The sequence below is a fragment of the Methylobacterium komagatae genome (assembly GCF_042661665.1).
GTDB classification, from domain to species: Bacteria; Pseudomonadota; Alphaproteobacteria; order Rhizobiales; family Beijerinckiaceae; genus Methylobacterium; species Methylobacterium komagatae.
This window is the reverse complement of sequence record NZ_JBHSWN010000001.1, coordinates 5131280-5245788: the sequence shown is the minus strand read 5'-3', so window position 1 is coordinate 5245788 and position 114509 is coordinate 5131280. Positions and strand designations below refer to the sequence as shown.

The 114509-nt window shown below is 66.9% G+C and carries 91 protein-coding genes and 16 pseudogenes (1 of these 107 cut by a window edge); 42 read left to right on the top strand and 65 right to left on the bottom strand.

What is annotated here, in order from left to right; all coding sequences use genetic code 11:
- Positions 1-198, bottom strand: the beginning of a protein-coding gene (locus tag ACFQE0_RS25780) for an FCD domain-containing protein (protein WP_378974777.1). 588 nt of this gene lie to the left of the window's left edge; the window shows 198 of its 786 coding nt (coding positions 1-198); its start codon is at positions 196-198; the stop codon falls past the left edge of the window.
- A gap of 225 nt (positions 199-423) precedes the next feature.
- On the opposite strand from ACFQE0_RS25780, the gene ACFQE0_RS25775 reads away from it, so the two are divergent.
- Together ACFQE0_RS25775 and ACFQE0_RS25770 are read left to right on the top strand one after the other, a co-directional pair.
- On the top strand, positions 424-2112 hold the full coding sequence (locus tag ACFQE0_RS25775) for an L-lactate permease (RefSeq protein WP_378974775.1): 1689 nt from the start codon (positions 424-426) through the stop codon (positions 2110-2112).
- Positions 2113-2187: 75 nt separating this feature from the next.
- Entirely contained in the window at positions 2188-3333 is a 1146-nt protein-coding gene (locus tag ACFQE0_RS25770; RefSeq protein WP_378974773.1) for an alpha-hydroxy acid oxidase, read from the top strand.
- Here ACFQE0_RS25770 and ACFQE0_RS25765 read toward each other — a convergent pair.
- The 5 genes from ACFQE0_RS25765 to murI all read right to left on the bottom strand — a co-directional run bounded on the left by ACFQE0_RS25765 (position 3305) and on the right by murI (position 8886).
- Positions 3305-3766: a GNAT family N-acetyltransferase gene (locus ACFQE0_RS25765; RefSeq protein WP_378974770.1), complete on the bottom strand. Its 462-nt coding sequence runs from the start codon at positions 3764-3766 to the stop codon at positions 3305-3307. The two genes, ACFQE0_RS25770 and ACFQE0_RS25765, sit on opposite strands and share 29 nt — an antisense overlap.
- On the bottom strand, positions 3763-4509 hold the full coding sequence (locus ACFQE0_RS25760; protein ID WP_378974767.1) for a WbqC family protein: 747 nt from the start codon (positions 4507-4509) through the stop codon (positions 3763-3765). The genes ACFQE0_RS25765 and ACFQE0_RS25760 overlap by 4 nt, the downstream gene beginning before the upstream one ends.
- 7 nt (positions 4510-4516) lie before the next feature.
- Positions 4517-5806 (bottom strand): DegT/DnrJ/EryC1/StrS family aminotransferase, encoded by a 1290-nt coding sequence (locus ACFQE0_RS25755; protein WP_378974765.1) that lies wholly within the window; start codon positions 5804-5806, stop codon positions 4517-4519.
- Positions 5791-7941, bottom strand: a complete 2151-nt coding sequence (locus ACFQE0_RS25750) for a tetratricopeptide repeat protein (RefSeq protein ID WP_378974763.1) — start codon at positions 7939-7941, stop codon at positions 5791-5793. Before ACFQE0_RS25750 ends, ACFQE0_RS25755 begins: the two co-directional genes overlap by 16 nt.
- A 75-nt stretch (positions 7942-8016) precedes the next feature.
- Positions 8017-8886, bottom strand: a complete 870-nt coding sequence (gene murI, locus ACFQE0_RS25745; RefSeq protein WP_378975707.1) for a glutamate racemase — start codon at positions 8884-8886, stop codon at positions 8017-8019.
- Between the two features lie 250 nt (positions 8887-9136).
- On the opposite strand from murI, the gene egtB reads away from it, so the two are divergent.
- Together egtB and egtD are read left to right on the top strand one after the other, a co-directional pair.
- Positions 9137-10408: an ergothioneine biosynthesis protein EgtB gene (gene egtB / locus ACFQE0_RS25740; RefSeq protein ID WP_378974761.1), complete on the top strand. Its 1272-nt coding sequence runs from the start codon at positions 9137-9139 to the stop codon at positions 10406-10408.
- A 59-nt stretch (positions 10409-10467) separates the two neighbouring features.
- Positions 10468-11427, top strand: coding sequence for an L-histidine N(alpha)-methyltransferase (gene egtD, locus ACFQE0_RS25735; protein ID WP_378974758.1), 960 nt, complete (start codon positions 10468-10470; stop codon positions 11425-11427).
- Positions 11428-11429: 2 nt separating this feature from the next.
- On the opposite strand, the gene ACFQE0_RS25730 is transcribed toward egtD, so the two are convergent.
- The 4 genes and pseudogenes from ACFQE0_RS25730 to clpS all read right to left on the bottom strand — a co-directional run bounded on the left by ACFQE0_RS25730 (position 11430) and on the right by clpS (position 16032).
- Positions 11430-12725 (bottom strand): flavin monoamine oxidase family protein, encoded by a 1296-nt coding sequence (locus tag ACFQE0_RS25730; protein ID WP_378974755.1) that lies wholly within the window; start codon positions 12723-12725, stop codon positions 11430-11432.
- A gap of 42 nt (positions 12726-12767) precedes the next feature.
- Positions 12768-13037, bottom strand: a complete 270-nt coding sequence (locus ACFQE0_RS25725; RefSeq protein ID WP_378974753.1) for a hypothetical protein — start codon at positions 13035-13037, stop codon at positions 12768-12770.
- Positions 13038-13128: 91 nt separating this feature from the next.
- Positions 13129-15607: pseudogene (gene clpA, locus ACFQE0_RS25720) on the bottom strand (ATP-dependent Clp protease ATP-binding subunit ClpA).
- A gap of 38 nt (positions 15608-15645) precedes the next feature.
- Positions 15646-16032, bottom strand: a complete 387-nt coding sequence (gene clpS / locus ACFQE0_RS25715; RefSeq protein WP_378974750.1) for an ATP-dependent Clp protease adapter ClpS — start codon at positions 16030-16032, stop codon at positions 15646-15648.
- Between the two features lie 535 nt (positions 16033-16567).
- Between clpS and ACFQE0_RS25710 the strand changes: the two genes are divergently transcribed.
- Positions 16568-18046 (top strand): D-alanyl-D-alanine carboxypeptidase, encoded by a 1479-nt coding sequence (locus ACFQE0_RS25710; protein ID WP_378974747.1) that lies wholly within the window; start codon positions 16568-16570, stop codon positions 18044-18046.
- 21 nt (positions 18047-18067) lie between these two features.
- On the opposite strand, the gene ACFQE0_RS25705 is transcribed toward ACFQE0_RS25710, so the two are convergent.
- Genes ACFQE0_RS25705 through ACFQE0_RS25695 form a run of 3 tightly spaced genes read right to left on the bottom strand, consistent with a single transcriptional unit; the run spans position 18068 to position 20279 of the window.
- Positions 18068-18898 (bottom strand): J domain-containing protein, encoded by an 831-nt coding sequence (locus ACFQE0_RS25705; protein ID WP_378974745.1) that lies wholly within the window; start codon positions 18896-18898, stop codon positions 18068-18070.
- Positions 18898-19143: a hypothetical protein gene (locus ACFQE0_RS25700; RefSeq protein ID WP_378974742.1), complete on the bottom strand. Its 246-nt coding sequence runs from the start codon at positions 19141-19143 to the stop codon at positions 18898-18900. Before ACFQE0_RS25700 ends, ACFQE0_RS25705 begins: the two co-directional genes overlap by 1 nt.
- The gene (locus tag ACFQE0_RS25695; RefSeq protein ID WP_378974740.1) at positions 19140-20279 is read right to left on the bottom strand and encodes a S1C family serine protease; all 1140 of its coding nucleotides are present in this window, start codon (positions 20277-20279) and stop codon (positions 19140-19142) included. Before ACFQE0_RS25695 ends, ACFQE0_RS25700 begins: the two co-directional genes overlap by 4 nt.
- A gap of 399 nt (positions 20280-20678) precedes the next feature.
- Between ACFQE0_RS25695 and ACFQE0_RS25690 the strand changes: the two genes are divergently transcribed.
- On the top strand, positions 20679-20894 hold the full coding sequence (locus ACFQE0_RS25690; protein WP_378974737.1) for a hypothetical protein: 216 nt from the start codon (positions 20679-20681) through the stop codon (positions 20892-20894).
- Between the two features lie 50 nt (positions 20895-20944).
- On the opposite strand, the gene ACFQE0_RS25685 is transcribed toward ACFQE0_RS25690, so the two are convergent.
- The 4 genes from ACFQE0_RS25685 to ACFQE0_RS25670 all read right to left on the bottom strand — a co-directional run bounded on the left by ACFQE0_RS25685 (position 20945) and on the right by ACFQE0_RS25670 (position 27000).
- On the bottom strand, positions 20945-24382 hold the full coding sequence (locus ACFQE0_RS25685) for an SbcC/MukB-like Walker B domain-containing protein (protein WP_378974735.1): 3438 nt from the start codon (positions 24380-24382) through the stop codon (positions 20945-20947).
- Positions 24383-24531: 149 nt separating this feature from the next.
- A complete protein-coding gene (locus tag ACFQE0_RS25680) occupies positions 24532-25155 on the bottom strand; it encodes a DUF4194 domain-containing protein (RefSeq protein WP_378974733.1) in 624 nt (207 codons plus the stop codon).
- Positions 25148-26530: a Wadjet anti-phage system protein JetA family protein gene (locus ACFQE0_RS25675; RefSeq protein ID WP_378974731.1), complete on the bottom strand. Its 1383-nt coding sequence runs from the start codon at positions 26528-26530 to the stop codon at positions 25148-25150. The genes ACFQE0_RS25680 and ACFQE0_RS25675 overlap by 8 nt, the downstream gene beginning before the upstream one ends.
- Before the next feature lie 50 nt (positions 26531-26580).
- Positions 26581-27000 carry an FKBP-type peptidyl-prolyl cis-trans isomerase gene (locus tag ACFQE0_RS25670; RefSeq protein WP_378974729.1) on the bottom strand — a complete coding sequence of 140 codons (420 nt, stop codon included), beginning with the start codon at positions 26998-27000 and terminating at the stop codon, positions 26581-26583.
- 223 nt (positions 27001-27223) lie between these two features.
- Here ACFQE0_RS25670 and ACFQE0_RS25665 point away from each other — a divergent pair, with 223 nt between their 5' ends.
- On the top strand, positions 27224-27448 hold the full coding sequence (locus ACFQE0_RS25665) for a hypothetical protein (protein ID WP_378974726.1): 225 nt from the start codon (positions 27224-27226) through the stop codon (positions 27446-27448).
- A gap of 80 nt (positions 27449-27528) precedes the next feature.
- On the opposite strand, the gene coaBC is transcribed toward ACFQE0_RS25665, so the two are convergent.
- From coaBC to ACFQE0_RS25645, 4 genes are all read right to left on the bottom strand, one after another.
- The gene (gene coaBC / locus ACFQE0_RS25660; RefSeq protein WP_378974723.1) at positions 27529-28800 is read right to left on the bottom strand and encodes a bifunctional phosphopantothenoylcysteine decarboxylase/phosphopantothenate--cysteine ligase CoaBC; all 1272 of its coding nucleotides are present in this window, start codon (positions 28798-28800) and stop codon (positions 27529-27531) included.
- Positions 28801-28846: 46 nt separating this feature from the next.
- Complete coding sequence (locus ACFQE0_RS25655) at positions 28847-29569, bottom strand: di-trans,poly-cis-decaprenylcistransferase (RefSeq protein ID WP_378974721.1); 723 nt, start codon at positions 29567-29569, stop codon at positions 28847-28849.
- A gap of 77 nt (positions 29570-29646) precedes the next feature.
- A complete protein-coding gene (locus ACFQE0_RS25650) occupies positions 29647-30039 on the bottom strand; it encodes a transcriptional regulator (RefSeq protein ID WP_378974719.1) in 393 nt (130 codons plus the stop codon).
- Positions 30026-30643: a hypothetical protein gene (locus ACFQE0_RS25645; protein ID WP_378974716.1), complete on the bottom strand. Its 618-nt coding sequence runs from the start codon at positions 30641-30643 to the stop codon at positions 30026-30028. Before ACFQE0_RS25645 ends, ACFQE0_RS25650 begins: the two co-directional genes overlap by 14 nt.
- A gap of 174 nt (positions 30644-30817) precedes the next feature.
- On the opposite strand from ACFQE0_RS25645, the gene uvrB reads away from it, so the two are divergent.
- From uvrB to ACFQE0_RS25625, 4 genes are all read left to right on the top strand, one after another.
- On the top strand, positions 30818-33493 hold the full coding sequence (gene uvrB, locus ACFQE0_RS25640; RefSeq protein ID WP_378974713.1) for an excinuclease ABC subunit UvrB: 2676 nt from the start codon (positions 30818-30820) through the stop codon (positions 33491-33493).
- Between the two features lie 67 nt (positions 33494-33560).
- The gene (locus ACFQE0_RS25635; protein WP_378974710.1) at positions 33561-34085 is read left to right on the top strand and encodes an ankyrin repeat domain-containing protein; all 525 of its coding nucleotides are present in this window, start codon (positions 33561-33563) and stop codon (positions 34083-34085) included.
- 50 nt (positions 34086-34135) lie between these two features.
- Positions 34136-35869: a pyrroloquinoline quinone-dependent dehydrogenase gene (locus tag ACFQE0_RS25630; RefSeq protein WP_378975705.1), complete on the top strand. Its 1734-nt coding sequence runs from the start codon at positions 34136-34138 to the stop codon at positions 35867-35869.
- Between the two features lie 53 nt (positions 35870-35922).
- A complete protein-coding gene (locus ACFQE0_RS25625) occupies positions 35923-36336 on the top strand; it encodes an acyl-CoA thioesterase (protein ID WP_378974707.1) in 414 nt (137 codons plus the stop codon).
- A 5-nt stretch (positions 36337-36341) separates the two neighbouring features.
- Here ACFQE0_RS25625 and ACFQE0_RS25620 read toward each other — a convergent pair whose 3' ends face one another.
- From ACFQE0_RS25620 to ACFQE0_RS25605, 4 genes are all read right to left on the bottom strand, one after another.
- Positions 36342-37523: an acyltransferase family protein gene (locus ACFQE0_RS25620; RefSeq protein ID WP_378974705.1), complete on the bottom strand. Its 1182-nt coding sequence runs from the start codon at positions 37521-37523 to the stop codon at positions 36342-36344.
- Positions 37524-37681: 158 nt separating this feature from the next.
- Entirely contained in the window at positions 37682-38998 is a 1317-nt protein-coding gene (locus tag ACFQE0_RS25615) for an O-antigen ligase family protein (protein ID WP_378974703.1), read from the bottom strand.
- A 122-nt stretch (positions 38999-39120) separates the two neighbouring features.
- Positions 39121-40050 carry an alpha/beta hydrolase gene (locus ACFQE0_RS25610; protein ID WP_378974700.1) on the bottom strand — a complete coding sequence of 310 codons (930 nt, stop codon included), beginning with the start codon at positions 40048-40050 and terminating at the stop codon, positions 39121-39123.
- Positions 40051-40135: 85 nt separating this feature from the next.
- A complete protein-coding gene (locus ACFQE0_RS25605) occupies positions 40136-41026 on the bottom strand; it encodes a lytic transglycosylase domain-containing protein (RefSeq protein ID WP_378974698.1) in 891 nt (296 codons plus the stop codon).
- 149 nt (positions 41027-41175) lie between these two features.
- Between ACFQE0_RS25605 and ACFQE0_RS25600 the strand changes: the two genes are divergently transcribed.
- The 5 genes and pseudogenes from ACFQE0_RS25600 to ACFQE0_RS25580 all read left to right on the top strand — a co-directional run bounded on the left by ACFQE0_RS25600 (position 41176) and on the right by ACFQE0_RS25580 (position 46405).
- On the top strand, positions 41176-42810 hold the full coding sequence (locus ACFQE0_RS25600; protein ID WP_378974695.1) for an ABC transporter ATP-binding protein: 1635 nt from the start codon (positions 41176-41178) through the stop codon (positions 42808-42810).
- 3 nt (positions 42811-42813) lie between these two features.
- Complete coding sequence (locus ACFQE0_RS25595) at positions 42814-44034, top strand: phosphopentomutase (RefSeq protein ID WP_378974692.1); 1221 nt, start codon at positions 42814-42816, stop codon at positions 44032-44034.
- A 10-nt stretch (positions 44035-44044) separates the two neighbouring features.
- On the top strand, positions 44045-44233 hold the full coding sequence (locus tag ACFQE0_RS25590) for a DUF1192 domain-containing protein (protein ID WP_378974690.1): 189 nt from the start codon (positions 44045-44047) through the stop codon (positions 44231-44233).
- 1 nt (position 44234) lies between these two features.
- Positions 44235-45508 (top strand): annotated as a pseudogene (locus ACFQE0_RS25585) (leucine-rich repeat-containing protein kinase family protein).
- Positions 45509-45637: 129 nt separating this feature from the next.
- On the top strand, positions 45638-46405 hold the full coding sequence (locus ACFQE0_RS25580) for an AAA family ATPase (RefSeq protein WP_378974687.1): 768 nt from the start codon (positions 45638-45640) through the stop codon (positions 46403-46405).
- Positions 46406-46411: 6 nt separating this feature from the next.
- Here ACFQE0_RS25580 and ACFQE0_RS25575 read toward each other — a convergent pair.
- The 4 genes and pseudogenes from ACFQE0_RS25575 to fliL form a co-directional block, all read right to left on the bottom strand.
- A pseudogene (locus ACFQE0_RS25575) lies at positions 46412-47088 on the bottom strand (MotE family protein).
- A 221-nt stretch (positions 47089-47309) separates the two neighbouring features.
- A complete protein-coding gene (locus tag ACFQE0_RS25570) occupies positions 47310-47816 on the bottom strand; it encodes a DUF6468 domain-containing protein (RefSeq protein WP_378974684.1) in 507 nt (168 codons plus the stop codon).
- A gap of 6 nt (positions 47817-47822) precedes the next feature.
- The gene (gene fliM / locus ACFQE0_RS25565) at positions 47823-49037 is read right to left on the bottom strand and encodes a flagellar motor switch protein FliM (protein ID WP_378974682.1); all 1215 of its coding nucleotides are present in this window, start codon (positions 49035-49037) and stop codon (positions 47823-47825) included.
- Positions 49038-49044: 7 nt separating this feature from the next.
- Positions 49045-49602: a flagellar basal body-associated protein FliL gene (gene fliL, locus ACFQE0_RS25560; protein ID WP_378974679.1), complete on the bottom strand. Its 558-nt coding sequence runs from the start codon at positions 49600-49602 to the stop codon at positions 49045-49047.
- Between the two features lie 250 nt (positions 49603-49852).
- Here fliL and flgF point away from each other — a divergent pair, with 250 nt between their 5' ends.
- The 4 genes from flgF to flgH are packed head-to-tail and all read left to right on the top strand — an operon-like array spanning position 49853 to position 53300.
- Positions 49853-50599 (top strand): flagellar basal-body rod protein FlgF, encoded by a 747-nt coding sequence (gene flgF / locus ACFQE0_RS25555; protein ID WP_378974677.1) that lies wholly within the window; start codon positions 49853-49855, stop codon positions 50597-50599.
- A gap of 11 nt (positions 50600-50610) precedes the next feature.
- Complete coding sequence (gene flgG / locus ACFQE0_RS25550; RefSeq protein ID WP_378974675.1) at positions 50611-51402, top strand: flagellar basal-body rod protein FlgG; 792 nt, start codon at positions 50611-50613, stop codon at positions 51400-51402.
- A gap of 23 nt (positions 51403-51425) precedes the next feature.
- Positions 51426-52529, top strand: a complete 1104-nt coding sequence (flgA, locus tag ACFQE0_RS25545; RefSeq protein WP_378974673.1) for a flagellar basal body P-ring formation chaperone FlgA — start codon at positions 51426-51428, stop codon at positions 52527-52529.
- A gap of 30 nt (positions 52530-52559) precedes the next feature.
- Complete coding sequence (flgH, locus tag ACFQE0_RS25540) at positions 52560-53300, top strand: flagellar basal body L-ring protein FlgH (protein ID WP_378974671.1); 741 nt, start codon at positions 52560-52562, stop codon at positions 53298-53300.
- Positions 53301-53309: 9 nt separating this feature from the next.
- Here the strand turns inward: flgH and ACFQE0_RS25535 are convergent, their stop codons facing one another.
- The 5 genes and pseudogenes from ACFQE0_RS25535 to ACFQE0_RS25515 all read right to left on the bottom strand — a co-directional run bounded on the left by ACFQE0_RS25535 (position 53310) and on the right by ACFQE0_RS25515 (position 56927).
- The gene (locus ACFQE0_RS25535) at positions 53310-53753 is read right to left on the bottom strand and encodes a DMT family transporter (RefSeq protein WP_378974669.1); all 444 of its coding nucleotides are present in this window, start codon (positions 53751-53753) and stop codon (positions 53310-53312) included.
- Positions 53754-53834: 81 nt separating this feature from the next.
- Positions 53835-55138 (bottom strand): annotated as a pseudogene (locus ACFQE0_RS25530) (Gfo/Idh/MocA family protein).
- Positions 55139-55213: 75 nt separating this feature from the next.
- On the bottom strand, positions 55214-55552 hold the full coding sequence (locus tag ACFQE0_RS25525) for a PilZ domain-containing protein (RefSeq protein ID WP_378974667.1): 339 nt from the start codon (positions 55550-55552) through the stop codon (positions 55214-55216).
- Positions 55553-55636: 84 nt separating this feature from the next.
- The gene (locus ACFQE0_RS25520; RefSeq protein WP_378974665.1) at positions 55637-56404 is read right to left on the bottom strand and encodes a phosphatase PAP2 family protein; all 768 of its coding nucleotides are present in this window, start codon (positions 56402-56404) and stop codon (positions 55637-55639) included.
- 22 nt (positions 56405-56426) lie between these two features.
- Positions 56427-56927: a 2'-5' RNA ligase family protein gene (locus ACFQE0_RS25515; RefSeq protein WP_378975703.1), complete on the bottom strand. Its 501-nt coding sequence runs from the start codon at positions 56925-56927 to the stop codon at positions 56427-56429.
- 91 nt (positions 56928-57018) lie between these two features.
- Between ACFQE0_RS25515 and ACFQE0_RS25510 the strand changes: the two are divergent.
- Positions 57019-57934 (top strand): annotated as a pseudogene (locus tag ACFQE0_RS25510) (alginate O-acetyltransferase AlgX-related protein).
- On the opposite strand, the gene ACFQE0_RS25505 reads toward ACFQE0_RS25510, so the two are convergent.
- Positions 57928-58146 carry a hypothetical protein gene (locus ACFQE0_RS25505; protein ID WP_378974663.1) on the bottom strand — a complete coding sequence of 73 codons (219 nt, stop codon included), beginning with the start codon at positions 58144-58146 and terminating at the stop codon, positions 57928-57930. The pseudogene ACFQE0_RS25510 and the gene ACFQE0_RS25505 overlap by 7 nt on opposite strands.
- 213 nt (positions 58147-58359) lie before the next feature.
- Here ACFQE0_RS25505 and ACFQE0_RS25500 point away from each other — a divergent pair, with 213 nt between their 5' ends.
- The 5 genes and pseudogenes from ACFQE0_RS25500 to ACFQE0_RS25480 all read left to right on the top strand — a co-directional run bounded on the left by ACFQE0_RS25500 (position 58360) and on the right by ACFQE0_RS25480 (position 61382).
- A complete protein-coding gene (locus tag ACFQE0_RS25500; protein ID WP_378974661.1) occupies positions 58360-58833 on the top strand; it encodes a hypothetical protein in 474 nt (157 codons plus the stop codon).
- Positions 58834-58947: 114 nt separating this feature from the next.
- Positions 58948-59850: a thioredoxin gene (gene trxA, locus ACFQE0_RS25495; RefSeq protein ID WP_378974658.1), complete on the top strand. Its 903-nt coding sequence runs from the start codon at positions 58948-58950 to the stop codon at positions 59848-59850.
- Positions 59851-59923: 73 nt separating this feature from the next.
- Positions 59924-60589: an LON peptidase substrate-binding domain-containing protein gene (locus ACFQE0_RS25490; protein WP_378974656.1), complete on the top strand. Its 666-nt coding sequence runs from the start codon at positions 59924-59926 to the stop codon at positions 60587-60589.
- A 13-nt stretch (positions 60590-60602) separates the two neighbouring features.
- Positions 60603-60809 carry a Trm112 family protein gene (locus tag ACFQE0_RS25485; protein WP_243953994.1) on the top strand — a complete coding sequence of 69 codons (207 nt, stop codon included), beginning with the start codon at positions 60603-60605 and terminating at the stop codon, positions 60807-60809.
- 187 nt (positions 60810-60996) lie between these two features.
- Positions 60997-61382, top strand: a pseudogene (locus tag ACFQE0_RS25480) (hypothetical protein).
- Between the two features lie 6 nt (positions 61383-61388).
- Here the strand turns inward: ACFQE0_RS25480 and ACFQE0_RS25475 are convergent.
- The 5 genes from ACFQE0_RS25475 to ACFQE0_RS25455 form a co-directional block, all read right to left on the bottom strand.
- On the bottom strand, positions 61389-61751 hold the full coding sequence (locus ACFQE0_RS25475; RefSeq protein WP_378974652.1) for a SpoIIAA family protein: 363 nt from the start codon (positions 61749-61751) through the stop codon (positions 61389-61391).
- Positions 61745-63973 (bottom strand): primosomal protein N', encoded by a 2229-nt coding sequence (locus ACFQE0_RS25470; protein WP_378974649.1) that lies wholly within the window; start codon positions 63971-63973, stop codon positions 61745-61747. Before ACFQE0_RS25470 ends, ACFQE0_RS25475 begins: the two co-directional genes overlap by 7 nt.
- A 64-nt stretch (positions 63974-64037) precedes the next feature.
- A complete protein-coding gene (locus ACFQE0_RS25465) occupies positions 64038-64295 on the bottom strand; it encodes a hypothetical protein (protein ID WP_378974646.1) in 258 nt (85 codons plus the stop codon).
- 176 nt (positions 64296-64471) lie between these two features.
- Positions 64472-65734: an App1 family protein gene (locus ACFQE0_RS25460; protein WP_378974644.1), complete on the bottom strand. Its 1263-nt coding sequence runs from the start codon at positions 65732-65734 to the stop codon at positions 64472-64474.
- A gap of 13 nt (positions 65735-65747) precedes the next feature.
- Complete coding sequence (locus ACFQE0_RS25455) at positions 65748-66146, bottom strand: DUF3775 domain-containing protein (RefSeq protein ID WP_378974642.1); 399 nt, start codon at positions 66144-66146, stop codon at positions 65748-65750.
- A 248-nt stretch (positions 66147-66394) separates the two neighbouring features.
- On the opposite strand from ACFQE0_RS25455, the gene ACFQE0_RS25450 reads away from it, so the two are divergent.
- Positions 66395-67873: a hypothetical protein gene (locus ACFQE0_RS25450; RefSeq protein WP_378974639.1), complete on the top strand. Its 1479-nt coding sequence runs from the start codon at positions 66395-66397 to the stop codon at positions 67871-67873.
- 105 nt (positions 67874-67978) lie between these two features.
- Positions 67979-69298 (top strand): HlyC/CorC family transporter, encoded by a 1320-nt coding sequence (locus ACFQE0_RS25445; protein WP_378974637.1) that lies wholly within the window; start codon positions 67979-67981, stop codon positions 69296-69298.
- A gap of 39 nt (positions 69299-69337) precedes the next feature.
- On the opposite strand, the gene ACFQE0_RS25440 is transcribed toward ACFQE0_RS25445, so the two are convergent.
- The 3 genes from ACFQE0_RS25440 to groES all read right to left on the bottom strand — a co-directional run bounded on the left by ACFQE0_RS25440 (position 69338) and on the right by groES (position 71773).
- Positions 69338-69574: a hypothetical protein gene (locus ACFQE0_RS25440; protein ID WP_378974634.1), complete on the bottom strand. Its 237-nt coding sequence runs from the start codon at positions 69572-69574 to the stop codon at positions 69338-69340.
- 179 nt (positions 69575-69753) lie between these two features.
- On the bottom strand, positions 69754-71394 hold the full coding sequence (gene groL, locus ACFQE0_RS25435; protein ID WP_378974632.1) for a chaperonin GroEL: 1641 nt from the start codon (positions 71392-71394) through the stop codon (positions 69754-69756).
- Positions 71395-71482: 88 nt separating this feature from the next.
- Positions 71483-71773, bottom strand: coding sequence for a co-chaperone GroES (groES, locus tag ACFQE0_RS25430; protein ID WP_378974629.1), 291 nt, complete (start codon positions 71771-71773; stop codon positions 71483-71485).
- A gap of 205 nt (positions 71774-71978) precedes the next feature.
- Here groES and ACFQE0_RS25425 point away from each other — a divergent pair.
- Positions 71979-72918, top strand: a pseudogene (locus ACFQE0_RS25425) (magnesium transporter CorA family protein).
- On the opposite strand, the pseudogene ACFQE0_RS25420 reads toward ACFQE0_RS25425, so the two are convergent.
- The 5 genes and pseudogenes from ACFQE0_RS25420 to ACFQE0_RS25400 form a co-directional block, all read right to left on the bottom strand.
- Positions 72902-73584 (bottom strand): annotated as a pseudogene (locus ACFQE0_RS25420) (EAL domain-containing protein). The pseudogenes ACFQE0_RS25425 and ACFQE0_RS25420 sit on opposite strands and share 17 nt — an antisense overlap.
- A 113-nt stretch (positions 73585-73697) precedes the next feature.
- Positions 73698-74123 carry a hypothetical protein gene (locus ACFQE0_RS25415; protein ID WP_378974627.1) on the bottom strand — a complete coding sequence of 142 codons (426 nt, stop codon included), beginning with the start codon at positions 74121-74123 and terminating at the stop codon, positions 73698-73700.
- Between the two features lie 236 nt (positions 74124-74359).
- The gene (gene pdeM / locus ACFQE0_RS25410) at positions 74360-75073 is read right to left on the bottom strand and encodes a ligase-associated DNA damage response endonuclease PdeM (protein WP_378974624.1); all 714 of its coding nucleotides are present in this window, start codon (positions 75071-75073) and stop codon (positions 74360-74362) included.
- A 53-nt stretch (positions 75074-75126) separates the two neighbouring features.
- A pseudogene (locus tag ACFQE0_RS25405) lies at positions 75127-77629 on the bottom strand (ligase-associated DNA damage response DEXH box helicase).
- Entirely contained in the window at positions 77626-78582 is a 957-nt protein-coding gene (locus tag ACFQE0_RS25400) for an alpha/beta hydrolase (protein WP_378974621.1), read from the bottom strand. The pseudogene ACFQE0_RS25405 and the gene ACFQE0_RS25400 overlap by 4 nt, the downstream one beginning before the upstream one ends.
- A 198-nt stretch (positions 78583-78780) precedes the next feature.
- Here ACFQE0_RS25400 and ACFQE0_RS25395 point away from each other — a divergent pair, with 198 nt between their 5' ends.
- Together ACFQE0_RS25395 and ACFQE0_RS25390 are read left to right on the top strand one after the other, a co-directional pair.
- A complete protein-coding gene (locus tag ACFQE0_RS25395) occupies positions 78781-79125 on the top strand; it encodes a DUF6460 domain-containing protein (protein ID WP_378974619.1) in 345 nt (114 codons plus the stop codon).
- A 148-nt stretch (positions 79126-79273) separates the two neighbouring features.
- Positions 79274-80545 (top strand): MATE family efflux transporter, encoded by a 1272-nt coding sequence (locus ACFQE0_RS25390; protein ID WP_378975701.1) that lies wholly within the window; start codon positions 79274-79276, stop codon positions 80543-80545.
- 7 nt (positions 80546-80552) lie between these two features.
- On the opposite strand, the gene ACFQE0_RS25385 is transcribed toward ACFQE0_RS25390, so the two are convergent.
- A complete protein-coding gene (locus tag ACFQE0_RS25385; RefSeq protein ID WP_378974616.1) occupies positions 80553-80876 on the bottom strand; it encodes a hypothetical protein in 324 nt (107 codons plus the stop codon).
- A gap of 258 nt (positions 80877-81134) precedes the next feature.
- Here ACFQE0_RS25385 and ACFQE0_RS25380 point away from each other — a divergent pair.
- Positions 81135-82027, top strand: a pseudogene (locus tag ACFQE0_RS25380) (HpcH/HpaI aldolase/citrate lyase family protein).
- On the opposite strand, the gene ACFQE0_RS25375 reads toward ACFQE0_RS25380, so the two are convergent.
- Positions 82024-83097, bottom strand: coding sequence for a quinone-dependent dihydroorotate dehydrogenase (locus tag ACFQE0_RS25375; protein ID WP_378974614.1), 1074 nt, complete (start codon positions 83095-83097; stop codon positions 82024-82026). The pseudogene ACFQE0_RS25380 and the gene ACFQE0_RS25375 overlap by 4 nt on opposite strands.
- On the bottom strand, positions 83094-83444 hold the full coding sequence (locus tag ACFQE0_RS25370) for a DUF952 domain-containing protein (protein WP_378974611.1): 351 nt from the start codon (positions 83442-83444) through the stop codon (positions 83094-83096). The genes ACFQE0_RS25375 and ACFQE0_RS25370 overlap by 4 nt, the downstream gene beginning before the upstream one ends.
- A 238-nt stretch (positions 83445-83682) precedes the next feature.
- Between ACFQE0_RS25370 and ACFQE0_RS25365 the strand changes: the two genes are divergently transcribed.
- The 3 genes from ACFQE0_RS25365 (at position 83683) to ACFQE0_RS25355 (ending at position 86559) form a co-directional block, all read left to right on the top strand.
- Positions 83683-84315, top strand: a complete 633-nt coding sequence (locus tag ACFQE0_RS25365; protein WP_378974609.1) for a S24 family peptidase — start codon at positions 83683-83685, stop codon at positions 84313-84315.
- 76 nt (positions 84316-84391) lie between these two features.
- On the top strand, positions 84392-85465 hold the full coding sequence (locus tag ACFQE0_RS25360) for a two-component system sensor histidine kinase NtrB (RefSeq protein ID WP_378974607.1): 1074 nt from the start codon (positions 84392-84394) through the stop codon (positions 85463-85465).
- A gap of 107 nt (positions 85466-85572) precedes the next feature.
- The gene (locus tag ACFQE0_RS25355) at positions 85573-86559 is read left to right on the top strand and encodes a TIM44-like domain-containing protein (RefSeq protein ID WP_378974605.1); all 987 of its coding nucleotides are present in this window, start codon (positions 85573-85575) and stop codon (positions 86557-86559) included.
- A 21-nt stretch (positions 86560-86580) separates the two neighbouring features.
- On the opposite strand, the gene rsmA is transcribed toward ACFQE0_RS25355, so the two are convergent.
- The 5 genes and pseudogenes from rsmA to lptF form a co-directional block, all read right to left on the bottom strand.
- Positions 86581-87444 (bottom strand): 16S rRNA (adenine(1518)-N(6)/adenine(1519)-N(6))-dimethyltransferase RsmA, encoded by an 864-nt coding sequence (gene rsmA, locus ACFQE0_RS25350; RefSeq protein ID WP_378974602.1) that lies wholly within the window; start codon positions 87442-87444, stop codon positions 86581-86583.
- Positions 87441-88540 (bottom strand): annotated as a pseudogene (pdxA, locus tag ACFQE0_RS25345) (4-hydroxythreonine-4-phosphate dehydrogenase PdxA). Before pdxA ends, rsmA begins: the two are co-directional and overlap by 4 nt.
- A gap of 35 nt (positions 88541-88575) precedes the next feature.
- Positions 88576-91159, bottom strand: a pseudogene (locus ACFQE0_RS25340) (LPS-assembly protein LptD).
- Between the two features lie 75 nt (positions 91160-91234).
- Complete coding sequence (lptG, locus tag ACFQE0_RS25335; RefSeq protein ID WP_378974600.1) at positions 91235-92323, bottom strand: LPS export ABC transporter permease LptG; 1089 nt, start codon at positions 92321-92323, stop codon at positions 91235-91237.
- Between the two features lie 10 nt (positions 92324-92333).
- Positions 92334-93493: pseudogene (gene lptF / locus ACFQE0_RS25330) on the bottom strand (LPS export ABC transporter permease LptF).
- Between the two features lie 174 nt (positions 93494-93667).
- Between lptF and ACFQE0_RS25325 the strand changes: the two are divergent.
- The 4 genes from ACFQE0_RS25325 (at position 93668) to msrP (ending at position 98813) form a co-directional block, all read left to right on the top strand.
- Positions 93668-95164, top strand: a complete 1497-nt coding sequence (locus ACFQE0_RS25325) for a leucyl aminopeptidase (protein ID WP_378974598.1) — start codon at positions 93668-93670, stop codon at positions 95162-95164.
- A gap of 19 nt (positions 95165-95183) precedes the next feature.
- Positions 95184-95942, top strand: coding sequence for a hypothetical protein (locus tag ACFQE0_RS25320; protein WP_378974596.1), 759 nt, complete (start codon positions 95184-95186; stop codon positions 95940-95942).
- A gap of 94 nt (positions 95943-96036) precedes the next feature.
- Positions 96037-97758, top strand: coding sequence for an AMP-binding protein (locus ACFQE0_RS25315; RefSeq protein WP_378974593.1), 1722 nt, complete (start codon positions 96037-96039; stop codon positions 97756-97758).
- Positions 97759-97865: 107 nt separating this feature from the next.
- Positions 97866-98813: a protein-methionine-sulfoxide reductase catalytic subunit MsrP gene (gene msrP, locus ACFQE0_RS25310; RefSeq protein ID WP_378974591.1), complete on the top strand. Its 948-nt coding sequence runs from the start codon at positions 97866-97868 to the stop codon at positions 98811-98813.
- 17 nt (positions 98814-98830) lie between these two features.
- Here the strand turns inward: msrP and ACFQE0_RS25305 are convergent, their stop codons facing one another.
- From ACFQE0_RS25305 to carA, 9 genes and pseudogenes are all read right to left on the bottom strand, one after another.
- The gene (locus tag ACFQE0_RS25305; RefSeq protein WP_378975699.1) at positions 98831-99841 is read right to left on the bottom strand and encodes a zinc-dependent alcohol dehydrogenase family protein; all 1011 of its coding nucleotides are present in this window, start codon (positions 99839-99841) and stop codon (positions 98831-98833) included.
- A 169-nt stretch (positions 99842-100010) separates the two neighbouring features.
- A complete protein-coding gene (locus tag ACFQE0_RS25300; RefSeq protein WP_378974589.1) occupies positions 100011-100901 on the bottom strand; it encodes a LysR family transcriptional regulator in 891 nt (296 codons plus the stop codon).
- Positions 100902-101129: 228 nt separating this feature from the next.
- Positions 101130-102106 (bottom strand): annotated as a pseudogene (gene trxB, locus ACFQE0_RS25295) (thioredoxin-disulfide reductase).
- 46 nt (positions 102107-102152) lie between these two features.
- On the bottom strand, positions 102153-103124 hold the full coding sequence (locus ACFQE0_RS25290; RefSeq protein ID WP_378974587.1) for a mitochondrial fission ELM1 family protein: 972 nt from the start codon (positions 103122-103124) through the stop codon (positions 102153-102155).
- 6 nt (positions 103125-103130) lie between these two features.
- Positions 103131-103631 carry a hypothetical protein gene (locus ACFQE0_RS25285; protein ID WP_378974585.1) on the bottom strand — a complete coding sequence of 167 codons (501 nt, stop codon included), beginning with the start codon at positions 103629-103631 and terminating at the stop codon, positions 103131-103133.
- A 4-nt stretch (positions 103632-103635) separates the two neighbouring features.
- A complete protein-coding gene (gene greA / locus ACFQE0_RS25280) occupies positions 103636-104112 on the bottom strand; it encodes a transcription elongation factor GreA (protein ID WP_243954114.1) in 477 nt (158 codons plus the stop codon).
- An 88-nt stretch (positions 104113-104200) separates the two neighbouring features.
- Positions 104201-107671 (bottom strand): annotated as a pseudogene (gene carB, locus ACFQE0_RS25275) (carbamoyl-phosphate synthase large subunit).
- 160 nt (positions 107672-107831) lie between these two features.
- Positions 107832-108209, bottom strand: a complete 378-nt coding sequence (locus ACFQE0_RS25270; RefSeq protein WP_378974583.1) for a hypothetical protein — start codon at positions 108207-108209, stop codon at positions 107832-107834.
- Positions 108210-108380: 171 nt separating this feature from the next.
- A complete protein-coding gene (carA, locus tag ACFQE0_RS25265) occupies positions 108381-109610 on the bottom strand; it encodes a glutamine-hydrolyzing carbamoyl-phosphate synthase small subunit (protein WP_378974581.1) in 1230 nt (409 codons plus the stop codon).
- Positions 109611-109790: 180 nt separating this feature from the next.
- On the opposite strand from carA, the gene ACFQE0_RS25260 reads away from it, so the two are divergent.
- The 3 genes and pseudogenes from ACFQE0_RS25260 (at position 109791) to rpoD (ending at position 114486) form a co-directional block, all read left to right on the top strand.
- Positions 109791-110255, top strand: a complete 465-nt coding sequence (locus tag ACFQE0_RS25260) for a GatB/YqeY domain-containing protein (RefSeq protein WP_378974579.1) — start codon at positions 109791-109793, stop codon at positions 110253-110255.
- 156 nt (positions 110256-110411) lie between these two features.
- A complete protein-coding gene (dnaG, locus tag ACFQE0_RS25255) occupies positions 110412-112283 on the top strand; it encodes a DNA primase (RefSeq protein ID WP_378974576.1) in 1872 nt (623 codons plus the stop codon).
- A 232-nt stretch (positions 112284-112515) separates the two neighbouring features.
- Positions 112516-114486: pseudogene (rpoD, locus tag ACFQE0_RS25250) on the top strand (RNA polymerase sigma factor RpoD).
- Positions 114487-114509: the final 23 nt, after the last annotated feature.

The window sequence follows — 114509 nt, the reverse complement described above, 5'->3', positions numbered from 1 at the left end:
GACGATGAGCCCGTCATCCTCGAGGATCTTGATTCCCTGCCGCAGGGTCGGCCGGGACACGTTCAACTGCTGGGCGAGGTCGCGCTCCGGCGCCAGCAGGTCGCCGGGGCTCAAGGTCCCTTCCGCAATCAGATCCTTGAGATGACGCGCCGTGCTTTCGGCGACGCTCGCACCCTTGATCGGGTCCTGCTCCATCATCCGCCCCCGCCCCCGAACGCTGCCCGGGGATGTCCCTACGCATACAACGGACAATTGATATTTCCAATTGACGAGTTTGGTCAAACTATTTTACCAGACGGGCGGCGCCGGTCCAAATCGGCGACCATTCTCAAAATCCCGACAGGGGAAGCGGTCTCGGCACCCGCGCGAACGCTGGAATACGGCGTGGAGGGTCGAGGACGTGGCATAGGGAGAGCCGCCGCCGTGACGTGGAACCAAGTATACGATCCGCTATCGAACGCCTTCGGGTCGACAGCACTCGCGGCCTTGCCGATCGTGGTGCTGCTCGGCGGCATCGGCCTGCTGCACATGAAGGCGCACACGGCGGCGCTGCTCGGCCTCGTCACGGCGCTGCTGGTGGCGGTGATCGGCTTCGGCATGCCCGCACAGATGGCGGGCGCTACGGCCGCCTACGGCGCAGCCTTTGGCCTGCTGCCGATTGGCTGGATCATCCTGAACGTCATCTTCCTCTATCGGCTGACCGAGCAGACGGGGCAATTCGACGTCCTGCGGGACTCGATCGCGGGCATCACCCCGGACCGGCGCCTGCAGCTCCTGTTCATCGCCTTCTCCTTCGGCGCCTTCTTCGAAGGTGCGGCGGGCTTCGGAACGCCGGTCGCGGTCACTGCTGCGATGCTGATGGGCCTCGGCTTCACGCCGCTCGCCGCCGCCGGCCTTTCGCTCATCGCCAATACCGCACCCGTGGCGTATGGCGCCCTTGGTGCCCCGGTCATCGCACTCTCGGCCGTCACCGGCCTCGACCTCATCGAGCTCTCCGGCATGATCGGCCGTCAGTTGCCGTTCTTCTCCGTGATCGTGCCGTTCTGGCTCATCTGGGCCTTTGCCGGGCGCAAGGGCATGTGGGAAGTGTGGCCCGCCCTGCTCGTGGCGGGCGTATCCTTCGCGATTCCGCAGTATCTCGTGTCGAACTTCCACGGCCCGTGGCTCGTGGACGTCATCGCCGCCATCTGCTCCATGGCAGCGCTGGCCGGCTTCCTCCGCTTCTGGAAGCCCGCCCGGATCTGGACCTCCACCGATACCGACGCCCCCGCCGCCGGGCCCACGCCCGTCGTCGCGCCCATCGTTGCGGGCCGCACCCACAGCGCCGGAGCGGTGTTCCGTGCTTGGCTTCCGTGGCTGATCCTGTCGGTCTTCGTCTTCGCCTGGGGTACGCCGCAGTTCCGCGCGTGGCTCGACTCGCTCTACATTTACAACCTGAACGTCCCGTACCTGCATAACCTCGTCTTCAAGGTGCCGCCGGTCGTCGCGAAGGCCCATGCCGAGGCGGCGGTCTACAAGTTCAACATCCTTTCGGCCACGGGTTCGGGTATCCTGCTGTCGGCCATCGTCGGCGGCCTGATCCTCGGCTTCAATCCGCTGAAGCTGATTAAGGAATATTTCCGGACGGCCTATATCGTCCGGTATTCGCTGATCACCATCTCGGCGATGTTGGCGCTCGGCTACGTCACCCGCTACTCCGGCACCGACGCGACCCTCGGCCTCGCCTTCGCTCAGACCGGTTGGATCTACCCGTTCTTCGGCGCGATGCTCGGCTGGCTCGGCGTGGCGCTGACCGGATCGGATACGGCGTCGAACGTGCTGTTCGGCGGCCTTCAGAAGATCACGGCGGAGCAGCTCGGCCTGTCGCCCGTCCTCATGGCGGCCTCGAACTCATCGGGCGGCGTGATGGGCAAGATGATCGACGCCCAGTCCATCGTCGTCGCATCCACCGCGACTCAGTGGTACGGCGGCGAGTCGAAGATCCTGCGCTACGTGTTCTTCCACTCGATCGCGCTGGCCTGCCTCGTCGGCCTGCTGGTGATGCTCCAGGCCTACGTGCCGCCCTTCACCTCCCTGGTGCCGCCGACGGTCGTCCCGGCCGTGGTGCACTGAGCCAAACCCGAGGGGGCGCCTCAAGCGCCCCCTTTCCCGTCCCGAGGGATCGCCAGCGCCGGCGGAGTTGATGTGATGCGCCTTTCGCAATGCCATTCGTTTCACGATTTCCGCCGCATGGCGAAGAGCCGCCTTCCGGGGCCGATCTTCGATTACATCGACGGCGCCGCCGACGATGAGGTCACCTATCGGCGCAACACCTCGTCGTTCGATTCGTGCAGCCTCATCCCCAACGTCCTGCGCGGCGTCGGCGATGTGGACATGTCGGTGACGGTGATGGGCCAGAAGCTGGCCATGCCGGTCTATTGCTCGCCGACAGCCCTGCAGCGCCTGTTCCACCACCAGGGCGAGCGCGCCGTGGCAGCCGCGGCGGGCAAGTTCGGCACGATGTTCGGCGTGTCGTCACTGGGGACGGTGAGCCTGGAAGAGGCGCGGCGTATCAGCGGCGGCCCGCAGGTCTACCAATTCTATTTCCATAAGGATCGCGGCCTCAACCGCGAGATGATGGCCCGCGCCAAGCAGGCGGGCATTCAGGTGATGATGCTGACCGTCGACAGCATCACGGGCGGCAACCGCGAGCGCGACAAGCGCACCGGCTTCTCGATTCCCTTCCGGCTGACGCTGGGCGGCATGGTCCAATTCGCGATCAAGCCAGCTTGGGCGCTCAACTATCTGACGCATGAGAGCTTCAAGCTGCCCCAGCTCGATAATCACGTCGACATGGGGGGCGGATCGCTGTCGATCAGCCGCTACTTCACCGAGATGTTGGACCCCGCCCTGTCCTGGGACGATGTCGGCGCCATGGTGCAGGAATGGGGCGGCCAGTTCTGCCTCAAGGGCGTGATGTCGGTGGAGGATGCCAAGCACGCCGCCGATATCGGCTGCACCGGCATCGTGCTGTCGAACCATGGCGGGCGCCAGCTCGACGGCTCCACCACCGGCTTCGATATGTTGGCGGATATCGTCGATGCCGTAGGCGACCGGATCGACGTCATCATGGATGGCGGCGTCCAGCGCGGCACCCATGTGCTCAAGGCCCTGTCCCTCGGGGCGAAGGCGGTCGGCCTAGGCCGCTACTACCTGTTCCCCCTCGCGGCGGCCGGACAGCCGGGCGTCGAGCGCGCCCTCGAACTAATGCGCAACGAGATCGAGCGGGACATGAAGCTCATGGGCTGCCACTCGATCAAGGATCTCAGCCGCAGCAACCTGCGTCTTGTCTAAGGTCCAGCCGAAGGGTGAGGGTGTCGCCATCCTGACCCTCCGGCGCGAATCCGACGCTGCGATAGAGTGCCAGCGCGGGCGCTCGGCGATCGACCTGTAGTGTCATCGCCTCGGCGCACCGCCGCGAATGGGCAATGGCGTCCGTGACCAGCCGGCGGCCGATGCCCTGTCGGACGGCGTCGGGAACGACGCTGACATTGCTCACGAAGGCATCGTTCTCGCCCGAGCAATAGATCGCGACCAGCCCCACCAGCCGGTCTTCTTCCCACGCCTCGAATCGTTCGGCGCGTTGCGCGAGCTTGTCGGCGTAGGCGGGGATCGCGACGCGCCCGTGAAGGGGCGGCACGAAGCTGTCCGAACAGGCTTCGAGATGGCGGACGATCGCATCCGCATCCGACTGGTTGCGGCGGAACTGCGGACGCTCCACGCTCATGCGGCTTCCGGCAGCGAGGGCTGGCCAGCGGGTGCCGCCTCGTCGGCTGTGAGGAGGTCGCAGTCGGGAAGACGAACGCGGGTGCCGTCGCGACCGTTGAACATCAGCACGTCGATGATCGACAGCCAGGGCACGAACGGCCTGTCGAATTGCGGGTATTCCTGCGGCCGGGCCTTGAGGAAGCGAAGCGCGATCCCGCGCTCGGCAAAAGCCTCCGGATCATAGAGCGCGGTGCCGCCGATCGGGTTCACGTAGGTCGTGGCCGACAGCCTTGTGCAGAGGTCGATGACGCGCACCTGTCGGCGCAGTTCGGTCCGGCCTTCCAGGGCTGAGGCGGCGAGGATCGGCGTCTCGATGCCGAGATGCGCACAGGTCCGCGTGAGGCCCTCGCGAAGGTGTAGGAACAGCGTATCGGCGCGGTGGTGCAGAACCGCTTCGATCAGCGGCATGGTCTCGGCAAGGAACGGTGCCCGGCGATAGGCCTGGGCGATCTGCGCGCAGAGCTTGGTTGGTGCGAACTCGGCCGCGACATGCCGCTCGCCGATGTCGAGTTCATCCGCCCCGCGAGCGATCGGCAGGGTGAAGGTGACTGGTTCTCCGTCCCGCAGGAAGCGGTTGCGATTGATCCAGCCTTTTTTCGTGTACTTCACCGTGTCGTAGATCACGAAGCGATCGACCGCCGCGATCAGCTGGAAATAGCCGATATACGGAAACAGATACGGCTGCATGATCCCGACACGCATGGCGATATCAGGCGCTCGAGGGGTCGGCGATGCGGGCGAGGATCCGCGCGACCACCTCGGGTTCGAGATCGGGGTAGATCGGCAGGCAGAGAATCTGGTCAGCGGCACGGGCGGCCACCGGCAGTCCGGCGCGGTCCGCGCTCGGCAGGCCCGAATACATCGAATGGTCCGAGATCAGCGGATGGAAGTAGCGGCGGGTATGCACGCCTTCCCGTTTCAGGATTTCCCACAGCGCGTCACGGGCGACCGGGTAATCGGGTCCGACGAGGATCGGAAAATACGAATAGTTCGCCCGCACCTCACCCGCGGGATCGAGGCAGGCAATGCCGGGAATGTCCGCGAGCCCCGCGCGGTAGGTCGCATCGATCGCGCCCCGCCGATCGATGCAGCCGTCGATGTAGCGCAGTTGAAGCAGCCCAAGGGCGGCGTTGAACTCGCTCATCTTGCCGTTCAGGCCGACTTCGATGACCGTTGTCTCGCCGTCGTGGCCAAAGTTCTTAAGCTTGTCGATTTGCTCCTTGCGCGCCGCATCGGGGCAGATGATCGCGCCACCCTCGAAGGTGTTGAACACCTTCGTCGCGTGAAAGCTCAACACCGAGAGATCGCCGTGGCGCAGGATCGAGCCGCCCGCATCTCGCACACCGAAGGCATGCGCCGCGTCGTACACGACCACCAGCCCATGCCGCTCCGCGACCTCGGCAATGCCCGCGACATCGCACGGATGGCCGTAGCAATGAACAGGAAGGATCGCACGCGTGCGGGGCGTCACGGCCCGCTCGACCGCCGCCGGATCGAGATTGAGATGAACCGGATCGATATCGGCGAAGACCGGCGTAAGCCCACTCCACATCAGCGCGTGCGAGGTGGCGACGAAGGAGTAGGGGGTGGTGATGACTTCGCCCGAGGATAGGCCCATGGCCCGCAGCGCCATGATGAGGGCGGTGGTGGCGTTGTTGAACACGGCCACGTGCGGCACGCCCAGATACTCTGCGAGACGCTGTTCGAACTCGTGATGGCAGGGGCCGCAATTGGTCAGAACCTTACGGTCCCAGATCTCCCGCAGCATCGGCTCGAATTCGGAATAGGGCGGGAGGAACGGCTTGGTGACGTAGACTGGGCCGGTCACGGGCGCCGAAAAGGGCTCGCGCAGCACGGCCGGATCGCGGGCAGCAGCGGCAAGCCGTTGGGCCAGGGCATCATCGAGGAGCGGGGAGGGCGCGGCCATCCCCTCGCGCTGATCCTTCCGGCGCGGAGCCTTGGCTGACGGCTCCTTCGGCTGCCTCACCTTTGCGCGCATGGTTCACCTGCTGCCCAGCGGGTCCACATGGCCCTGAACGCCTTCCCGACCTCGTTCGCGAGGCGGGCATGATCGGTGAGGGGGCTGGCGAGCATCCGCTCGCGCAGCCCATGGCGCAGCCCGAGGAGACGCGCACGGTCCGTGGCGAGCGCCACAGCGGTCTCGACGTAGGCGTCCTGTGAGGTCGCGATCGGCTCATCGAGCCCCACCGCGGAGAGGATGACCGCGCCGGACCTCTCGGGCGCTGTGAGGCCGCGCAGGGTCACGAGTGGCACGCCCATGCTGATCGTGTCGCAACTCGTGGTGCCACCGTTATAGGGGAACGGATCGAGGGCGATATCGACCTTGTAGTAGAGTTCGAAATAGCCACTCGTCACGCGCGGCTGAAGGATCAGCCGGTCGAGGGCGATACCCGCGCGGCTCAGGCGCTCATCGATCTGCTGCCGGACCTCGGGCGTGTCGGCATCACCCACCACCATGAACAGCCGGGAATCCGGCACGGCGGCCAGGATGCGGCTCCAGACACCGAGCGCAATGTCGCTCACCTTCTCGAAGCGGTTCAGCACGCCGAAGGTGATATAGCCGTTATCTTCGCAAGGTGGGCGCTCGCGCGCAGGCGGTTGATCGTCGGCGAGCCGGTACGTCGCCGAGACGCGCGGCAAGCGCCACAACGTCTCGGTGTGAAGGGCGTCGCCTTCCTCGCCGTCCTGAACCGTGTCGGTCAGGCGATAATCAATCGCGGTCAGCCCCGTCGTGGCTGGATGCCCGATCCAGGTCACCTGGATCGGCGCGGGCTTGCGGGCGAAGACGAGGAGCCGGTGCAGCGCGCTATGGCCGGACAGGTCCACGAGGATATCGATCGTGTCGGCCTCGATCCTGTCCGCCGCCGCGTCGTCCGAGAGGCCGGAGATGTTCAGCCACTGGTCGAAATGCGTCTGAAGTCGCTGCGACAGGCCATCTTCCGTCGCCCGTGTCATGTAGGCGAACGTCTCGAACTGGGTCCGGTCGAACTCTTCCAGGAACGGTTCGAGGAAGCGGGCTACCGCGTGGGCGCAGAGATCGCCGGAGACGAACCCGATCTTGAGCTTGCGGTTGGGGTCGCGGTCACTGGTGAAGGGGCGCTTGCGCAGCAGCGGTTCCGCGAAGCGAAGACCGAAGGCCTTCGCGTCGGCAAAGTAGTCCTCGGCCGGGATGTCACCCGCATAGAGCTTGGAGAAGAGGCGGTTCGAATGGGCGTCGATATCGCGCGGGGTGATGGCGATGGCACGGTCCATCGCCGCGATGGCTTCGTGCAGCCGTCCGAGGCTCTTCAGGATCTGTCCGCGATTGACGTGGGCGCCTCCGCAATTCGGATCCAATTCCACGGCCTTGTCGGCGTGGCGCATCGCATCCGCATAACGGGACTGGCGGTGAAGATAGCCCGCCATGTTCGAATGGCCGACGGCATTGTCGGGGTCGAGTTCGAGAGATTTCTCGAGCGCCGAACGGGCGCCGTCCTCATTGTTCATCAAGGTGAGCAGGGCGCCGAGCCCCGCGAAATACAGCGCGCGATCGGGCGTGCGGTAGATCGCGATACTAATCAGATCGAAGGCCAGTTGCAGCCGGTTCGTCCGGGCCGCGACAGCGCCTGCGAGAAATGTAGCATCGGGATGGGTGTCATCGAGGGCGATGGCGAGGTCGAGGTAAGTCTCGGCCGTCGCAAAATCCTGAACGTCGTAACAGGCCCGGCCATAGGCGACGGCCCGGTCCACCAGCACGGCGACGGCCTTCGCCGCGGTAGTGGCGAGGCAAGCGGCACGAAACCGCTCGGCAATTGCTCTGGCTTCGGCGATCCGATGGGTTTCGAGGAGGGCACCGATCAGCGCGAGCCAATGCGCGGGGTTCGATTGCGAACTTTTGAGCGCGGCGGCGAAATGGGGGATCGCTGCCGTGGGACCCTCGGCGCGACTGACGAGCATTCCGAGTTCGTAGCGCGCACCAGCATTGTCGGGGGCGATATCGAGGACACGGCCGATGTTCCGGCGCGCCTTGTCCAGACGCCCGGCCTCGCGATGCGCCACAGCTTTGGAAAGAAAACGCTCGGCGGCTCCCGGTGCCCGGTCCCGCCCGGCCAGTCCGCCGCCATGTTCGAGCATGTGTCGCCCCTCCCACTGTCCAGAGGGTGCGGGCGCCTTCCTAAAACACCGTTAAGATTTCTGACGCGCTTACCTCTACTGCATAGGCAGCGGCATCGCCTCCACCGCAACTTCATTCACGCCGCGCTGGGCGAGGCTGTCGCGGAGCGGGCCCGTCAGGCAGGTTCCGGCGGTGAAGGCGGCGAGGACGCCGTGCGGCTCCGTCCGTGCCCCCGGGCCGAGCAACTGCACCACCCGCCGGGCAATGGCGGGGGCCGGGTCGATCCAGCTCACAGGCCAGGGGGCGAGGGCCCGCAGGCGTGGAAGCAGAAGGGGATAATGCGTGCAGGACAAGCACACGACATCCGTCCGCCGCCCATCCTCGGCCGTGACGAAGCAGGCCGCGACTTCAGCGGCCAGAGTCGCGTCATCGACCGGGCTGCCCGCCATCTCGGCCTCCGCGAAGGTCGCGAGGTTGCGCGATCCGACGAGGGTCACGGAACATGACGAGGCGTAGGTGGCTATCAGGTCACGTGTGTAGGAGCGGGCCACCGTGCCAGGGGTCGCCAGCAAGGTGATGAGGCCTGATCGCGTGGTGGCGGCGGCAGGCTTGATCGGCGGCACGACACCGACGAAGGGCGTCGAGAAGCGCTGGCGCAGGGCGGGCAGCACGAGGGTCGATGCCGTGTTGCAGGCGATGACCACGAGGTCGGGCCGATGCGCCGCGATAAGCTGGCTTATCACGTCGAGGACGCGCGCTACGAGGGCAGCTTCCGACAGGCGGCCATAGGGGAAGGCGGCATCGTCTGCGGCGTAGACATACCGGGCATCGGGACGGGCCCGGCGCACCGCTTCGAGCACGGTGAGACCACCGAGCCCGGAATCGAACACCAGGATCGTCGGCTCCGGTGCCGCTACGACCGGGGCGAAGGACAGACCGGCGCCAGCCATCAGGTCGATCCGCATCGCAACGCTCACCTCTCCCCTCTGAACGGATAACGAGCTTCCCCGGGGGTTGGTTAAGGCCGCCTCAAAGCGGCGAGAGAAAGGCCCGCTATCCCATCAATCCACCGGACACCGGATCAACTCGTGCGAGCGTGGCTGTACACAATCGCCGCGTCACGGTTGCTGCGCCTGCGCCGGGGACTATCTGCCCCGCAACGCCTCCGGGCGAGAAAACTCTCCTTCGGGTTCCGGCCGAGAGGGAAGGATCTGCATGGCTGCCACCGCCGCACTCTCCACGGACGACAGGCAGGACGCACCGCGCCCGGCCTTTCCGCCCCCGCCCGTCACGGCGAGGCCGATCGATCGGCAAGCATGGATCGACGCTTACCGCGTCGTGCGCGCCGAAACGGAGCGGCGCGCCGCACCGCTCTCCCCCGAGGATCAGCAGATCCAGTCCATGGAAGATGCAAGCCCGACCAAGTGGCACCGGGCGCATGTGACGTGGTTCTTCGAACAGTTCCTGCTCGCCGAGCATCTGCCGGGCTACGCGATCCACGATCCGCGCCTGCACTACCTGTTCAATTCGTATTACGTCGCCGCTGGGCCGCGCCAGCCGCGCACACAGCGTGGGCTCATCACCCGCCCGACCTGCGCCGAGGTGGCGACCTATCGCGCCCATGTCGACCGGGCCGTCGAGGCTCTGCTCGGGCAGGCGTCCGAGAAGGCGCTTGCGGACATCCTCCCGATTCTCGAGATTGGCCTATTCCACGAGCAGCAGCACCAAGAGCTGCTCTGGACCGATATCCTCCACGCCTTCGCGCAGAACCCGCTCGATCCCATCTATGACGAGGGTTGGCGCTTCCCGACCGCCTCGCCGGAGGCTGGGAGCGTGACCCTCGACAAGGGGATCACCGCCATCGGCCATGAGGGCGACGGCTTCTCCTACGACAACGAATCACCGCGCCACGACAGCCTGATCCTGCCGGTGCGGATCGACCGGGCTTTGGTGCGCAACCGCGACTGGCTCGCCTTCATGGAAGACGGCGGCTATGGGCGGCAGGACCTCTGGCTCAACGACGGGTGGTACGCCGCTCAGGGACAGGGATGGGAGGCTCCCGGCTACTGGCGCCGACACGACGGGCAATGGCTTCAGGCAAGTCTCGCCGGGCCAAAGCCGGTCGATCCCGACGCTCCCGTCACCCATGTGAGCTACTACGAGGCCGACGCCTATGCCCGCTGGGCGGGCCGCGTCCTGCCGACGGAGTTCGAGTGGGAGGTGGCCGCCCGCAACGGCGACCTGCCCGACGCCTACGGCCTCGTCTGGCAATGGACCCGCAGCGCGTATCTCGCCTATCCCGGCTACCGGCCTCTGCCGGGCGCTCTGGGCGAGTACAACGGCAAGTTCATGTCGAACCAGTTCGTGTTGCGCGGCTCGTCGGTGGCAACGCCGGAGGGTCACGCGCGCGCAACCTATCGCAACTTCTTCTACCCCCATCAGCGTTGGCAATTCACCGGGCTGCGTCTGGCCGAGCCGCTGTCCTGAAGACTGCGCCGCCCCTCGTGGCGGCGCATCGTTGTCCCGTTCGAAGCCCGGAGTCTGCCGTGACCGTCAATCCGACCTTCCCCGAGGCCATCGTCGCCGATCCGGTCTTCCTCGCGGATGTCCGTGCGGGCCTATCGAAGCCCAACAAGACGCTATCGCCGAAGTACTTCTACGACGCGGCGGGCTCGGAACTTTTCGAGCAGATCACGGCCCTCCCGGAATATTACCCAACGCGGACCGAGATCGGCATCCTCGATGAGCGCGGGCCGGAGATTGCGAACGTCCTGCCGAAGCAGGCCGCCTTGGTGGAGTTCGGCAGCGGCTCGACCGCCAAGCTCCGGCGGCTGCTGCGCCATCTACCCGACCTCGCCGCCTACGTGCCCGTGGACGTTTCCGGCGAGTTCCTGGCCGACCAAGCCAAGACCCTTCGACAGGATTTTCCCGATCTCGCGGTCGAAGCTGTGATCGCGGATTTCACGAAGCCTTTCTCCCTGCCCGAGACGACCGGCATGGCGCCCCGCGCCGGGTTCTTCCCCGGCTCGACCGTCGGCAACTTCGAACCGGCCGAAGCGGAAGCCCTCCTCGACAGCTTCGGCGAAATCCTCGGTCCTGATGCGCTGCTGATCCTCGGTGTCGACCTCGTGAAGGACAAGGATCGCCTGGAAGCGGCCTATGACGACGCCGCCGGGGTCACGGCGGCGTTCAACATGAACCTGTTGAAGCGGATCAATCACGAACTCGGCGGAGATTTCGATCTCGACGCCTTCGAGCATCGCGCTGTGTTCAACACACAGGCCTCTCGAATCGAGATGCATTTGGTTTCCCGCAAGGATCAAACGGTGCGCATCGGCGGCGACAGCTTTGCGTTTCGCCAGGGCGAAACGATCCATACCGAGAACAGCTACAAGTACACGCTCGAGACCTTTTGCGCCCTGGCCGCCCGCGCGGGTTGGCAGACGGTGACCGTTTGGACTGACGCGGACGCCCTCTTCAGCGTCCACGTCCTGCGCCGGGACTGAATTCAGGCCGGAAGCCGCTTCAGCAACTCCTTGGCGGCGCGTTCTCCATCCAGGGTCGCGCCGCCCACGGTCATCGCCCTCGGCCCGGCGAGGGCCTCGCCTGCCAGGAAGATCCGTTCGCCGATCGGTGCGTGGAGGGTTTCGCGTGCGTCCCCATGGCCGGGTAGAGCGATAGAGTAGGAGCCGCGGGCGAACGGATCCGTCCACCACCCCGCGAGCCGACCGCCCGTCACCGCGCCGGTCGTCTGCGTTCCGAGCAAGACAGCAAGTCGCTCGGTTGCGAGTGAAACCGCTGCGGCCTCGCCCGCGCGACACAGATCGCGGGCCATGTCGCCGCCGAGATTAGCGATCGCGACGGGATGTCCGAAGGGACCCATCTCCAGGTAGATCGTCGGTCCGTCTCGCATCACGGAGACGGCGTCTCCGATGGCCCTGGGATCGACCTTGGCTCGGTCGAGCCGCAGGGCGACCTTGGTGTAGGCCCCCATCGTCAAGCCATTGAGCGCCGCCTGCGTGGGAGAGGGTAGGGCGGGCGTGAAGGCGAGGCTTTCGCTCTTCAAGACGCCGACCGGCACGGTGACGATTGCCGCCGCCGCGTCGAGGGTGCCGTCTTGAAGGTTCAGGCGCACGCCCGGCCCCGACCAATCGATGCGCTGAACCGGGCAATTCAGCCGCACCGGAAGATGGGCGTAATGCCGGGCCACGAGGTCGCCATAGCCGTCGACCCAGAGGTCGCTCCCCGACCAAAGCCGGTCGTAATCCACAGCGGAGACCCGGGCAGGATCCTCTCCCAGGGATAATCGGCTGAGGCCCGACACGGCGGCCTGAACCTCTGGGGCCGCGAGGCGAACCTCATCGGCCAGGGACGCATCCTCCCCCTTCGGCGCGATCATCGAATCGAGCCCGGCAAAACCCGCCCGTCGCTGGGTGCGTTCAGCTTCCGTCGCAGGCCGACCGTCGATGAAGAGATTGCGCGCCCAGCCATCTTGATCGCTGAGCTTCACGCCCCTCTTGCGCGCGATCGCGGACCAGGGGTTCCGTTCGGCCCAATGGATGTACTGCGCCCCGGCATCGAACGACGACTCCGGGCCGAGGAAGCGATCGGTATGGGCACGGCCGCCGATGCGGTCCCGAGCCTCCACGAGAACGAACGGATGACCCGCCCGCCGAAACATTTCAGCCGCTGCAAGCCCTGCCGCCCCTGCGCCGACAATGGCGACCGGGCCGGATGCGGCCCGAGCGGGGAGCGGCAAGGTCGTGAAAAGACCAGCGGCGAGGGCCGCGCGACGCGTCAACATGGTCCCGGCTCCCGCCTCAGCGGCAGCGCCGGGCCCAGCGCGTCAGTGCCGCTTCTCCATCATCGCCTTGACCTGCATGAGCTGGTCCCAGACCTGACCCGGCGACGTCCCCATGAATTCGAAACCGGCGGTGATGCACCAATAGATGCCGACGCAGATCAGCGGCACGAGCACCCACGCGAGCATTTCTTCGCCACGACGGCGGCGGCGGCGCCGGATGCGACGCATCTCACGGCCTGACGGCTTCTGCTTCGGAGCAGGGGCCGTCTGCGTCAACGAGGTAAGGGGGCCTTCCCGCAAGTCTTCAGTCATCGGGCGCCTCCTCCCCGCGGCGCGATTGCGTCGCGGGGGTCATAGACTGGCTCATCGCCGACCGGAAGCCCAAGCCCCGGTCGGCAATTCATCAGGCCCGGACCAGAGGCACTTTGGGCACGGTCTTCACACCGCCGCCGGAGCCACCACCGCCCTTGTCGTTCTTGGGCGTCTTCTTCCGCGTCACCGAACGGGGCTTCGCGCGCTTGCGCTTTGTCGCGTTGGCCACATCCGCTTCGGGCTTCGGCATGGCCGGCCCTGCCGGGAACTCGAAGGCCAGCGAGTCCTTCGCACCGGCCTTGGCCTCGGCATCCTCAGGCTTGCGCACCACGACGCGCACTGCGCCGCCATCCTTCAGTTTCCCGAACAGCACCTCGTCTGCGAGCGGCGTCTTTATCGTGGACTGGATCAGCCGAGCCATGGGCCGTGCGCCCATCGCATCGTCGTAGCCGTGCTCCACGAGCCAATCGCGCGCTTCGTCCGAGAGCCAATGGTAACGTTGCGGTCGGCAAGCTGCGCTTCGAGCTGGAGCACGAACTTGTCCACCACCTTGGCCACGACCTCCTTCGGCAGGTGGCCGAACGAGATGATCGCATCGAGACGGTTGCGGAATTCCGGCGCGAAGAGACGGTTGATCGCCTCCACGTCGTCACCCGAGCGCTTGTTCTGAGTGAAGCCATAGGCCGACTTCGCGAGATCGGACGCGCCTGCGTTCGACGTCATGATGATGATGACGTTGCGGAAATCGACCTGCTTGCCGTTGTGGTCGGTCAGCTTCCCGTGGTCCATCACCTGCAGCAGGATGTTGAACAGGTCGGGGTGCGCCTTCTCGATCTCATCGAGCAGCAGCACGCAATGCGGATGCTGGTCGATACCGTCGGTCAGCAGCCCGCCTTGGTCGAAGCCGACATAGCCGGGGGCGCACCGATCAGGCGCGAAACGGTGTGCCGCTCCATGTATTCCGACATGTCGAAGCGCAGCATCTCGACGCCGAGCGACGCCGCGAGTTGCTTGGCCGCCTCGGTCTTGCCGACGCCGGTCGGGCCCGCGAACAGGTACGAACCGATCGGCTTGTCCGGATCGCGCAGGCCCGCGCGGGCAAGCTTGATCGCCGAGGTGAGGGCTTCGATCGCGCCAGTCTGACCGTAGACCACCCGCTTCAGGCTCTCCGTCAGGTTCTGGAGAACCACCGCGTCGTCCTTCGAGACGGTCTTCGGCGGGATGCGGGCCATCGTGGCGATAGTCGCCTCGATCTCCTTCACGCCGATGGTCCGCTTGCGGCGAGCCTCCGGCACGAGCATCTGCGAGGCGCCGGTCTCGTCGATCACATCGATCGCCTTGTCAGGCAGCTTGCGGTCGTTGATGTAGCGCGCCGACAGCTCCACGGCCGCCTTCACGGCGTCGGTCGTGTACTTGAGCTTGTGGAACTCCTCGAAATACGGGCGCAGACCCTTCACGATCTCGATCGCGTCCGGGATCGACGGCTCGTTGACGTCGATCTTCTGGAAGCGACGCACCAGGGCGCGGTCCTTCTCGAAGTACTGGCGGTACTCCTTGTAGGTAGTCGAGCCGATGCAACGCAGCGTCCCCGATGCGAGGGCGGGCTTCAGCAGATTCGACGCATCCATCGCGCCACCGGAGGTCGCACCGGCGCCGATCACCGTGTGGATCTCGTCGATGAACATGATGGCGTTCGGGTGCGCCTCGATCTCCTTCATCACCTGCTTGAGGCGCTCCTCGAAGTCACCGCGATAGCGGGTGCCAGCGAGCAGCGTTCCCATGTCGAGGGAGAACACGGTCGCCTCGGCAAGAACCTCCGGCACCTCGTGCTGGATGATCTTGCGGGCGAGGCCCTCCGCGATGGCGGTCTTGCCGACGCCAGGGTCGCCCACCAGCAGCGGGTTGTTCTTCTGGCGGCGGCAGAGCACCTGGATCGTCCGCTCCACCTCAGCGTGGCGGCCGATCAGCGGGTCGATCTTGCCCTCGCGGGCCTTCTTGTTGAGGTTGACGCAGTAGGCGTCGAGTGCGTCGCCCTTCTTCTTCGTGCCGCGCGCCTCTCCGTCGTCGCTCGGACGCTCGGCCGGGCCCTCTTCCTCGGCACCACGCACCGGCTTGGCGTCGCTGGCGCCGGGGCGCTTGGCGATGCCGTGGCTGATGTAATTGACCGCGTCGTAGCGGGTCATGTCCTGCTCCTGCAGGAAGTAGGCGGCGTGGCTCTCGCGCTCGGCGAAGATCGCCACGAGCACGTTCGCGCCGGTCACTTCCTCGCGTCCGGAGGATTGGACGTGGATCACCGCTCGCTGGATCACCCGCTGGAAGCCCGCCGTGGGCTTCGCATCCTGGCGTCCGTCGCCGGTCAGGTTGGAGAGTTCGGTGTCGACATATTCGACGAGGCTGCGGCGCAGCGTGTCGATCTCGACATTGCAGGCTCGCATGACGGCGGCCGCGTCCTGATCATCGACCAGGGCTAACAGGAGATGTTCGAGCGTCGCGTATTCGTGGCGGCGCTCTCCTGCCAGGGCGAGCGCCCGGTGGAGGGCTTGTTCTAGGCTGCGTGAGAAGCTTGGCAAAGCGGGCCTCTGTCCTTCGTGCCTACCGCGAGCGGCGCCTATTTCTTTTCCATAACGCACTGGAGAGGATGTTGGTGCTTGCGGGCAAAGTCCATGACCTGCGTCACCTTGGTCTCCGCGACCTCGTAGGTGAACACCCCGCACTCACCGACGCCGTTCTGATGAACGTGCATCATGATCCGGTACGCGTCCTCGTGGCTCTTGTTGAAGAACCGCTCGACCACCAGCACCACGAACTCCATCGGGGTGTAGTCGTCATTGAGCAGCAGAACACGGTAGAGGCTGGGCCGCTTCGTGCGCGGCTTGGTGCGGGTGATGATGGCGGTGTTCGAGCGGTCATCGCCCCCCGGCTCCCTTGAACCCGTGGCAGTGATCGCGAACGCCGTCCGCACTGGCTCCGTTCCCATATTTGGGACGCGTATCATATCCGTCGAACCGATCCCTTGAGGCTGGGCAGACCGTCCCCCGAAGCTGTCATGCGATCGGTGGAATCGGCGCTGTCCGACCGAACCTTCGTCGCTCCCAGCGCAATCTACAGACGGTGAGCCGACTTCGCCAGACGCCTGCGCGCTCGTGTCCGAACTTAGAACCGCGCGAGGCTTTGCGCAGCCCGGATCGGTGCGGAGAAACACGAACGCTGGCGCGGGAAACCTCACGGCTCGCGCCGTCGCCCGGCGGTGTGGAGGGCGAGGGATAGCGGCATCGGGCAGCCTCATTCGTCGGGCCGCCCCACGAGTGCAGGGGCATGCGCGGCTCGAACGGCGAAGGAGTGTGTGCGCCGCCCCAGCGAGCGTCAAGCGTCGATCAGGTTTGGAAGAAAAGCGTTCAACGTCAATCCGGTTAACCCGCCCGTAACCGCTCAACTTCATGTTTCACCGATGTGGACGCACCGCGACGCCGGGCGTCCTTGCGAGGGGCGGAGGCCGGTGCGGAGCCGGCACGGTGAGGGCGTTCAGGCGCATGCGTATCGTTGGAGTTCCCCGCCTTACGGCGCGTGCAGTGCCTGCTGCACTGGCGGCCGTAGCGGTCATGAGCGCGTTCGTAACCCCCGCCGACGCGCGGCGAGGACGCCACGGCAAGCACGCCGCCCATCACAGACATGTGTCCGGTGGCGGCTACAACCCGCCCTACGCGGCGATGGTCGTTGATGCCAAGACCGGCAAGACGCTCCACGCGGTGAACGAGGATGCGCTGCGCCATCCGGCCTCGATCACCAAGGTCATGACGCTCTACATGCTGTTCGAGCAGATGGAGCGCGGCAAGTTTGCCCTCGATTCTGAACTGACGATCTCGGCCCACGCCGCTGCCCAGGCGCCCTCGAAGCTCGGCATCCGCCCCGGCCAGACGATCACCGTCGAAGACGCCATCAAATCGATCGTCACGAAGTCCGCCAACGACGTCGCCTGCGCCATCGGTGAGAACATCGCCGGGTCCGAGGAGCGTTTCGCGGAGATGATGACGGCCAAGGCCCGTTCGCTCGGTATGAGCCGCACGCACTACGCCAACGCATCCGGCCTGCCGGACCCCGAGCAGCTCACCACCGCCCGCGACCTGACGATCCTCGCCCGCGCGATCCAGGACCGCTTCCCGCGCTACTACCGCTATTTCCAGACTCGCTCCTTCGCCTTCCGAGGCCGGGTGATCGGCAACCACAACCGCCTGCTCGGCAATGTCGAGGGCGTGGACGGCATCAAGACCGGCTACACCCGCGATTCGGGCTTCAACCTGATGACCGCAGCGAAGTCCGATGGGCACCAGATCGTCGCCATCGTCCTCGGCGGCCGGTCCGGTGCCAGCCGTGACCAGATCATGGCCAACCTCGTGCGCAGCAACCTGCCGCGGGCCTATGCCGGCGCTCGAACCGCCGCGCCTGTGACCGAGGTGGCGAGCGCCCGCCCGGCGGTCGTGGCCGATGCGGTGTCGCGGACCCGCACCCAGGTCGCCTCGGCGGAAGAGGACGATGTGGAGACGACGAACTCCACCGGTGAGCCCCTGGATATCTCCCCCGCCCGCACGACGACGCCGGGCAGCAGCAGCCGCTCCGGCCTCCAGGCCCTGCCGAAGGCGGCTCAGGCCTATGCCGAGCAGGCCGTGCAGCCCTCCTTCCCCGGCAACGGCAAGATCTCGGCTCGCGTCGGCTCGAACGAGCGCGACGAGCCGCCGAAGCCCCTGTCCGGCCCGAAGATGACGCCGACCGCCTGGGTGATTCAGCTCGGCGCGATGGACGACGAAGAGAAGGCACGTTCGATGCTGTCGCAGGCCCGCGCGAAGGTCGGCGGCAGCCTGTCCAAGGCCGCCCCGTACACCGTGAAGGTCGAGCATGGCGGCGCCACGCTCTACCGCGCCCGCTTCTCCGGCTTCTCCGAGCAGGAAACCGCGCAGGACGCCTGCCTCGCCCTGAAGCGCAGCGGCTTCAGCTGCTTCGCGACTCGCAGCTAGTTTCGGCGCGGAAACGCCCTTTCAAGACATTTCGCTTACCATCCTGAAATCGCACCCGGCCCATGACGCCGGGTGCCTCACACTCGGCGGCGCCCCGTACGGAGCCGCCGATAATCGACGCAACCTGGCAACGCGCGTGGAGTTCAGCGATGTCGGTTCAGCAAACGATCCCGGGCCGCGTTGAGCCGCGCCGCCCCTCGGCACTTCCCCCTGGTCGGGGTGGGCGCGCTTCATCAGCGTCCGGTGGGCCGTCCGGATCTGCTCAGTGGTCGCCCCGCTCTCAAGCCCCAGGATCTGGTACGCCTCCTCCTGCGCCATCGTCCCTGGCTTCGCCGCACCGCGCGCCCACGCGTCTCGATTGCGCTCAGCGTCTACACGCCATCCGGGCGCCCGGCGGTCGAGATAAGCCTCTAGGACGACTGCGCCCTCCGGGTCCTCCAACCTGCAGAGGGCGTGTAATTCCGTGAGCGCGGGCAGGCTGAGGCCGTCGAGCGGAGCCCCGCTGAGTGGGCCCGCGCGAACCCTGCCCGCCGCAAAGCTGCCATCGGGCAAAATCGCCACGGCGATGAGGCGCGTGCGCACGCGTCGCCCTGCGCCGATCCCGCCCGGCATCAGGCTGCGCAGGCGTCGGCCCATGCCCTGCGGCCCCTCCAAGCTCCACAACCCGCCGATCCCGAGCAGCGCGGCCAGCGGCAGGTTGCCGTGCAGAAGCAGGAACCCGGCCGCAGCCAATGCGGCCCATCCGGCGAGGCGGTGACGGGGGAAGGCGGCGAAGACGGCGCCCAGACCGCCCGGTTTCTTCGAGAGCCACCACAGACCGAAACAGGCGAGCAAGCCGAGAAGCAGCAGCATCAGCGGTTCACGCCGTATTCGGCGCTGACCCGGCCGCCGATCCGTACGGACAGGCCATTGCCGAGATCACGGAAGCCGTCGGCCTTCGGCTTCCGATTGGGCGCGGCAGGGCAGGGCGGTGTGCCCGGCAGGCGAACGCCCTCCGGCAAATCCTCCGCGCAGAAGCGCGGGCGTGCCTCGGGTTCGGCCGCGAGAGCGGAAATTGGGACCAGCAACACGAGCACGAGAAGGGGAAGCCGCATCATTGCCGGTTCTCCGCGACGTCCGTTGTTCCGACGCGGACCTGCCGCAGGCGGCCGTCGCGCAGGATCCCGAGTTCGACCGTGGCGCCGATCCCAGCCTCGGCGATGGCCGCAGTCAGGTCCGCGAGGCGATGGACCTCTCGCCCGCCCGCCGAGACGATGATGTCTCCGATCGTGCCGGTCTGTGCATCGACACCGCGGATGCCGGCCTGGGCGGCGGGCGAGCCGCGCAGAACCCGCAGCACGACCACGCCGTCGATCCCGAGCCGCGCGGCGGTGGCCTCCTGGCCGGCGATGATGCCGATGCCGGGATTGCGCACACGGCCCGCCTTGATCAATTCCGGCACGACCCGGTTCACCACATCGACGGGGATCGCGAAGCCGATGCCTGCACTGGCGCCCGAAGGCGAGACGATAGCGGTGTTCACGCCGATCAGCCGCCCGGCGGAATCGAGCAGAGGCCCGCCGGAATTGCCGGGATTGATCGCCGCGTCAGTCTGGATCACGCCCGAGACCTCCCGCCCCTCGCTGGTAGGCATGCGGCGGCGCACGGCGCTGATCACGCCCGTCGTCAGGGTATGATCGAGCCCAAACGGATTGCCGATGGCGAAGGTCGATTGGCCGACCTTCAGATCCGCCGAGGTTCCAATGGCGAGCGGCGGGGGCAGATGCAGGCTGCGCCCGAGTTGCAGCACGGCGAGATCGTAGGACGGTGCCATGCCGACCAGGGTGGCGGGCACCACCTCGCCGGAACTCAGCCGGACGGAGACCGAGCCGCCCGATTGAGCTGCCGCCTGCACCACATGGGTGTTGGTGACGATGTGGCCCGCGCCGTCCCAGACGAAACCCGTGCCGGTCTGCGTGCCGCTGTTGCCGCTCTCCCCCTCACTCTCGTTGTCGATATCCATCAGGCCGCGATCTTGCGCCGCAGCTTGAGCGAAGACGTGGACTACGGACGGGCTGGCTCTCTCGAACAGGGCGATCGTCGACTTCTCATTGTCGGCCAGATCGCCCCTGGCGGCGACGATGCGCGGGGTGCTGGCAGAGTACAGGAGCGGCGTGACGTAGGGCTGCACCACGGCAAGCCCCAGGAACAGCAGAACCAGCGCGAGCACGAGGCGTCGGGTGCGGTCCGGCACGGGGCTCTCCGGGACGATGAACTAGGGAACGGGGGCTTAGCGGGGCCTTAAGTGCGCGTTCAGGTTCGAAGCGTCAACAAGTCCCCATGCGCTGGGGTGGTCGGCTACAGCCGGAGTGACCATCTCAGGCTCACTAACGGAATGGTCATTTTTCGAGTCGAACAATCATCATAAGTGCAGCTCAGTGATCGAGCGCCGGATTTTAGTGGCGGCCGACTAAAGGCGCCACAACTCTGCCGCGAACGCGGCGGGGACCGGAAAGTCGGCGAGAACTGATCTCAAAGCTGCCGCACAGAAGCTTGTATTGGACGCCACCCTATCACCGCTGACCCCTCTGGGTTTGCGGGGGGATGGCTTGTGACCCGAAGACCGCGTTTTTCGAAGGAAGAGTACGAAGCCATGGAAACCGAAGCTCTGGAACGTCCCGCCGATCTGACCATCTGGCGCACGGCTCCCGCGAGCGCCCCGATGGCGCAGCCCGAGCGGTACGGCACCCTGCGCGAGGCGATCGCCGCCGCTGCGGGCGCCCTGACCGATCCGGCCAAGCAGCCCTGGATCATCACCGAGGAGGGCGAGATCCTCTCCCCGAACTGGATCCGCACCTACCTGAACTGAACTTCGGGGATTGCGGGGACGGCGAAGCCGCCCACCCCGCACCCTCCGGGCTATTCCGCGGCGTCCTGCTGCCGGAAGCCCTCGATCCCCCGGTGGTCGGGGTTGATCGCATGCAGCGCACGCCGCGCCGCTTCGAGCGGATGCTCGGATTCGATCCTTACAGCGGAGAGGTCCGGGCTCTTGTAGACCGTGACGATGGTGTCCATCACCTCGGTCAGGGTCGTCCGCTTGTCTTCGGGCGCGGCGATCAGCAATTGCAGCCCCCAGGCGCGGTAGAGATCGACCAGCGCCTGAGAGTTGCGCACGTCGAGCTTCGAGAAGGCCTCGTCCAGCAGGCAGAGGCCGAGCCCCGGATGCTCGGCGCCCGGCCGGTCGCCAGGGTAGTAGGCGCTGGCCAGCGAGGCCGCGATGGCGACGTAGAACGGCGCCTGAGCCTCGCCGCCGGATCCGCGTAGAGCCCTTGCCGACATGGTGGTGCGGTTGCCCGCCTTATCCTTCATGCCGATCTCGTAGACGAAGTAGTTGCGGTAATCGGCGAGCCGGTTCGCATCGTCTTCGCCCGCGATGAGGGCAGTGATCTCGGCGAGAGCCGAAGCCATCGGCCCTTCAATTTCTCCGGTCAGGAGAGCCTGCGCCGCTTCCGGCGAACGCGCGGCCTCGACTGCCAGCGCGTGGACGGCCGCATAACGCCGGTCGACCGCCGCCTCGAACGCATAGGTCTGTCCGGTGAAGGAACGGGCCGACAGGCGCTCGTTGAGGGCCGCGAGCCTCGTATGCACACGCTCGAACCGGTCCGCGAGGCGGGCCAGCAGGTCCTCGGTCATCAGGCGGCGCATCTCGGCCTCGGCACGGGCCGCTTGATCGCGGTAGCGGCGCAGTTCGTGGCCCTCGACCGCCTCGTATTCCCGCCGCACCCAGGCGAAGCCTTCGATGGCCGGGACGTCACCCGCCCGGAGCGGATTCTCGATCCGCCACGTGGCGCAGGCTTCGGCCAATTCTCGCTCGGCCACGCGGCCATGGGAGCGGGCAGCGTCCGCGGCCTCTCGGGCGCGGCTGCGTTCCGACGCGGCGAGCGCCCCGGCGCCCTTCGGATCGAGCCCTGCGAGCGCCTTGCGCGCCGACACGACAACAGCCGGATCGAACACCTCCATCCGCGCGACGCGCACCCGCGCCGCATCGCCACCGACGCAGTTGCGCAGAGCGCCCCGCCGCGCGGCGAACGCTGCGCGGGCCGCCTCGCGCATGGTGCCGACACGCGCGGTGAGGGCAGCTTCCTCGGCGAGCAGCCGATCGAGCTTGGGTTCCAGATCCTCGGACAATTCGCGCAGGTAGGCGACGCGCTCTGAATTGAGGGCGGCGATTTCTGCATCGAGCCCGCCCGTATCGCGCTTCACGATCTCGGCGCGTTCGGTTTGCAAGGAGCGGCGACGGCCCTCGATGCCGTCGAGTTCGCCCCGCAGGACATCGATGTCGTCGAGGCCGCGCTCGATGCGCGCCCGGATGCCTGCGGCGGTGCGGGCAGCCTCGCGCAGAACCGCAGCCTCGCCCCGCAAGCGCCGCGCCTCGGCGGTAGCGTTCTCGTGGACGCGGCGGCTTTCTGGCGTCGGGCCGCGATGGCCGCGCGTCATCATCAGATCGACGCCGCGGGTCACCGAATAGGCCATGCCCGCGGTCGTGCGTCCGCTCGGCGCCACGGCGCGCGAAAGCCGGGCGAGCTCGGCATCGTTGCGGGCAAGGTCGTAGCCGCCGATCCGCACGCCGAGGAAGGCGCGGGCATGGGGGTCGCTCGTCTCTATCAGCGACATGGCGCCGTCATCGTCGTGGCGCGCCCGCTGCCGTGCCGTGTCGGTCGTCTTCACAAGGATGCAGCGGTAGAGGCGGTCGCGCCCCGCTTGGAGCACCGCGAACGCGTCTTCCAACCGGTCCGGATCGACGATCAGCGCCTCGCGGGCGCGGCCGAGCAGGGCCTCGATCGCCGGCCCCCAGGTCGGGTCCGTGATTTCGGCGCGCTCACAGATGGCGACGGCCTCAATGCCCTTGCGCTCCAGCTCGGCGCGGAAGGCCAGGGTGTCGGAGGAGAGCCGCGCGCCCGTGCTTCCGCCGACGCGCGGTGCGGTTCGCTCGGCCTCGGCCTCGGCGCTCCGCGCCTTCAGGGCGGCATCTTCCGCCGCGCGTTCCAGCGCCTCATCGAAGGGGGCGAGACGGGCGAGGCCCTTCACCAGCCCCGCCAGAGGACCGTCGGCGCGCAGGATCTCGTCCGGGGGAGTCTCCTTGCGCAGGCTTGCCCGCGCGCAGGCCTCCGCGAGCCTCGCCGCCTGAGGCGCGACCGGCCGCAGCACCGGCGCCACCGATTGAAGTCTCGCCATCTGCCCAACGAGGGAGACGAGGTCGGCCACGCGGGCGGCGAATTCCTTGCGGTCGCGCTCCAGCATCGACAGGCCGAGATCGGTGGCGGTGAGGCGCTCCCCCATGGCCTGCCCGGCCTTCAGAGCCTTCTTCTCGGCGATCTCACGGTCGATGTCGCGCACGAAGCCGCGGCTGTCCGTAACGCGCTCCCGGGCGAGGCGCATTTCGTCGGCGCCCTCGCGCAGCTTGCTGCGCACGGCGGTGAGATCGAGGGTGCGGCGGCGCAGTTCCGCCACCGCCGCCCGCAACTCATGCTCGGCCGAGGCGATCACCGCCTCGCCCCACGCCTCATAGCGGTCGCGCAGACGCTTCAGGCGCACCAGCCGCGCCTCCAACTCGCCGAGCGTGTCGAGCAGTGACTTCCACGTCGCGATGGACTGGCGCACCCGGTCGACGTTCAGCGGCTCGGGATCGAGCACGAAAGCGCGGACGAAGGCGCTGGTGTCGAAGATCGGCTTGAACGCCACGGCATTGGCGAAGCTGCGCAGGAAGTGGCGCGGCTCCGGCGCGGGCGCGCCCTCGCGCAGGGAAGCAAGGAGATCGGCGGTGAACCGCTCGCCGGAGGTGCGGTACTCGGTGAAGCTCTCGGCCTGGGCCTTCAGGTCGGCGGCGATCTCCGTCCAGGGCGCGGTATAGGTGCCCGCCTCACTGGATCGCGCGTAATCCGCGATGGCGAAGCGGTGACCGACCGCGATGAAGCGCGACAGCACCGTCTCCTTCGCCTCGTCCGCCCGCGCCGCCAGAGCGAGTCCCGCCGTGACGACCCGGCCCGAGGACGGGTTCTCGAAAGTGAGGGCGAGAATCGTCTCGCAGGCTTCCCGAGTCGGCCGCCCGCCCTCGGCCGGGTCGCTGATCCAGCCCAGGCAATAGTCGCGCACCGTCCGCGCGCTGCGGCCCGACGCCGAGGCATTCAGGGCGAGGCGGCTCGCATTGTTGCCCGCGAGCACGGTGCCCACCGCATCGAAGATGGTCGACTTACCGGCTCCGGTCGGCCCGACGAGGGCCGCCGCGCCCCGGATCCTGATCTGCTCGCGGCGGATCAGGTACCAGTTGGAAATCGAGATGTCGGTCAGAAGGTACAAGGGATGCAATCCGCCCGCCGGCTTGGGGAGCCGGACCAGTTGGCCGGAGTCGAGCCCAGACGCAAGGGATGGCATTCAGGGGAACCACTCGACGATTCAAGTCTGCGAGGCTGGGAGCAGCCCCTAGTCAGCGGGGGCTGAACGGCGCCTCAACCCCGCGCATCCGCCCAGGAGCGCAAGCGCTCCATCCAGGCCTCGGACGCGATCACAGTCAGGCCGGGCAGAAGGGCGAGGGGCGTGACGCGCTCGATGCGATCGCGCTCGCCGAGCTTCAGGCCACCGCGCCGGGCGAAGAGGCGCAGGATCTCCCCAAGACGCCCTTCGTCCGGCGGATCGTTGCGTGCGGCGGTGCGGATCTTCTCGACGATCTCGTCCGTCGTGCACTCCACGATGCCATCGGTCCCGACGCGGGCGTCGCGCAAGCCTTCCTCGTAGAGGAGCCGCAGGGCGAGGAGCACCAGCGTCTCGTCCTTGCGCAGTCGCTCCCCCGCAATGTCGTAGCGCGGGGCGTCCGCCGCCGGGCTCAGCGAGACCATCTGATCGCGATGGGCCACGGTAAGGGCGTAGCCGAGGCAGGCGAAATAGTCGGTGAAGAACGGCGCATAATGCCGAGCGAGTTCATAGGCCCGGCCGATTCCCGGCGTGTCGGCATAGACGACCTGCGCCTTCAGCATCACCTGAAGGGCCCGGATCAGCTCCTCCGCATCGGGCGCACGCGAGCCGGGAGGAGGGGGTTCATCGCCGTCGATGATGGCGCGGAAGGGCTCAAGCACGGGGCATTCCTAGGGCGCGACGCTCGACCACGAAATCGGGGCAATCAAGCCAGCCATTGGCGAGGCGTTCGGTGAGATGCGTCACCGCGTAGGCATCGGCGAGTTGGCCTTCGAACAGCAGATCGATCTCGCGCAGGCGCTGAAACACCACGAAGTCGTCGACATCGGTGATGGCGATGCCCGAACCGCGCAGGGGTTTCCCGCGCGCGAGCTTCGCCTCCACAAAATCCCGCATGCGTTCGGGCGTTACCGTCACCCGGCGGCGGAAATCGGCCTTGGCCGCCGCGAAGGCGTCGACCGCCGGGTCGATGTCGAGATCCGGCAGCGCCTCGATGAAGATCTCCGAGCGACGAGCGCGGGGCGTTTGCAGATGCGCCTCGCCGAGGGGCGGGCGCAGGAGCGACAGGTCGGCGGGGACATCCGGCGCCTCGTCATCCTCGCCGACAGCCTGAAGCAGGGCGGCGATTCGCTCGACGGTACCGGGGTCAGGCGCTTCCGAATAGCGCAGGGTCGCGCCGATCCGGCGTTCGAGACGCACGACCACGGCGTCGACCGCGTCGAGATGACCGTCGACACCCTCGAACACGGCGAGGATCTGGGCGAGATCCGCCCGCACCATCCGCTCGCCTGCCGCGAGGTCGGGCGCGCGTCCCTCGCGCACCGCTCCCTCGGCGAGGGCGCGGATGCCGAGGGCGTCGCCCAGGGCGCGATGGGCGAGACGTACGACGCTCGCGCGGAAGCGGAACGGATTGAAGCGGGTATGGAGCGTCCGGTAATCGCGGATGAGGTGGCGCTCGACGAATTCCTCGAAGAACAAGCGGAACGAGGCGGCCCTGTCGGGTTCGCGGAGGATCCGCTCCTCGACCTTCCGCATCCCCGCCGCGAGGCCCCGGACGTGCGAGAGGAAGCCGTCTGCGGCGCGGGCGGCGTTGGCGAGCGATTCCGAGCGGTTGGCCGGATCGGCCAGGGCCGATTCCAACCCACCGAGGACATCCAGCACCGCACCGCCGTAGGAGCGCGTCTCACCCCGTTCCAGGCGCGAGAGCTCTTCGAGGAGAAGCCGCGCCTCCGGGTCGAACTCGACCACGGGCACGTAGCGTTCCCGGCGCTCGATCAGCCAGCCGGAATCGAGGAGGCGGCGATAGGGGATCGCGCGGCGCTCCACCGGGTCCGGCGGAACGGGTTCGTCGCCATGGACGTCCGGCTCGCTCCATCCCGCGGCGAAATCGCCGATCTCGGCCAAGAGCCCGGCCTTCCGGACGGGCTCGGCGCCCAGCACCTTCCGGTGCAGATGCAGAAGCAGAGCCGCGTTGAACGCGCGGCTCGGCGAGGCCAGGGGCCTGAAGAGATCATCGGACAGCTGCGCGAACAGCATCGAAACGCGGGACCTACGCTCGCGCAGCCATCAGACTCACAGCCTGTCGCTTACTTCGCGCCGAGAAGCTCGACGTCGAAGATCAGCGTGGCGTTCGGGGGGATGACACCGCCCGCGCCACGGGCGCCATAGCCCAGCTCCGGCGGGATGATCAGGGTGCGCTTGCCACCCGTCTTCATGGTCATCACGCCCTGGTCCCAGCCCTGGATCACCTGGCCAGCGCCGATGGTGAAGGAGAAGGGCTGATTGCGGTCGCGCGACGAGTCGAACTTCTTGCCCTTCTTGCCGCCCTCATCGAGCCAGCCCGTGTACTGAACGGTGACCTGCTGGCCGGCCTTGGGGGAGGGGCCGGTGCCGACCACCTCGTCCTGGTACTTGAGCCCGGTGGGCGTGGTGACGGTTTCAGCGGCGTTAGCGGATGCGGTCATGGCGATCAGTGCGGCTCCGGCGATGAGGGACAGACGGGGCATGCAATCTCCCTGAGCCGGTTTCGAAGCACCGGCCTTCCGGGGCTTCTAGTGCCGGGGGATAGCGCGAGGCAATGCGGCCCGCGCATTCGTCGGCGCGCGGACGCCGTTTACGTTCTGGGGATAACTCTTCGGTAAGGAATCCCTTCAGCCACCGTTCAACCGGCGGCAGGCAGCTTGGCCGTGCGCTCTTAACCAAGGGCGTTCGCACCGGATCACCGCCGCCATGCTCGCCTACCGGGCCTTTCCCGCCCTCGTCTCGACCGGCCCCGCGCCGGAGCGGCAGCGGCCCCCGATCCTCGTGAGCATCGGACCGGCACTCGACACGGCGTTCGGTCTGGAGCACCCGGTTCTGTTCCCGGATGAGATCGCTAGCCTCGTCGCGAAGCTGTGCACCATCCTCGACGCGACGGCGCCTGCGGAGGATTTCTTGTTCCTCGAAGCCGCATGAAGGCCTGAACGGTGGGCCACCGGGCCTTAGCTGCGTCCTCGCAAACGAATAATTGAAGAGCGGTGCTGAGGAGGTGTTTCTCAGCCCTCCGCCAACTCCGCGAACCGCGCTACCAACCGGCGCGCCACCTCTTCCTTGGCAGCGCGCGGCCAGGATTCGACGCTGCCGTCGCGGCTGATCAGGTGCACCGTGTTTTCGGCGCCCCCCATCACCCCGCCCTCAGCCGAGACATCGTTAGCGACGATGAGGTCGCAGCCCTTCCGGGCGATCTTGGCGCGGGCGTGATCAAGCACAGAATCAGTCTCGGCCGCGAAGCCGACCACGAGGCTGGGCCGCCCCTCGCTTCGCTTCGCGATGGTCGCGAGGATATCCGGGTTCTCGGCGAGCGCGAGGGGCGCGGGGCCGGACCCATCCTTCTTGATCTTTTTAGCGGCCGCCTCGACCTCCGGCCGCCAATCAGCCACGGCGGCGGCGAAGATGGCGATGTCGGCAGGGAGCGCCGCTTCGACAGCCGACAGCATCTCGCGTGCGGTCTCGACATGGACCACGTCCACCCCCGTGGGATCGGGGAGGGAGACCGGGCCGGAGACCAGCGTGACTGCTGCACCGGCCTGCGCCGCCGCCGTCGCGATGGCGTGGCCCTGGCGGCCCGATGAGCGATTGGCGATGTAACGAACCGGGTCGATCGGCTCATGCGTCGGCCCCGACGTGACGAGCACCCGCCGTCCGGCCAGCGGCTTGGCCTCTTGCGGGCCGGGGCGCCCCGCGAGAAAGCCGAGCCCCGGCTTTGAACCTGAGGCCTCGTCCAGCATGGCCACGAGGGCGTCCGCGATTTCTGTCGGCTCGGCCATCCGGCCCGCTCCCGATTCGGGCTCGGCCATCGGCCCGGCATTCGGCCCGACGACGCGCACGCCATCGCCCTTGAGTGTGTTGAGGTTTCGCTGGGTCGCCGGGTGCGCCCACATTTTCACGTTCATCGCCGGGGCGATGAGGATGGGCAGGGTCGTCGCGAGCAGGATCGTACAGGCGAGGTCCGGGGCGTGACCGTTGGCCATGCGCGCCATCAGGTCGGCGGTGGCCGGGGCGACGACCACCGCATCCGCTTGCCGGGCGAGCTTGATGTGGCCGATCTCGGCCTCGTTCGCCCGGTCGAACAGATCCGTATGCGCCCGCTCCCCCGCCAGGGCGGCGGCGGCGAGCGGCGTCACGAATTCCTGGGCGCCCGCGGTCAGCACCGGGCACACACTCGCCCCACGCTCGCGCAGGCGGCGAATGAGATCGAGGGACTTGTAGGCCGCGATTCCCCCACCGATGACGAGGAGGATGCGGCGGCGGGCGAGGGGCAGGCTCATCGGGAAAGCCTCTGCGCGTCCGCGCGCCAGCGTCAAGCGAGGCGGATCAGGCCGCCACCATCACCCGCGACGATTTCAGCCCGCCGAAACGCCGGTCGCGCTGGGCGAAATCGGCCACGGCGAGGGCGAGGTCCTCCTCACCGAATTCCGGCCACATCCGGTCAGTGAAATGCAGTTCGGCGTAGGCCGCCTCCCAAAGCATGAAGTCGGACAGGCGCTTCTCCCCGCCGGTGCGGATCAGGAGATCGACCTCGACCGGGGAGCCGTGCATCTCTCCCGCGATCATGGCGCCGAAGGATTCCCGGGTCGCCTCGCCGCCTTCGAGCCGCCGCGCTGCCTCGATGATCGCGTCGCGCGCGGAGTAATCGACGCAGATCCGCAGGTGCAGGCGGCGGCCCTCCGCCGTTGCGGCCTCGGCGGCGGCGATGGCCTCGGGAATGCCGGCAGGCAGACGGTCACGGCGGCCGACCACACTGAGACGCGTGCCCGAGCGAGCGAGGCGCTGGGTCTCGTTGCGGAGGTAAGTGCGCAGCAGCCGCATCAGCCCACCGACCTCATCGGCCGGGCGCTGCCAATTATCGGCGGAGAAGGCGTAGAGCGTCAGAGTACCGATCCCAAGATCGGGACAAGCCTCTGCCGTCCGGCGGATGGCTTCGACGCCGCGCCGATGGCCTGCGAGACGGGGGAGCCCACGACCCGTCGCCCAGCGGCCATTGCCATCCATGATGATGGCGGCGTGCAGGGCGCGGGGCTCCGCTTCGCTTTGCATCGTAAAGTCTCCGGACGAATCGGCGTTGGCAGAGTGCATCGGATGCCGGTTAACGGTTGCTGAGCGGTCGGGCGATGTCAGGCCGGTTTCGTGACCGGTTTGAGGCCGCCGTTACGTCCTGTGTCAGACGCGCGCTCGGCGGCTCTCGCCGCGTCGCGCACGACCTGCTCCAAAACGGCGAGGTAGCCCAGAAAACGCTCGCGACCACTATGGGTCAGGCGACAGATCGTTTGAGGGCGATTCTGCGAGACGCCCTTTTCGAGACTCACGAAGTCCGCCTCGCTCAACACCGAGAGATGGCGGCTGAGGTTGCCGTCCGTGAGCCCGCACATGCGCTTGAGATCAGGGAAGGGCAGTCCCTTGGGGTGGGCGGCGAGCGAGGTCAGCACGCTGAGGCGCGCCTTCTCGTGAATGATCCGGTCTAAGCCGTCATACGAGAAACGGCCCGTCGCACGGTCAGCGATCGCCATCGCTACCCCCGCCCGTGCGTTGAACGACGATCGCCAGCGCCACTTGTCCGATCACGAAGGGCAGGCCCATCGTCCAGGGCGACAACGCGTGATCGGCCGCCGCGATGGCGATCACCGACAGCCCGGCGATGAGATACCACGCGCCGATCGCCTGCACGGCCCGGGGCAGGATCCGCGCCGAGGCGAAAAGGCCAAGGCCCACCAGAACCTGCCACAGGCCCGGCAGCAGCCAGATCTGGTCCGGGGCGAAGCGGGCGATGACGAGGCCGAGGCAAGCGCCCGCGCCGGCCGACGGAAGGAACACCTCGATCGCGTTCAGCACCATCGCGTCGGCGAGGCCGGAATGGAGGCGGCGGGTCCGCCTCAAAGCCTCGACGCCGATCAAGGCAAAGGCGCTGAGGGCAGCAGCGACCCAGATCGCGAAAAAGAGCCCGGCGTGGTTGGCCGGATTGCCGAGCCAGAGGGCCTGCCCGGCAGCCGTCGCCAGGGCAACGCCGCCCGTGGCGGCCAAGGTCGCGGAACCCAGGCCGCGAAAGGTCGTATCGCGGGCGATCTGGGTCCGAATCGCCACGATATCGGCCAGGGCCTTATCGAGGTCCTGCACCTGCCGCCCCCTCCGCGTAGCAAATCTTGGGAAATGAAGTATCGCGCAGCCCGCCCGGTCGCAAGCTGTGGCGAAAACCGGAATTCGGAAATCACGACGGGGATCGCGCTCCATGCGGTGCGAACGAGCACGCGACGTCTTTCTCCGGCCACCCCGGAAGCCCATATTACCCCCATGCCGACGCCGAAAAAGCCCCGCGCCGCTGCCGCTTCCAAGGCGGACAAGCCCGTCCTGCAGCCGCTCGACAGCCATTTGGCCGAGTTGCTGAACCCAGCCCTCAACCGCACCCGGCCCAAATCGCCGGATCAGGGCGGCGCGAGGCCCGGCAAGCCGCCCGCGCGCAAGAAAGGCGGACGAGGTTTCGCGGAAGCGCCGCAAGCCGGCTTCACCGTAGGCGACGCCGCAGAGATCGACCCCAAGCTCGCACAGGCCCTCGGCCTCGCCGGGCCGGAGGACGGCCCCGTGCCCGCCGGCACCTCGGATCCCGAGCCGGTCGTCGATGGTGGCGCCTCCGCCACGGTCACCGCCCTCGAGCGGCTCCTCACGGAGGGCAACCCGCTTTTCAAGAACGGCGAGACCTGGACCCCGCACCGGCCGGAGCGTCCGGCCAAGTCGGAGGGCGGCGTCAAGTTCGTCCTGAAATCGGAGTTTTCTCCGGCTGGTGACCAGCCGACCGCCATCGCCACCCTGGTGCAGGGCGTCAAGGAGCATGAGCGCGATCAGGTGCTGCTTGGCGTCACCGGCTCGGGCAAAACCTTCACCATGGCCAAGATCATCGAGGAGACGCAGCGTCCGGCGCTGATCCTCGCGCCGAACAAGACGCTGGCGGCGCAGCTCTACGGCGAGTTCAAGGCGTTCTTTCCCGACAACGCAGTCGAGTATTTTGTCTCGTACTACGATTACTATCAGCCGGAAGCCTACGTTCCACGCTCCGACACGTTCATCGAGAAGGAATCCTCGATCAACGAGCAGATCGACCGGATGCGCCACTCTGCGACCCGCGCCCTGCTGGAACGGGACGACGTGATCATCGTGGCGTCAGTCTCTTGCATCTACGGTATCGGCTCGGTCGAGACCTACACCGCCATGTCGTTCACCGTCTCGCTCGGCGAGCGGATCGAGCAGCGCCAACTGGTCGCTGATCTCGTGGCGCTTCAATACAAGCGCATCCAGTCCGATTTCGCCCGCGGTACCTTCAGGGTGCGCGGCGACGTAATCGAACTCTGGCCCGCCCACTTGGAGGATCGCGGCTGGCGGATCGACCTGTTCGGTGACGAGATCGAATCCATCGTGGAGTTCGACCCGCTGACGGGCAAGAAGATCAGCGACCTCAAGTTCGTGAAGGTCTACGCGAACTCGCACTACGTCACGCCCCGCCCGACGCTGCAACAGGCGATCAAGGGCATCAAGAACGAGCTGAACGGCCGGATCGAGGAACTGACCCGCATGGGCCGCCTCATCGAGGCGCAACGCATCGACCAGCGCTGCACCTTCGACATCGAGATGATCGAGGCGACCGGCTCCTGCAACGGCATTGAGAACTATTCGCGCTACCTCACGGGCCGGAAGCCCGGCGAGCCGCCGCCGACCCTGTTCGAGTACCTGCCCGACAACGCCATCGTGTTCACGGACGAGAGCCACGTGACCGTGCCGCAGATCGGCGGCATGTACCGGGGCGATTTCCGGCGGAAGGCGACGCTGGCCGAATACGGCTTCCGCCTGCCCTCCTGTCTCGACAACCGTCCGCTACGGTTCGAGGAATGGGACGCCATGCGTCCGCAATCGGTCCACGTCTCGGCGACGCCGGGCAAGTGGGAGATGGAGCAGACCGGCGGCGTCTTCGCCGAGCAGGTCATCCGCCCCACCGGCCTCGTGGACCCGGTGATCGAGATCCGTCCCGCCCGCAGTCAGGTCGATGATCTGCTCGGCGAGGTGAAGGCCGTGGCACAAGCTGGCTACCGCACCCTGGTCACGACCCTGACCAAGCGGATGGCCGAGGATCTGACCGAGTACCTTCACGAGAACAGCGTGCGGGTCCGCTATATGCACTCGGACATCGACACGCTGGAGCGGATCGAGATCATCCGCGACCTGCGTCTCGGCGCCTTCGACGTGCTAATCGGAATCAACCTGTTGCGCGAGGGCCTCGACATCCCGGAATGCGCGCTGGTCGCCATCCTCGACGCGGACAAGGAAGGCTTCCTGCGCTCGGAGACCTCGCTGGTGCAGACCATCGGCCGCGCGGCCCGTAACGCGGATGCCCGCTGTATCCTCTATGCGGACTCGATCACCGGCTCGATGGAACGGGCCATGGCGGAAACCGAGCGCCGCCGCACAAAGCAGCTGGCCTACAACGAGGAGCACGGCATCACGCCGCAGAGCGTGAAGCGCGGCATCGCGGACATCCTCAACAGCGTTTACGAGCGCGACCACGTGCAGGTCGATACCGGCCTCGCCAAGGATGCCGTCACGGTCGGCCACAACCTCAAGGCCGTGCTCGCGGATCTCGAGAAGCAGATGCGTGCGGCGGCGGCGGACCTGGATTTCGAGGAGGCGGCGCGCCTCCGCGACGAGCTCAAGCGCCTTCAGGCGACGGAACTGCTCGTATCCGACGATCCCATGGCCCGCCAGGGCGATGTCGAGCGGGAAGCGGGTCGCTACGGCAGCAAGGGACCGCGCGGCGGAAGCCGCATCAGCAAGCCCGACCTCGACGATATGGGGCCGGGCACGGACCGGGAATTGCCTGTCGGCGCGCCCGTCTGGCAGGAACGGCCGAAGGCACGCTCCACGCAGGGGCTCGGCGGCCAACGCCCGAAGTACAAGGGCGGTGGCGGACGAAAGCGCGGATGACGCTTCCCGACGGCGGTCGCCGTCCCATCTACCGGTCGCAATCCTCTCGCAGGCAATCCTTCAGAGCATGACCGATCCAAAGCCCGAACTCGATTCTGAAACGCTGGCCTTCGCAGGAAGGGTCTTTCAGTTCGCGCGGATGGGTCACGCCGAGGAACTCGCCGAGCTGTTCGCCCAGGGGCTGCCGGCCAACCTGCGCAACGATAAGGGCGACAGCATCCTCATGCTGGCCGCCTATAACGGACAGATTGATGCGACGCGGGTCATCCTCGAAGCCGGGGGCGATCCCGAACTCGCCAACGATCGTGGCCAGACGCCGCTGGCCGGGGCGGCGTTCAAGGGCGAGACGGAGATCGCCAAGCTGCTGCTCGCCCATGGCGCGCAGGTGGACGGCATCGGCGACGGCACCCGCACCGCGCTGATGACGGCGGCGATGTTCGACCGGACGGAGATAGTCGATCTCCTCCTCGCCCATGGCGCCGACCCGGACCTGCGCGACGCCTCGGGCAAAAGCGCGGCCGACATGGCCCGCGCCATGGGTGCGCAGGCGACGCCGGAGCAGTTGGACAAGGCTCCGCGGAAGGGCATCTGAGCCCGCTTCAACGCACAAAAGACATAGAGGGGAACGCCGTGCCGAAGGTGATGAGACTGTCGGGCGTGCTGTTCGCCCTCGCCTTGCCTGCCCAAGCAGGGGAAACCGATTGGCCCGCCTTCGGCCATGATGCCAGCAACCGTAACTATTCGGAACTGACGCAGATCGACCGGGGCAATGTCGCCCGCCTGAGGCCCGCCTGGATGTTCCAGACCGGCGTGACCGGTTACTTCCAGGCGCAGCCCGTGATGGTCGATGGGGTGCTCTATCTCTCGACCACGCAGAACAACGTCGCGGCGCTCGATCCCAAATCTGGCAAGGTGCTGTGGACCTATCTGCATAAGCCTCGCACCGAGAAAATCTTCGGCCCGCCCTCGAACCGGGGCGTCGCGGTGGCGGGGGGCCTTGTCTATCAGGCGACCATGGACGGGCGCGTCATCGCCCTCGATGCCAAGACCGGCAAGGTGGTCTGGGACCACGAGGCAGTCCGCCCGGAGGAGGGCGAGACCGAAACAGCCTCGGGCCTTGCGGACAAGCTCGGCGGCAAGCCGGTCCAAGGATCGAGCCGCCTCGGCTTCAAAATGCCGCCCTTGGTCGCCGAGGGTCTGGTGATCGTCGGCGTCACAGGCGCGGGCTACGGCCTGCATGTCGAGGATGCGTCCGGCGGGCTCGATGGCGGCGCGGTCGTCGGCATCGAAGGCGGATATGGCCGCCGGGGCTGGCTCGCCGCCTACGATGCCAAGACCGGCGAGGAACGCTGGCGTTGGTACGTCACACCCTCCGAAGGTTGGGAAGGCGGGTTCGTCGACAGGACCGCCGATGGCATTCCCCTTCACCGGGACATCGCCGCCGAGAAGACCGCCGCCGGGGCGAACCGCGATGCGTGGCGGGTCGGGGGCGGCTCCCTCTGGATGACGCCCGCCTACGACCCGGCTCTCGGCCTGCTGTTCCTCGGCACGGGCAACCCGGCGCCACAGAATTTCGGCCTCACTCGGCCCGGCGATAATCTCTACACGATGTGCCTCGTCGCCCTCGACGTCCACACGGGCACGTTACGCTGGTACTTCCAGCAAGTACCGCACGACGAATGGGGCTACGACGTCGCCGCGCCGCCCTTCCTGCTCGACGGTCCGAATGGGACCAAGGCCGTAGCCTCCGCGAGCAAGACGGGCTGGATCTACGTTCACGACCGTCAGAGCGGGGCGCTGCTGTCCCGGTCTGAACCGCTTATCAAACAAAAGAACCTGTTCGTCCCGCCGAGCCCCGAAGGCACAGTCGTGTCGCCGGGCCCACTCGGGGCGGTCTCGTGGCCGCCTACGGCCTATGATGGACATCTCGCTTTCGTGCAGGTTCGCCATGCGGCGACGACCTATACCGTGAACGCCGTCCCCGCCGCGCCGGGCCGCCCGGAGATCCGCTACACCGAGACGGGCGTCGCGAAGGGCGAGCCTTCCTTCAGCACGCTCACCGCCGTCGATCTGAACGGCGGTGGCAAGATCGCGTGGTCCACACGCTCAGAAAGCCGCCTCTCGGGCGGAACGCTCGCCACGGCGGGCGGCCTCGTCTTCTCCGGCGAGGAAGACGGGCATCTCGACGCGCATGACGCCGCGACGGGCAAGATCCTGTGGCGCTTCCAATGCGGCGCTGGAATCAGCGGACCGGCCATGACCTACGCGATCGACGGTCGGCAATACGTGGCGGTCGCGGCGGGCGGCTCGTCCTTCACCCAATCCTCCGGCTTCGGCACCGGAGATTCCCTCGTCGTCTTCGCCCTCCCGGATTGACGGTTTCTCGCTGCACCGCAAAAGCTCGGCCTTTCAGCTGAGCGGAGCGGGACATGGACGATGTTGCGAGCGAGGAGGGTCCGCACCAACCGACGGATCGGGGGCCGCCGGTCATCCGCACCATCGCCATGCCCGGCGATACCAACCCGGCCGGAGATATCTTCGGCGGCTGGCTGATGGCGCAGATGGATCTCGCGGCGGGCAACGTCGCGGCGCGCCGCTCGCGTGGCCGCTGCGCGACCATCGCCGTCGATGCGATCACCTTCCATCATCCCGTCTTCGTCGGCGATGAGGTGAGCATCTATGCGTGGCTGCTGAAGGTCGGCCGGTCATCCCTGCGGATACAGGTCGAGGTCTGGCGCCGGGAGCGGGCGAGCGAAGCGACCATGAAGGTCACGGAGGCGACCTTCACCTTCGTGGCGATCGGCGAGGACCGCCGTCCGCGCCCGGTGCCGCAGGCGACTTGAGCCGCTCAGGCCCCAGCCTGTGAGACGGGCATCGGCCGACCGGCAGCCGGACGCGCACCGCGCATGATCCGGCGTCGCACCGGCTCTTCCACCAGGAGATGAACCAGGGACGCCGCCACGAGACTCACGGCGCTGTTCGCGGCGATGCCGAGCCACGGATGGGCGGCGAGCATGCCGTGCAAAACTACCTTGTCCGCAGTGTTGAGGATGGCGAAGATCGGAATGTGCAGGAGGTAGAGAGCGAAGGAGATCTTGCCGAGGAAGACCAACGGTGCCGAACAGAGCGGCCCCCGCCGCAACGCCGCGCAGGCGAGGATGAGCGGCGCCCAGGCGAGCACGGTGAACCCGTTGTGCAAGACCGGCTCGGGCACGAACCGGGCGAAGGTCACGATCAGCGCGCCAAAGCAGAAAGCCGCGACGGTCAGGAGCGGCGTCGAGAGCGGAACACTCCGCCACGCCACGAAGAGCAGCAGCCCCGCGAGGAATTCCGGCAGGTGCAGCAGCGGGAAGTACTTCACGAACTCGGCGATCAGGACGGGGCGGATCCCGCCTTCCTCCGGCGCGATCAGCGAGACGCCGCCGCTCGACGCTTGCCAGACCAGTGTCGCCAGAGCAACGACCGCGGCCCAGAAGGCGAGGGTGACAAGAGCGATCTGCTTCGGGTTGCGTAGCACCAGCGGCAGGAGGATCGGGAACAGAGCGTAGAAGAACAGCTCGACCGAGACCGACCAGCTCGGGCAATCGAGTGAGCAGGCCGCGCCAGGCACCCAGGCATGAATTCCGAGGGGTGCCAGGATCGCGCCGGAAGCCATCAGGGCCTTCAACGGCATGGGCTGTTTCGTGACCCAGGCGAGAAACCACGGGACGTGGATCATCAGCGCCAGCAGGAAGACCGGATACACCCGCGCGAAGCGGGCGCGATAGAAGAGCGACCGCGCGAAGGGCTGCGAGAGGTCCGCATCCCGATAATTGTAGGCGAGGATGAACCCCGACAGCAGAAAGAAGAAGGTGACGCCGGAATAACCAAGCGACACGATGCTCGATGCACTGGCCTGCGGAAAGAAATAGGGCGTGTAATGGAACGCCACGACATAGGCCGCCGCGAAGAAGCGCAATGAGGTAAGCGCGGGAAGCGCCTCAACCTTGGGATGAGCGTTGACGGCGGGCGTCGAGCGCGTATCGAGCATGAAGTAAACGTCCGGATTGCACTTGAAGCGGAACGTTCTCATCCGCTTCTTTGGGCACTTGGCCTACTCTACCAAGCCGTCCCTGCCATTTTATCGAAAAAAGTCGCTCGAATGCGTTCAGCAACAGTTATCGACAATTAGTGCTACCGGATCGTCGCTCAGGCTATGACCGGGCGGACCGTGAGCATCCGCAGGCCCGCAATCGCCATGACGATCATGCCGAAGGCCGGCGTATTCGGGTTGAAAAGGATCGTCTCCAGCGAGGCCGACAGGAGCACCAGCTGCCACAGCCGCAGGAACAGCTCGGCCGAAGGATCGGTCGCGCCCTGCGGCAAGCGGTAGAGGAAGTCCCGCGTCGGCATGGCGATAAAGACGAGCAGTGTCAGCACGAAGCCCGGCAGGCCCATGGCGACGGCCGCGTCGAGGAAGGAATTATGCGCCTGGGTCGCCATCTGCACCCAGTTCGAATCGGGGTTCACCACCGAGGCGTAGACCGTCCGCTCCGTCATCCAGAACGCGCCGAAACCGAACCCAGTCAGCGGCTTCTGAACGATGTTGTCGATGGCGAAGGCCCAGATCTCGTTGCGCGCCGTGAAGGTCGCATCGGGAAGCACTACGTCGAGCACCGCGCGCACCGGCGGCAGCACGATCGAGCCGATGGTAATCGTCATCAGCAGAAGCACCGGCCCGACCAGCAGCACCAGCCGCAGGAAGCGCGAGCGGAGGATGCCGCAGAGCCAGGAGATGCCCAGCACCATCACCAGCGTGATCATCGGCGTCTTCGAGCCACTGCCGATCAGGAAGATTCCGGCCCCGGCCACCATGATCCAGCCGAGCAAGGCGCTGCGCACGGAGGCGATGAACAGGCCGAGGATGACGAGGATCGTCATCGCCATGCCAGCCTCGTTCTTGTGCGAGAAGATTCCCCGCCACAGCCCGTCATGACCGATCTCACCGGTGAGATCGAAATGGGAGTGGATGGTCAGGCCCGGCACGAGGAGCAGACCGAGATAGCTCGAAGCCAATACGGTGAGCCCTGCCATGGCGAAGGCATCGGCCAGTTGCCGCGCCGAGCGCGCCACCACCAGCAGGCTTACCGACAGGAAGCCCGCGATGACGTAGAGGGCGAGGCGGCGCAGGGAGAGAGCAGGGTCGCCCGAGATGAGCGACGTCAACAGCAGCCACCCGCCAAAGGCCAGCACGGATTTCGTCGCCAGCGGACGAAGCCGGTCCACGCCCAAGTGCCAGACCAGCGGGACGCCGACGAGGATCATCGAGATAAACAGGATCTGCGTGGCGAGGCTGCCGCCTTCCACCTCACCGATCGGGGTCGGTGTCGCGAGGTCCGTGAACCACGTGTGGTTGAGTAGCGCGACGACCACAAAGGTCATGTAGGCGAGGCGGACGACATCCGGCAGATCGCGGGCCGGGCGTTTGACGGCCGGCTCACTGTTCGGAAAGACGGTCTCGGTCACCGTGCGCACAGGTCAGACTCGCCACTGTCGGCCCGAACCCGTTCAGCCGGACCCACGCGATCTTATCGCACGGGCCTATAGGCAAATGCTAACGACACCGCGAGGATGCCGATAAACTCTCGTTAGGGTTGAAGCTTTGCCGGTGTGACCGGCCCCGTCATCGTATACTGCGTCCGTCCCGCCGCTTGGCGCATCAGGAACGATGACATCTCGGCCAATTCCGGAGCCTTCGAACGGAAGGTTACGGACAGGGCGAGCAGCGTGTCCTTGTGGTCGAGGCCCCGATAGACCTTCTCCTGCACCGGAACGTTGGCGGCGCGCAGGCGCGCAGCCAGGGCGGCGGTGTGGCGGGGGCGAACGGTCGTGTCACCATCGCCCGTGGCGAGGAAGGTTGGCGGCGAAAGCGGGCCGGCGAGGTTGACCGGCTGCGTACCCGGCAGATCCTTGGTCTGACCGAAGACCTTGATCGTCGTGTCGGTGTCGAGCGGCAGGAAGTCGTAAGGACCGGACAGGCCGGCCACAGCGCGGATGACCTTCGGATCGACCCCGACCGCTTCGAGGTAGCGCGTATCGAAGCCGAGCATCACCGCGTTGTAGGCGCCCGCCGAGTGCCCGGCGAGGACGACGCGGCGTGGATCACCGCCGAACTCGGCGATGTGGTCGCGTACCCAGGCGATGGCAGCAGCCCCATCCTGCAGGAATTCGGGGAAGCGCACCTGCGGATAGAGCCGATAATCCGGCAGCACCGTCACGAAGCCCTGGGCGGCCAGGGCGTGGCCGACGAAGGCGTAATCGTCCTTCGAGCCGCTGTCCCACGAGCCGCCATAGAAGAAGACGAGGACCGGAGCATTCTCCGCGGCGGTTGCCGGAACGTAGACATCAAGCTTGTTGCGGTTGTTCTGGCCGAACACCCGGTCCCGCGCCGCGAGCCGCCCGCCGGAATCCCGGGGGCCGAGCGCGTCGAACAGAGAAAGGGGCGAGGCATTGGAGATGCCCAGGGCAGCGAGCCCGAGGCAGATGAGACTGGCGAAGGCGGTGAAGAGGCGTGTCATATCCCGTCCGGTCGAGCCGCGCCCCGCCATCAATCACCCGCCTCGGGGCGGATTGATGACGCAGACGTGGCCTTCGATGAAAATTTCAGGTTCTGAGAACGATGCAGGCGCCGCCCGCCTGCCGAATCTTGCCGCACAGGCCATCGGCGGCTTGGCGCGTCTCGGCCGGGATGCGGATGCGGTAGAAGGCACGCGTGCCCCGGTTGCGCAGGCGCGTGCCGATGATCATGGGTCGCACCTCACCGATCACCTTCGCATAGGTCGCGCGTGTCCGGGAGAAGCTCTGAAGCGCCAGCGCTTTCGAGAAGTTGCCCGCAAGCTGGATGCCCCAGGGCGCGGCCGGCCCCTCCGAGCCGCCGAGCGCGAAGCGGTCGCCCCGGTTCGGCACCCGTAGCGCGGCGGTGACCTGCAGGCAGGTCTGCGGCTTCTCCGGCTCGGCCTTCGCCTCCGGAGCGCCGCCCTCGGGATATTCTACGCCGCTGGCGGGCGCCCGCCATTCCTCCGGCGCGCGGCCGGTGATGGCCAGCACGTAAGCCCGGGTCTCGGCGGGTAGGCCGCCGTTCCCTGCGAGCCAGTTCGACACCCGCGTCGGCCCACCATTATAGGCCGCCGCCGCGAGCCCGAGATTGCCGAACTGGCGCTTCAGGTCGGACAGCAGATGCGCCGCATGGGGGATGGCTTGTTCGGGATCGAACGGATCGAGCAGGCCGCGCTCCTTGGCCGTGCCCGGCATGAATTGCGCCACGCCCTGCGCGCCCGCCGGGCTGACGACCCCGACGCGAAAGCTGGATTCCCGCCAGATCAGGCGGGTCAGGAAGGCCACGGGCAGGTTCCTGGCCTTGGCCGAGTCGTCGATCAGGCGGCACAGCGCCTGTTCGACCGTCTCCGTCGCGCCATCGGAGGGAGCGGCGAAAGCGCGTCCCGTGAGGCCGGTGAGAAGGACGAGCGCCAGGATCAGGCGAAGGGACGGCGACACGGTGCGGGACAGGGGAACCGGGCTCTCCGATGGTGCCCCGTATCGATCCAATCGTGGGCGGGAGCGCAAGTAGCGCCTGCCACGCCTGCTTCAATGCGGTTCGGGTTGCTGCCCCTGTGACGCGGGGGCTTCCGCGCTATAAGGCCAGCATGCCGGATCCGCAGTCTACGCTTCTGTCCGTCGAGAACCTGTCCGTCGCCTTCCGCTCGCGGGACGGGGATACGGTCGCCGTCGATGACGTCTCCTTCTCCATCGCGCGAGGCGAAACGCTCGCGCTCGTGGGTGAGTCCGGCTCCGGTAAATCGGTCTCGGCGTTGGCGATCCTTCGCCTTCTCGATAGCGCGGCGGCGCAAAAGGGGCGCATCCTGTTCAACGGGCGCGACCTCGCGAGCCTGCCGGAGAGGGAGATGCGTGGCGTGCGCGGCGCCGACATCACCATGGTCTTCCAGGAGCCCATGACGTCGCTGAACCCGCTTCACACGATCGAGCGGCAGATCGGCGAGGTGCTGGCGCTTCACCGCACCCTCTCCCGGAAGGCGGCACGAGCGCGGATCCTCGAGCTGCTCGAACTCGTCGGCCTGCGCGATGCCGAGCGGCGGATGGGCGCCTATCCGCACGAACTCTCCGGCGGACAGCGCCAGCGTGTAATGATCGCCATGGCGCTCGCCTGCGAGCCCGAACTGCTCGTCGCGGACGAGCCAACCACCGCCCTCGACGTCACCGTCCAGGCGCAGATCCTCGCCCTACTCGCCGACCTGCAGAAGCGGCTCGGCATGGCGATGCTGTTCATCACCCACGATCTCGGCATCGTGCAGCGGATCGCAGACCGGGTCTGCGTGATGCTGAAGGGCCGCATCGTCGAGGCGGGCGAGACAGCCGCCGTCTTTCGCGACCCGCAGCACGAGTATACGCGGCGCCTCATTGCCTCGGAGCCGAAAGGCCGGGCTAACCCTGTGCCCCCCGCCGCGCCGACCCTTGTCGAGGCAGGGCCGCTCAAGGTGTGGTTCCCGCTCAAGGCTGGGCTGTTTCGGCAAGCCGGCGGCTATGTGAAGGCCGTCGATGGCGTCTCGGTAAAGGTCAGGGCCGGAGAGACGGTCGGCGTCGTCGGCGAATCCGGCTCGGGCAAGACGACGCTGGGCCTCGCCATCCTACGGCTCACCGCCTCCGAAGGGCCGATCGTCTTCATGGGCCAACGGATCGACGGATACGCGATCCGCCAAATGCGGCCCCTGCGCCGAGACATGCAGGTGGTCTTCCAAGATCCCTACGGCTCGCTCTCGCCGCGCATGTCGGTGGCCGACATCGTGTCGGAAGGGCTGGTCGTTCAGGGTGCCGTTCGCAACCGGGCCGAGCGGCGCTCCGTCGTCGCGAAGGCACTCCATGATGTCGGACTCGATCCGGCGACGATGGATCGATACCCGCACGAATTTTCCGGCGGCCAGCGCCAGCGCATCGCCATCGCCCGCGCCATCGTGCTGGGCCCGAAATTCATCGTGCTTGATGAGCCGACCTCCGCCCTCGACCGCTCCGTGCAGGCGCAGATCGTGACGCTGCTGCGCGACCTTCAACGCGAGCGGGGCCTCGCCTACCTGTTCATCAGCCACGATCTGAAGGTGGTGCGCGCCCTCGCGAACCACGTGGTGGTGATGCAGAACGGGCATGTGGTCGAGGAGGGCGCAGCGGAGACGATCTTCGCCAACCCGCGCACCGAATACACCCAAACCCTGTTCAAGGCCGCCTTCGCCCTCGACAGCGACGAGCCGACCGAGCTGGAGCCCGCCTGAGCCGTGGCCCGCGCGCTCCTCATCGTGCTGGATTCGGTCGGAATCGGCGGCGCTCCGGATGCCGCTGCCTACGGCGATTCCGGATCCGACACGCTCGGCCATATCGCGGTCGCCTGCGCCGAGGGGCGAGGCGACCGGGCGGGCCTGCGCGCCGGCCCACTGCGTCTTCCACACCTCACTGCCCTCGGGATCGGTCTCGCAGCACGAGGCGCGACCGGGACGGTTCCGCCTGGGCTCGCACCGGTGGATGAGCCGTTGGCACTCTACGGCAATGCCATCGAGACAGCGGCGGGTAAGGACACGCCCTCCGGCCATTGGGAGATCGCGGGCCTCGCCCTCCCGGAGCCCTGGGGCACCTTCCCCGACACGCGTCCGGCGTTCCCGCCGGAATTGATCGAGGCGCTGATCACGCAAGGCGGCCTGCCCGGCATCCTGGGTGATCGCCATGCCAACGGCGTCGGGATTATCGACGATCTCGGACCTGAGCATATGCGGACCGGCAAGCCGATCTGCTACACATCGGCCGACAGCGTATTCCAGATCGCCGCGCATGAAGAGAGCTTCGGTCTCGACCGGCTCTACGAACTCTGCCGCACGGCGCGGACCCTCTGCGATCCGTACCGGATCTGCCGCGTCATCGCCCGGCCCTTCACCGGCTCGCCCGAGGGCGGTTTCCGCCGCACCGCGAACCGCAAGGACTACGCCGTGACGCCCCCCGGCCCGACCCTGCTCGATCGAGCCGAGGAGGCGGGCCGAGCCGTGGTGAGCGTCGGCAAGATCGGAGACATCTTCGCCCACCGGGCCACCGGCTGCGAAGTCAAACCCGGCGGCAATGCCGCCTGCCTCGATACCGGTCTGGCTGCCCTGCGCGACCTGCCCGACGGCGGGCTGGTCTTCGTGAACCTCGTGGATTTCGACACCGAGCACGGCCACCGCCGGGATGTGCCGGGCTACGCCGCCGAACTCGAAGCTTTCGACGCGTTGGTGCCCGCGATCCATGCCGTCCTCCGGCTGGGCGACGTGGCGATTATCACCGCGGACCACGGCAACGATCCGACCTGGACGGGCACGGACCACACTCGCGAGCAGGTGCCGGTCCTCACCTTCGGCCCCGGCCTCGCCACCGGCCCGATCGGCCGACGTGACAGCTTCTCCGACATCGCCGCTTCCCTCGCGCGGCATCTCGGCCTGCCGGGCATCGGCATGGGCACGCCCTTCCTTTAGGAGCCTCCGCATGTGGGACGACGACAAGCCGCGCAAAACGCCGTCGCACGAGATCGGTCAGCCGCTCGAGACGCTGTCACTGTCGGACCTCGACGAGCGGATCGCCCTGTTGCGCGCGGAGATCGCGCGGATCGAGGCCGCTCGTGCCGCCAAGGAGGCGGCCCAATCCTCCGCCGACGCCTTCTTCAAGCGCGGCTGAGATGGATCGCACGGCGACCCTCGCGGCCCTGCGCCGGGGCCAACTCGCGGGAGCGAAGGCCATCCGCCTGCCGGATGGCCTGACCGAGTTTCCCCCGAACTCTATGGCCTCGCCGACACGCTGGAACTGCTCGACCTCGGGCGCGGCACCTACGCCCTGCCCGACGATATCGGACGCTTCCGAGCCCTGACGGTGTTGTTCTGCTCGGGGACGCCCTTCGCTCGGCTACCGCCTGCGTTGGGAGATTGCCCAGCCTTGAGCCAGATCGGCTTTCGGGGCTGCGGCATCAGGGAGGTGCCTGCGGAATCGCTGCCGACGAGGCTGCGTTGGCTGACCCTTACGGACAATCGCATCGCGCATCTGCCGGATGCGCTCGGGCATCGGCCGCTGCTCCAGAAGCTGATGCTGTCCGGCAACGAACTGACGCAACTTCCTGATAGCTTGCGAGAAGCCGGCAATCTCGAACTCATCCGCTTCGCCAGTAATCGCTTCGAGCGCCTGCCGAACTGGCTCGGCGAAATGCCCTCGCTGGCCTGGATCTCCTACTCCGGCAATCTGGCAGAACCCGAGGGGTTGTCGACCGCTGCGCCGCTCGTTCCGTGGTCGGACCTCACCCTCGGGCCGCTCTTGGGCGAGGGCAGTTCCGGCCTCGTCTACCGGGCAGGTTGGCACAGCGGCGGCGATGTCGCACTCAAGCTGTTCAAGGGCGCCATGGGCAGCGACGGCCTGCCCGAGCGCGAGATGGCGGCCTGCCTCGCTGCAGGCGATCACCCGGCCCTGATCGGGGCGCTCGGTCGTCTCACGAACCACCCGGACGGCACGCCCGGCCTGGTGCTGCGCCTCGTTCCGGCGGAATGGCCGGTGCTTGCTGGGCCACCCAGCCTCGCGAGTTGCAGCCGCGACGTCTACGAGCCCGGCCTGCGCCTCTCACCGGACGCCGCGCGGCGCCTGGCCCGCGACATCGCCTCGGCCCTCGCGCATCTGCACGAACGGCGGCTGATGCATGGCGATCTCTACGGCCACAACATCCTGTGGGACGGACACGGCGGCGCGGCCGCCCTCGGAGACTTCGGCGCGGCCTCGGTCCTGCCCGACGGAGCGGAGGGGCGTGCCTTGGCGCGGATCGAGACCCGCGCCTTTGGTATCCTGCTTGGTGAACTTCTGGATCTCGTCCTCGACGATTCCGAAGTTCTGCGTGATCTGGCGCGACGTTGCACGAATCCTGATCCGGCCTCTCGACCAGACATGGGGGACATCGCCGTCGCCTTGCGATGAAGTATCGAGTGGATATCACGGAGAGTTGCACAAGCAATCGAATGCAATCCCCGCCAGTATGGCATCGCTCAGACACGCAAACCTGCTATCAGGAGACCGTCACCGCAAGTCTTGCGTCGGAGCGACGAGATGGCCAGGGTCAAACCACGCTCGCGTCTCGATCCTCCCTATCTTCGGCGGGTGTGGCTCGATCGGAACCGTGTCGCGACGACCGAGGAATATCCGTTCTGTCTGCCGCTGTTCCGGGACCCCGAGTTCGAATTGACCTTCGAACGACCGTTGGCGATTTTCACCGGCGAGAATGGTGTCGGTAAATCGACCTTGCTCGAAGGGATCGCCGCGCTCGCGGGCTTCGACGAAGCGGGTGGCGGCAAGGGCTACCGCGCCGTCGATCACAGCCTGGCGATCGAGGCCATGGGGTCTCGCTTGGGCGATGGCCTCAGGGCGAGTTGGCTCCCCAAAATTACGGACGGATGGTTCTTTCGCTCCGAGAGCTTCTTTTCGGTCGCCCGCTATCTCGACGCGGCCGCCATGGAGGTGGGTGCGGCTCCGCCGGATTTCCTGTCTCATTCACACGGCGAAGGGTTCCTGCGCTTCTTCGAGGAGCGCTGTCGGCGGCGTGGCCTTTTCATCTTCGACGAGCCCGAAGCCGCACTGTCGCCTTCCCGGCAGATCGACTTTCTCAAGATCGTCCTGCGGATGATCGAGGTGGGCAAGGCTCAGGTGATCATGGCAACCCACTCACCGCTGTTGATGGCCTGTCCAGGGGCACAGCTCATGGCGATCAAAAAATACGGCGTGTCGCCGACCAGCCTCGGCGACATCGGGCATTTCCGGCTCTTGCGGGAGTTCTACAGCGACCCGGACTGTTTCATACAGGCGATGCTATCGGAGTAGCGAGCCCTATCGTGCCGCGCCGGGATCGATCGCCGGAAGCTCGCCCGGCGGAAGAGCAGGGGGCCCGCCTGCGCTTGGGCAGAACCGCCAGTGCCACGGGCGCGGTTGGCCAGGGCCACCGTCAGGCGCTCGGCCGCCTCGGGCGACATCACCGCCAGGATCTCCGCCATCTTTCGCGGGTTCATCGCCACCACGAGGGGCACGAGCACGTCGTGGCCGAGGCGATCGAAGACGCGCGCGGCGTCCTTCGGCTTCATCGTCTCGTACATGGTCACGATGCTCTTGAGGCCCTGTTTCTCGGCATCCTCTTTCGCCTTCGCGGCGGCATCGACCTTATCCTCGGCCTTCTTCAAATCGCCGATTCCGGTCTCGATCTTCTTCTCCGCGTCGTCGAGCATCTTCTCGCGCAGGTCGAGTTCATCGCTGCGCTGCTTGAGAACGTTGCTCCGGGCGCCGAGCTTTTCGAGAAGAGCCTTTTCACTCGGAGACATGGGCTCCTGGGCCGGAGGCTGCGCCTTGGGCGGCTCCGCCGGAGGGGCGGACTTCTTGTCGTCCTTCTTCGGCTCGACCGAGCCCGTCGTCTCGGGGTCCGGGATCTCGTAGCCGGTCCGCGCCTTGGCGATGGCGCGGGCGAAACCCGGCAGGCTCGTCTCGGGGAGACTGGCCTGCGACAGGGTCAGCATCTTGAGCACCAGCAAAGCCGCCGCCGACAGGGCCACGGCGTCGATCAGGCGCAGCTTGAACGGGCGCGCGACCTTCTCGCGCGAGCGGTGCAGTGCCGTCTGCGCCTGCTGCTTCAACGTCGCTGCAGGCTTCGCCGCCGTCTTTACAACGGGGGCGGCAGCCTTGGGCGGCGCCTTGATGGCGGGCGCCACGTCCTTGGTCGGCACGCTGCGGCGAGACATCAGGCGGCTCGAGCGCGAACGCGGGCCAGGGCCCGTTCGGTCATGGCAAGCGCGGCGGCGGCCGCAGCGCCCAGGCGCTCGCCATTCGGCCCTTCGGCGACGGCGGGAGCGGGCTTCGACGACGCCTCGACCGTCGGCTCGGGCCGCACCTCGACGGGACGCGGTGCAGCCGGAGCCGTGCGCGCGCCCGTGACGATCGCCGCGATCCGCGAGAGCACGGCTTCACCCGCTTCGACGCCGCCCGCGAGAGTCGTGCTGCAGGTCTGGGCCGACTGGATCCGGTCCGCGAGGGTGCGGTCGCACTCATCGAGGGCGCTACGCAGGCCCGTGATGGCGCGCTCGGCATTATGGGTCGCCACCATGAGATCACCGATGGTGGAACGGAGCGCGGCCTCGTCGCCCTTGAGCTGACCGATGCGCTTCGACAGGCGCAGGGAGGTGATGATCGTCGCCGTCAGCAGGACGGCGACGAGCAGGTCGGCGAAGAGGGTGACGAAGAGACTCATGTCGGCCTACCCGTCCGTGCGGCTGTTCATGGAGGCCTCGTAGGCCTGAAGCGTGGTGCGCGAGCGCCGCAGGGGGCGCGTCACTTGCACCGCGATGTTGCCGTCGACCTTGCCGATCCGCCCCTGCGTCAAGGCCCAGTCGCCGCAGCGCACGGTCACGAGGTCCGAGGGCTTGGCATCGAACATCAGCGTGTCGCCGACCCGCAGCCGCATCACGCGCTTCAGCGGCAGCATCATCTCGTGAAGCACCGCTTCCATGGTGACGTCGGCCTGCCAGATCTCGGTGGCGAGGTGACCCTCCCACACCTGATCGCGGCCGAGCTTCTCACCCATGAAGCTCTGGGTGAGCAATTCACGGATCGGCTCGATCGTGGCGTAGGGAAACAGGATCTGCATCCGCCCGCCGCGCCCGTCGACGTCGAGGCGCAGGCCGATGAGGATCGCCGCGTTGCCGGGCCGGGTGATGGTGGCGAAGCGCGGGTTGGTCTCGATCCGGTCGATGTTGAAGTTCACCGGCGACAGCGGCTGGAAGGACAGCTGCAGGTCGGCGAGGATAATCTCCACGAGTCGCCGCACCAGCGTCATCTCGATGGCGGTGAAAGGCCGTCCGTCGAGTCGGCTCGACGAGCCCCCGCGCTTGCCGCCGAGCAGCAGGTCGAAGGTTGCGTAGGCGAGGTTGGTATCGACCGTGACGAGGCCGGAATTTTCCCACGGATCGGCCTTGAACACCCCGAGCAAGGTCGGCAGCGGGATGGCGTTCACGTAATCGCCGAACCGCACCGAGGTGATGTTGTCGAGAGTGACTTCGACGTTATCCTGGAACAGGTTACGCAGGGACGTCGACAGCAACCGGATCATCCGGTCGAAGACGATTTCCAGCATAGGCAGTCGTTCGTACTGAACGACGCCCGAATCGACGATGGCGCGCACGCCCCCGGCCCCGGAGGCCGAGAGTTCGCGCATGGAGAAGCCCAGGACGCCGTCGATCTCGTCCTGGTTGAGGATGCGGTCGTTGCCGGCGAGTTCGGGGAGGTTGTCGCTCTCCCCGTCCTCGATCATCGTCGCCCATTCGGCGGCGACGTCGCTGGCGTTGCGGGTGGTGCCCTGTTCGGCGAGGGCCGCGCCCCATTCCTCGGCGAGCGACGCGTCGCCGCCCTCAGAGCTCTGCTCAAGCAGGGCCGCCGACCAATCGTCCTCCTCGACCTGATCCTCCGGTTCCATCAGCGCCTCACTGGATGATCAGATCCTTGAACAGCACCGCATCGACCTTGGCCGGATAGACGGCGACGTTCACGCGCTTCAGCAATTCCTCGCGCAGCCTGTACAGACCGGCGGAGCCCGACAGATCGGTGGGGCGGACTTCGCGCATGTAGACCTGCAACGTGTCCTCGATGCGCGGGGCGAGGAGCTTCACATCCTCTTCCAGCTTCGCGTCCTTCACCTCCAAGGACACGCGGAACTTGGCGAATTTCCCCTTGTCCTGGCCGGCATCGGGGCTGAGGTTGATAATCATCTCGCGCAGGTCGACGAAGGCGATAGCCTTCTTCGGTGCGGCGGCGTTGCCGTGGCCTCCACCGCCATGGGCGGATGCAGCAGCCTCGCCGCCCTCGGCCTTGGCTTCGTCGCCCGGGCCGCGCTTCATCATGAAGAAGGCCCCGCCGCCCCCGCCCAGCAGGAGAACGGCCGCGACAGCGCCGATGATGATGAGCTTCTTCTTGCTCTTCGGCGCCGCATCGGCGCCGCCTTCGCCCTGATCGGCGCCCGCCTTTTTGGGCTTCTTGGCCATGGGGCCGTCACTCGCGAAGCTGGTTAAATGGACTTCCCGAAAGGTATCGGCAGATGCGGTTAACGCGCCGTTAAGGAGGCAAATTCTGCCGGGTCGGGTTTGCCGCTAGCACTGATGATCAGGGGCGTCTGATGCGTCTCATGCTGAACAAGTGCTTGACGACAATTATCAAATTGCTCTGCTCCGGACTGGCACGCTGGATGCTGACTGTCCTGGCAACCCCGGCCGTTCGTGGGCCCCAGAGTTCTCCATGCAGAATGCCCTCTTCGTCGGCGTGTCGAGTCAGGTCGCTCTCCAACGCGAACTCGACGTGATCGCCAACAACATGGCGAACGTCTCGACCAACGGCTTCAAGAGCCGCAACAGCCGTTTTCAGGAATATCTGATGCCGGTGGCGCAGGCGGACAGCTTCACCCCGCCCGACCGGCGCATCTCCTACGTGATCGACCAGGGCACGACCCTGAACCTCGACCAGGGCCCGGTGGAGCAGACCGGCAATCCCCTCGACATCGCGGTGAAGGGCAATGCCTTTATCGCCGTGCAGGCGCCCAATGGCGGCGGCGAGCGCTACACCCGCAACGGCGCTCTCACGGTCAACGCCCAGGGCCAGTTGGTGACGAGCGACGGCTACCCCGTCGCGGGCGATGGCGGGCCGATCGCCGTCAATCCGCAGGAGACCGGTCTCTCGATCGGCCCGGACGGCACGGTTTCGACCAATCTCGGCATTCGCGGACGGATCAAGCTCGTGACCTTCGCCAATCCCGGTGCCCTCGTGAACGAGGGGGCCAACCTCTATTCCTCGCCGAGCCCGGCCCGGCCCGCAGGCATCGACGGCCGCGTCGAGTCCGGCGCGCTCGAACGGTCGAACGTCCGCCCCGTCCTCGAAATGACCCGGCTGATGGACGTGAACCGCTCCTACGCGATGGTCACGAGCATGATCTCGCGCATGGATGAGCTTCGCGGCTCGGCCATCTCCAAACTCGCCAACGTGGCCTGAGGTAGCATCCGATGCGCGCGCTCTACTCTGCCGCCACCGGCATGGCGGCCCAGGAACTGAACGTCCAGGTCATCTCGAACAACATCGCGAACCTTCGCACCACTGGCTACAAGCGCCAGCAGGTTCACTTCCAGGATCTGCTCTACCAGAACCTGCGTCGGGCCGGTTCCTCCACCTCGGAGCAGAACACGCAGCTTCCGGCGGGCCTCGCCCTCGGTTCGGGTGTGAAGACCACCTCGACCGCTCGCGTCATGTCGCAGGGTACGCTGACCTCGACGGAGAAGGATTACGACGTCGCCATCCGCGGCGAGGGCTTCTTCCGCGTGACGCTGCCGGATGGGCGCACCGCCTACAGCCGCGACGGTTCGTTCGATCTCTCGGCCTCCGGCCAGCTGGTGACCCGCGACGGCTACCTTGTCGACCCCGCGATCACGGTGCCGAACACGGCGACGTCGGTGACGATCAGCGCCACGGGCGCCGTTCAGGCGACCCTGCCCGGCCAGACTGCACCTCAGGCCTTGGGCCAGTTCCAGCTCTCGCGCTTCGTCAACAAGGTCGGCCTCGAATCCATCGGCGACAACTTGTTCGTCGAGACCGCCGCCTCCGGCCCGGCCATCAGCGGCCTGCCCGGCGCCGAGGGCTTCGGCAACCTGCAGCAAAGCTATCTCGAAGAGGCGAACGTCAACGCCGTCACCGAGATCTCGTCCCTGATCGCGGCCCAGCGCGCCTACGAGATGAACTCGAAGGTCGTGACCGCCGCCGATCAGATGCTCTCCACCACGTCCCAGATGTTCCGCGGCTGATGGCCGGCACGGGATCGATCGCCATGACCACGCCCAACGACTTCGCCCCCTTCCTCAACGACGAGAGCCTGTCGGAACTCGTCCTCAACCCGATCGTGCAGCCGCGCCGCCCGCGCGTCGCGCGGCCCTGCCGGGGTATGATCCTGCGCGCCGCCCTGGCCCTCGTCGTCTTCGTGATCCTCGGCGCGGTCGCGGTGCCCGCCATGGCCGAGACCGCGACCCCCCGCCTTCGTGGCGACGTGACGGCCCGGCAGGATATCCTCACCCTGGGCGATCTCGTAGAGAACGTGCCGCCGACGCTCGCCGCCCGCCCGCTCTTCCGCGCGCCCAACCTCGGCTCGACGGGCACCATCCAGTCCCGCCGCATCGCGGAGGCAGCCGCCGCCCTCGGTCTCGGCCCGGTCGAGACCGGCGGCCGTATCCAGATCGCCGTGCAGCGCGCCGCCCGCCGGATCGGCCCCGCCGAGATCGAGGTGGCGCTCAAGCGCGGCCTGGAGACCACCTACGGTCTCGACACCGACATGACCACGATCCGCCTCGACGGCGAGGCGCCGACGATGCTCGCCCCGGTCGATTTGGCGGGGCAGGTGAGCGCCATCGACCTCGTCTACGATCCCCGTACCCACCGGGTCTCGGCTATGGTGAGCCTTGGCGACCGTCAGGCGTCGCTGCGTGTGTCCGGCATCGTGGTCGAGATGCGGGACGTGGCGGTGCTGACCCGCGCGCTGTCGCGCGGCGAACCGGTCCGCGAAGGCGACCTCGCCCTGGAGAAGCGCCCGCGCGACGGCATCAGCCAGGACACCCAATCGTCTATCACCGCCGCGATCGGTGAAGTCGCCCAACGCGGCCTGCCCGCGGGCTACGCTCTGCGCGAAGGCGATACTGCCAAGCCCGACCTCGTGGCGCGGGGAGAGACGGTGACCATCGTCTATTCCACACCCGGCATCAGCCTCTCGATGCGCGGCCTTGCCAACGATAGCGGCCGGATGGGCGCCGTCGTGAACGTGGTTAACGTTGCGTCAAAGAAGGTCCTGCAAGCTACGGTCATCGGCCCCGGCCGCGTCTCTGTCGGACCCGGCGGCGGCCCGCAGCTTCAGGCCAGTGCCGCCACGACAGCCCTGCGCTGATTGCCCGTTTCGCGTCGAGGAGTTCCGCCGATGCGCCTGATCGTCCGTCTCACCACCGTGGCGCTGCCGCTCGCGCTCGGCGCCTGCAACACGGCCGACCGCCTCTCCAACATCGGCGCCACCCCGGCCCTTTCGGCCATCCAGGATCCAACGGCTCAGCCCGGCTACAAGCCGGTGCGGATGCCGATGCCGGACGTGCAGCCGGTCTCCTACGCGCCGAACTCCCTGTGGCGCACGGGCTCGCGCGCCTTTTTCAAGGATCAGCGCGCGGCCAAGGTCGGCGACGTCCTCACCGTCAACGTCATCGTGACGGACAAGGCTAACATCAGCAACGAGACCAAGCGGTCCCGCGCCAACACCGAGAGCTTTGGCCTGCCGAACGCCGTCGGGCTTGAGAACACCACGGCCGGTAAGGCGGCGGGCGTTGGCGGAAGCGCGCTCCTCAGCGCAACCTCCTCTACCGCGAATGACGGCGCGGGCTCGGTCCAGCGCGCGGAGCAGGTCACCACGAACGTAGCGGCGGTCGTCACACAGGTGCTGCCGAACGGCAACCTCGTCGTGGAGGGCAAGCAGGAGATCCGCATCAACTTCGAGGTGCGCGAACTGGTCGTGGCGGGCGTGGTGCGGCCGGAGGACATCGCCGCCGACAACACCATCGATTCCACAAAGATCGCCGAGGCGCGCATCGCCTATGGCGGACGCGGCCAGATCACCGACGTGCAGCAGCCGCGCTACGGACAGCAACTCGTCGATATCCTGCTGCCGTTCTAGGGCCGAGCCTCAGAAAAGCGCGACCAGCGCGACGCCCGCGATCATCAGGACGGCGCCCGCCATCCGCCAAATGCTTGCCGGGTGGACCGGAAACCCGACCCATCCGAAGTGATCGAGACCGATGGAGCAGACGACGCCCACGGTCACGATGATGCCGAGGAAGGACGCTGCCCCGATGGAAGGCGAGGCATAGAGCTGGGCGAGGATCAGCAGCACGCTGAAGAATCCGCCGAACCACGCCCACCACGGAACGGCGGACAGTTGCTGGCCTGTCGGCACTTCGAGCTTTCCGAGGGCCAAGCCCCCGGCGAGCAACAGGCTGCTACTGATGAGCAGCGTGATGAGGCCCGCCGTGATCGGCAAGCCAAGCGACTTCGAGAGAGTCGCGTTCTGTCCGGGCTGGATCGCGTTCGCAATGCCGGCGAGGACCGTCAGGCCATAGAGGAAGATCATGACCGGCAAGTGCGGCGGCGACCGGCCAAGCTCCGTGGGAAAACCGGTGCGCGAGGTTCTGCCGCACCGGGTGGCTTCCCCTTAGGCGGGCTCCTCTGGCTCTGGCCCTCGCGTGGCGTCGAGGCCACTGCTGGTGCCGGGGAGGGGACCCGTCTTCACCGGGGCTCCGGTGCGAGCCGATTCATAGATCGCCTCCATCAGGATCTGATCCTGCAGCCCCTCCTCACCGGGCGTGCGGGGCCTGACGTTCTCCTGGATGCAGCGGGAGAAGTGATCGATCTCCAGGGCGAACTGGTTCTTGTGCGAGAGGATTTTCTCGTCGCGAGCCTCACTCTTGCCCTCGGCTCGGCCGACGAACAACCTCTGCCCGCGATAGGCGAAGGCGTTCTGCAGATCGAAGGCGCCGGCCGAGGTATGGACGGTCAGCGCCCGCGACTCGTGCACACCGTAGCTCGTCATGCATTGCGCGATCACGCCGGAGGGGAAGCGGAGGGTGAAGCTCACCGTCTCCTCGACCTCCTTGAATTTCGGGTCGTCGGACGGCGAATGCACGATGGCCTGAACCGAATCCGGCTCCTCGCCGAGCAGCGCCCGCGTGCCGTTGAGACAGTACAGCCCGATATCGGGGAGGGCACCGCCGCCCGCCAGGGCCTTCTTGAGCCGCCATTGCTCGGGCAACCCGGTGGTCTGCCCGTTGAACGCCTGGATCAGCCGCGCCTTGCCGAGGCTCCCCCGCGCACGGCCTTCACAAGCGCCCGGTTGAACGGCTCGTACTGGCAGCGATAGGCGATCATGAGCTTCACGCCCGCCTTGGCGCAGGCGTCGATCATGTCCCGGCATTCCTGCGATGCCACCGCCATCGGCTTCTCGCACAGCACGTTCTTGCCGACACCCGCCGCCGCCAGGACGTTCTCCCGGTGAACCGCGTTCGGCGTCACGATATAGACTGCCTGAATGTCGGGATTCTGTTTGAGCTTGTCCCAGTCACCGTAGCCGTAGACCGCCTCGTCGGGCACCCCGTATTGGCGGGCGACGAGGCGAGCTTTGTCCGGACTGCCCGACATCAGCGCGACGAGGCGCGAACGCTTGGTCTCTCCGAAGGCCGGAAGGATCTCATCGAGGCTGAGACGACCCAGGCCAACGATGCAATAGCCGACGCGCTGGGACGGGGGCTGGGGCGCCGGGCTTGGCGCGGGGGTTGGATCACCGGCTCCGCGCCAGTTCGGAAACAACACCCGGTTACCCTGCACGGCGCCGGTATCGGCTGGAACGGCCGGGCCGGGCGTGGCCGCCTCGGCGCTGCGTGTGCCGCCGAGGGCCGCGCCGGCAAGCGCGCCTCCAACCGCAAGAAGGCTACGCCGGGAAAAGCGATCGTCGTCCGCCATGGGGCTCCGCTCGTCGGATTCGGGCTTCGGGAACCCCTCCCACGGAGAGGCGGTTCCGGCCCGCGACGGATGCCCTCAGTGCAGCGAGCCCTTCGGCGAAGCGAAAGACACCTCGCCGGGCCCCACATCCACCGTCTTCCGCTGGGGCGGGGTAGGAGCGGCTTCGACAGCTTCGAAGTGTAGCCCCACCGAGTCGCCGTCGCGCCATACAATCCGCGCCTCGCGGCATTCGCCTCGGATCGGAACGCGGAGGATCACCCGCTCGGGCAGGATCGATCCCTCCGCGATCCTGATCCGTGCGCCCGTCAACGACACATTGCGGATCGTGCAGGCAATCTCCGGCAGGAACGCTGCCGTTTCGATCAGGCCGCCGAGGAGGACCCGGCGGCGTTCGACGTCTCTGCGCTCTTTCAAAGCCAATCCTCACGACCCCGTGAGCATCGGTAACGTATCATTGACTATTAGGCTGCCCTTTATCTGACCCTTCTTGGGTCATGCTTAATGCGAGGGAGGCCCGGTCGGCGGATCATTGACTTCGACCTCGCCACGTTGCTGCAATTGCAGGGCGACGAACCAGCAGAGCGACGCCCAGGCCGCACCGACGCACCATCCGGCGACGACGTCGCTCGGCCAGTGGACGCCGAGATAGATCCGGCTGATCCCGACGAGCACCGTGATCCCGACGCCGAGCACGAGCACCAGGGCCTTCACCCGGCGGTTGCGATCGACGCGGGCCAGCAGGATCGCGAGGGTCAGGTACGCGATGGCCGACATCATGGCGTGGCCGCTGGGGAAGCTGGCGGTGAAGACCTCCATGCCGTGCGGCACCAGATCCGGCCGCGGCCGATGGTAGAAGTGCTTGAGCACGGTGGAGACCAACTCGCCGCTGCCGACTGCGGCTAGGACATAGAAGCCGATCCGACGCCGGTTCGTCAGGACGAGATAGGCGGACACGGCGCAGGTGACGAACACCACCGTGAATACGCTGCCGAGGCCGGTGATGTCCCGCATCGTTTCTTCGAGCCAGGGGGGCCCGATCGGGTCCGACAGATCGGCGGGATTGCGCAGGGCGAGCAGAATACGCCGATCGAGCGCCTCGGTTGAGCCCTCGCCGACCTCATGCGCCAGGGCGAAGAAGCCGTAGCCGAGGGTGCTCAGGCAGAGTAGGGCGACCAGCGGCCCCACCTCGTTGAGGCGCAGCCAGAACCAGACGGCCGTCGCCCGTCCGGTAATCGGATTATGCGTCACCGCCCTCGGGACCCTCATCGCATCCATCTCCCACCGAGCATCAGGCATTATCCCCGAACGGGATACGCGCCACCCGGTCCCAAGGCCCGCCGAGATAGCGCCACAGCAACAGGGCCGGAGCGGTAAAGCGGAACGGTTCGAAACCCGCCTCCAGGTTCTCGTGCAACGCACGGGCGACCTGCGGTGCGACCTTGTTCTGCACGGTAACGTGCGGACGCCAGCCCTGACTGTCCTGCGCGGTGAGATCGGCGGCGAATTCCTTCGCGAGCCTTCCCCGAAACGTCGCTAAAGGCTCTGAATCGAGCACGTAAGCGACGCCACGGCCGATGAACCGCAATCCCGTCACCGCGACGTCCGGCGGCGGCAAGGTGCGGGCGAGGGCGGTGATCGTCTCCAGCACGGCGCGTTCCCTGTCGCCGGGAAGATGGTGGAACAGCGTGGCATGGGCCGGGATGTGATTCAGCGCCTCCGGGAAATGGCGGCGGCGCTCGCCGTTAAAGCGAGCAAAGGTCGCCTCATCGAAGGCGAGGGTGAGGATCAGGGGGGCGGCTCTTGCATCAACGGCGAGATGGCGCCGTCCGGGCCAAGGTCCAGCCTAGGCGTGCTGCGCGAGGGCGGCTAATGCTCCCGCGATGGCCGAAACGGACAAGTCCCATGTGCATCTCGGCCGCGACGGCTGGCTCTTCCTCATCGGCGGCAGCAACCGCGTCATGGACCGCTATCGCGGACCACTCGCCCAATGGTGGCTCCTCCGGCGCTGGTCTCGCCTGATCGCTGCCCGCGCGGCGCGCGCCGAGCGGCTCGGCATCCGGTACCTGCACGTGGTCGTGCCGGAGAAGCTGTCGGTCTACGACCATCTGACGGACGGGCTACGCTACGTGCCCGGCCATTCCTCGGCCCGGCAGTTGGCGAAGCGTCTCGGCCGCAGCGCTGCCTATCTCGACCTGCTGGCGCCGCTCCGCGCGGCGCGCGATGAGGGCTGCGCCGCTCTACCTGCGCACCGATTCCCACTGGTCCCTCGAAGGGTGCCTCGTCGCCTACCGGGCCATCATGCGGGCATTGAGCGCGACGCCGCCCGCCGACATCGCCACACGGCCGAGGGTGTGCGAGCCGGTGGTGATGGATCTCGGCGAGAAGCTGCCCAACCCGCCGCTCGAGGATGTGGAGCGCATGGCGATCCTGCGGGATGCGCAGCGGGTCGAAACCGGCGCGCTGCTCGCTGCTTATGAGGCGAGGGGGCGCGCGGCGGAACTGCATACCGGCGCGCATGTCATCTATCGTAACGAGGCGGCAACGGCCGATCCGCGTTGCCTCGTCCTCTTCGGCGACAGCTCGGCCCACTTTGCGCCGTTCCTGCTCACGGGCCTGCTCGCCGAGAGTTTTCGTGAGGTCCACTTCGTGTGGTCCTCAAGCCTCGACTGGTCCTACATTGAGGCGGTGAAGCCCGACATCCTGCTCTACGAATTGGCGGAGCGGTTTCTGGCCCGGGTCCCGGACGACCGCTACGACATCGCCACCGCTGCCCGCCGGGTCGTGCAGGATCAGTAGAGCGACGGATCGATCATCGCGAAGTCGCTCGACTGATGATCGAGCAGCATCGAGGCTGGCGCGAGGGACGCGCCGATCAACAGAAAGAGGATGGTCGCGAAACAGGCCAGCGTGGCGGTGACGACATCCGCATGCCGCCGTAGCGCATGGATCGCGATGCAGCCGAGCGTGAAGACCGCTGCTTCCGCCACGGGTACAAGCGCGAGGGTCATCGCGATACTCCTCATCCATCAAGGTGTGGTGCGAAGCCGATGCCGCATCCGCTTCTGAACCCTGTCTGCCGCGCTTTGTTGCACTGCAACAGAGGCTGGCGTGCAAGCCAGACCTGCGCCGGGCGGATCGCGCGTCCGTGTCTCGACGGAACTGTCGCCGTGCCTAGATCAAGAGAAACAATCCGAATCCCCACGGGAGGTTCACGCAACGCCATGAAGGCTTCATTTCGCCTCGCCCTCATCTGCCCCGCCTTCGCCGCCCTCGGCATCCAGGGCGCTTCGGCCCAGACCGCCCTCAAGCTCGAAGGGGTATGCGAGTCGCTGGTCGTGGCAGGCAAGGATGTCAGCGCGCAATGCGGTCCGGTCCTGACCAACGGCGTGGCCCGCAACCGCACGACCTTCGACTTCGCCACCAAGGACGGGCAGGTCGTCAGCTTCTCCGGTAACGGCGCTCAGCAGGAGGCCACGGAGGAAACCGACCCGCTTCAGCCGATCAACGTCGTGACGGAGAGCAAGGCCGGAAGCGACGTCGGGGCGCCGGTGCTCGCCATCGGTGCCTGCCGCTTCTCGACGCCCGAACCCGGCCGCACCTCGATCGCGTGTGAGGCCAAGACGGGCGACGGGAAGGTCTATTCCGGCACCTTCGTCACCGCCGCGAAAGCGGCCCAGGCGGCGCCCGCCCGCTGATCAGCCGGGCAACCGGGCGTGGACAACCGCGAAGCATCCGCGCAGCGGGCTGGTCATGTCCGCCTTCGAGCCCCATCTAGCAGGCTTCACGGGAAAAGTTCCGAAGCCAGATCGATGCTCAACGACACCAGCGCCGGGGGCGCTTCCGGCGACCTCGTCAGGGATACCACGACGGCCTCCTTCCGGCAGGACGTCATCGCCGAATCCATGAACCGCCCGGTCCTCGTGGACTTCTGGGCGCCGTGGTGCGGGCCGTGCAAGCAACTGACCCCCGTGCTGGAAAAGGCTGTCAACGCCGCCGCGGGTAAGGTCGTGCTGGCGAAGATGAACATCGACGAGCACCCCTCCATCGCGGGGCAGCTCGGCATCCAGTCGATCCCGGCGGTCATCGCCTTCGACAAGGGTCGCCCCGTCGACGGCTTCATGGGCGCGGTGCCCGAAAGTCAGATCAAGGAATTCATCGAACGGCTCGCTGGTCCGGGTGGCCCGTCGCCGATCGAGGCGGCGTTGGAAGAGGCCGCCTCCCTGGTCGAGGCCGGGGATCTCGCGGGTGCATCCGAAATCTACGCGGCGGTGCTGGAGCAGGAGCCCGACAACGTCACCGCGCTGGCGGGCTTCGCCAAGCTGCAACTCGACGCGGGCGAGATCGAGAACGCCAAGCGCGTCCTCGCCATGGTGCCGGAAGAGAAGGCGAACGATCCCGCCCTGGCGGGAATTCGCGCCGCGCTGGAACTCGCGGAACAGGCCGCCTCGCTCGGCGACCTCGCTGGGCTGCAGAAGGCGATCGACGCCAACCCGGACGATCATCAGGCCCGGTTCGATCTGGCGCTCGGCCTCGCGGCCCGCAATCAACGCGAACAGGCGGTCGATCACCTGATCGAGCTCCACAAACGCGAAAAGACATGGAACGAGGAGGCCGCGCGCAAGCAGCTTCTTCAGTTCTTCGAGGCTTGGGGCGTGATGGACCCCGACACGATCCGCGGCCGGCGCAAGCTTTCGGCCTTGCTGTTCTCGTAGCGCATCGGCCCCATCCCGGACCACAAAGGCGCGTCCGGGAGCCGGGGCGGGTGATCGCGCCAGAGGAGGTGCGATGAGCACGCATTCCGGCTTCCATCGTCCGGCGGATTGCCCCGCCGTGATCCCAGTCTTTCCCCTGCCCGGCGCGCTGCTGCTGCCGAGGGGACAGATGCCGCTCAATATCTTCGAGCCGCGCTATCTCAAGATGGTGGACGACGCCCTGCGCGGCGATCGCCTGATCGGCATGATCCAGCCGGACCCGGATGGCGCTGCCTCAGCGCATCCGAAGCTGTTTCGCGTTGGTTGCGCCGGACGCATCACCCAATATGCCGAGACCGGCGACGGACGATATCTGATCTCGCTCACCGGCCTCAGCCGGTTCCGGGTCGAGAGCGAGGTCGCCTCGCCCGAAGTCTATCGCCAGTGCCAAGTGAGCTACGACGAGTTCGCGGTGGACTTCCAGGCCCGCGCGGGTGAGGAACAGGTGGACCGGGCGGGCGTCCTCAAGGCCCTGCGCGACTTCGTCGAGTCGAACGAATTGAAAGTCGACTGGGCGGGGATCGACGAGGCTCCGAACGAAGCCCTCGTGAACGCGCTGTGCATGATGAGTCCGTTCGGGATCCGCGAGAAGCAGGCGATGCTCGAAGCGGCGGACCTCAAGACCCGTGCCGAGATCCTGATCGCGGTCACGCAGATGGAACTGTTGCGGGGCTCCGGCCCCGAACCGACGATGCAATAGGACGAAGCCCGTCATGGCCAACGATCTCACCGCCCCCGTCGAGGCGACCCGCGTGGATCCCAAGCTTTTGGAGATCCTCGTCTGCCCGCTGACCAAGGGTACTCTAGAATACGATTCCGCCAAGCAGGAATTGATCAGCCGCTCGGCCAAGCTCGCCTATCCGATCCGCGACGGTATCCCGATCATGCTGCCGGAAGAGGCGCGCCCTCTGCACGATTGATCTTTGCGGAAGCTCGGCATTATTGCCGAGCTTCCTTGCAGTTACGAAATAATACATATTTGTTAGCGTGCAGCCATATTGTTGCCGCGCAACTTGGGTTATGGTGGCTCATCCCGCAACGAAGCTGACAACGGGGCGCTGAACCGCGCCAAGGCGTCGCTGTATTTGCCGAGAGCCACTGATCCTGATGAGCTTTACCGTCCCAACCCTGTTCGCCGCCACTGCCATCACCGCCGGTGCCTTCGCTGCACCCGCAGTGGCAGGTCCTGAGCGGCACAACGGCACCTGGGCGGTCGAGCCGTGACCGAGAGCGGCCTCTGTAACGCGCGCTACAGCTACAGCGTCGCCATCCGCGATGGTGAGGTGCGGCCTCTTTCGGGCCGCGCCCGGGTCAGCGGCAAGGTTTCTGCGGATGGGACGGTGGGAATCACCGTTGCCGGAGCGGGCGGCTCGGGCACCGGAACCGGGCGCCTCAGCGGCACGCAGGGTTCGGGCACCTGGGCGGTGTCGTCCCTCTGCTCGGGCCATTGGACGGCCCGGCGCGGCGATACTCGCACCGCCCAGGCCGAGTGAGCCGGGTCAGGCCGCAGCGGCGAGCCAGGAGCGGGCCTCGGACAGCCGCTCGCGCTCGAACACCTTGATCTTGTAGGGCGAGACGAAGGCGAAGGTCTCGGCCATCATCTTGAGCCAGGGCGCGTCCGTCACCAGGGCGACGTGGCTCACGCCCTTCATCATCGAAATGCCGAAGCGCGGATCCTTGAAGAACGCTGCCGGCTCCATGCCCTGGAAGCTGCGGATGTCCTCCAGAAGCTTCAGGCGGTCGCCCTTGTCGAGGTCGGCCTTCATCGCGGCGATGGCCGCGTTCATCTCCTCATCGGAGATCTTTCCGTCGACCACGATCTCGGCCACGTTCGAGTCCGGCGTCTTGGTGTAGGTCAGCACTGCTCGCTCCTCGTGCACGGCCTCGCAGCCGAAGCGCCCTGTCTCCTACAAAAGCTCTGCGGGTCGACATCGATCGTAACCTTAACGTTGCCGCGCGGCTTCGGGGCGCGGGCGAGCCATTCGCGCAGATAGGCCTGCATGTCGATGTTGCGCTCGGTTTTCACCAGCAGCCGGAACCGGTGCCGTCCCCGGATCAGCGCCAGCGGCGCCTCGGCTGGGCCGAGCACCATGATGCCCGGCGGCGGGTCCGCTTCGCGGGCCAAAGCCTGCCCATGCGCCTCCGCGGCCGCCTTGTCCGTCCCCGAGACGATCAGTGCGGCGAGGCGCCCGAAGGGTGGCAGGCCTGCCGCCTCGCGAGCGGCGATCTCCTCCGCATAAAACCGTTCGGCATCGCCTGAGAGCAGGGCGGCGATCACCGGGTGCTCGGGCTGGTAGGTCTGGACGAGGGCTCGGCCCGGCTTCTCTCCGCGCCCCGCGCGACCCGTCACCTGCTGGAGCAACTGGAACGTTCGTTCGGCGGCGCGCGGATCGCCGGATGTCAGGCCGATATCGGCGTCGAGCACGCCGACCAGCGTCAGGCCGGGGAAATTGTGCCCCTTGGCCACGAGCTGTGTGCCGACCACGAGGTCGCATTCCCCCGCCGCCACGGCATCGAGTTCTTGCCGCAAGCGCTCGGCCCCACCGGGGAAATCGCTCGACAGCACGATGATCCGCTTATCCGGGAATAGCGCGGCTGCCTCTTCGGCGATGCGCTCGACGCCGGGGCCGCAGGGGGTCAGATGATCGAAGGCGCCGCAATTCGTACAGGCCTCCGGCCGCCGCTCGGTATAGCCGCATTGGTGGCAAACCAGTGCGCGCCGGAACCGGTGCTCGACCAGCCAGGTCGAGCAGTTGCGGCACTGATAGCGATGGCCGCAGGCCCGGCACAGGGTAAGCGGCGCATATCCTCGCCGGTTGAGGAAGAGCAGCGCCTGTTCGCCCCGTTCCAGGGTGTGCTTCACAGCGTTGACGAGGGGCGGGCTGATGAAGCTGCCGCGCTCCGGCGGGTCACGCCGCATGTCGATGGCGGCGATATCGGGCAGGCGCCGCCCACCGAAACGTTCGGGCAGGATGAGGTGATCGTAGCGCCCCCGCGCCGCATTCACGCGGCTCTCAATAGAGGGCGTCGCGGAGGCGAGCAGAACGGGACAGCCTTCAAGACGCCCGCGCACCACCGCCATATCACGGGCATGGTAATGGACGCCGTCTTCCTGCTTGTACGCGGTCTCGTGCTCCTCATCGACGACGATGAGGCCGAGTTGCGCGAAGGGCAGGAACAGGGCCGAGCGCGCGCCGACCACCACCTTCGCTTCGCCCGATGCGACAGCCGCGCGCAACCGCTCCCGCCGTCGCCCGCCGATACCGGAATGCCACGCTGCCGGGCGAACGCCGAACCGCTCAGCGAAGCGGTCGAGAAATTGCGCGGTCAGTGCGATTTCCGGCATCAGGATCAGGGCCTGCTTGCCACCTCGGACGCAGGCCGCCACGGCCTCGAAATAGACCTCCGTCTTGCCTGAACCGGTCACACCTTCGAGCAGGACAGGCTTCACCGCCCCGGCCCGCGCGCTTTCATCGAAAGCCGCTTCCAGGGCTGCAACGGCATCCGCCTGTGCCTCGGAGAGCGGCGTGCGGGGATGATCCGGATCGGGAACCGGCGCAACGGGCTCGGGCGCGATCGCGATGGCGTCGAGAGCCCCGTCATCGATCAAACCGTCGACCACGGAAAGCGAGACGCCCGCTTCCTTGGCCAGGGCGCTCTTGCCACGCGACTCGCCGTCCGCGGCAATGGCGAGCACCTTGCTCCGCGCCGCCGTCGCGCGGGTCGGGGGCTTGCCGGAGATCTTCACCGCGACGCGGGCGATCTCGGCGCCCGCCGCCTCGTCGGGCAGCCGCAGCACCATGGCCAATGCCGAGCCCTTGGGCGCGAGGGTATAGCGGGCGATCCAATCAACGAGGCCGCGTAGCGTCCCACCGAGGCGCGGCACATCGATGACACCCGTCACCGGCCGCAGGTTCGAGCCGCCGACGCTCTCGGCCACGGTCCAGACGACGCCGACCGTTTCGCGCGGACCCAGCGGGATCTGCACGACATCTCCCACCTCGACAGCGAGGCCGTGCGGGACGACGTAGCTGTACGGTGTGTCGATCGCGAGGGGGATGAGGATTTCGGCGACGGTCGGCATGTTCTATCTTTGTACCAGAACACGCCGAAAAAAGCGCTATCTGCCGAGGCTTCCGCTGAGCCTATCAGGAATGGCGGCGCACGGCGTAACGGTAACGCCGACCGTCCTCGTCCAGCAATTCACTGTCCGAGCTTTCCCGCCACACAATCTCGTCCCCGGGACCGGCGGCGTCGGTGAGCACCGTGCCCCGGACGATATCGAGGGACAGCCCGGCGCCATAGCTTACGGCGGTCGCGTCATCGATGGCGGCGGCGATGTCGCCGCCATCGGGAAGGCAAGCGAACAGAACGCCGTCGGCGATCGCAAGGGTGTAGGTCTGCATGCAGCGTCTCCACCAGGGGGCAGGCGGCTCGGAAGGGTGCGAACCTAAGAATCAGAACTGTCCAGAGAAGTGCATTCTCGGAAATGCTGCGTTGCAGCAATCAGCTCATCCTTTACAAACATCTTCCGGCCGGCGTCGCACGAGCGGAATGACACCTGAGACGCGCTTTGGTGCCTTCACACTCCCGTGATCGGCGCCGTCCTGCGCGCCTCTGGCGGGGAGACGACCACCGTCGCCGGCACCTCAGCCTCGTCGGCAAAGGCGGCAATCACGTCGGGGGCCAGCGCCGTTCCGTCGTCATCCGAGGCGGGAACGAGGCGCACCGTTTCGGCGCAGGGCGGTGGCGCCTGGCTCACCGAGTGCTCCTCGGCCACGGCACGTGCGGCCTCTCGCGTGATGAGCCCCAAACCCGCCGCGTGCTGGGCGATGGCGATGCTGTCGGCGGCGAGGACGAGGCTCGATCCCGTCGCCGCGACGGCGCCGGCCAAGCGCACCACCTCTTCGGTCCGCGCGGCATCGCGCGAAACGTTGCGGATATAGACCGCCTTCACCCGCCCCGGATGGTCAGCCACGATCTGCGCATAGACTTCGGGGTCGTGCTGTCCGCTGTCGCCGATCAGGACGAACGGACGGTCGCGATAGAGGTCGAGCATATGGCGGATGAGGGCCTGCTTGTGGTCCTCGGCCTTCCGGGGGAGGGGGTGGGTCCAGGACAGGCCCCATTCCCGCAGGAACAGAACCGGCCCGGCCGGGATGTCGTGGCTCCGGAAGAACTCCGTGAGCATGTCGTAGAGGCCCCAAGGCGCCCGCGAGACGTACAGCATGGGATTGCCCTCGCCCCCGCTCGCGCCGCCATGCAGGCCCCGGTAGAGCGAGGCCACGCCGGGGAAGGCGACGCGACTCTCGGCGTCCTCAACGAACAGCCGCCAGAGCATCTTCATCTTGTTGGCGACGCCCGTGCGCATCACCGTGTCGTCAATGTCGCTGACGACGACGAAGCCACATCCCGCGGTTGGGATGTACACCTCTGCCTTGGCCGGGATCGGCGGATCGGCCTGCATAAGCAGATCCACCTCATGCCAGGGACCCTCGACAGGCGGCAGGTGTCGCGGGCGCAAGTGCACGCGGAAATATCCGTCACGGTCGGTCACGGCCTCGCATTCCGTACCGCCGAACCGAGCGAGGATCGTGGCCCCCGCCACCGTCCGGCGGGAGATGCGGCGGCGAACGTCCCGCCACTGGGCGCGCCAGGAATCCGGGTCCTCGCCCGGGATATCGGGCGATTGCCGGAAGACGCGGCCGATCAGGAAGATCTCATCCGCCGAGCCGTAGCCGCGATAGGGTTCAACCACGAGGCCGCCACGCCCCTGCGCCCGCCGGACCGGGCGAGCGACGACGCGCAAAGCTTTCCGCGCGGCCCGGCGGGTGCGGCTCTCCATCGCTCTCAGGCCATCATGCCTGGGGAAGTTCGGGGGTGAGGCCGAGCGCGTCGAGCCCTTCCTCCAGTAGGTCGCCGGCATCGGGCGTGCCGAGCAGTTCCTTGATCGCACCCTCGCCGACGGCTTCGCGCTCGCTGGCGAACTTCACGGCGGCATCCCATTCCTCGGGCTCCATGTCGCCGCGCCCGACATAGAGAAGGGCCAGAAGTTCGGCGCGGGAATCGTCGTCGAGGCCCGCGATCATGCTCCGCACCTCGGATTCGGTGGCATCGTCCGTGCCGGAGACAAGCACGTCGGTCGCCCCGTCATCGATGGGGTTCGAGCCGGAATCCGGGTCTGTGGCGCCCTCTTTCACCTCGATCGCACGCAGGCGGATGACGATGTCGGCGACGGTATCGGCGGCGATATCCATGAAGGTCTCCCGAGGACGCATGTGAACCGGGCCGATCACGGCCCCATGAGCCGCACAACGGTCGAGGCGCGCGGCGGTTCGCTCGGACACGTGCGGCACGGCCGGGCGGAGGCAAAGTGCGGGGTCCACAACCTTGAGCGGAACGAAGCAGCCCCTCTGGGGCTTGCATGTCGCCGATGACGACGAAAGCTTTCACCCGCCCCGTGACCCGCCACTGCCGGACGCCCGTTTGGGCGCTAGGATCGGCCGTGATCCTTTCAGGATGGCTCGCCGCCCCGGCACAGGCGCGGCCGACCTATGACGGCAGCGCGCCGACCTGTTTTCTCACCGCCGGTGGCAGTCTGGAAATTTGCCGCGACGGCAGCGAAGCGGAAGGGGTCCTCGCCGCGCCGCCTGCCTGCTCCTTCGTGCGCGGCGTGCAATTGCTTCGGCTTCAAAAGACGCCCGCGGACGGGCCGATCGAGTTCGTCTTCCAAGGCGAGAGCCCGCTCGGCAAGACACGGCGGGGCGAGGATTGCCCCGAGCGGATGGCCACGGACGACCGCGATGGCGGCGCGCTGCATACCGGCCGCAGCCCGGAGCAACTCGCGACCATCCTGCCCCCGTCGCAGATCCGCTTCGGCGTGACGCTGCCGGAGAAGGACAAGCAGACGAAGCGCCGCCGTCGCGGGCGCGATCGTGACGGCGACGAGCCGCCGGCGCAGGTCCGCGAGGGTATCGGCCCTCGCGACCCGATCGCAGTAGCGGGACGGGACTGGGCGGGAGAGGAGTACTCTTACGTCTTCCTGCTCGGGCAGGAGGCTCCCGTTGCCGAGGCCGCGACCGAAGCGAACGAGGACAGGCCCCGGCGCAGGCGCGGACGCCGTCAGCGCGAATGGTCTGAGCCCGCGACGCCGGTTTCCCTCCGCCGCGTCCAGATCGAGGCGCGCACACTCGATTTCGCGAATTTCGAGATCCGCACCCGCGACGAGAGTGGAAACCTCGCTTGGGTGCCCGTGAACCAGGAGAAGGACAGGAAGCGCCGTTCGCCCCTGGAACCGGCTGTCGTGCTGGATGAGGAGGGCAAGCCCGTCCGCTCGGCCTGCGCGGCCATGCCGTTCGAGACCCAGGGGCTCGTGGGCTCGATCAGCATCGTCGAGCAAACCTATCACTACTTCTACACGGATGTGCTGCCGGAGGATTGCAACCTGCCACCGGAGAAGCGCCGGATGGGTCTATTCCTGCGCACGGCCACCGATCTTGCCGTCGATAAAGTTTGGTCGCGCCCGCGCCGTCTCGGCGGTGCTCTTCCGCCGAACAGTCTCGTGCGCGTCGCCCGCGCAAAGGGTGCCTCGCGCTGGGCCGTTTCCTACACCTGCAGCCGTCCGGCCAACGCTCCGGGCGGACCGGTGGCCGATATCTGTCTGCAATACACGGCCGATCTCGACCCGGCCGGAATCGGTGCGTTGACGCTTTACGCGGACCCCGTCGAAGCTGGGCGCTCCACCGCTTATCTCGGCCTCCGCTCCGGTGGGAACGGGGCCGGGCGGTTCGACCGCGCCGCGCATTTCTGGATGACCGACGCCCACGGCAATCTCGACCTGCCCGCGAGTTATGCGGGCAAATCCGGCCTGCTGACCTGGGTCGATCGCCTTGCCCCCGGCGCGGGCGGCTCGACGGGATCAAAGGTCTACGGGCGGCCGGTCTATTGGGCGACGTGGACGGTGCGACGCGCAGCGGAACGCTGACCGCGCGAGGAAAATTTCACTTCAGCGGCACCCGGCATGCATCCGGCATCGCGGGGGCGTATATGGCTCCCGCAGCGCCGAGGGGCGGCGCGTCAGATCGGCCCGATGGACACTGGTACAGATCTCTGGTTCGCCGCGAGCATCGTGGTGATCTCGCTCGTCCTCTCGGCGTTCTTCGCGGGCGCGGAGACGGCCTTCACCGCTGCCTCCCGGGCGCGGATGCATGCCCTGGAACAGGGCGGCGATCCCCGAGCCAGCATCGTGAACCGCATCCTCGCGATCCGTGAGCGGTTCATCGGCGCGATGTTGATCGGCTACAACATCGTCGCCATCGGGGCCTCGGCCTTCACGACGAGCGTGCTGACGGCGATCTTCGGCAAGAGCGGCGTCATCTACGCCACGATCGGGATGTCGGTGCTCGTCATCGTCTTCGCCGAAGTGCTGCCGAAGACCCTCGCCATCTCGAACCCCGATAAGATCGCCCTTTTGATCGCGAGGCCCGTGGCCTTTGCCGTGGCGCTGATGGGGCCGCCTGCGCTCGCCATCGAGCAGCTCGTCCGCCTCATGCTCAAGCCGTTCGGCGTCACCATCGGCGAGCACCAATCGATCCTTACCGCTGCGGAGGAGATCCGCGGGCAGGTGGCACTGCTTCATCGCGAGGGCGGGGTCGAGCGTGCCGAGCGCGACATGCTCGGCGGCCTGCTCGACCTGTCGAATCTCTCCGTCTCGGACGTCATGGTCCACCGCACCAAGATGCGCGCCATCGATGCCGACATGCCCTCCGAGGACATCGTCAGGGCGGTGCTGTCCTCACCCTACACCCGCATGCCCCTGTGGCGCGGCACGCCGGAGAACATCGTCGGCGTGCTTCATGCCAAGGACTTGCTCCGCGCCCTTGACGCTGCGGGCGGCGACGCTTCCGGCCTCAAGGTCGAGGAGCTTGCCCTGGAAACGTGGTTCGTGCCCGGCATGACGACGCTGCGCGCGCAGCTCAAAGCGTTCCTCTCGAAGAAAACGCACTTCGCCCTCGTCGTGGACGAGTACGGCGAGGTGATGGGCCTCGTAACCCTCGAAGACATCCTGGAAGAAATCGTCGGCGATATCGCGGACGAGCACGACGTGACCGTCTCCGGCGTGCGCATTCAGGTCGATGGCTCGGTGAATGTCGACGGTGGGGTGCCGATCCGCGACCTCAATCGCGCCATGGACTGGAACCTGCCGGACGACGAGGCCACCACCATCGCGGGCCTCGTGATTCACGAGGCGCGGACGATCCCCGACCAGGGCACCGCCTTCAATTTCCACGGTTTCCGGTTTCAGGTGCTCCGCAAGGCGAAGAACCGGATCACGACGCTGAAGATCACGCCCCTCACCGGGGCCAATCCCGCGACGCCTCTGCTCGAGCATCGCGAAGCCGACCGCTGACACCCGAGCATCGTCCGCCAGCATCTCTCCGCGTAGCGGCTACCAGCGGGGGCGGTGCCCATGTTCGATCCGCTGCATCGCTGCGTTCCGGTAGGTTTCCGGGCTCAGAGGCTTGCCCGTCGGATCGATCACCGTGACCTCGGTATGTCCGGATTCACGCCACGACAGTGCGAGGACGATGGCGCTGGCAGCGACCTTGCGGGTCTGCTGCACGTAACCTTCACTGCTCTTCGCAGAGACGACGAAATGGCCGGAAGGGGAATCGGTCTGAGCCATAGCGTGAGTTGATAACGCTCGCCGAAAACGCGCATTGATCTAGATTGCCTTAACCTGCGTTTTTTGTACATCTTCAAAAGGAATGTCAGGCTCAACCGTGAGCCATGGTGCCCACCGGGCAAAGAAAAGGGGCCGCCTTTCGGCGACCCCCTTCCTCATCCAATCGGATGGCGCAGGACTTAGAAGTCCATGCCGCCCATGCCGCCGCCCGGCATTGCCGGAGCAGGGCTGTCCTTCTTCGGCGCGTCGGCGACCATGGCCTCCGTCGTCACCAGCAGGCCAGCCACCGAGGCGGCATCCTGCAGGGCGGTGCGGACGACCTTGGCCGGGTCCACGATACCGGCCTGGATCATGTCGACGTACTCTTCGGTCTGGGCGTTGAAGCCGAAGGTCTCGGAGTCCGTCTTGTCGGTGATCTTGCCGACCACGATCGAGCCCTCGACACCAGCGTTGCTGGCGATCTGGCGGATCGGGGCCTCAAGGGCCTTCAGGACGATCTTGATGCCGGCCTGGACGTCCGGGATGTCGGACTTCAGCTCGGAGACCGCCTTCTTGGCGCGGAGCAGGGCGGTGCCGCCGCCGGGAACGATGCCCTCTTCCACCGCAGCGCGGGTGGCGTTGAGCGCGTCGTCGACGCGGTCCTTCTTCTCCTTCACCTCCACCTCGGTCGCGCCGCCGACGCGGATCACCGCGACGCCGCCCGCGAGCTTGGCCAGACGCTCCTGGAGCTTCTCACGGTCGTAGTCCGAGGTGGTCTCCTCGATCTGCGCCTTGATCTGCGAGATACGGCCCTCGATGTCCGACTTCTCGCCGATACCGTCGATGATCGTGGTGTTCTCCTTCTCGATGCGGACGCGCTTGGCGCGGCCGAGCATCGGGAGCGAGACGTTCTCGAGCTTGATGCCGAGGTCCTCGGCGATCATCTGGCCCTTGGTCAGGATCGCGATGTCCTCGAGCATCGCCTTGCGGCGATCACCGAAGCCCGGAGCCTTCACGGCCGCGACCTTCAGGCCGCCGCGGAGCTTGTTCACGACGAGCGTGGCGAGCGCCTCACCCTCGATGTCCTCGGCGATGATCAGGAGCGGCTTGCCGGTCTGAACGACGGCCTCGAGCACCGGCAGCATGGCCTGGAGCGACGAGAGCTTCTTCTCGTGGATGAGGATGTAGGGATCCTCGAGCTCGGCGACCATCTTCTCCGCGTTCGTGATGAAGTACGGGGAGAGGTAGCCGCGATCGAACTGCATGCCCTCGACGACGTCCAGCTCGGTCTCGGCGGTCTTGGCCTCCTCGACGGTGATGACGCCTTCGTTGCCCACCTTCTGCATGGCGTGGGCGATCATCTCGCCGATCTCCTTGTCGCCATTGGCGGAGATCGTGCCGACCTGGGCGACCTCATCGGAGGTCGAGACCTTCTTGGCGCGCGAGGTGATGTCCTTCACGGCGGCCTGGGTGGCGAGGTCGATGCCGCGCTTCAGGTCCATCGGGTTGATGCCGGCGGCTACGTACTTGGCGCCCTCGCGAACGATGGCCTGGGCCAGCACGGTCGCGGTGGTGGTGCCGTCACCGGCGATGTCGTTGGTCTTCGAGGCCACTTCGCGCACCATCTGGGCGCCCATGTTCTCGAAACGGTCGGCGAGCTCGATCTCCTTGGCGACCGTCACACCGTCCTTGGTGATGCGCGGGGCGCCGAAGCTCTTCTCGATCACGACGTTGCGGCCCTTCGGGCCGAGCGTCACCTTGACGGCGTCCGCAAGGATATCGACGCCGCGAAGCATCTTGTCGCGGGCGTCGGCGGAGAAACGAACGTCTTTCGCTGCCATGTCCTAGCTCTTTCGGTTCGAGGATGGCCCCGAGGCCTGAAGCGGCCTCAAAGGGGCTTGAAAAGCCTGTGCGGTCGAACGCCGACGATCAGAGGGCGACGACGCCCATGATGTCCGACTCCTTCATGATGAGGAGATCCTCACCGTCGATCTTGACCTCGGTGCCGGACCACTTGCCGAACAGCACGCGGTCACCGGCCTTGACGTCGAGCGGGTTCACCCGGCCGTTCTCGTCACGGGCGCCGGCGCCGACGGCGATCACTTCGCCCTCTTGCGGCTTCTCCTTGGCGGAATCGGGGATGATGATCCCGCCCTTCGTCCTCTCTTCGCTCTCGATGCGGCGGACGACCACACGGTCGTGCAGCGGACGGAACTTCATGAGCTGCCCTCTTGCTTCAGGTCTGGAGATGGCGTTGATGCGGCCCGGCAGGTCGCCTCGACCCCATAGTTAGCACCTTTGTTAGCACTCTCATTCGACGAGTGCCAACGCGACGGCGAGATAGCCATCGCGTGGTTCCAAGTCAAGATGGTCGCACCCGGCTGTGCCGCGTCGCGGCTTCCGCCCGCCAGGATCTAAGCCCGACATGCTGAACTATCACGGGCCGGTCTGGATCGACCTGGTCGATCCCACGGCGGAGGAGGTGGCACGCGTTGAGGAGGCCACCGGCCTTCGGATCCCAACGCGCGAGGCCTTGTCCGAGGTCGAATCGTCGAGCCGCCTTCGTCGGCTCAAGGGCGGGTTGTCGCTTTCGACGCCAATGATCACGTTCGAACAGGCGGATTCCCAGTTGAAGCCTCTCGGCTTCCTGCTGACGCGCGATCACCTCGTCACCGTGCGCTTTCACGATCTCCGCGCCTACAGTTCGGCGGCCGAGCGTTTGAAGGAGGACGGCGAGGGCGGCGATCCGGCCGAGACTTTCGTGGTCCTGCTGGAGGAGTTGGTCGACAGCCTCGCGGACGCGCTGGAGGAGATGGCTGCCGATCTCGATGCCTTGTCGAGCCGCATCTTCGATTTCGACGTCCGCGCCCGCTCGTCGCGGCGTCAGGACGAGGCGCCGCCGCGCCGCCGCGACCTTGCGCTCCGACGGATCCTTCGGGCCATCAGTCGTCGGGGGAAAGTCTTGGGCAAAGTGCGCGCGAGCCTGCTCGGCCTGGAGCGGATCGTGCCTTTCGTGGCGAGTGCCTGCGACGGCCTCGAACTGTCCGATGACGGGCGGTTCGACACGATCTCGCAAGGATATCGAGTCGCTGGACGAGTTCGAGACGCGGCTCGCGGAAAACGTTCAGTTCCTGCTCGACGCGGCTTTGGGCCTCATCAACATCGAGCAGAACAACGTCTTCCGGGTTCTCACGGTCGTCTCGGTGGTGGGCGTGCCCCCAACGCTGATTGCATCCATGTACGGCATGAACTTCAAGCACATGCCGGAACTCGAATGGACCTACGGCTATCCCTACGCGCTCGGGCTGATCGTAATGAGCGCGCTGATCCCGATCGTTTATTTCCGCATCAAGGGCTGGTTCTGACCGGCGGTAGGGCGACTGCCCGCTCCAGGGGCATCGGCCTTCCCAGTAGATAGCCCTGCGCGCGCGTGATCCCGATCGCGCCGATCACCGCCAGTTCCTCCTCGGTCTCGACACCCTCGGCGACCACCTCGCAGCCGATGCGGCGACCATAGAGGGTCAGCGCTTCGGCCAGCGCCCGGCGGGCGGAATCTTCGTTCAGGCCCCGGATCAGGGATCGGTCGAGCTTGATGAATTCCGGGTTCAGGTCGAGGATGTGCCGGAAGGTCGAATGGCCCGCGCCGACATCGTCGATGGCAAGGCGAAGGCCCCGCGCGCGAAGGGCGCGAGCGCCTGCCGCAGGGTCTCGTAGCGATCGACCACGGCATGTTCGGTCAGTTCGACCACCACCCGGTGGACGGGAACACCCTCCAGCACGCGAGCGAAATGCTCGCTCAGGATCGCCTCATACGACAGGTTGATCGTCAGCTTGAGCGTCTCGTCCAAATGGGGCAGGGCCGCGAGGGCCTTTCGTGCCGCAAGGAATTCGAGTTCAAGTCCAAGACCCATCTCGGCCGCCTCGGCGAACCACGCATCGACTTGCCGCTGTGGATTCTTTGGAAAGCGCGACAGAGATTCGAACCCCGTCAGGTGCCCATCCGCCACGCGATAAAATGGCTGAAACACCATCTCGATCGCTTCTTCCTCAATGATGCGGGCGATGTCGGCTCGGCGGGACGTGACCGCGTAGGCCGCACGCCGCTCCTTTTCGAGGACCGCTTCAACGACCTCCGCGCACATTTTCAGGACATTGAGATCGCGGGCACCGAGCCGCCGGTTGGGCGCGGCACTAAAGCAGCAGACGTCCCGTAGGGTGTCCCGTCCGGATGACGAAGGGGTACGCTGAGATGGGCCCCGACGGGGAAAGCTTTCGTTGCTGGGAGTGCCGCCGCCGTCCGATTGGTCTGGGCATTCGACAGTAAGCCGGGCAACGTCCCTTCCGCGACATGGTGGCAGAAGGTCGTCTCCAGTGGGTCGGAATTGCCTACGGCCACTGCATCTTGTCCCGCCGCACCGTCCGTGAAGCGAAAGACACGATTTCCGCGAGTAAACTCGGAGATGAAACCGACATCCATCGCAAGATAGCGGCGCACCGCGCCCAGAATACTCTGGATCTGCTCTGCGCTTACACCCGCCACGGTGTCTATAAAGGCCGGCAGCACGCTCAAGTCCCAGCGATCCCCCGACGAGCTTAGTTCCTTACGCGCTAAACAACCATGTTATGATCGTCAATATTATCATAACAGCCGTCGAACGCTCTATTGTATACTTTTATGCAAAGTCGCGAGAAACGGCGTCAATTCCGCTTCTCACTGTACAAGGTTATAGGCCAGTTTGGGACCACGCATAGCCCCGGATACATCGCATCGGCAGAAATTAGAGAGAAAAGTCTCTTGCGCGCAGCCTAATCTCGCGCAAGTTGCGCCCGACCGATGGCGAAGACGCGGCCGTCACCGAGGAGATAGGCGGTGAAGCCTTTCGGGAAGGCGGCGTCGAAGGCCTTGTCGCGGACGTTGAGACCGCCCGCGAAGGCGCCGAGGGCGGGCATGATCAGGCGGCTGCCATCGGTGACGAAGCACCGCCGCCGTACGGCGCGCCCGCGCATCGCGACCTTGCCGCAGGGATGGAGGTGCCCCGCGATCTCGCCCGGTGCGGCGGTCTCGCTGGGTTCGTGACGCAGGACGAGGCTGCCGAGGGTCAGCGCCTCTGCATAGCGCCCGCCGACACCTTCCTGCACGGCCGCATCGTGGTTGCCCGCGATCCAAACCCAATCGCGGCCCTCCTGAAGAGCGGCGATCATCGCCCGGTCGCCGGGCTCCATCCTCTCGGGCCCACGGGCGTCGTGGAAGGAATCGCCGAGAGCCACGACCCGCGCAGGATCATGCCGGGCGATGGCCTCATGGAGACAGGCGAGGGTCTCGCGGGTGTCGTAGGGCGGCAGGAACTGGCCTGACCGGGATGCGAAGGATGAGCCCTTCTCAAGGTGAAGATCGGAGACGATCAGCGTCCGGTGGGCTTCGAGCCACAGGCCACCGCACAAATCCAGCGTAAGCACTTCTCCGGCGAGGGTAATCGTCGGGTGTTTCTGGGTCTTCTCGAGTCGGAGTCCGGCCGCCACCAGGGCATCCTCTAACGCATCGGGGGAGGGCGAACCGTCGTGCGGGCCTCGGCTCAAGCCAGGGCCTCCTGAAGAAGCTCCGCCTCCGCCTCGGCCAGAATCTCGTCCGCTCCCTCGCCGTAGACCCGCTCGCGTCCGATCTCCAGCATCACGGAGACGGATAGCGGCGACACCCGGTCGAGGGCACGATGAATGATTCGCCCCTGGATGCGCTCTAGCATCATACCGAGGCGTCGCACGTCGAGGAGTCCGGTTGCCGCATCCTGCGCGCGGCGGCGAGCAACAGGTGGTCGGGCTCGTGCTTCCGCAGCACGTCGAAGATCAGGTCGGTCGAAATGGTCACCTGTCGCCCGGTCTTCTTCTGCCCCGGATGGTGGCGCTCGATCAGACCGGCGATCACCGCACATTGGCGGAAGGTGCGCTTCATCATGGCCGATTCATCGAGCCACGCTTCGAGGTCGTCGCCGAGCATGTCCTCCCCGAACAGCTCGGTCATGAAATCCGGATCGAAGGCCGCGCGCTCGGACACGTCGCGGGTCATCCAGATGGCGATGCCGTAATCGTTGGCTGCGAAGCCCAGCGGCCGCAGACCCGCCCGTTCCAGACGGCGGGTCAGGAGCATCCCCAGCGTCTGGTGCGCGAGCCGCCCCTCGAACGGGAAGGCGGTGAGGTAGTGCCGCTTGCCGCGTGGGAAGGTCTCGACCAGCAGGTCGCGCTCTCCCGGCAGGACCGAACGGCGGCGTTGCTGGAGCAGGTAGTCGCCGATCTGCTTGGGCAGCCGGTCCCATTCGAACGGATCGGCGATCAGCGCCCGCACCCGCGCCGCGAGAAAGGTCGAGAGCGGGAACTTCGAACCGGCATAGGACGGGATCGCCGGGTCGGTGCCCGGCGGCGCCCGCGTGACGAGCGCTTCATCCTCGGCCAGCCCCTCGAAGCGCAGGGTCTCGCCGGCGAACAGGAAGGTGTCGCCCACGATCAGCGTATCGGCGAATTCGTCCTCGATCTCGCCGAGCACCCGGCCGGTCTTCGGCAGCACCGTGCCGGGCTTGTTCCGCAGGCTTCGGCCGAGGCGCACCTTCACGCGGGCCGCCTCGACGATAGTGCCGACATTCATGCGGTAGGCTTGAGCGGTCCGCGCATCACGCACGCGCCACAGCCCGTCCGGTCCGCGTAGGATCTTGGCGAACCGCTCATAGGCGCGCAGCGCGTATCCGCCGGTCGCCACGTAGTCGATGACCTGCTCGAATCGCTCCCAGGGGAGCCAGGAATAGGGCGCCGCCGAGACGATCTCGTCATAGAGATCGTTCGGATCGATGGCATCGGCGCAGGCCATGCCGAGGACGTGCTGGGCCAGCACGTCGAGGGCACCCTGGCGGGCATCGGGCGTGTCCTGCGCCGCCTCCTCGACGGCATCGAGGGCCGCTTGGCATTCCAGCATCTCGAAGCGGTTGCCGGGCACGAGATAGGCCTTGGACGGCTCGTCCATCCGATGGTTGGCCCGGCCGATCCGCTGCATGATCCGGCTCGCCCCCTTCGGCGCGCCGACATTCACGACGAGATCGACATCGCCCCAATCGATGCCGAGATCGAGGGTCGCGGTGCAGACGATGGCCCGTAGCCCCCCGACGCCATGGCCGCCTCGACCCGCCGTCTCTGCGCAGCATCGAGCGAGCCGTGGTGGATGGCGATGGGCAGCGTGTCCTCGTTGAGGCGCCAGAGCTCCTGGAACGTGTATTCGGCCTGAAGCCGCGTGTTGACGAAGACCAGCGTCGTCCGGTGCTCCTTGATGAGGTCGTAGATCGCCTCCATCGAGTGCCATGCGGTGTGACCGGAGATCGGCAGCGACCGGCCGAGGTCGAGCATGCGCAGATCGGCCCGGGCCCCGCCCGCCACGACCACGAGATCCGCCATCGCCGGCGCCTCGGTCTTCTGAGGCACGAGGTAACGGCGCAATTCGTCGGGCTCGCGAACGGTCGCGGAGAGACCGATCGAGACGAGATCGGGGCTGAGCTTGTGCAGCCGCGCCAGGGCGAGAGACAGGAGGTCGCCGCGCTTCGACGTGACGAGGGCGTGCAACTCATCGAGCACCACGCAGCGGAGGTTGGCGAACAGGTCGGCCGCTTCGCGGTGGGCGATCAGCAGCGACAGCTGTTCCGGCGTAGTCAGCAGGATGTCCGGCGGGCGGCTGATCTGCCGGGTCCGCTTGTGGGACGGGGTATCGCCGGTTCGGGTCTCGACGCGGATCGGCAGATCCATCCCGGCAATGGGCGCTTCCAGGTTGCGGGCGATGTCGACCGCGAGCGCCTTGAGGGGCGACACGTAGAGCGTGTGCAGCCCGGCCTTCTTGCCCTTCGCGGTGCCACGTTCGGCCAGCGAGACGAGGCTCGGCAAAAACCCCGCCAGGGTCTTTCCTGCTCCGGTGGGGGCGACGAGCAGGGCCGAGCGCCCGCCCCGGATAAGACGGAGAAGGCCGATCTGGTGGCTGCGGGGCTCCCAGCCCCGCGAGGCGAACCACGCCTGGAAGGCCGGAGGTAAGTCGTCCGCCGGGCCGCTCAGGCGAGGGCCATGAGGAAGCGGTCAATCAGCTCCAAGGCGCGCTCGCTCATGGCGCCCGGATAGCGCACGAAGACGTGGCATCCGCCCGGATAGACCGCCGTGTGCCCTCCATTCCCGGCGGCCGCCCAGCGCGACGACATGTAGAGCGTGTCATCGAGCAGCGGATCGCAGGTGCCGACCGTGAACAAAGCGGGCGGCAGGCCCTTCAGGTCGGCGTAGATCGGCGACACGTCGGGACGGCGACGGTCGATGCCCTCCCGCACGTAGCCGTCGGCGAAGCGCGTCAGATCCTCGGTGTTCACCACGAGCCGTTCCGCGCCCCAGTTGCGCACCGAGGGGGTTAGGCCGAGATCGAAGAAGCCCGCATTCAGGTTCGCACCCCGGAAGGCGCGGCCGAGCCCGTGACGGTCGCGCAAACGCAGCATCACCATCACGGCGAGATGCGCGCCGACCGATTCGCCGCCGATGGTCAGGGCGTTGACGCCGAGTTCGGCCCGGCCCTTTCCGGCGAGCCAGAGGGCGGCGGCCTCGCAATCGACGAGGGCGGCGGGATAGGGGTGCTCGGGGGCAAGCCGGTATTCCACGGACAGGGTGATGAAGCCGCAGGTATCGGCCACCCGTTCGAGCCACGGATCCTGCTCGTCAGCCGAACCCCAGATCCAGCCGCCGCGATGGATGTGCAGATAGGCCCCACGCAGCTTGGTGCCCGGCTTCGGGCGGATGCAGCGCAAGCGCAGCGGACCTTCGGGGCCGTCGATCGTCAGCCATTCGGCGCGCGCGCTGCGCGGCATGGCCGGGGAGGCCTGGGTCCCGGCCCTGCGGCGGGCGCGCACCTCCTCGATAGGCAGCGTCCAGGGGTCGGGCTGCGCGGCATGGGCCGCGACGATCTCGGCATTGAGCCGCTTCGTCTCGGGATCGATCGTCGCCGGGTCGAACAGGGCGTGGTCGATCATTCTCTCGTCTCTGTCGGGCGGCGAGGTTCGGGCAGCCTGCCCTGCATCTTGGCGCGCGCCCTTCTGCTTGCCATCTGGGGCGTTGCGGGGAAATCCGCCATGGACGCGGATGTCGCCGCCTTTCGCGCCACTGTGGTGCAGCGGCCACGGTTATGCCCGCTTCAGCGGTGATGCAAAGGCGCCAGAGCGAGAGAGACGATGTTGCTCGACCAAGACCGCCGCAATTCGGGGGCAAGGCCCGGTGAGCCGCCCCATGCCGCCTACCGCACCGGCACGGCCCCCTCCGCCATGCGGCGCTTCCTGGGCGGCTCGCTCATGGGCGTTTTCCTGCGCCTTCTGTTTCTGTCCGTGCTCGTCGGCGCATTCATGTCGATGCTCGGCGTCACGCCCGGCCTGCTGTTCTGGCGCGTGGTCGATTCGGTGCAGGATCTGATCTACCTCGCACGGACGCAGTTGAACGACGTCGCGGGATGGGTGATTGCGGGCGCCATCATCGTCGTGCCGCTCTGGCTGATCTCGCGGCTCTTCGCGGTTTCTCGCTGACGACGAGAGGCATCCGTGCGTTAGCGCACGGACGCGGCAACGCGCGCGGCGGGAGGGCTGAAGCTCGATCCGCCCGCGGGATCACATCGTGACCCTCTCAGCAACCGCCCCCATCAGCCATCGCCGCGTGCTGACGCTCGCGCTGCCGATGACGCTGGCCAACGTCACGACGCCGCTGCTCGGTTTCGTCGGGGCAGCGGTGATCGGGCGCTTGGGCGATGCTGCCCTGCTCGGCGCCATTTCGCTCGGTGCCGTCATCTTCGATGCGATCTTCTGGTCATTCGGCTCCCTGCGGATGGCGACCGCGGGGCTGACCGCGCAGGCGGTGGGTGCAGGCGACCGCGCCGAGATCGATCGCAGCCTCGCGCGCGCCCTCGCGGCGGGGGCTCTTGCGGGCCTCGCCATTGCCCTGCTGCAATGGCCTATCGGGCAGGCAGCCTTCGCGGTGAGCGGGGCGAGCCCGGCGGTGGTCGCGGCTCTCTCGAGCTACTTCCACATTCGCATTCTCTCCGCGCCCTTCGTGCTCGCGAATTACGCGTTGCTTGGCTCAGTGCTCGGCCGGGGGCGGACAGATCTTGGCCTCGTGCTTCAAGTCGCGATCAATCTCATCAACATCGCGCTTACGCTGGCTCTGGTGCTCGTGGCCGATCTCGGCATCGCGGGCGCCGCCCTCTCGGCCTTGGGCGCGGAGGCGGCGGGCTTGGTGCTCGGGCTCTTCGTAGTCACCCGGCTCGGTTCGCATCCGTTCCGGGTGCCGCTGACGGAAATTCGCGACGCGGCGGCCCTGCGCAGAACGCTCAGCGTGAATGTCGATGTGATCCTACGAACGCTCGCGATCATCGCGGCTATCGTCGTGTTCTCGGCCCTCGGAGCCCGGCAGGGCGACGTGATCCTGGCGGCCAATGCCGTCCTGTGGAATCTCTTCATGATCGGCGGGTTCTTCCTCGACGGCTTCGCCACAGCGGCCGAGACCCTCTGCGGTCAAGCCGTCGGCGCGCGGGACGAGGCCCGCTTTCGGGCGGCGGCCTCGCTCAGCCTTCGCTGGTGCGTGGGCTTCGGTCTGGCCGTAAGCCTTCTGGCCCTGGCGGGCGGGCCGGCCTTCATCGACTTCGTGACGACGAACGGCACCGTGCGGGAAGCCGCACGGATCTTCCTGCCGCTCGCGGCTCTTGCGCCCATCGCGGCGGCGGCGGCCTTCGCATACGACGGGATCTATATCGGCGCGACTTGGACGCGGGCGATGCGCAACCTGATGTTGATCGCGCTTGCGACGTTCGGCTTGGCCATCGCCGTGACCCAAGGCTTCGGGCTTGGCAATCCGGGCCTTTGGATCTCGTTCGTGATTTTCCTCGCCGCGCGGGGCGTCGGACAAGCCCTCGCCTATCCGAACCTCGCCCGCAAAACCTTCCGCACAGCCTGAGCGCGGATCAGCGCGGATCTTTCCAAGAGGTGGCCGACGCCGAAGCGACCGGCGCAGCACGCGGAATCGTCGCCTCGGCCCGGCGCTGTGGCGCTCGCCGCGCGGTGACGACGCGGCGGTTGCGGCGGACATGGCGACGACCGCCCCGCTCCGTCGAATTGCCGATGACACCCCCGATCACCGCCCCGGCGACGGCTCCGATCGGCCCGCCGACCAACGCGCCTGCAACGGCGCCTGAGCCGACCCCGAGGGTCGTGCGGCTTTGCGCCGAAGCCGCCTGCGGCAAGGCAAGGGCGGCGGCGAGCGCCAGGATCGGGAGAGTCCGTCTCATCAAAAGGTCCAAGATTGCACTGCGTTCGCCGGGGCTTAGATTCTGCGACCGTGACGAAACCACGGCCGTGAATGGCTCCCGCGCCAGTGTCAAACCTTTCGCGTCCTCAATGGCGGAGGCAAAACACTGATGGCCTGATCGGCTCCCTGGTCTAGTGTGCGCTGCAACGCGACCACACCAGCCTGAGGACCACGGGCCGGGCGATGGGGCGATAACGGACAAGAGCGGCGGAGAGCCGCGAGGGAAGGATCTCTACCGATGGCCACGCTGACCGATCTCCGCCTGCGCCGCAGCGTGCTGTACATGCCGGGCTCGAATCAGCGCGCGCTGGAGAAGGCGAAGTCCCTACCCTGTGACAGCATCATCCTTGATCTGGAGGATGCAGTCGGGTCGGAAGAGAAGGATACCGCCCGCGAGCAGGTTTGCGCGGCGGTGAAGAGCGGCGGCTACGGCGAGCGGGAGCTGATCATCCGCGTCAACGCGCCTCAGACGCCCTGGGGGAGGCGGACCTGCACGCCGCCATCGAGGCCAAGCCCGATGCGATCCTGATGCCGAAGGTGTCCTCTCCGGCCGTGCTGGAGAGCATCGCCGACCGCCTCGAATCCCTGGACGCGCCAGAGAGTATCAACGTCTGGGCGATGATCGAGACTCCGGCCTCGATCCTCAACATCTACGAGATCGCCAAGGCCAAGCGCGACCGCCGTAACCGGCTGACATGCCTCGTTCTGGGCACCAACGATTTGTCCAAGGACACCTGGGCCAAGATCGTCCCCGGCCGCGCTCCCATGTTGCCCTGGATGATGACCGCGCTGGCCGCCGCCCGCTCGGAGGGGTTGACCATCCTCGACGGCGTGTTCAACGACATCTCCGACGTCGAGGGCTGCCGCGAGGAGTGCCGCCAGGCGCGCGACCTCGGCTTCGACGGCAAAACGCTGATCCACCCCAACCAGCTCGAGCCCGCCAACACCTCCTTCGCCCCCACGGAGGAGGAGGTGCGCCGGGCCAAGATGGTGATCGAGGCGTTCGAGAAGCCCGAATACGCCAAGCGCGGTGCCATCAAGCTCGAAGGGCGACTCTACGAGCGCCAGCACCTCGCCATGAACCGCCGCGCCGTGAACTGGTCCGAGGCGATCCAGGCGAAGGGGTACTAGCCCTTCGCCAAGTCACGCGCGTCGCGGCCAACGAAGGCCGCGACGGAGTTCCCGCCCTCGGCGCGAACCCGTTCGACAAGGCCGCGCTTGATCCGCCCGACGAGGCCGGGTCCCTCGTAGACCAGCGCCGAGTAGAGCTGCACGAGGCTCGCCCCCGCACGGATCTTCGTCCATGCCGCTTCGGCCGAATCCACGCCGCCGACGCCGACCAGCGGGATCGACGAGCCGACCCGCAGGAAGGTCTGCGCCAGCATCCGCGTGGCGGGGACGAAGAGAGGCTTGCCGGAGAGGCCGCCCGTCTCCTTCGCAAGCGACGTTTCCCGCAACGTGGCGGGACGATCGATCGTGGTGTTCGAGACGACGAGCGCCTGCACGCCCCGGCGCAGGGCAGTCGCACAGATCGTGTCGAGGGCATCGAGGGCCATGTCGGGCGCGATTTTCAGGAGAATCGCAGCGTGGCTCCCTGCCTCGTCGCGGGCAGCCACCACGCGAGCCAGAAGCTCATCGAGGAAGGCCTCGCCCTGCAGGTCGCGGAGACCGGGTGTGTTGGGAGAGGACACGTTGACGGTGACGAAGGCCACATGCGGCACCAGCGCGGCCGTACAGGCGGCGTAATCGGCCAGCCGGTCGGCCGACTCCTTGTTCGCTCCGATATTCACACCCACGATGCCCGGCCGGTCGGCCCGTCGCGCCAAGCGCGCGGCCACCACGGAGAGCCCTTCGCTGTTCAGGCCGAATCGGTTGATCACCGCCCGGTCGGCGGCGAGCCGGAACACGCGGGGCTTCGGATTGCCGGGCTGCGGCCGGGGCACGACCCCGCCGACCTCAACGAAGCCGAAGCCAAGACCGAGCAGGGCATCGGGCACCCGCGCACCCTTGTCGAACCCCGCGGCGAGGCCGATCGGGTTCGAGAATCGCCGTCCGATGACATCGATAGCAAGGCACGGATCATCGGCGGGCGGCGTAGCAGCGGGTAGAGCCGCAAGGGCGCGGATTGTCAGGTCGTGCGCGCGCTCGGCATCGAGCCGGTGCAGCAGGGGCCGCACCAGGGGAAAGGCCGCGTCGATCATTGCGGAAGGATTCCCTCCGGGAAGCTGTGGCGGCCATCGGGGCCGAGGGGCATCTCCTCGACGGACATCGCGGCCGAGAGCGGCAGGTCACCGTAGAGATGCGGAAAAAGATCGCCGCCCCGCGAGGCTTCGAAGCGCAGCGCAGGGCCGAGCCGGTCCGCCTCGACGGCGACGAGGAGCAAATCGTCCTGTCCCGCGAAGTGACGAGCGGCGGTCTCCGCCACCTGTGCGGCGGTGGAGAAGTGGATGAACCCGTCCGCGAGGTCGACGGGCGCGCCCGTGAAACAGCCCTGGCCCTCGGCTTCGCGCCACAGGGCGCGTGGGCAGATCTTGTAAATGAGCGGCATGCTTATGGTCCCGGCGGGCGTCGGATAGAGGCCGCATCATCCTGCTGCAACAGGTGTGGACGCGGATGCCAGTCTTTCCGAACAGTCACTTGGGTCTCGATTGCAATTGGCGGACGGTAGTTCTAGTTTCCTAGAAGTAGGCTGCTCGTCTCAAACCAAGCCGACTCTCGGGTCGTGTCCGGTGCGGATCCCTGCGGCCAGGGTCTCTGGACCGGTCTGACCAGACTCGGCGGGTCGCATGCTGTCGCACGAACAGATTTGGAACGCCATCGATCGCTTGGCCGAGCGGCATGGCTATTCGGCCTCGGGGCTCGCGCGCAAGGCCGGGCTCGATGCGACGAGTTTCAACCGCTCCAAGCGCGTCGGCGCCGATGGGCGAAAGCGTTGGCCCTCCACGGAATCGATCTCGAAGGTGCTGGCCGCGACGGGCGCGAGCCTAGACGAATTCCTGCGCCTGATTGAGGCCCGCGCCGTCCCGGCCCGGACCATGGTCCCGCTGATCGGCCTTACCCAGGCGGGATCGGGCCGCGTCTTCACCGATGACGGCATGCCGACCGGCGGCCCCGGCTGGGAGGAGATCGAGTTTCCCGATCTTGGCGAGGAGCGGGCCTTCGCCCTCGAAGTCCAGGGCGATTCGATGATGCCGCTGTTCCGCGACGGCGACGTGCTCATCGTGTCCCCCACGGCGAGCGTGCGCAAGGGCGACCGCGTGGTCGCCCGTCTCCATGGCGGCGAGGTGCTGGCGAAGGAGTTGCGGCGGCGCACGGCGCGCACCGTGGAACTCGCCTCACTGAACCCCGAGCACGAGGACCGCGTGCTGAATATCGGCGAGATCGCGTGGATGGCCCGCGTCATGTGGGTCCGGCAGTAGGCGCTCCCTCCCTCGACCGGCGCGGCGGCTGCCGCTATCGCTTTCCTCAGACACGCAAGGTTTGGCGAAGGCGGGAATGGCGCAGCCCGACACGGATCTCGACGAGGCTGCCCGCGCGGTGCTGAATGCCCTGCCGACCCCGAGCCTTACCCTCGGTGCGGATGGCACGATCCGTTGGGCGAACGCCGCTTTCGACGCCCTGACCGGTCATCCCCGAGATGCGCTATTCGGCAAGGGGCTCGATGCATTGTGCTGCCCCGGCCTATCCGCGGCCGATCCGAGCCAAGACGCTCCACAGGAATTTCTCGCCCGGCGGGCCGATGGCGCGACCTTCTGGGCCAACCTGACCCTCGCACCGTTCCCCGGGGCCGAATGGCGGATCGGGCAGATCCTCGATGTAACGGCCCGGCGCGAGGTGGAATCGGCCCTCGCCCTGTCCCGGCAACGTGAGGCGCTGGGGCTCCTTACCAACAGTGTCGCGCACGAGTTCAACAACTTCCTGCAGATCCTGATCGGCTACATCGACGGGTTGAAGCGCCGCCTCGGCGACCGGCCCGAGCCGTTCATCCAGCGGGCGATTTCGCGCTCCGCCGACGCGACCGAGCGCGCCGCGATCCTCACCCGGCAGCTTCTGGCCTATTCGCGCCGCATCGCGCCGGATGTCCGCCCCGTCGATCTGGACGCGCTCATGGCCGATCTCGGCGCGCAGCTGTCGAGTGACCTGCCGCCGGGGATCCGTCTGGCGGTGATGCCGACACCGGGCCTGCCGCGCGCCATCACCAACCCCACCCAGATCGAGTTCGCCCTGCGCCAGCTCGTCGCCAATTCCTGCGAGGCGATGCCGGGCGGCGGGACGCTGACCCTCTCCACCTTCCGCATCGAGCCCGGCGACCGCTCACTCCAGAACCCCGGCGCGGGTGCAGTGGGGATCGTCGTAGCCGATACCGGCCACGGCATGTCGCCGGAAATGCTGGCTCGGGCGCTCGCACCGTTCCAGACCAGCCGGGAGGCGGGCCGGGGCGCGGGCCTCGCCATCGTTCATGGGTTGATGAAACGGCAGAACGGCACGATGTCCCTCGACAGCGAGCCCGGCGGCGGCACCCGCGTCCGTCTGGTCCTGCCCGCAGCACCCGATCGCGTGCTTCACTGACGCGGCGCACTGCGCAGATGCAGTGGCGACGGACTAAAATCTTCGCCCAACCGTTACCACATCATCGTCGGCGGCTTTCGTCGCCGGTTCGTCTTCAGAGGCGTTTCATGTCCGTTACTTCTTCGCGCGGCCGGCGCAGGGCGGCCCTTCTGGCGCTCGCCGCAGCGCTGACCGTCGCGGCCCCGATCGTCGAGGCTCGTCCCGGCGGCGGTGGATCCATGGGTTCGCGCGGCTCTCGCACCTACACGGCTCCCTCGGCCACGCCGACCGCACCGGGTGGCGCGACGACGATGCAGCGCAGCCAGACCTCCCCCTCGCCGGGCATGAACAGCCCCGGCATGGCCAATCCCGGCATGCAGGCCGCTCGTCCGCGCTTCGGCGGCGGCTTCTTCGCGGGTCTGCTCGGTGCTGGCCTGCTTGGCGCTCTGCTCGGCGGCGGCTTCTTCGGTGGCCTCGGCGGCATCGCCTCCATGCTCGGCCTGCTGCTTCAGGTCGGCCTGCTGATCGGTGTCGTGATGCTGGCGATGCGGTTCTTCCGCCGCCGCAGCGAGCCTGCCGCAGCCTCCTACGCCCGCAACGCGTCGGATGGCCCGAACCCCGGTATGGGTGGCCCGATGGGCGGTCCGGCCGGTAATCCGATGGGCGGCGGCAACGCCGGTCCGTACGCCGCGCCGCGCCAGCCGCAGATGCGTCAGGTGCAGATTGGCCCGAACGACTATCAGGCGTTCGAGCGTCTGCTCGGCGACATCCAGGACGCGTATTCCCGCGAGGACCGCGTCACCCTTTCGAACCTCTCGACGCCGGAAATGGTCGGCTACTTCGATGAGGAGCTTCAGGGCAACGCCTCGCGTGGCGTCGTGAACCGCATCACGGACGTGAAGCTGCTTCAGGGCGACCTCGCGGAAGCCTGGGGCGAGGACCGCACCGACTACGCTACGGTCGCTATGCGCTACGCCTTAAAGGACGTGACGGTGGAGCGCGGCAGCGGCCGCGTCGTCGCCAACGGCGACCCGGAGGCAACGGAGCTCTGGACGTTCCAGCGTCAGCCCGGCCGGGGCTGGGTGCTCTCGGCGATCCAGCAGACCAAGCGCTGAGATGACATCAGGCCGGTGCCTTCAGGCACCGGCCTTTTTCCTGTCCACGTCCCAGGCATTGGCCAAGGCGACGAAACCCTCGACCGGGATTTCTTCCGCCCGCGCCGTTTCGAGAATGCCGACCGCGCCTAAGAGCGAGGCCGGATCGGGGGTGAGGGCCTTGAGGCTCTGCCGCAACATCTTCCGGCGCTGGCCGAAGGCCGCCCGCGTCACAGCCTCCAGCGCGCCCGCCCGGCAGGGCAGAAGCGTGGCGCGCGGGACAAGCCGCACCACGCTGGACGTGACCTTCGGCGGCGGAACGAAGGCCGAGGGGGCGACGTCGAACAGGATCGATGCCTCGGTCCGCCAGCCACACAGCACACCAAGCCGCCCGTAATCCGCCCGCTCCTCCGGCGTCGCGACGATGCGCTCGGCTACTTCTCGCTGGAACATCAGCACGGCGCTGTCCCACCACGCGGGCCACGTCTCCCCCGAGAGCCAACCGGTGAGGAGCGTGGTGCCGACATTGTAGGGAAGGTTGGCGACGATCCGCGTCGGCCCGGTTCCGATCAGGGGCCTGGGGTCGAATTCCATGGCATCGGCATCGATCACCTCGAGCCGACCCGGATAATGCGCCGCAATCTCGGCAAGCGCCGGAAGCGCGCGAGGATCACGCTCGATCGCCACCACGCGCCCCGCTCCCTCCGCCAGCAGCGCGCGGGTGAGGCCGCCGGGACCGGGGCCGACCTCCACCACCGTCACGCCTTCGAGCGGACCGGCGGAGCGAGCGATGCGGCCCGTCAGGTTCAGATCGTAGAGGAAGTTCTGGCCAAGGGCCTTCTTCGGTTCGAGGCCGTGGCGCGCCACCACCTCCCGCAGGGGCGGCAGCCCGTCGGATGCGCTCACAACTCGTCCTCTGGATCGAAATGGCGTGCGCCCGCCGGGCGCTCTCGTCCGGCATAGACGCTGGCAGGAACCGGCTCCTGCTCCTGAGCGAATGTGGACCCCGCGAGCCGCTTCGCGAGACGAAGGGCGGCCATCAAACTGTCCGGCCGGGCGATGCCCTTGCCCGCGATGTCGAAGGCGGTGCCGTGATCGGGCGAGGTCCGCACGAAGGGCAGGCCCAACGTGACGTTTACCCCGTCATCGAAGGCGATGGTCTTGATGGGGATCAGCGCCTGATCATGGGTCGGAGCCAGGGCGACATCGTAGCCAGCACGGGCACGGGCGTGGAACAGTGTATCGGCCGGCAGCGGCCCCCGAATATCGATGCCTTCCGACCGGAGCCGGGCCACGGCGGGCGTCAGTACGTCCCGGTCCTCATGGCCCATCGTCCCGGCCTCGCCCGCATGCGGATTGAGGCCAGCTAGGACGAGGCGCGGCTCGGGAAGACCGAACCTTTCGCGCAGATCCCGCTCAACGATGCGGGCGGTCTCCTCCACCAGGTCCTGGGTCAGCAGATCGGGCACGGCGCGGAGCGGAACGTGGATCGTCACCGGCACGACCGCCAGGGTTTCGCTCCAGATCATCATGACCGGGCGGGGTGGCGTGACGCCGGGTGGCACCGCGAGAGCCGCCAGGAATTCCGTATGGCCCGGATGCGCGAAACCAGTACGGGTGAGGACATGCTTCGCGATGGGGTTCGTGACGACGGCCGCGGCGCGCCCGGCCTTCACCAGGGCGACGGCGGCACTGATCGATTCGATCACCGCACCCGCATAGGCGGAATCCGGCACGCCGGGCTGGGCCGTCACCGGCGTGCCGCTCGGCAGGGGAACGACGGGGAGGGCGCGGGGGAACACCTCCGCCGCCGTCTCGGGATCGACCTCGGCCACCGGCACGAAACGGTCGAGGCGCAGGGCCAAGCGCTCGAAGAAGGCAGGATCGCCGAGGACGAAAAAGGCGGCAGCGGGTTCGGGCCGCCACGATCGAGCCACGCGGCGAGCGCGAGTTCGGGGCCGATCCCGGCGGGATCACCGAGGGTGAGAGCGAGAGGTAGCATGGGGCCCAGTATCGCGCCCCGCATCGCCCGCGTCATCACCGGGCCGAGGCGATGCCGTCTGCCGTGGTCGCCACACCGACGTTCTGGCGCAAGTCAGCCTCGCCGAGCGTCTTCAGCTCGATGCGCAGCAGCACCGTCTGGTTGCGCTCGCGAACACCCGTCGCCGTGGCGATGGGCGAGTTGATGTAGTTGAGCGTGACGGTGGTGCACTCGTCCTGATAACCGCCGCCGAAGCTCGCGCCCGCCATGTAGAAGCGGCCGGGATTCTCGTAGAGCGGCCGCGCGCCGACCGGGTTGGCGAGGTAGCCCGCCAGGGCATCGGTATAGGTGTTACGCACGTCGAGGTAGTGGGTCAGGTCGAGGAGCACCGAGCCCGAGACGAACCAGTTCGGCGTGATGCTGTAGGTCGCCGAGGCGGTCACGCCCTCGCGATAGTGGCTGTAGCCGAGCAGCGGCTGAGCCTCGTAATACGAGTAAAAGACCGAGGTCGTCAGCGGCACGAAGGGCGAGAAGCGGGCGGTCACGCCGGTCTCAAAGCGCGAGACATGGAAGTCCGCTTGGTTGAACCGCGCCCGCGAGATGAACGTGATGTTCTGGTTCGGAGACAGCTGGAAGCGCCCGACATAATCGGACAGCCGCTTGTCGAGGCCCGATTCCAGGCCGGTATTCGCGAGGTCGCCCCGGCGGAACGAGTTCACGCCCGCAAGCTGGATGGACTCGCCGAACATCGCGTTCGCGTACCAGCCCGACGGCGTGAAGATGGAGTACTGCGCGCCGAGATTGGTACGCACGCCGCCCTCGACCCGGTCGTAACCGGAGAACTTGTCCCACTCGAACAGCGACGTGTCGTCGAAGACGAGGCTCTGCGCGTCCTCGTTCGGCAGACGGCCGACCTTGGTCTCGGACGGGCGCACGAGAAGCTGGCCGATGGGCTCGATCGTATGGACGCCGAACCCGCCGAAATTCGCGACGAAGGGATAGCGGTAATCGACGCCGACCGTCGGCATGATGCGCCCGGACACGCCGTCATCGATCCGCGCCACGGAGGGGGCGAGGTCGTTCTGGTAGCCCGACAGGTTCGGGTTCACGAAGAACGCATCGCCGCGTAGCGACGCGAAGGGCGTGATCTTCTGCCCGTAATCGTCGATGAAGCTGCGCCGCCACGTCACCTGCGCCGAGGCACGCGTGTTGTAGCCGGCGAGGCCCTGGATCAGACACGATCCCCGGGCGAAGACCGCACAGGTCTGGTACAGCGGGAAGCTGATGCCGTTGATGCTCGGCGAGAACAGGTAGGCCGTGGTGCGCGGCAGACCCTGGTACTGAGTCGTCTCGCGGTCCAGGCTCGTGATGTTGGTTTGCAGGCGCAACTCGCCACCGATCTCGGACGGGGCGTTGATGCGCTTATCGTAGTCGATCACCGGGGCGACGATCGGCTGCTGCTTCTGCCAGTCGAAGCTCGACAAGCCCTTGAAGTAGTAACCGCGCGCCTCGAACCACGAGCGGTCGCCCTGGCCGATCAGGTAGGCCGTCGACACCGCCTCGCGGAAGAAGTCCGTCGTGATGGACTGGTTGCGGATGCGGTAATTGTCGAGGAACCACTTGTCGGTGACTCCGACGACATCCCAGCCCGTGCGCCACCGCTCGTTGATATAGAAGCGTCCCTGGCTCTCGATCGAGCCGCGGAAGTCCCGCTCGCCCGCGCCCAGCGGGCTCGGCAGGAAGGCCGAGGGGGTCGTCTGCGAGATGCCCGAAAGGCGCAGGCTGTAGAACCCGTTATCCAGCCGGTGGCGGAACTCCGCCTGTCCGAGCACGCCCTGGCGGCTCAGGATCGTCGGCGTGATCGTCAGGTCGTAGTTCGGCGCAAAATTGATGAAGTACGGCAGGGACACGCCCCGGCCGAGCGCCGTGGTTGAGATGAACCGCGGCGTCAGCAGGCCGGTCTTGCGCCGCTCCGACGGATCGGGCGCCTCGAAATATGGCAGGTAGACAACCGGGATGCCGGCGATCTCGAGGGTCGATTCCTCGAAGTAGATCGTGTGCGTCTCGTTGTTGTGGATAATTTTCTGCGCCCGGATCTGCCACAGGGGCGGCTTCTCCGGCGCGTCCTTGCACGGCTCGCAGGCGGTGTAGCTGCCGTAGTCGAACGAGGTCTGCTCACCGTTCACGCGCTCGCCGCGCGGCGCCGAGAAGCGGACCCGGATCGTCTCGTTCTTCCGCTCCACGGATTGCTGCACCCGAAGCGAGTCGACGAAGCCGGTCTTGAAGTCGTCCGTGGCTCCATGCGCTCGCCGGTCACGACGCCGCCATCGGCTTCCGTCAGGCGGACATTGCCCTCCGCGAAGACGCGGCCGGTGCCGCGATCGTAGCGCACGCGGTCCGCCTGCAGCGTGCGGGGGCCGTAATGCAATTCCGCATTGCCACGGGCGGTCACCGTGTTGCGGTCGTTGTCGTAGATGGCTCGTTCGCCTCGACGAGCAGCTTCTCGCCCGGCTTGCCCTTGGTCAGGGGATCCTTGGGCGCAGGGACGCCCTGCGCGTGCCCGATCGACACGGGCAGCACGGCGACCGTGAGAGCCGCCGTGAGACCGGCGCTCCTCAGGATGTCGGCGACCTTACGCAACGCCAGTCCCAACCCCTGTGACGACTTCCGCCACGACACTCACACTCGTCTCCCGACCCGCATGGGCCGCAGGCTTCAGCCGTCCTCTTGGTACAGAAGCGCGAGCGTACCGAGAAGACTTCCTACCACCGCTGGGAACCAAGCAGCCACAGGTGTTGCAACCAAACCCGAGGCGCCGAGCCCTTCCATGATCTGACGCACGACGTAGAGCGTGAACCCTGCCGCAACGCCTCCGAGGACGAGTTTTCCGACACCACCAAAGCGGAAGAACCGTAACGAAACGGTTGCGGCGACCATGACCATCGCCACAAACAGAATCGGCCTCGCCCACAACACATCGTACTGCAGCCGGTAGCGGGTCGCATCCAGCCCCGCTCGCTCCGTCTGTGCGATGGTGGCAGGGAGTTGCCAGAAGGGCACAGATTCAGCGCTGGTGAAGCGCTGGCGCACCCGCTCGGGCTGGAGGTTCGAGGCGATCAGGTAGGTGCCGTAGCTCTCCGGCGGCTCGTCCGGCCGCAGGATCCGGGCGTCGGTCAGCTCCCAGAACCCGTCATGCAGGCTCGCCTGGGCTGCGACGATCTGCGACGTGAATTCCCCGCGTTCATCGAAGGTGAACACCCCCACGCCCGCGAGCGTCGTGGTGCCTTCGATGGCGGTCTCGGCCCGGATGATCGCCTCCCCGTCGAGCCCCTTCTGCCGTAGCCACAGGTCCTTGCCCGAAGTGGCCTTGGTCGATTTGGCGAAGATCTTGGCCTCGATCTCTGTGGATCGCTGTTTCAGTGTCGCCGAAACCGGGTTGTAGATGCCGACTGCCACCGCCCCCAGGGCGAGGGCGACGAAGAGGCCCGGCTGCAGGAATTGCCACGCCGAGATGCCGGCGGCCCGGGCCACCACCAATTCGAGCTTGCGCGACAGTTGCAGCATGGCGGCCATGGAGCCGAACAGCACGGCGAAGGGCAGCACGCCCTCGGCGACGGTGGGTGTGCGGTAGAGTGAGAGTTGCGCCATCAGCCCCGCCGAGGCGCCCTGGGACTCGCCCGCCCGGCGCAGCAGCTCCACGAAGTCGAGGGTGTAGACCAGGGCGAAGACGGTGATGAACACGCCGAGAACGGTGCGTGCGAAGCGCGCGGCGAAGTAGCGTCCGAGGGTGGGTCCGATCAGCATGGCCGCCCCGCTACTGTGCCGGAGCGAGGCGGGGCGGGCGCAGCCGCGACCGGACGAAGCGTGCGATGCCCGCGTTGAAGGCGCGGACGCGCGGGCCCTGGAAGATCATGAGGCTCGACAGGACGATGGCGAGCAGCGGCGCGCCATAGATTGCCGCGACCGCGCCAGAACTTCTCGTTGCGGCGCTTACCGCCGCGAAGCCGCCGATGCGCAAAGCCACTACGGCGACGATGGCCCCGGCGATGGCGAGACCCCGCCCCTGGCGGGTGGTGCGTGGGTCGCCGAGGGCGGCGAAGGCGATGAAGACCAGGGCCAAAGGGTAGAGCGCCGCCGAGAGGCGATCATGAAGCTCGGCCCGGAAGCGGCCCTTCTGCAGTTGGTAATAGGTCTCGCTTCGGTCGGGGAAGAGAAGCTGCGAGGTGGAGCGCTCGCGCGGCTTGTAGATCGTGTCTGAGTCCGGCGGCGCGAAGGCGGCGAGGTCGATCGTGTAGCGGTCGAACTTCAGGATCGACGAATCGCGGCTGTCCTTCTGCTGCTGCAGCACGGTGCCGTGTTCGAGGATGAGATAGCTCTGCCCGTCGATATCGACGGCATTGCCCTTGTCGGCGAGGTAGACCTTGGTCTTGCCCGCCTCACGCCGGTCCTGAATGAACAGCCCTTCGAGCACGCCCCCGGCCCGCGCTGACGGAAATGGAAGGTGATTCCGTTGTCGAGCTGGGTGAATTGCCCCTCCTTCACCACGTTGGCGATAAAGTCGCCGCGCACCCGCGTGATGACGTCGCGCAGTTCCTGAAAGCTCGCGGGCATCACCACGATCACCACCACGCCTACGAGGAAACTGACGCTGAGCGCCAGCGTCACGAAGGGGCGCAACAGAGAGCGGGGCGGCATGCCCGCTGCCGACATCACGATGAGCTCGGAATCGCCGTTGAGCTTGTTGAGGGCGTAGATCGACCCGATAAACAGGGCGACCGGAGCAATCACCACGATCAGGGTCGGCAACGACAGAGCGGTGACGAAGAGGAAGACGAGCAACGTCTGCCCCTTGGCGGTGACGAGGTCGAGCTCGCGCAGCGCCTGGGTGACCCAAATCGTCCCGGTCAACCCGAGAAGGCACGCAAGCGTGCCGCCGGCCGCGATCCGGAAGATGTAGCGTTCGACCTGCCTCATCGTCTGAGAGGCCTACTCCGTGGTTCGCTCCCCTGCCAGCGGCATGACGAGATAAGTGGGGCGATTCCAGGGCTCTCGCGCCGCGTTGCGTTCTTCGTCTCACAGGCTACACAGGGCGGATTGCGCATTGCGGCCGACGATCCACGGCCGAGGCGTCGGGATGGCGGCTCAAGCATGACGGACAAGATCGACATCGCCTTCGGGCCCCTGGGCCAAGGCGGCCAGGGCGACCTCGTGGTGTTCGTGGGCGACGACCTCGCGCTCGGCTCCCCGGCGCGGGACGCCCTCGGCGCGGCGGGTGCGGACCTCGTCGCAAAGGCGGCGGGTTCGGAGAAGTTCAAGGGACGCTCGCTCTCGGCGCTCGTTCTTCCCGCCCCGGCGGGGGTCTCGGCGGACCGGCTCGTGATCGTCGGGCTCGGCAGCGAATCGGATCGCGGCAAGCTCGATTGGCCCGCCCTCGGCGGCTTCACCGCCGCGAAGGTGTCCGGCCGCACGGCGCGGATCATCCTCGATCTGCCGGGCGTGGTGACGGGCCCTGAGCAGGCCGCCGCCTTCGCGCTCGGCGCGCGGCTGCGAAACTACACGTTCGACCGGTACAAGACGAAGAAGAAGCCGGACGCCGAGGATAAGGTCGGCACGAGCCTGACCATCCTGGCCGCCGACCATGCTGCGGCCTCCCACGAGGCCGAGACCGCACGCGGTCTCGCCGACAGCGTCATCCTCGCCCGCGACCTCGTGAACGAGCCGCCGAACGTCCTCTTCCCCGAAGAATTCGCCAACCGCGCCAACGCGTTGAGCAAGCTCGGTGTCGAGGTCGAGATCCTCGATCTCGCCAAGCTTCAGGCGCTGGGCATGGGCGCTCTACTCGCCGTGGCCCAGGGCTCGGTGCGCGAGCCGCGCGTCGTCATCATGCGCTGGAACGGCGGCGCCTCCGGCGAGGCACCGGTCGCCTTCATCGGCAAGGGCGTGGTGTTCGACTCGGGCGGCGTGTCGATCAAGCCCGGCGCGGGCATGGAAGACATGAAGGGCGACATGGGCGGCGCGGCCGCCGTCGTCGGCGCCATGCATGCGCTGGCCTCGCGCAAGGCCCGCTGCAACGTGGTCGGCGCCATCGGCCTCGTGGAGAACATGCCTGACGGCGGTTCCTACCGCCCGTCCGACATCCTGACCTCCATGTCCGGCCAGACCATCGAAGTGATCAACACCGACGCCGAGGGCCGCCTGGTCCTCGCCGACGTGATCACCCACATCGTCCGCTCGACCAAGCCCAAGGCGATGGTGGACCTCGCCACCCTCACGGGTGCGATCATCGTGGCGCTCGGCCAGGACATCGCCGGGATGTTCTCGAACGACGACACGCTCGCCGAGAACATCCGCGCGGCGGGCGAAGCGACCGGCGAGGCCGTGTGGCGGATGCCGCTGATCCCCGCCTACGACAAGGCGATCGACTCGAAGTTCGCGGATATGAAGAACACCGGCGGGCGCCATGGCGGCGCCGCGACGGCGGCCTCCTTCATCAAGCGCTACGTCGAGGACACGCCCTGGGCGCATCTCGACATCGCGGGCGTGGCCATGTCCTCGACCTCGAACGAGATCAACAAAAGCTGGGGCGCGGGCTGGGGCGTCCGCCTGCTCGACCGGCTGATCCGCGACCATTACGAGGCGCGCTGAGCCCCTCGGAGCAGGCACAGTGGCGGGCGACGCCTTCCTCGACGTCATCGGGTCGCGCTACGCACCCGTCCGGGTGCCCGCGCCTCGCCGCGCGGCGCCGAACGGAGCGTGGGTGGGCCGTGCCGTCGAGGCTTTCGCGCCGACCGTCGCCGTGCTCCTCGCGCTTGTCCTCGTGGCGGTGAGCGGCCTGAGCCGCCGCTCGGGCGTGCCGGACATTCTTGAGCCCTACGCCTACGGCTACTTCATCGACCGCTATCCGCTCTTCGTCTTCGCGCTCATCTACGGCGTAGTGCGGATCGTCGCCGCCTGCGCCGCACCTGGTTCAGGCGCTCCGGTGCGGCGTACCGTCTTCGCCCTGGCGGGGGTCGTGGTTCTCGGCTTGGCCGGACTTTACCCCACCATCGGCGGGCTGATCCTGCGCGGCGGCTATGCCACCGGCGGCATGGCATTCCTGACGGGTCAGCCGCTCTGGATCGCCTATGCGCTCGGGGCGGCCGTTCCGGCGATGATGCTCGGTGGCATCATCGGGCTGACGGTCATCGCGGCGAACCGGTCTCTCCGCCCACGCTGGCGACGGGTCGGCTGGGGCGCTTTGTCTTTCCTGTGCCTGTGGTTCGGCGCGGCCATGATCGGCCTCGCGCATCAGGTCGGCTTCGGTCCCTGGCCGGCACGAGCCATGACCGGCCATGAGGCCGGGGTCGCCGTAGGGCTGCTGCTCCTTGCGATGGCGCCGCACAGCCTCCTCGTCGCGTTACGCCGTCGCCAGGCTGTCGCCTGAGCCTGCCTTGCGCACGCCATCCGCTTCGCCCAAAGTTCGGGGCGAGGGGGCGGGATTGTCGGCCGGAAGAGCCGCACCTGCGGGAGAAACGCCAATGAATGCCAGCGTGACCATGAACCGCGACGCGGTCGGCGCGCCGGGCGGGTCGGCCACGCGGCCTTGGCTTGCCGCCTATCCGCCCGGTGTCCCGGGGGATATCGATGTCGCGGGTCTGAAGACCCTGACCGAGCTCTACACCCACAGCATCGCGGCCTTCGCGGACCGGACCGCCGTAACCTGCTTCGGCTCGGACATGACCTATGCCGAACTCGGGCGGCAGGCTCGGGCGCTCGCAGCAAGCCTCCAGGCGGACGGCCTCGCCAAGGGGGACCGGGTGGCGATCATGCTGCCCAACGTACCGTCCTATCCGGTGGCGATCGTCGCCGTGCATCTCGCCGGGGCGGTCGTGGTCAACATGAACCCGCTCTACACGAGCCGCGAGATGGCGGCGCAGGTGCAGGATTCGGGCGCCCGAGTCCTCATCGTGCTAGAGAATTTCGCTCATACGGTTGCTGGAGCGCTGGACGAGATCGACCTCCGCCGGGTGGTGATCGCCGGTCCGGGCGACGGGCTCGGCCTGAAGGGCCAAGCCATCAACCTCGCAAGCCGCCACCTGCGCAAGGCGGTACCGCCCTACATTCTGCCGCCGGGGCTCACAATCCGCTTCGCCGATGCGCTGAAGACCAAGACCGCGCCCCAGCCCGTACCGGTCGCGCCGGACGATCTCGCCTTCCTGCAATATACCGGCGGCACAACGGGCGTCGCCAAGGCGGCCATGCTGACGCATCGCAACGTCGCGGCCAATGTCGAGCAGAGCGTCACGTGGTTCGACGCGATGGACACGAACCGCGTTCGCGTGATGGTGACGGCGCTGCCACTCTATCACATCTTCGCCCTCACGGCCTGCTTTTTGTTCTCGGTGAGGATCGGCGGAAGCTGCCTGCTGATTCCGAACCCGCGCGACTGCGACGGCTTCGTGAAGACCCTTTCGCGCGCGCGCTTCACCAGCATCGCGGGGGTGAACACCTTATTCAACATGCTGGTGAACCATCCGAAGATCGGCACGGTGGATTTCTCCAACCTCGATTTCGTCATCGGTGGCGGCACCGCGGTGCAGAGTGCCGTGGCCACGCGGTGGAAGGCCCTGACGGGGCGGGCGATCATTGAGGGCTATGGCCTGTCCGAGACCTCGCCCGTGCTCTGCGCCAATCCGAACACGCTCGATGAGTTCAGCGGCACGATCGGCTTCCCGCTGCCGTCCACGATCGTCTCGATCCGGGACGAGGAGGGGCGACCCGTTCCGCCCGGCGAGCGGGGCGAACTTTGCGCTCAGGGTCCGCAAGTCATGCGCGGCTATTGGAACCGTCCGGACGAGACCGCGCGGTCCATGACGGCGGACGGCTATTTCCGCACTGGCGACGTGGCCGTGATGAGTGAGGGCGGCGAGGTGAAGATCGTCGACCGCTTGAAGGATATGATCCTCGTCTCGGGCTTCAACGTCTATCCGAACGAGGTCGAGGACGTGATGGCCTCGCATCCGGGCGTGCTCGAATGCGCGGTGGTGGGCTCACCCCATGCCGAGACCGGCGAGATGGTCGTCGCCCATGTGGTGCTGAAGGATCAGACCGTCTCAACCGACGATCTGCGCAGCTACGCCCGTACGCAACTCACCGGCTACAAGGTGCCGCGCACGGTCGTACTGCACGATGCCCTGCCGAAGACGAATGTCGGCAAAGTGCTGCGCCGGGTGCTGCGCGACGACACCCCGCCGGTCTGACGCGCGACGTAACCTCGCGGCCCATCTCGCCGAATGGTGAGGTGGGTTGGCTTGCCCGTACGGCAATTCGGCCCGATCTCTTGTCGGTCACGAGCGAGGAGACGGCCATGCTGATCAGGCGTAATCGCGGTTGGGAGATTCCCGAGAGCCAGGCGACGCCTGAATCCATTTTCCTCAACCGACGCAGCCTCATCGGCGGCGCAGCCGGTCTCGCGGCGGGATCGCTGATCGGCGGCGGCGCGCGGGCAGCAAGCGAGGGCGGTCTCTACCCCGCTCAGCGCAACGACGCCTACACGCTCGACCGCGCGCTGACGCCCGAAAAATTTAGCGGCGACTACAACAACTTCTACGAATTCGGCATGTCCAAGACGGTCCTGCCCGCCGCCAACGCGCTCAAGACCTCCCCCTGGACCGTGAAGATCGACGGACTGGTCGAGAAGCCGTTCGAAATCGGCGTCGATGACCTGATTAAGAAGATTGGGCTGGAAGAGCGCCTTTATCGCCACCGCTGCGTCGAGGCTTGGTCGATGGCGGTGCCCTGGACGGGCTTTCCGCTGTCGAAGCTCGTGGCCCTCGCGAAGCCGAGTTCGGGCGCGAAATACGTGCGCTTCGAAACCTTCATGGACAAGGCGACCGCGCCGGGGCAGCGGGTGTTTTACTACCCCTGGCCGTATATCGAGGGCCTGACGATGGCCGAGGCGGGCAATGACCTGCCCTTCGTCGTCACCGGCATCTACGGCAAGCCCCTGCCGAACCAATTCGGCGCGCCGATCCGCATCGCCGTGCCGTGGAAATACGGCTTCAAATCCGCAAAATCGATCGTGAAGGTCTCCTTCACCGCCGAGCGGCCCAAGACCTTCTGGGAGGGGCTGCAGGCGTCCGAATACGGCTTCTGGGCCAACGTGAATCCGGCCGTGCCGCATCCCCGCTGGAGTCAGGCGAGCGAGCGGGTGCTCGGTACCGACCAGCGCGTGCCGACGCTGATCTACAACGGCTACGGCGAGCAGGTGGCCGGGCTCTACAAGGGGCTCGAGGGCGAGCGGCTCTTCGTCTGACCGCCCGCCCCGGAGGCTCACATTTCGAGGCAGATCTTGCCGAAATGCTTGTTGCTCTCCTGGTGGCGGAAGGCCTCCACCAGGGAGTCGAGGGGATAGCGGCTATCGACCACCGGCTTCATGCCGTTGGCATCGATGGCACGCACCATATCCATCTGCTGGCGGCGGTTGCCGACGAGAACGCCTTGAAGGCGCAACTGCTTCACCAGGGCGGGCACCACCGCCAACGAGCCCGCGACGCCGGTCAGAATGCCGATCACCGAGATATGGCCGCCGACGCGCGCGGCCTCCATCGATTGCTCCAGCGTCCCCGGCCCACCGACCTCGATGACGTGATCGACGCCCCGTCCGCCGGTCAGCTTGCGGGCCGTTTCGCCCCAGGCGGGATCATCGCGATAATTGATCAGGTGGTCGGCGCCGAGCGCCTGCAAGCGGGACAGTTTCTCGCCCGACGATGAGGTCGCGATCACCGTCGCCCCGGCCATCTTGGCGAATTGCAAGGCGAAGACAGAGACGCCGCCGGAGCCCTGTACCAGAACGGTGTCGCCCGCCTTGACCTTTCCGTCCTCGTGGAGCGCACGCCACGCGGTGAGCCCGGCCGTCGTCAGCGTGGCCGCCTCGGCATGGTCCCATCCGGCGGGAGCGCGGGTGAAGGCGCTGGCGGGGGCGGTGATCGCCTCGCGGGCATAGCCATCGACGCCATCCCCCGGCACGGTCGCGAAGCCCAGCACCTCCGGTTGGCCATCGAGCCAAGTCGGGAAGAAGGTGCTGACAACCCTGTCGCCGACGCAGAATTCGGCGACGCCTGGGCCCACTGCGGTGACGTCGCCCGCACCGTCGGACATGGGAATACGGTCCTCAGGCGGACCCCACATGCCGCTGACGACAGCGTAATCGTGGTAGTTCAGCGAACTTGCCCGCAACCGCACGGTGATCTCGCCGAAACCCGGTTCCGGCACTGGGCGCTCGGCTGTGCCGACCCGCTCGAACCCTCCACCCGCTCCGACGACGATCGCCTTCGTCACCATACCCATGGCCACCTCCCGCCAGTTTGTGTGGCTGGGATCTAGCGCATCAGACTCGCAAGAGGATGGCGCCCACGGGGCCGAGGGTTTTCGGGGACGCAACGTTTGGTTGCGTGGTTATGGTTAAGCGACTTTGAGTTGCAACGGCTGAAGAGCCGTTGCACCCATGCGCTCAATAGGTCCAACGTTGTGCCTTCTGCACGAGAAAGTCGCGGAAGGCCTGGACCCGCGCCACCGAACGCATCTCCTCGGCATAGACAAGGTAGCTCTCAAGCGAAGGCATCTCCGTCTCCCGCAGAACCTGCACGAGGGTGTCGTCGCCATCGACGGCGTAATCGGGAAGGATGCCGATGCCGGCGCCCGCCTCCATCGCCCGTTGTAGGGCACCGATGTTGTTAACCGTGAGATGCACGGGCCGACGCTCCCGGCCCTCGCGGCCCGCATCGGCCAGCCAATGCGCAGCAAGCAGATAGGACGGCTCGTTGCCGCCGAAGGACACGATGCGGTGCTCGTCCAGTTCCTCGACGGTCTTCGGCTCACCGAACCGCTTCACGTAATCCTGGCTGGCGAACGCGTGGTAATGCACGGTGAAAAGGCGCCGCTGGATCAGGTCCGGTTGGGCCGGGCGGCGCATGCGGATGGCGACGTCGGCCTCGCGCATGGCGAGATCGAGTTCCTCGTTCGTGAGGATCATCTCGATGCGGACGTCGGGATAAAGGTCGAGGAACTCACCCACCCGCTGCGACAACCATGAGACGCCAAGTCCCACGGTCGTCGTCACCTTGAGATCGCCGGTCGGCCGCTCCGAAGTCTCCACGAGACGCGCCCGCGTGTTTTCCAGGCGGAGCTTCATGTCCTTGGCGGCGCGGAACAGGAGGTCGCCCTGTTCGGTCAGGATGAGGCCGCGCGCATGCCGATGAAACAGCGGCGCCTTCAGTTCGCGCTCGAGGGCGCTGATCTGACGGCTCACCGCCGATTGACTGAGGCCGATATCGTCTCCGGCTTTGGTGAAGCTCCCCGCCTCGGCGACGTTGAGGAAAATCCGGATCTTATCCCAATCCAACGCGAGAACTCCCGCTCTCGCCGCACGGCTCGGTCCAGAGGAAGACCGCGGCCCTGCGGCACCTGCCGTCGCAACCCGAGACGCTTACGCTTCAGGGCCGACATCCACGCCACGGTGCCATGCGATATACGCATTCCTTCACGGAGAATAGACCTATGCGCCCGGCGCGGGCCTCATTGGCCCGACAACCGGTGCATAAGCTTGCGGAAAGCGGGGATGCGTGGGCCGCTATTCGGCGGCCGCGCGTGCCGGGCTCTCGCCGATCTCAAGATTGGCAAGGTACTTCTCAGCTTCCAGCGCCGCCATGCAGCCCATACCTGCAGCGTAATCGCCTGACGATACACGTCGTCCGTGACATCGCCCGCCGCGAATACGCCGGGGATCTCCGTCTCAGCCGTGCCCGGCCTCACCGAGAGATATCCGCCGTTCCGGAAGGGGAGCTGGCCTTCGAAGATCGCCGTCGCGGGCTGATGGCCGATCGCCACGAACACGCCGTCGGTCTGCACTTCGCTGATCTCGCCGGTGCGCGTGTCTTTCAGGCGCACATGAGTGACGGTCGGCGCGGGCTTCTCGTTGCCGCAGATCTCTTCGATCTCCTTGTGCCAAAGCACCTCGACATTCGGGTGTTTGAAAAGGCGCTCCTGAAGGATGCGCTCGGCGCGGAACTGATCACGGCGATGCACGACCGTGACCTTCTTGGCGATGTTGGCGAGGTAGAGCGCCTCCTCGACGGCGGTGTTGCCGCCGCCGACCACGACAACCTCCCGGCCGCGGTAGAAGAACCCGTCGCAGGTCGCACAGGCCGAGACGCCGCCGGCCTGAAACTTCGCCTCGGAGGGCAGACCCAGCCATTTGGCCTGGGCGCCCGTGGCGATGATCAGCGCATCACAGGAATAGGTCTCGCCGGAATCGGCCTCGAGCCGGAATGGCCGCGTCTTGAGATCGACCTTGATGATGTACTCTGAAAGGATCGTCGTGCCGACATGCTCGGCCTGGAGACGCATCTGCTCCATCAGCCATGGGCCCTGGATCGCCTCCGCGAAGCCGGGATAATTCTCGACATCGGTGGTGATCATCAACTGGCCACCGGGCTGGAAGCCGGAGATCAGCAGCGGCTTCACCATGGCGCGTGCGGCGTAGATTGCGGCGGTGTAACCCGCCGGGCCGGAGCCGACGATGATGAGCTTTGCGTGGGTGTGGGCCATCGGTCTTGAAACTCTTCGTCTTCCGGTCAACCGGATCGCGCTCGCGTCAGTCCCGAGAGCGGTGACGCTCAATATAGGCGTCAGCGAGCGCCTGCGCGATCACCGGTGTCGCGTCTATCGGTTGATACCTTAAATCGATGAGGCGACCTTCGAAGGGTGCGACCGCTCCGGCCTGGGCCAGAGCTTCGTACATCGCCCGGTGGCGGGGAGGGGTTCCGGTGATCTCGGCCAGCAGGACCGGCGCGCCCGTTGCGACCGCTTCGCTTACCATGTTCACGGAATCGGACGTCACGACGATCGCCTCCGCCAGAGCGAGCAGGCCAAGGTAGGGATTCTCCCCCGTGCCGTCCCAGAAGAAGCCCCCCGTCCGCGTCGCGAGGCTGTAAGCTGCGCTTCGAAGTAGTTCGGGCGTACGCCGAGAGGCCGTCACCATCAGGGCGCAGCCCGATGCCGCCAAATCGCGAAGGCCATCGGCCAGCCGCGAAATCTCGGCCTCGGAAAAGGTGAGGTGGCGGCTGTCGCCGCCGAGCAGAACCGCCACACGCCTTCCGCGGAGTGGCGCGAGGCGCGGATCGGAAACCGTTCGCGCCGCCGCGAGGCGAGACGGTGAAATGCGATGCGGCGAGGTAACGGTCGCGAAGACGTTCGGCCCACGCAGAGCATCGTGCTCGGGCACCCAGATAAAATCCGCCGTCCCAGGTCCGGTACGCGGATCCTTCAGAAAGGCGGTGAAGCTGACACCGAGCCTTCGGCAGGCCCGCAGATAAGGCACGGCCCGGCGTCCGGAGGCGATAGCAAGGGCGGGGAGGGGACCATACAGGGCGCCGCCCTTCCGGCGCGGCCCCTGACGCGGGTCGATAGGCCCCCATGGCGCGAACCACCCGAAAGGGCCCGAGGCTGGGACGCGGCGGACAGAAACGTCGAGCCCCAGGGTATCGGCGATCCCGAGGCACTGGTTCTCGTCGCCCGCCTTACCATCCGTCACGATCCAGGCGCGGAGGCCGGCAAGGCCCGTCATGGGGCTTCAGTCCCTGGGCAAGTCGCGGGCGAGCCACTGGGCGTAGATGTCGGCGATCACTGAAATTCGGCGGCGTTCGCTGTCGGGATCGTACCAGGCGCCGCCATAGCTCGATGGCGTCGCGGTCATCTGATGATGGCGCCCGAGTACGTCGCCCTTTCGACTCACGAGGAGCGCATCGCCAACGAGATAATCGTTCTGCGAGCCGCTGAGGCCGAGGCGTCCGCCACCGCTACCGACATAGTCGCGCAACGATAGATCGGTGATGACGACGATCAGACGGGGACCGTTTCCGCCGATCCGATCCGCCATTTTCTTGCGAAGGGCCGCCGTAAGGTCGGCAGCCATCGCTTCGGCCGGGAGCCCACCGCCCTTCGCAAGCAGGGGTCCCGCATCCACCCGGACATCGGAAAAGAGCGGTGTCGGCGGGAAATCCCCCGCCGACGCCGTGCTCGCGAGGCCGAGCAGCGCAGAAAGCCCCGCGATCCACCGTGCCGTCACGGCCATCGTCTCAGCCGCCGAACCGGATCTCGACCACTTCGTAGGACTTGCCGCCGCCCGGTGTCGTCACCTCGACGGTGTCGCCCACAGCCTTGCCAATGAGGGCACGCGCGATCGGAGAGCCGATCGACACGCGGCCCGAGCGGACGTCCGCCTCAGGCTCGCCCACGATCTGGTAGGTCTTCTCCTCTTCCGTGTCCTCGTCCACGAGCTTCACGGTGGCGCCGAAGATGATCTTGCTACCAGAGAGCTTGGCGACGTCGATCACCTCAGCTCGGGCGATCATGCTCTCCAACTCCATGACCCGCCCCTCGTTGTGGGACTGGGCCTCCTTGGCGGCATGATACTCAGCATTCTCGGACAGGTCGCCGAGCGCGCGAGCTTCGGCGATCGCCTGAATGATGCGCTGACGCTCGACCTGCTGCCGGTGCTTCAGCTCTTCTTCGAGAGCCGCATAGCCGCGGGTCGTAATCGGAACCTTGTCTATGCTCATCGTCTCGCGCCACAATGAAGAAGCCCGGCCGGGAGCGGGTCACTCCCTCCGGGCCCTGAAAGTCTTACCGCGCCCTGCAACTTCAGGCCGCGAAATATTCCTGCAATGCCCGCACCGTGAGATCGCCTTCGAGATAGGCCTTGATCCCTTCGGCAGCCGCCATCGCGCCGGCTAGAGTGGTGTAGTACGGCACCTTATGCAAGAGGGCCGCGCGGCGGAGCGAGCGAGAGTCCGACAATGCGCCAGCACCTTCGGTGGTGTTGAACACAAGCTGGATTTCGCCGTTCTTGATTGCGTCGACCACGTGCGGCCGCCCTTCGAGGACCTTGTTGATCCTCTCGGATTTCAGGCCCTGCTCTACCAGATAGCGCTGAGTCCCGCCGGTGGCGAGGATCGTGAAGCCGAGTTCGGACAAAAGCTTCATGGCGGGCAGGATGCGCGCCTTGTCGTCATCCCGCACCGACACGAACACCGCACCCGCGCGTGGCACTGGTTGCCCGCGCCGAGCTGGCTCTTGGCGAAGGCCACGCCGAAGCCGGCGTCGAGGCCGATCACCTCGCCGGTCGAGCGCATCTCCGGGCCGAGCAGAACGTCGACGCCGGGGAAGCGCGCGAAGGGGAACACGGCCTCCTTCACCGCGATATGCGGCAGCGTCTTCTTGGTCAGGCCGAACGGCCCGAGCTTCTCACCAGCCATGACGCGCGCGGCGATCTTGGCGATGGGTTCGCCGATCACCTTCGCGACGAAGGGCACCGTGCGCGACGCGCGGGGGTTCACCTCGAGCACGTAGATCGTGCCGTCCTTGATCGCGTACTGCACGTTCATCAGGCCGCCGACCTTGAGCGCCAGCGCCATGGCCGTGGTCTGCCGCTCCAACTCGGCGATGATCTCGGGCGAGAGCGAGCGCGGCGGCAGGGAGCAGGCGGAGTCGCCGGAATGGATGCCGGCTTCCTCGATGTGCTCCATGATCCCGGCGATGTAGACCGTCTCACCGTCGCACACCGCGTCCACGTCCACCTCGACCGCGTCCGACAGGTAGCGATCGAACAGCAGCGGGTTCTTGCCGAGCACCGTGTTGATCTGCCCCGTCTTATCGTTGGGGTAGCGGGCCACGACGTCGGACGGGATCAGGCTCGGCAAGGTGCCCAGCAGGTAATCGGCGAACTGGGTCTCGTCGCGGATGATCGCCATGGCGCGACCGCCGAGCACGTAGCTCGGGCGCACCACGAAAGGCAGGCCGAGTTCGGCGGCGACGAGGCGGCTCTGCTCGACCGAATAAGCGATGCCGTTTTTTGGCTGCTTCATCCCGAGCTTGTCGAGGAGGCGCTTGAACTGGTCGCGGTCCTCCGCGAGGTCGATCGCATCCGGCGAGGTGCCCAGGATCGGGATCCCGGCCGCTTCGAGCGCGCGGGCAAGCTTCAGCGGCGTCTGGCCGCCGAACTGCACGATGACGCCGTGAAGCGTGCCCTTCTGCTTCTCGGTCTCAAGGATTTCGAGCACGTCCTCGGCCGTTAGCGGCTCGAAGTAGAGGCGATCCGACGTGTCGTAATCGGTCGAGACCGTCTCCGGGTTGCAGTTGACCATAATGGTCTCGAAGCCCGCGTCGCTCAGGGCGAAACAGGCGTGGCAGCAGCAGTAATCGAACTCGATGCCCTGGCCGATCCGGTTCGGCCCACCGCCGAGGATCACGACCTTCTTGCGGTCGCTCGGCTCAGCCTCGTCCACCACGGTTCCCGCGAAGGGGGCCACGTAGGTCGAGTACATGTAGGCGGTCGGCGACTTGAACTCGGCCGCGCAGGTGTCGATCCGCTTGAAGACCGGACGCACACTGAGCGCCCGGCGCTTCTCGCGCACCTCGCCCTCTTCCATCTTGGCGAGCACCGCGAGGCGGGCGTCCGAGAAGCCCGCCGCCTTGAGCTGACGGAAGGCACCCGCCGTGGTCGGCAGGCCGTGGGCCTTCACCCGGTGCTCCAGGTCCACGATGGCCTGAAGTTGCTCGAGGAACCACGGGTCGATCTTGCAGGAGGCATGGACCTCCTCGTGGCTCACGCCGAAGCGCAAAGCCTGGGCGACCTGAAGCAGGCGGTTCGGGGTCGGCGTGCCGAGCGCCGCCTTGATCGCGTTGCGGTCATCGCCCTTGCCCAGACCTTCGATCTCGATCTCGTCGAGGCCGGTGAGCCCGGTTTCCAGGGAGCGCAGTGCCTTCTGAAGCGACTCCGCGAAGCAGCGGCCGATGGCCATGGCCTCGCCCACCGACTTCATGGCGGTGGTGAGCGTCGGCTCGGCGCCGGGGAACTTCTCGAAGGCGAAGCGCGGGATCTTGGTGACGACGTAGTCGATCGTCGGCTCGAACGAGGCCGGGGTCGCGCCGCCGGTGATGTCGTTGGCGATCTCGTCGAGCGTGTAGCCCACGGCGAGCTTCGCCGCGACCTTGGCGATGGGGAAGCCGGTCGCCTTGGATGCCAGCGCCGAGGAGCGCGACACGCGCGGGTTCATCTCGATCACGATCATCCGCCCGTTCTCCGGGTTGATCGCGAACTGCACGTTGGATCCGCCGGTCTCGACGCCGATCTCGCGGAGAACCGCGAGGGAGGCGTCGCGCATCACCTGATACTCCTTGTCGGTGAGCGTCAGGGCCGGAGCGACGGTGATCGAATCACCGGTATGGACGCCCATCGGGTCGATGTTCTCGATGGAGCAGACGATGATGCAGTTGTCGTTCTTATCGCGAACGACCTCCATCTCGTACTCCTTCCAGCCGAGCACGCTCTCCTCGATCAGCACCTCGTTGGTGGGCGAGGCATCGATGCCGCGCTCCACGATGTCGAGGAACTCCTCGCGGTTGTAGGCGATGCCGCCGCCCGTGCCGCCCATGGTGAAGGACGGACGGATGATGGCGGGCAGGCCGACTTCGGCCAGCGCGATCAACGCCTGACCGAGCGCATGCTCGCCGTAGCGCTTACGCCGCTCGGACTCGCCCGCCAGCCACTTCTTCTCGAAGGCTGCAAGGGCCGCGTTGCGGGCTTCCGTTTCGGTGTTGGCAGCCTCGATGCGGGCGATCTCGGCGAGGTACTTCTCGCGGTCGGCCTTCTTGGCGGCAGAGGCATTCGCCAGCGCCGATTTCGGCGTGTCGAGACCGATCTTGGTCATCGCGTCGCGGAAGAGAGGCGATCCTCGGCCTTGTCGATGGCCTCGGCGGTCGCGCCGATCATCTGCACGCCGTACTTGGCGAGCACGCCCATCTTCTGGAGAGAGGGGCACAGTTCAGCGCTGTCTGGCCGCCCATGGTCGGGAGGATGGCGTCGGGCCGCTCCTTCTCGATGATCTTGGCGACGATCTCCGGCGTGATCGGCTCGACATAGGTCGCATCGGCCATGTCCGGATCAGTCATGATCGTTGCGGGGTTCGAGTTCACGAGCACGATGCGGTAGCCCTCCTCGCGGAGGGCCTTGCAGGCCTGGGTGCCGGAATAGTCGAACTCGCAGGCCTGTCCGATGATGATCGGCCCCGCCCCGACGATCAGGATCGAGGAGATATCGGTGCGTTTGGGCATCGGACGCCTTGGTACAGGCACGCGCGCCCTATCGTCGGGCAGGGGCCCACGACCGGACGCACGGCGGGATTGTCGTTGAGCCCTGCGTTTACACGTGGGTTCACGCCCTAGACAAGGGCGCCCGCCGCCTCATCGCAAGGGTAATGCCGAGCCGGCCCGGTCAGGACGCCGCAGACAGGACCGTCACAGCCCGGTCGATCGACAGGTAGAACACCCCGAAGGCCACCACGGCCGCCGCCGCGAACTCGACCGCAACGTTCGACAGCGTCTGCGCCCGGCGCAGGCTTTCGCGGCCGACGACGATGGAAATCCAGGCCAGCGCCAGCACGGCGGGCATGGCGAAGAGATAGGAGACGGTGCTCTCGACGCGGTCGAGGCCCCCAGTCGGATCGATCAGGGCGCGGATGTTGCGCACCCACGGCGCATAGGCTGCGACATACAGCGCCGTCGCCCAGGACAAAGCGGTCGCCATTCCGAGATGGAAGGCGAAAGCCTTGTGAAGGCGAGAGAAATCGTTGTGCGCCGGGTTGGCGATCATCCGAGGGTCCCCATCGTAGCCGGGGCGGGCGCCAGCGCGCCGCCGTCTCGTTTCGTTGGCTGGGGATAAGCCCTGCGAATTCGCGGATTTTGTGACCCCGGTGGGGCGGTCTCGGGATCGGACAAGGGGCGGATGGGGGAATCATCCCCCATCCGTACGCCTAGCGGGAGATCAGGGCTGGGCGACTTCCTGCTTACCGGAGCGCATCAGCGACACGAAACGCTCGAACAGATAGTGGCTGTCGCGCGGGCCAGGCGAAGCCTCCGGATGGTGCTGCACCGAGAAGGCCGGGCGATCGGTGAGCGACAGGCCGCAATTCGAGCCGTCGAACAGCGAGACATGGGTCTCCACCGCCGATGCGGGCAGGCTCGCCGGATCTACCGCGAAACCGTGGTTCATCGACACGATCTCGACCTTGCCGGTGGTCTTGTCCTTCACCGGGTGGTTCGCGCCATGGTGGCCCTGGCCCATCTTCACTGTGCGCCCGCCCAGGGCGAGGCCCATCAACTGGTGACCGAGGCAGATGCCGAAGGTCGGCACCTTCTCGTCCAGCAGCTTACGGATCACCGGCACCGCGTATTCGCCGGTCGCCGCCGGGTCACCGGGACCGTTGGAGAGAAACACACCGTCCGGCTTCATTGCGAGGATGTCTTCGGCGCTGGTGGTGGCGGGTACGACGGTGACATCGCAACCCGCTTCGGCCAGCAGCCGCAGGATGTTGCGCTTCACACCGTAATCGATCGCCACGACCTTGAGGCCCTCGCCCGGTGCGCGCTTGCCGTAACCGCCGCCGAGGGCCCAGACGGTCTCGGACCATTCCGTCCGCTCGCGGCTCGTGACCGGCGGTACGAGATCCAGCCCCTCCATCGGAGCGAGAGCGGCCGCGCGGGCCTTCAGCGCCTCGCGGTCGAACCGGCCCTCCGGGTCGTTGGCAATGACCGCATTCGGCATGCCCTTGTCGCGGATCAGGGCGGTCAGCGCACGGGTATCGACGCCGGTGATGCCGACGATGCCGCGTGCTTTCAGCCAGCCATCGAGATGCGAGGAGGAGCGCCAGTTGGACGGCTTCGTCACCGCTGATGCGATCACCGCGCCGCGAACACCGGAGGCCGGGGCGGCGTCGAGGCTTTCGAGATCCTCGTCGTTCGTGCCCACATTGCCGATATGCGGAAAGGTGAAAGTGACGATCTGGCCCGCATAGGACGGGTCGGTCAGGATTTCCTGATACCCGGTCATGGCGGTGTTGAAGCAAACCTCGCCGTCGGCAACACCGGTTTGACCGATGCCGAACCCTTCGAGGATGGTGCCGTCGGCAAGCACCAGAAGGGCGGTCGCGACGGGATCAGACCAGGGCGAAGGCTCGGGCGTGGGGTGCGCGGACGCGCCGTCGTCTTGCAGCATCGGGACCTTCTCGCTTATCTCGTCGGCATCCGGCGCCTTGCGGCGCGCGCGGATCCATCCGGCGCGTCTTAAAGACTGCGGCGTGTGACGCGGTCAATGTGGCCGCAACGCACTCGCCGTTCAACGCCTCTTTGTGCGGGGCTGCCGCCCGTTCTTCACACAGTTTTCGAGGAAGTCACGATGCAGCTGCGCGAGCGTTTCACCGCCGAGATGAAAGAGGCGATGAAGGCCGGGGACAAAGGTCGCCTGGCGACGGTGCGGATGATCCAGGCCGCGCTGAAGGACAAGGACATCGAGGCGCGCGGCCTCGGCAAGGAACCGGCCTCGGAGGAGGAGATCCTGTCCCTGCTGCAGAAGATGATCAAACAGCGCACCGAATCGGCCGCCGTCTACGTGCAGGGCGGGCGCCCCGAACTCGCGGAGAACGAGCGCGCCGAGATCGCCATCATCGAATCGTTCCTGCCGAAGCAGATGGACGAAACCGAGATGAAGGCAGCCGTCGAGGCCGCGATTCTCGAGACCGGTGCCGCCGGCCAGAAAGATATGGGCCGGGTCATCGCCGCCCTGAAGGGCACCTTCGCGGGCCGGATGGATTTCGGGAAGGCGAGCGGCCTCGTGAAGGCGGCGCTCGCGGCGAAAGGCTGAGCCTCACCGCTTTCGAGACAACACCGAAAATGCATCTCGCCGCGCTTCGGCGCGGCGTTCTACCCGCAATCCCCTGCCGCATCGGCGGGCAGTCCGGGACTCTAAGGCATCTCAGGCGTTATACTCGCGGGTCCCATCACACGCCCCGCGTCGCCCTTGCGCTATCCGCCGCACATTCTGGAAGAGATTCGCGCCCGGCTTCCGGCTTCCGCCGTAGTCGGCCGTCGGGTGCAGCTGAAGAAGGCGGGCCGTGAGTGGCGTGGGCTGTCTCCGTTCAATGCGGAGAAGACACCGTCCTTCTACGTGAACGACCAGAAGCAATTCTATCACTGCTTCTCGTCCGGCAAGCACGGCGACGTCTTCACCTTCCTGATGGAAACGGAAGGCCTCAGCTTTCCCGAGGCGGTGGAACGACTCGCGGGCGAGGCGGGCGTGATTCTGCCCGCGCCGACAGCCGAATCGCGTGAGACCGAAAAGAAGCGCGCGACCGCCATTGATGTGATGGAGATGGCCGCCGCGTGGTTCGAGGAGCGCCTGCGATCCTCGAAGGGCGCCGAGGCCCGGGCCTATCTCGACCGGCGCGGTCTCGGTGACGATGTCCGCCGACGCTTCCGCCTCGGCTACGCGCCGAACGAACGCTACGCCCTTCGCGATCATCTCGCGGAAAAGGGCATCGAGCGCGACACGATGGTCGAACTTGGCCTGATTGCGGGCGGCGAGGACATCGCGGTCCCCTACGATTATTTCCGCGACCGGGTGATGTTTCCCATCACCGATCTGCGCGGCCGTGTCGTCGCCTTCGGCGGGCGCGCCCTGTCGAAGGACGTGCGCGCAAAATACCTGAACTCACCGGAGACGCCGCTCTTTTCCAAGGGGCGGATGCTCTACAACCTGCATAATGCGCGTAAGGCGGCGCACGAACGCAGTTCGGTCGTCGCCGTGGAAGGCTATGTCGACGTCATCGCCATGACGCTCGCGGGCCATGCCGAAACGGTGGCGCCGCTCGGCACGGCCCTCACGGAGGATCAGCTGGCCCTGCTTTGGCGCCACGCCGACGAGCCGATCCTATGCTTCGATGGGGACGGGGCGGGCCTGAGAGCCGCACACCGCGCGCTCGACGTCGCCCTTCCCCTGCTCGAACCGGGCAAGAGCCTGCGCATCGCCCTCCTACCGGGCGGGCAGGATCCCGACGATCTCCTCCGTTCCGGCGGCCCCGCCGCCATCGACCGGGTGCTGGAAAGCGCAATTCCGCTGTCGGAGTTGCTGTGGCGGCGAGCGGTCGAATCGGGACCGGTCGATACGCCCGAGCGCCGGGCCGGTCTGGCACGCGCACTCCGCACGCTCATCGCGACGATCCGCGACGAGACGGTGAAGCGCTATTATCGGGATGATATCGAAGACCGGCTGCGGGGCCTTTCTCCGCAACCCGTCCGCAATGCGCCGAGCGGGCGTGCACGCGCAGGGAAGTGGCAGGCCGAGCCTGCCTCGCCGCGCATGACGGCGGCACCCAGCGCGTCGATGACATCCTCGGCCGGCTTCAGCGGCGCTGCTCCTGTGCGCGAGGCGGTGATCGCGGGCACCTTCCTCGTCCATCCCGAACTGGTCTCCACGTTCGGTGACGAGCTTGCCGAACTGGACTTCACCGATTCGGATTGCCGGGCGGTCGTGTCGGCTCTTCTGGCCTGCGCGGGCGAGCATTTGATGCCGGACGCCACGCTGTTGCAAGAACGCCTCACTCGCTCCGGGCTGATCGATGCGGCAGAGCGCGTTCTGGGGGTCGCGCGCTCACGAGAGCGCGCTCAGCTCGATCCTCAGGCCGATCCTGCGCAGCGCGCAGATGCCCTGCGCCAAGCGATGATCTTGCACCGGCAGGCCGGCGCGCTACATAGCGAACTTCATGAGGCACGGCAGGCGTTTGAGGCAGATCCAACAGATGCCGGCTGGACCTGGGTGTGTGACGTGAAGGAGAGGCTGGCAACCGTGCTGTCGGCGGAATCGGAGGCTGACCTTCCGAAAACGGATGCGTAAGCGTGCCGTGACTTCCTGGCGGTGCTGGCGCTATAGGCGGCGATCGGCGGTGGCGGCTTGAGCACGCGCGGCCTTAGTTAACACACGGTCAAGCCTGAGGCTTGCATACGAACTCAGGGTCGCGCGATGGATGGGCGCGACTCGCACCAGTTTTTGCATCGCGGCGTCGAAGGTGCGGATAGGCTGTCGATGCCTCCGCAATCCGCCGCAACGGGACAACAATAGGCTCATCATGGCGACGAAGGCAACGGAACGGGACGAGGCGGACGCTGCACCCGAGCAGCAGACCGACGGGCCGCTCCTCGACCTGTCTGATGCCGCCGTTAAGCGGATGATCAAGCTCGCCAAGAAGCGCGGCTACGTGACCTACGAAGAGGTCAACGAGGTGCTTCCGGAGGGTCAGTCCGATCCGGATCGAGCTCGAGGACGTGCTGTCGCAGCTGTCCGAAATGGGCATCAACGTCGTCGAGGCGGAAGAGACCGAGGAAGCTGCCGCGGGCGAGAAGCCCGCTGCAGCCGAGGGCGATGAGGAAGAGGCCGAGGGTGGCGAGGTCGCTGAGATCGCCTCGACCCGCGCCGTCGCCGTCACGACCACCACGCGCGAGCCGACCGACCGCACCGACGATCCGGTGCGCATGTACCTGCGCGAGATGGGCTCGGTGGAGCTCCTGTCGCGCGAGGGCGAAATCGCCATCGCCAAGCGCATCGAGGCCGGGCGCGAAGCGATGATTGCAGGGCTCTGCGAGAGCCCGCTGACCTTCCAGGCCATCATCATCTGGCGGGACGAGCTCGTGGAGGGCAAGGTCCTCCTGCGCGACATCATCGATCTCGAAGCGACCTATGCCGGGCCGGACGGGCGCAATGCGCCGCAGATGGGCGAAGGCGAGGGCGACGAGGACGGCGAGCAGGCCCCGCCCGAGGGCGGCGACGAGGAAGACGACCTCGAAAACAACGTGTCGCTGGCCGCGATGGAAGCGGAAATCAAGCCGCGCGTCCTCGAGACCTTCGACTCGATCGCCCAGAACTACCACAAGCTGCGCAAGGCCCAGTCCGACGCAGGAGCGGTTGATAAGTCCTCGGCCCAGGTGAAGAAGCAGGGTGACCTGAAGGACATCGTCGTCGCCGACGTGAAGTCCCTGTCGCTGAACAACAACCGCATCGAGGCGCTGGTCGGTCAGCTCTACGCGATCAACAAGCAGCTCATCGGCCACGAAGGTCGGCTGATGCGCTACGCCGAGAGCCACGGCGTCGCCCGCGACGAATTCCTGCGCCACTACCAGGGCTACGAGCCGATCCGGCCTGGATGGAGCGAGTCGGCACGCTCGGTGGCCGGGGTTGGAAGAACCTCGTCGAGAAGGGTCATAAGCAGGTCACGGAACTGCGCTCGCAGATCCTCGATCTCGCGTCGGAGACCGGTCTCGAGATCGGCGAGTTCCGCCGCATCGTGAACATGGTCCAGAAGGGCGAGCGCGAGGCCCGGCAGGCGAAGAAGGAAATGATCGAGGCGAACCTGCGCCTCGTGATTTCGATCGCCAAGAAATACACGAACCGCGGCCTGCAGTTCTTGGACCTGATCCAAGAGGGCAACATCGGCCTGATGAAGGCCGTGGACAAGTTCGAGTACCGCCGCGGCTACAAGTTCTCGACCTATGCTACATGGTGGATCCGGCAGGCGATCACCCGTTCGATTGCTGACCAGGCGCGCACCATCCGCATTCCGGTGCACATGATCGAGACGATCAACAAGATCGTCCGCACCTCTCGGCAGATGCTGCACGAGATCGGCCGCGAGCCGACCCCGGAGGAATTGGCCGAGAAGTTGGCCATGCCGCTCGAAAAGGTCCGCAAGGTCCTGAAGATCGCCAAGGAGCCGATTTCTCTCGAAACGCCCATCGGCGACGAAGAGGACAGCCACCTCGGCGACTTCATCGAGGACAAGAACGTCGTCCTGCCGATCGACGCGGCGATCCAGTCCAACCTGCGTGAGACCACAACGCGGGTTCTGGCCTCGCTCACGCCGCGCGAGGAACGCGTGCTGCGCATGCGTTTCGGCATCGGTATGAACACGGATCACACGCTGGAAGAGGTCGGCCAGCAATTCTCGGTGACCCGCGAGCGCATTCGCCAGATCGAGGCGAAGGCGTTGCGTAAGCTCAAGCATCCGAGCCGCAGCCGCAAGCTCAGGAGCTTCCTCGACAACTAAGCCGGCGGCACGCGCCGCCGGTT

What these genes read in the sequence shown, in the direction of transcription:
- ACFQE0_RS25770 (WP_378974773.1), top strand. Translation starts at nt 2,188, where the DNA reads ATGCGCCTTTCGCAATGCCATTCGTTTCACGATTTCCGCCGCATGGCG.
- ACFQE0_RS25765 (WP_378974770.1), bottom strand. Translation starts at nt 3,766, where the DNA reads ATGAGCGTGGAGCGTCCGCAGTTCCGCCGCAACCAGTCGGATGCGGAT.
- ACFQE0_RS25760 (WP_378974767.1), bottom strand. Translation starts at nt 4,509, where the DNA reads ATGCGTGTCGGGATCATGCAGCCGTATCTGTTTCCGTATATCGGCTAT.
- ACFQE0_RS25755 (WP_378974765.1), bottom strand. Translation starts at nt 5,806, where the DNA reads ATGCGCGCAAAGGTGAGGCAGCCGAAGGAGCCGTCAGCCAAGGCTCCG.
- ACFQE0_RS25750 (WP_378974763.1), bottom strand. Translation starts at nt 7,941, where the DNA reads ATGCTCGAACATGGCGGCGGACTGGCCGGGCGGGACCGGGCACCGGGA.
- murI (WP_378975707.1), bottom strand. Translation starts at nt 8,886, where the DNA reads ATGCGGATCGACCTGATGGCTGGCGCCGGTCTGTCCTTCGCCCCGGTC.
- egtB (WP_378974761.1), top strand. Translation starts at nt 9,137, where the DNA reads ATGGCTGCCACCGCCGCACTCTCCACGGACGACAGGCAGGACGCACCG.
- ACFQE0_RS25730 (WP_378974755.1), bottom strand. Translation starts at nt 12,725, where the DNA reads ATGTTGACGCGTCGCGCGGCCCTCGCCGCTGGTCTTTTCACGACCTTG.
- ACFQE0_RS25725 (WP_378974753.1), bottom strand. Translation starts at nt 13,037, where the DNA reads ATGACTGAAGACTTGCGGGAAGGCCCCCTTACCTCGTTGACGCAGACG.
- clpS (WP_378974750.1), bottom strand. Translation starts at nt 16,032, where the DNA reads ATGATACGCGTCCCAAATATGGGAACGGAGCCAGTGCGGACGGCGTTC.
- ACFQE0_RS25710 (WP_378974747.1), top strand. Translation starts at nt 16,568, where the DNA reads ATGCGTATCGTTGGAGTTCCCCGCCTTACGGCGCGTGCAGTGCCTGCT.
- ACFQE0_RS25705 (WP_378974745.1), bottom strand. Translation starts at nt 18,898, where the DNA reads ATGCTGCTGCTTCTCGGCTTGCTCGCCTGTTTCGGTCTGTGGTGGCTC.
- ACFQE0_RS25700 (WP_378974742.1), bottom strand. Translation starts at nt 19,143, where the DNA reads ATGATGCGGCTTCCCCTTCTCGTGCTCGTGTTGCTGGTCCCAATTTCC.
- ACFQE0_RS25690 (WP_378974737.1), top strand. Translation starts at nt 20,679, where the DNA reads ATGGAAACCGAAGCTCTGGAACGTCCCGCCGATCTGACCATCTGGCGC.
- ACFQE0_RS25675 (WP_378974731.1), bottom strand. Translation starts at nt 26,530, where the DNA reads ATGCTGTTCGCGCAGCTGTCCGATGATCTCTTCAGGCCCCTGGCCTCG.
- ACFQE0_RS25670 (WP_378974729.1), bottom strand. Translation starts at nt 27,000, where the DNA reads ATGCCCCGTCTGTCCCTCATCGCCGGAGCCGCACTGATCGCCATGACC.
- ACFQE0_RS25665 (WP_378974726.1), top strand. Translation starts at nt 27,224, where the DNA reads ATGCTCGCCTACCGGGCCTTTCCCGCCCTCGTCTCGACCGGCCCCGCG.
- coaBC (WP_378974723.1), bottom strand. Translation starts at nt 28,800, where the DNA reads ATGAGCCTGCCCCTCGCCCGCCGCCGCATCCTCCTCGTCATCGGTGGG.
- ACFQE0_RS25655 (WP_378974721.1), bottom strand. Translation starts at nt 29,569, where the DNA reads ATGCAAAGCGAAGCGGAGCCCCGCGCCCTGCACGCCGCCATCATCATG.
- ACFQE0_RS25650 (WP_378974719.1), bottom strand. Translation starts at nt 30,039, where the DNA reads ATGGCGATCGCTGACCGTGCGACGGGCCGTTTCTCGTATGACGGCTTA.
- uvrB (WP_378974713.1), top strand. Translation starts at nt 30,818, where the DNA reads ATGCCGACGCCGAAAAAGCCCCGCGCCGCTGCCGCTTCCAAGGCGGAC.
- ACFQE0_RS25635 (WP_378974710.1), top strand. Translation starts at nt 33,561, where the DNA reads ATGACCGATCCAAAGCCCGAACTCGATTCTGAAACGCTGGCCTTCGCA.
- ACFQE0_RS25630 (WP_378975705.1), top strand. Translation starts at nt 34,136, where the DNA reads ATGAGACTGTCGGGCGTGCTGTTCGCCCTCGCCTTGCCTGCCCAAGCA.
- ACFQE0_RS25625 (WP_378974707.1), top strand. Translation starts at nt 35,923, where the DNA reads ATGGACGATGTTGCGAGCGAGGAGGGTCCGCACCAACCGACGGATCGG.
- ACFQE0_RS25620 (WP_378974705.1), bottom strand. Translation starts at nt 37,523, where the DNA reads ATGCTCGATACGCGCTCGACGCCCGCCGTCAACGCTCATCCCAAGGTT.
- ACFQE0_RS25610 (WP_378974700.1), bottom strand. Translation starts at nt 40,050, where the DNA reads ATGACACGCCTCTTCACCGCCTTCGCCAGTCTCATCTGCCTCGGGCTC.
- ACFQE0_RS25600 (WP_378974695.1), top strand. Translation starts at nt 41,176, where the DNA reads ATGCCGGATCCGCAGTCTACGCTTCTGTCCGTCGAGAACCTGTCCGTC.
- ACFQE0_RS25590 (WP_378974690.1), top strand. Translation starts at nt 44,045, where the DNA reads ATGTGGGACGACGACAAGCCGCGCAAAACGCCGTCGCACGAGATCGGT.
- ACFQE0_RS25580 (WP_378974687.1), top strand. Translation starts at nt 45,638, where the DNA reads ATGGCCAGGGTCAAACCACGCTCGCGTCTCGATCCTCCCTATCTTCGG.
- ACFQE0_RS25570 (WP_378974684.1), bottom strand. Translation starts at nt 47,816, where the DNA reads ATGAGTCTCTTCGTCACCCTCTTCGCCGACCTGCTCGTCGCCGTCCTG.
- fliM (WP_378974682.1), bottom strand. Translation starts at nt 49,037, where the DNA reads ATGGAACCGGAGGATCAGGTCGAGGAGGACGATTGGTCGGCGGCCCTG.
- fliL (WP_378974679.1), bottom strand. Translation starts at nt 49,602, where the DNA reads ATGGCCAAGAAGCCCAAAAAGGCGGGCGCCGATCAGGGCGAAGGCGGC.
- flgF (WP_378974677.1), top strand. Translation starts at nt 49,853, where the DNA reads ATGCAGAATGCCCTCTTCGTCGGCGTGTCGAGTCAGGTCGCTCTCCAA.
- flgG (WP_378974675.1), top strand. Translation starts at nt 50,611, where the DNA reads ATGCGCGCGCTCTACTCTGCCGCCACCGGCATGGCGGCCCAGGAACTG.
- flgA (WP_378974673.1), top strand. Translation starts at nt 51,426, where the DNA reads ATGACCACGCCCAACGACTTCGCCCCCTTCCTCAACGACGAGAGCCTG.
- flgH (WP_378974671.1), top strand. Translation starts at nt 52,560, where the DNA reads ATGCGCCTGATCGTCCGTCTCACCACCGTGGCGCTGCCGCTCGCGCTC.
- ACFQE0_RS25535 (WP_378974669.1), bottom strand. Translation starts at nt 53,753, where the DNA reads ATGATCTTCCTCTATGGCCTGACGGTCCTCGCCGGCATTGCGAACGCG.
- ACFQE0_RS25520 (WP_378974665.1), bottom strand. Translation starts at nt 56,404, where the DNA reads ATGAGGGTCCCGAGGGCGGTGACGCATAATCCGATTACCGGACGGGCG.
- ACFQE0_RS25505 (WP_378974663.1), bottom strand. Translation starts at nt 58,146, where the DNA reads ATGACCCTCGCGCTTGTACCCGTGGCGGAAGCAGCGGTCTTCACGCTC.
- ACFQE0_RS25500 (WP_378974661.1), top strand. Translation starts at nt 58,360, where the DNA reads ATGAAGGCTTCATTTCGCCTCGCCCTCATCTGCCCCGCCTTCGCCGCC.
- trxA (WP_378974658.1), top strand. Translation starts at nt 58,948, where the DNA reads ATGCTCAACGACACCAGCGCCGGGGGCGCTTCCGGCGACCTCGTCAGG.
- ACFQE0_RS25490 (WP_378974656.1), top strand. Translation starts at nt 59,924, where the DNA reads ATGAGCACGCATTCCGGCTTCCATCGTCCGGCGGATTGCCCCGCCGTG.
- ACFQE0_RS25485 (WP_243953994.1), top strand. Translation starts at nt 60,603, where the DNA reads ATGGCCAACGATCTCACCGCCCCCGTCGAGGCGACCCGCGTGGATCCC.
- ACFQE0_RS25470 (WP_378974649.1), bottom strand. Translation starts at nt 63,973, where the DNA reads ATGCCGACCGTCGCCGAAATCCTCATCCCCCTCGCGATCGACACACCG.
- ACFQE0_RS25465 (WP_378974646.1), bottom strand. Translation starts at nt 64,295, where the DNA reads ATGCAGACCTACACCCTTGCGATCGCCGACGGCGTTCTGTTCGCTTGC.
- ACFQE0_RS25460 (WP_378974644.1), bottom strand. Translation starts at nt 65,734, where the DNA reads ATGGAGAGCCGCACCCGCCGGGCCGCGCGGAAAGCTTTGCGCGTCGTC.
- ACFQE0_RS25455 (WP_378974642.1), bottom strand. Translation starts at nt 66,146, where the DNA reads ATGGATATCGCCGCCGATACCGTCGCCGACATCGTCATCCGCCTGCGT.
- ACFQE0_RS25445 (WP_378974637.1), top strand. Translation starts at nt 67,979, where the DNA reads ATGGACACTGGTACAGATCTCTGGTTCGCCGCGAGCATCGTGGTGATC.
- ACFQE0_RS25440 (WP_378974634.1), bottom strand. Translation starts at nt 69,574, where the DNA reads ATGGCTCAGACCGATTCCCCTTCCGGCCATTTCGTCGTCTCTGCGAAG.
- groL (WP_378974632.1), bottom strand. Translation starts at nt 71,394, where the DNA reads ATGGCAGCGAAAGACGTTCGTTTCTCCGCCGACGCCCGCGACAAGATG.
- groES (WP_378974629.1), bottom strand. Translation starts at nt 71,773, where the DNA reads ATGAAGTTCCGTCCGCTGCACGACCGTGTGGTCGTCCGCCGCATCGAG.
- ACFQE0_RS25400 (WP_378974621.1), bottom strand. Translation starts at nt 78,582, where the DNA reads ATGATCGACCACGCCCTGTTCGACCCGGCGACGATCGATCCCGAGACG.
- ACFQE0_RS25395 (WP_378974619.1), top strand. Translation starts at nt 78,781, where the DNA reads ATGTTGCTCGACCAAGACCGCCGCAATTCGGGGGCAAGGCCCGGTGAG.
- ACFQE0_RS25390 (WP_378975701.1), top strand. Translation starts at nt 79,274, where the DNA reads ATGACGCTGGCCAACGTCACGACGCCGCTGCTCGGTTTCGTCGGGGCA.
- ACFQE0_RS25385 (WP_378974616.1), bottom strand. Translation starts at nt 80,876, where the DNA reads ATGAGACGGACTCTCCCGATCCTGGCGCTCGCCGCCGCCCTTGCCTTG.
- ACFQE0_RS25375 (WP_378974614.1), bottom strand. Translation starts at nt 83,097, where the DNA reads ATGATCGACGCGGCCTTTCCCCTGGTGCGGCCCCTGCTGCACCGGCTC.
- ACFQE0_RS25370 (WP_378974611.1), bottom strand. Translation starts at nt 83,444, where the DNA reads ATGCCGCTCATTTACAAGATCTGCCCACGCGCCCTGTGGCGCGAAGCC.
- ACFQE0_RS25365 (WP_378974609.1), top strand. Translation starts at nt 83,683, where the DNA reads ATGCTGTCGCACGAACAGATTTGGAACGCCATCGATCGCTTGGCCGAG.
- ACFQE0_RS25360 (WP_378974607.1), top strand. Translation starts at nt 84,392, where the DNA reads ATGGCGCAGCCCGACACGGATCTCGACGAGGCTGCCCGCGCGGTGCTG.
- ACFQE0_RS25355 (WP_378974605.1), top strand. Translation starts at nt 85,573, where the DNA reads ATGTCCGTTACTTCTTCGCGCGGCCGGCGCAGGGCGGCCCTTCTGGCG.
- lptG (WP_378974600.1), bottom strand. Translation starts at nt 92,323, where the DNA reads ATGCTGATCGGACCCACCCTCGGACGCTACTTCGCCGCGCGCTTCGCA.
- ACFQE0_RS25325 (WP_378974598.1), top strand. Translation starts at nt 93,668, where the DNA reads ATGACGGACAAGATCGACATCGCCTTCGGGCCCCTGGGCCAAGGCGGC.
- ACFQE0_RS25315 (WP_378974593.1), top strand. Translation starts at nt 96,037, where the DNA reads ATGAATGCCAGCGTGACCATGAACCGCGACGCGGTCGGCGCGCCGGGC.
- msrP (WP_378974591.1), top strand. Translation starts at nt 97,866, where the DNA reads ATGCTGATCAGGCGTAATCGCGGTTGGGAGATTCCCGAGAGCCAGGCG.
- ACFQE0_RS25305 (WP_378975699.1), bottom strand. Translation starts at nt 99,841, where the DNA reads ATGGTGACGAAGGCGATCGTCGTCGGAGCGGGTGGAGGGTTCGAGCGG.
- ACFQE0_RS25290 (WP_378974587.1), bottom strand. Translation starts at nt 103,124, where the DNA reads ATGACGGGCCTTGCCGGCCTCCGCGCCTGGATCGTGACGGATGGTAAG.
- ACFQE0_RS25285 (WP_378974585.1), bottom strand. Translation starts at nt 103,631, where the DNA reads ATGGCCGTGACGGCACGGTGGATCGCGGGGCTTTCTGCGCTGCTCGGC.
- ACFQE0_RS25270 (WP_378974583.1), bottom strand. Translation starts at nt 108,209, where the DNA reads ATGATCGCCAACCCGGCGCACAACGATTTCTCTCGCCTTCACAAGGCT.
- carA (WP_378974581.1), bottom strand. Translation starts at nt 109,610, where the DNA reads ATGCTGCAAGACGACGGCGCGTCCGCGCACCCCACGCCCGAGCCTTCG.
- ACFQE0_RS25260 (WP_378974579.1), top strand. Translation starts at nt 109,791, where the DNA reads ATGCAGCTGCGCGAGCGTTTCACCGCCGAGATGAAAGAGGCGATGAAG.